The sequence below is a fragment of the Oceanobacillus sp. FSL W7-1304 genome (assembly GCF_037969805.1).
Taxonomy (GTDB): domain Bacteria; phylum Bacillota; class Bacilli; order Bacillales; family Amphibacillaceae; genus Oceanobacillus; species Oceanobacillus profundus.
The window spans coordinates 3,861,541-3,976,883 of record NZ_CP150211.1; the positions used below are offsets into that span (position 1 = coordinate 3,861,541).

Here is a 115,343-nt window from a genome sequence, read left to right on the forward strand (position 1 = left end):
CTGGTGGCGGAATGGATGAAGGAAATAGAGAACGAGTAGAAAAGGTTTGGGGCTTTGATATTCCAGCGTGGCAAGGGGATATCGTTGGGGTATCGTTAGAAAATGCGCTCTTACCTGAGGAACATGAACGCAAATTAGATCTTTACTATTTATCTGGTGGTAATTTCTTAGAAACAATGCCAGATCCTGATTTTGTCAAGCAATGCTTGGAAAATATAGATATTCGTGTGCACCAGGATATTATTTTTAATACGTCAACATTTTCTGATGCGAGAGAAGCGGTGATTGTTTTGCCTGCGATGACAAGGTATGAGCAGCCTGGTGGTGGTACTTCTACCTCTACAGAACGAATGGTATATTTTTCACCGGAAATTAAGGGACCACGTATTGAGGAAGCGCGGATGGAATGGGAAATATATGTTGACCTTGCTAGACGGGTAAAACCAGATCAGCAGCATTTAATTGATTTTAATACAGCGGATGAAATACGTGCAGAAATTGCCAAGGCAGCACCAAACTATGACGGGATTCAGCATTTAGAAAATCGTGGTGATGTATTTCAATGGGGCGGGGCATGGCTTTGTGAAGATGGGTTATGTCCGACGCCAGATGGAAATGGAAATTTGATAACAGTAGAATTACCAGAGCTTCGCAAGCCTGAAGGCCATTTTTATGTCACGACTCGTCGTGGGAAACAGTTTAATTCGATGATCTATGGAGAAAAAGATCCGTTTAATGATGCAGATCGATATGATGTCTTAATGAATGAAGCAGATGGAGCGGAACTCGGCATAAAAGAAGGCGATGCAATTGTTGTATACAATCAGCATGGAACATTCCATGGCCGTGCAAAATTTGTAGCGGTCAAACGAGGAAATATTGAAGCACATTGGCCAGAAGGAAACATGCTTATTCCAAAGGGTGTTTATGAAGAATTTGCGGGAATTCCAGAATATAATGCAGCCGCAATCGTTGAAAAGGCGGAAACATATTTTGCTCAAAAAGATACAAAATATGTGGAAAAAAGAGTAGAAGAGCTTGAAGTAGATATTAGCTAGGGGGGCTAAGATGACTGATGTGAAAGAGGATGGCTGGGAAATAATCCGATTTAATGGGTATTCCCAGTCCATTTTACATGAAGAGGTTGCAATCGAAGCACCGCTCACGATTAGGATTAATGGAAGTGAATTTGCAACGATTGTATGTTCACCGTCCAATCAAAGTGATCTAGTCATCGGCTTTCTTGCCTCAGAAGGGGTAATTCGGTTTAAGGATGAAATAAGGCGAATCTCAATAGACGAGAAACTCGGCTTTGCTTATGTGGATCTGTATAAACAGATCGATCCTTCTCAAATTGACCACTCGAAACGCTTTATCGGTTCTTGCTGCGGGAAAAGCCGACAGTTTTATTTTAAAAGTGATGTAAAAACGGCCAAAACGATAACGAGCAAGCTATCAATAACAGTCGATCAATGCTTTCAGTTAATGAAAGAACTGCAAACGAATTCGGAGCAATTTATTCGTACAGGCGGTGTCCATAATGCAGCACTTGCTACTTGCGAAGGAATACTTACGATAAGGACCGATATCGGACGCCATAATGCATTGGATAAAATATATGGGCATATTATTCATAAAAAAATAAGAGTGGCAGATAAACTTATCGTTTTTAGTGGTCGGATTTCATCGGAAGTATTGCTGAAAATATCTAAAATAGGTGTTGGCATTCTCCTTTCTAAATCTGCACCGACAGATTTGGGATTGCAGCTAGCAGCTGATCTAGGCATTACGACGATTGGCTTTGCCAGAGGAAATAAAATGAATGTATATACACATCCAGAACGGATAATCAATACAGCAATGAAGGCACCATGAAAAGAGATTGTGAATCAGCACTCCATATAACCTATTTTGCATGTATAATAATAAAATACTGCTATTATTACAATTAGCCCCATGTGTTCAAAGAACACATGGGGCTAATTGTAATTGATATTATAGTTGATCTAAGATTTTAAATAACATATAAATTGGGAAATGATCTATTATTATTACTATTTTTAGAGCGGTTTAAATTAAGTCTATAAGTATGTATAATGGATGTCGTGACTAAATTTGGTTATATTTTTCAGAAAATTATTCATTTAAATTTAATAGGAGGATTACTTTATGGCAAAAGGAAAGAAGGGATTTTTTCAGCGTTTCTTGGATTTTGTTGAAGCATCTGGAAATAAACTTCCGCATCCAGTAACATTATTTGCTATTTTAGCTCTGATTGTATTACTGTTATCAGCTGCCTTCCAACCGTTGGGAATAAGTGTAGAACATCCTGGAGAAGAAGGATCAACTGTTGAAATCAAGAATTTACTAAGTGCGGAAGGCATCCAGTATATATTTTCAAGTTTGACAGATAACTTTATTGGTTTCGCTCCACTAGGTGTTGTTCTCGTAACGATGCTTGGTATCGGTGTTGCCGAACGGACAGGCTTGATAAGTGCATTATTACGTGGATTTGTATTATCCGTACCAAAGCGGTTTATTACACTGGGGTTAGTTTTTGCCGGTATCATGTCAAGTGTAGCCTCTGATGCTGGCTATGTTGTACTGCCACCACTTGGTGCAATGATTTTTGCGGCACTTGGCAGACATCCGCTAGCTGGACTTGCAGCAGCATTTGCTGGTGTTTCAGGTGGATTTAGTGCGAATCTATTATTATCAGGTACGGACGTACTGCTTGGAGAGTTGACGATTGCTGGAGCAGCAATAATTGACCCGGCGTATGCAGAAACCATGAATATTGCAATGAATTGGTTTTTCATCGCAGCATCTGTATTTGTGTTGACGTTTATCGGAGCTTGGGTAACCGAGCGAATTGTTGAACCTCGACTTGGAGCATATAATGGGGATCAGAAGGAAAAACTGGACGGGCTTCAATCGATTGAGAAGAAAGGACTTATCTGGTCTGGTGTTGCGGTGTTTGTCGCTTTAGTACTGGCATTACTGCTTGTGTTGCCGCCAAATGCGCCATTGCGTGGCACAGAAGGAGATTTGATGGCACAAATTATCCAATCACCATTTATGAGTTCATTAGTTCCAATTATCGCGATTCTATTTTTTGTTCCTGGACTTGTTTATGGTATTGTTACGAAATCAATTCGAAACGATAAAGATGTTGCAGCGCAAATGTCCGATACGATGGCTTCCATGGGAATGTTTATTGTACTGGCCTTTACTGCAGGTCAATTTGTTGCATTCTTTAACGAGTCGAATATGGGACTAGTTCTCGGAGTATACGGCGCAGAATTTTTGGATAGTGTTAACCTAACTGGAATACCATTAATTGTTACATTTATTCTCATCACAGCGGTCATAAACATATTTATTGGAAGTGCCACTGCAAAATGGGCAATGATGGCTCCAATCTTTGTGCCAATTATGATGCAGATGGGCTATTCCCCGGAACTGACACAAATGGCATACCGGATTGCAGATTCGTCAACAAACATTATTTCACCGTTAATGACGTACTTTGCAATAATTATTGCATTTGCCCAGAAGTATGATAAGAAAATGGGGATTGGGACATTAGTATCGGTTATGGTACCATACTCTATGTTCTTCTTAATTGGCTGGACAATCATGCTAATTATATGGTTCCTGTTCGGAATTCCGCTTGGACCTGGTGGACCGCTTCACTATTAATGAATATTGAAAAGCATCGCCCTTTGTAGCGATGCTTTTGTTTTATGCAGAAAATAATACTATTTCATCTTCCGCTTATTTTTAGTTGTTATTGTAAACATCCAATGCTGCCTGCAACGCTTTGCCAGCTTGAATAGGAGCATTGTGACGGATCAATACTGCTTCTAATCCTGCTAATGCAAACAGAACATTTTCTTTCCGGCAGCTATAACCCATTGTGCCAATTCGCCAGATTTTTCCTTGTAGAGGACCAAATGAACTTGCAATTTCAATTGTAAATTCATCAAGCAGCATTTTCCGTACGGATTCACCATCAATTCCTTCTGGTATTGTGACACAGGTAACTACGGGGAGTTTGGAGTCAATATTCCCATATATATCTAATCCCATTGCTTCAATACCAGCTATTAGAGCCTGTTCGTGATGCTTGTGACGAGCAAAACGTTCTTCTAATCCTTCTTCAAGTACAATCCGAAGTCCTTCATGAAGAGCATAAATCATAGAAGTTGCTTCTGTATGGTGATTTAAGCGTCTCGGACCCCAGTAATCTTGAAGCATACTGACGTCAAAGTAATTGCTTTTTATAAAAGGATTGCTTCCAAGATTTTGTCTGTCATCTTCTGTTTCAATCCCTTTTTCAACTTTCTTTCTGGCTTGAATTACTTTTTCAATTCTATCATTATACGTAATTGGTGCCATCCCAGACGGAACAGATAAGCATTTTTGTGTACCGCCAACGATACCATCAATAAACCATTCATCTACTTTTACAGGAGTACCCCCGATGGATGCAACAGCATCAACAACAAACAGTATATCTTGTTCTCTGCAAGCTTTCCCAATTTCTTCTAAAGGTTGCATTTGACCTGTTGATGTTTCACCATGCACGATTGCTGTAATTTTCGGGTTTACTTTTTTCATTTCTTTGATTACTGCTTCTGGGTCAAAAACTTCTCCCCATTCACATTCCATCGTGTGAACCTCTGCACCGTATCGTTCGCAAATCTCATTTAATAAATAACCAAATCTTCCATATATCGGTATGAAAACTTTATCTCCTGGTTCAATAATACTGCAAAGCAGCGCTTCAGCACCTGATCTTGACGTTCCATCAATCGGGAAAGCCCATTTATTTTTTGTCTGAAAAAGTTCTCGAAGCATGTTCATTACACGATCCATGATTTCAGTAAAAGCTGGATCAAACTGACCTAGTATAGGAGTAGCCATTGCCCGAAGCACACGTGGCTCAGCTTCTACCGGTCCTGGAGTCATAATCGTTCTAGCTGGTGTGTTTAGTTCTGTGTACATAGTTGAATTTCTCCTTTTTATCGATTAATTTATAAAAGATTCAGTTTTTATAAATTTACTGGATATATTAACTAGACTAACTAATGTGGAATGGAGGATGTAAAATATGAAATGTTAAGCTATTGTTTAAATTAATTAACGATTCTAATATTGTACTAAAAATTTGATGATATATCATTAAGCATTCTGCACTATTTATTATGTTTAATTTTGTGCAAAACGAACAACTTCTATTATTTGATTAAGGGAAAGATATATTTTGATGCCTGTAAAAGAGAAGAATAAAAAAACCATCCATGTGGTGCTTCCTTGGATGGTTTATGTAAAAGTTAGCGGAAGATAGGTTCAAAGGATGTAAGAGAAGATGAATGCAACAGATTGATTAGAGCTGGCTAGTCCAATTAGTGGTTAATTCACCTATTAAATACAATGGAAAAAAAACCTCCACGCTGTTTCTCTTTCTTCTTCTTATCTTGCATATCACGCATCGTTTCTAACAAGCGAAAGTCTCGGGTTCGAATATTTTCCTCTACATTGTTTTGTCGATCTAGCAGCTCCATTAGTTCGTGATAGTATGTGGTCTGCTGCTGTCGTAACTCCTGCAGTTCTTTCATGATTGCTTTGTTAAGCTGTCGCTGTTCATCCAGTGCAACAGCTAATTGTTTTAACCCTTCGTAAACTTGTGGCTGAAAAGATGGAATGTTTGCAGTTGTATTGTCCGAAGTGGTTGCACTGTTTTCTATTAATGCTTGTTCGATAATGCTAATTGGTTCGTTTGCTTCTTTCAGATGGGCGATTAATTGAAAAAGTGCTAATGCGCTAGCTTCATATCTTGTAGTTCTTCCTTGAGTACCCTGAACAGTCGGAAGGTATGGTTTAAATTGATTTCGCCATTCTTGTACGGTTGTCCGTGGACGGCCGAGTTGTTTTGCAATCTCAGTTAAACTGTAGCTGTGTTGGAAGTTTTCAGTAGCCATATTGCACTCTCCCTTTTGTATTTTGGTCAATAATTGAAGTCGTTAAATAACAGCTTATCTAGTTTGGTTATACTTACGAATTGAGAAAACGAAACTACTGTCAATTAATTGCTGCTAAACAATAACTTCATTTAGAATAGATGTAATCCAGTTTAAATATAGAATCCCCAAGGATACATTGTTTTACAAGAATCTAATATCGCTGAAACTGTTTTATTAGTATATGTTGCAGGGAAATATGAATGGGAGACAATTTTTTTTTAAAAAATATTATCACGTTGTGTAAAATAATTGAATTGTAGATTGCTATATCCTATTCTAGCGCATTGCTGTTTAGATAGCTGTCGGATTATAAGTGCAAACATGTACAAGTTTTAGCGAATGCACGCTGATTTTGATAGATTTCGTATGGCCTGGAATTATAAATTGTAGGAAATTCGAGTTGAGTTAGAAATTTAGGTTGCTAATTGAATGGATAATCAAATGGCAAAACGAAAACGCTATAAACAAATTTAAAACTTACGAAGGGAAGGGTGCTATCATGCGAAAAGAGAATGGAAATGATGCTGGCTGGAATTTAGAGAATAGCTATTCTCGTTTACCAAATTTATTTTATACAAATCTAAATCCAACTCCTGTCCAGCTACCAGGATTAGTAATTTTTAATAAGAAGTTAGGCACTTCACTTGGACTAAACATCGAGGAGTTAATCAGTGAAACTGGTGTTGAACTGTTGGCTGGTAATCGAATTCCAAAAGGAGCTAATCCGCTTGCGCAAAGCTATGCGGGACATCAGTTTGGGCATTTTACCATGCTTGGAGATGGGAGAGCAATATTATTAGGAGAGCAGGTAACTCCTGATAAAGAACGTTTTGATATTCAGCTGAAGGGGGCGGGAAGGACTCCGTATTCTAGAGGCGGTGATGGCCGTGCTGCACTTGGACCGATGTTAAGAGAATATATCATTAGTGAGGCGATGCATGCACTTGGCATCCCTACATCTCGTAGCTTGGCAGTTGTAACCACTGGGGAATTTATAATGCGTGAAACTGAACTGCCTGGTGCGATTTTAACCCGTGTTGCCGACAGTCACCTTCGTGTCGGGACTTTTGAGTATGCTGCAAATTGGGGATCAACGGAGGAACTGCGCGCTTTAGCTGATTATGCATTAGAGCGACATTTCTCAGGTGGTGATTTTGGAGAGAATCGTTATCTATACCTGCTTCAGGAAGTAATAAGGCGTCAAGCTATTCTTGTAGCCAAATGGCAACTGGCAGGTTTTATTCATGGTGTAATGAACACCGACAATATGACGATCAGCGGTGAAACGATTGATTACGGTCCTTGTGCATTTATGGATACGTACCATCAGAAAACGGTTTTTAGCTCTATTGATATTAACGGGCGTTACGCTTATGGCAATCAGCCGCAAATAGCTGGCTGGAATCTCGCGCGATTTGCGGAAAGTTTGCTGCCATTACTGCATGAAGATGACGAACAAGCATTGGAGCTTGCACAGGAAGCTGTATCTGGTTTCTCGAATTTGTTTCGTTTTCACTGGATGAAGGGAATGCGAGCAAAATTGGGTATATTTAATGAAGAGCAAGAGGATGTAGCTCTTGTTGAAGACCTTCTTCGTATGATGCAGAAGCACCGAGCGGATTATACGAATACATTTTTGGCACTAACTTTTAATTGGCAGAAGAATTTTGAACTAGCTGATACTCCGGGATTTACGGAATGGTATCAGTCATGGCTGGAAAGATTAGATAGGCAGGAAGATTCAAAAGCTTCATCACATCAATTAATGCGGGATAGTAATCCTGCAGTAATCCCACGGAATCATCAAGTGGAAGCAGCGCTTTCTGCCGCAGTCGAAGAGGGAAATTATCATGTGTTGGAGAAGTTACTACATGTTCTAGCTGATCCTTACGCACATACGGACGAGCAATCTGAGTTTACAAGACCGCCTGTGAAAACTGAAACACCTTACCGAACCTACTGTGGTACCTGAATTTAAGTAAATGGGCCAAATATTTTTAATGAAGCATGCACACTTTCGAACTCCCTGCATATATTGATTTCGGTGTGATAAATTAATAGGAAAGGAAGAGGAACAATGGATAAAAGCTTAATCATGCAGTTGAAAAATGTGGACTCAGTTGATAGCGGATATAAAGTCATTGAAGTAAATTTATCTGACTCAACAGAAAGCCTATACGCAGTTTGTACGCCGATAAAAAAACAATAGGATAGGGTTTATTGTTAAAACCATCTCATTTGTACGTTACATACATGGGATGGTTTTTTATTGTTTTTACATTAAAAGAATATATGTGGCTGTATTTCACAGAATAGATGTCATGTGGTTTATGATACGAATAAACATTCAACAAAGTTTATCTTAAGGAAACTTTGTTGAATGGAGGAAATAAAAGAAGCCTCCTTGTGTTTATTGTAGTATAATGATTACTGAAATTTGTAAGCCTTGGTTTCGTAAAGAAAGAAGGTAATTTTTAGTTTCAGTGAAATCATGAGGAGGTAAGTGTTACATGTCTGCGGGTAATGAAAAGGATGAAAGAACAGACAGCTATGTTGAAATAATTGGGGATACTGTTTATGGGAAACATTTAATAAGTACTATTGCAATAAGTATTACGCTAAGCTTAGCAGGCTTTTTTATTGGGAAAAGTATCTTTCCGAAGATTGCTCCAGAAGAAATGGTGCAATCTTATTCATTGCTGCTTGGAATTGCAGGAAGTTTGGTAGCTTTAGTGACGAATACGTTATTATTTAAGCCAAAACGGACATTGAATGAGATGCCAAGCACGAATGACGAATTGGCGGAGGTTTATAAAAAACTACAATTTGATATAGAAGAAGAACGAGAATCTATATTGAATGATCTTGTTACGACAAAAGAAATGAAGGAACAGGGAATCTACGATATGTTTATACAAGATGGGGAGGATAAGCGAAAATGAGTGTATTGGTAATCGCTATTCTCTTAGCAATCTTGGCCGGGGTAGTATTTACATTGCTTGGTTTGATTTCGGGTTCAGATGAAACGGCAATTCTAGTTCCAACTACATTAATTGTTGTCTTGCTAGGTGCACCACCTGAAGCGGTTTTCGCATTTTTTATGTCAGCTATTTTGGCCAAGCATTTAACACACGCTATCCCAACTGCTTTAATGGGAGTTCCAGGAGACACACTTGCAGCTCCGATGCTGGAGCATGCTAACTTTATGCGGAGAATTGGACTGCCGCACATCGCGCTCAGAAAAATGATTTCAGGTGGAATTATTGGTGCTTTTATTGCACTTCCTGTTTCACTTTTATTTGCGATGTTTTTAAGTCAGTTTGGAACATTCTTCCAAGAAAATGCAGGGATTATTTTTACAGGTGCTGCTGTATTAATAGGTTATTTTTCCAAAGGACGATGGGTGAGTATTTTACTTATCTTGCCTTTAGCTTTAGTTATTCAAGGGTTAAATTTAGTTAGTACATCGATTTTGGGGAGTAGTCTATCCATTAGCTTCTTTCTCGGTATCGCAATTGGACCGATGTTGACGGATATTCTTATTGCAACATCAAATAGTGCTCGCCCGATGATTCAGCGGACGAAACCAAATGAATACAAGCTTGCCCCTGAACAGAAATCATGGTCTGGGTACTTTCCAAATCCATTTAAGGTGTTGACGAAAAAACAAACTGCTGCTGTTGGTGGCACTTCTTTTCTGTCATCGTTAACCTTTGCGCTCAGTCCTGTTGGAATGACAGCATTAATGGGGGAAATCGTCGGTTCTCGTGTCAAAGGACAATATAAGAAAACGACAACCAGCTTGTCTACGATGAATGGGGTAACAGAATCTACATACGTTGCAGAGACAATCATTCCATTAGTTGCATTTGGAATCCCGCTAAGTCCTGTCGCTATCGGTCCTGCACAAGCCTTATTTAATGCACCGCCAATTTTCACTGCGGATCCAGTAAATAATTTACATTCGATGATGGATCCAATAGACTTTTTTATTTATGGATTGATTGGCTTAGTGATTGCATCAGTGATTGCTTATCCGTTTTCAATGAATTTTGCCCGTAAAGCTACTGTTTTTGTTTTAAAGCGAATTAATCAGGAAGCAATCATTGGGATGTTTATTGGAATCGTGTGTTTACTGGCATTCTATGAAGGTGGATTGGTCGGAATTGTTGTTACGTTTGCGATGGCAATGGTTGGCGGAATGCTGAATCGTTTTCTTGGGGTCGGAGTTGGTGTTCAGTTCATGATTTTCTACGGATCAGCCTGGATTATTTCCACGGTGCTTGGATTATAGAATAGTATTTTTTCAAAAAGATGCTATATTGGATAGTAGATTTTGAAAAAGGAGAATCAATATGACGAGAAAAGTATATGACGCAAAAGGCACGGAGCCTTCAGGGCCTTATTCACATGCGGTTGATGCAGGGGAATTTATCTATTTCTCCGGTCAGACTGCAAAAAATTCACCTACAGCTAAGGATATGACTGGTGATATCGCTGCGCAAACGCAGCAGTGCTTTGAAAATTTATTTGAAGTAATGAAGGAAGCAAGTCTTACTTCAGATGATGTCGTGAAAGTAAATGTCTATTTGACAGATATGAATAACTTCGCGGAAATGAATGCTGTGTACGAAAAACAATTTGCAGCACCATATCCGGCTAGGACCTGTGTTGCGGTCTTGGCACTTCCACTCGGAGCTGAAGTGGAAATTGAAATGGTAGCAAAGCGATCTAAGTAATGAAAAAATCCAACAATGAATTTGGCAAATAAGAAGGTATAAAACCTTCCAACTTGCTTAAATGCAACAAAGACATTCGCCTATAAGCTTGGCGAATGTCTTTGTTTTCTAAGATTGTTCTCATTTATAAGCACGCATCAATATTTCTAATGCTAAAAGCTGAATTTCACAGTTAATTGACTGATGTTTACAAATAAAAAGCTGAAGTTCTCACAGCTATATGCCTCTAACATATGGTCATGCTAATTAACATCCAAGTTTTCTTTCAAAAATTGAATGACTTGGTGAAATGCATCTTTTACATTTGGATCATTCATTTCTTTGTCAAACTGATGCTTTCCATTAGGAATGGTAATGAGTTTATTTGTAATACCAGCATCTTCTAGAGCTCTGCTCATATTAACGGATTCCTCGTGGGGAACATCGTCGTCTTTATCACCATGTAATAACAATGTTGCCGGATAATCGGAATGAATATTATCAATTGGGCAATACTTTGTCAGCTCAGCTTTGGTTTGATTTCTGCCGATAACGTAATCATTCCATACACCTTGCTGTCTACAGTATAAGTATATGCCATAACGTTTTTCAATTGGAGCCTCTGACAATATGCTTGGCTGAATGAGCATTTTTGGTAATGCCTCTGGCACTTTTGCCATTTTTGTAAAATAGGGACTTGGTTTTGTGTACCAGTCACCCGTAATATTTCCGTAACCGTAGAAGGATACAATTGCTTTTGGTTTTACTTCAAATATACCTGTAAGTAAGGCAAGATATCCTCCACCAGAGCTGCCGATTACACCAATTTTATCTGGGTCAAAGTTAAACGTGTTTACCCCTTCGTCTTTTAACCACCTGAGCGCATCTTGAATATCGCTAATGATATCTGGTAACTTTGATTCCGGAGCTAGGCGGTAGTCAATGGAACAAATGTTGAAGCCAGCATTGTTATAAAGATTAATTTGTTCTTCGGAAAGTTCATCACGGCTTCCCCAAATTAGCCCACCACCATGGATATAAACAAGCAAAGGTGCGTTTGATGCTTCCGTTGAGTAAAAGTCTCCTTTGATTGCACAATTTCCGACATTTTTGTATACAAATGTTGAACCCATCTTATGAATCACTCACTTTTTTATAAGTTGCAGCTCCTGCGATTTAGCAAAAGCCTTCATTAGTTTAACGATAATTTTACTGTTCGTCTAGTGAGAAGCAATGTATCCTATTAGTGTTTTTGTACACAATAGGAGTATACTATTATGGATCTTTACTCTTGTTAACTATATACAAAAGCCGAACTATATTTTATCAAAAGTAACTAATTACATTTCAAGGGTACTCGGCTATAATAATTGTTGGTAAGTGGTATATCTGATAGGTACCATGAGGTATTTACTAATTGCGCTGTTAGGAAAAGATATTAATATTGCGTAATTGGTGATTTGGTGTGAACAAGAATAAGTTTTCAGTTTTTTAATAAAGGAACATGGGATTTAAAAGTTTGCCAATATAATAATCCACTTACGATTTAATGCAAGACATACAGAGAATCATTTCAACTGAAATGGGTTTATAAAATGTTTTAAAAGACAAAGGTGTTTATGTCTAAATATAAACCATTTGAATTTTTGATTAGAACCAATATGATGTTGGAAAGGTACCTGATATCACTTGAAGGTGTTAAGAATGCGCCGACTCGTGAAAGCGCGCACAAGCCCTTTACACGCTCTGTATGGAATTAATATAAAGAAGACTTTTCATTTGCCTAAGGATAGAGAAGTGAAACGGCTTCGAAGATGTAACAATAAATATTGGTCTGGGAGTGAGAAACATGCTTCATACTGTGATTAAGAAGAACTTATATCAGGACTCCGTTAGCCTGATGTTATTAACGAATCACTTATCCGCTATGGATGGTGTTGAGCGAATTTCAGTTATGATGGGTACACCATCAAACAAAGATATTATGAAGGGGTCAGGTTTATACACTGACGAGCTAGAAGCTGCAAGCCCGAACGATCTTTGTGTTGTTGCTGAAACAGAAAATGTTGATCGTGTTATTGAGGAGTTAGAGGATTTCTTAAATAACCAATCTGCAGCATCTGAAGCAACTGCATATTCTACAGTTCGTACATGGGAAATGGCTGGAAACAAACTGCCGAATGCTGATTTAGCTCTTATTTCAATTGCAGGTGAACACGCTGCAGCTGAAGCGAATAAAGCCCTTGACCGTGATCTGAACGTTTTCCTGTTTAGTGATAACGTTAGTATCGAAGATGAATTACAACTAAAACAAAGAGCTGCGGAAAAAGGATTAATGGTAATGGGTCCTGACTGTGGTACAGGTATCCTCAACGGTGTGCCGATTGCTTTTGCAAACGTAATTGAAAAAGGAAATATTGGTGTTGTAGGTGCTTCAGGTACTGGTATTCAAGAAGTTACAACAATCATTGGAAGAAACGGCGGCGGTGTGTCACATGCTATCGGTACTGGTGGACGTGACTTAGCATTAGAGATCGGCGCATTAACAACAATTCAAGGATTACGTGTGTTGGATGCAGATCCTGAAACAGATGTAATTGTTTATATTTCGAAGCCACCTGCACCAGAAGTGCGTGAAAAGGTTGTTGAAGTATTCAAGACTTTAAGCAAGCCTGTTGTTTCTATCTTTATGGGTGATAAGCCAAAAGAGCAACATGATAATGTACATTATGCATGGACTTTAGAAGATACAGCGCTAAAAGCTTTAGAATTAGCTCAAACAAGCAACACTTCTGCAGATAGTATCCTAGCAGATAACGAAGACTTGAAGAAAATCAAAGAAAACAAAGATCAACGCTTCATTAAAGGATACTATTGTGGTGGTACATTAGCACTTGAAGCAGCAATGATCCTTGAAGATGCATTCAATCTTGATCCAGATGCGGCACATCCTGAAGGAATGATGCTACAACATGGCGAGCATGAAGTGATTGACTTAGGTGATGACGCTTATACGCAAGGTCGCGCGCATCCAATGATCGACCCTACTTTCCGTGTGGAAAAGGTTAAAGAAGCTATTGCAAACCCTAAAACTGCAGTACTTTTATTAGATAACGTTATTGGATATGGAGCGCATGATGATATGGCTGGCGTATTCGCACCAGTTGTCGAAAAAGGTAAGAAAGAAGCTGCTGAACAAGGTAGAGCAGTTATCGCAATTGCATCTGTAACAGGTACTGCACAAGATCCTCAAGTATACCAGGATCAAGTAGATAAATTAGAAGCTGCTGGTGTTATCGTTACAGAAAGCAATGCACAAGCAACAAAACTTGCTGCTGCAATTATTGATTCTCTTGAAGGAGAAGAGGCAGCAGAAACAAAAGCAGAAAAAACAGCAGTTGCAGATCTTACAAAAGCTTCTGAGCTGATTTCAGATAAACCAAGAGTAATCAACGTTGGTCTGACTGGATTCGCTGATACCGTTCAAGAAAATGGCGGTCAAGTGGTTCAATACCAATGGGCACCTATCGCAGGTGGAGATAAGCGTTTAGCTGCAATTTTAGACAAACTAAGCAAGTTATAAGATTAGGAGGATTATCATGCAATATAAAACAATTGATGAAGCAAATCAGGCGGTTATTCAACATATTACAGCATCAGAACCATTCTTACTTGATGTCGTTCCGGCAAAAAGTGTTATCTCTGAATTAAACGGAAAGGCTCTTTTACACTCAGGACCTCCAACAGTTTGGGAAAAAATGCCTCATCCAATGCAAGGTTCTTGTATCGGTGCAGCATTATTTGAAGGATGGGCTGCAACAGAAGAAGAAGCTCAAAAAATACTTGAAAACGGAGAAGTTACATTTATTTCTGCTCACTCTGTAAGTGCTGTAGGACCAATGGGCGGAATCACTTCTGCAAATATGCCAGTTGTTGTTGTAGAAAACAAAGCAAGTGAAAAACGTGCTTACTGTAACCTAAACGAAGGTATTGGTGCGGTACTGCGTTTCGGTGCGTACAACGAAGAAGTAATCAATCGCTTAAACTGGATGAAAGATGTATTAGGACCTGCTCTTTCTAAATCATTAAAACAAATCGATGGCGGAATGAACGTTAACGTACTTGTTGCAAAAGCTATTACAATGGGTGACGAATTCCACCAAAGAAATATTGCGGCATCTGCATTATTCTTAAGACAAATCGTTCCATACTTAATCACTTCTGGTATCTCAGAAAAAGAATTACAGGAAGTTACAAAATTCCTAGCAGATAATGACCAGTTCTTCTTGAACATTATGATGGCAACTGCTAAATCTGTAATGGATACTGCTGCTACAGAAACAGAAGGAAGTATCGTTACTGCACTTGCTCGTAATGGTGACCAGTTCGGAATCAAAGTTAGTGGACTAGGTGATCAATGGTTTACTGCACCAGTTAATACTCCAGATGGTTTGTATTTCAGTGGCTACAGCTCTGAAGATGCAACTCCGGATATGGGAGATAGTGCAATCACTGAAGCTTACGGTGTTGGTGGTATGGCAATGGTTGCTGCACCAGGTGTTGTTCGCTTCGTAGGTACTGGCGGATTCAACGATGCTGTTAACACAAGTGATGAAATGCGTGAAATCTGTATCGCTAACAACAATAACTTGCAAATCCCTACTTGGGATTTCCAAGGTGCTTGTTTAGGTATCGATATCCGTAAAGTAGTTGAAACTGGAATTACTCCAGTAATCAACACTGGTATTGCTCATAAAGTAGCAGGAAACGGACAAATTGGTGCTGGTACAGTACGTGTACCACTTGGATGTTTCGAAAAAGCTTTAGAAGCACTTGCTGAAAAATACGGCGTAGAAGTTTAATTTCTTATAAATAATATAAAATGGCAACAGGATAGATGTGTGGATGGATGGTATGTACTGTATGCAGGCATACCATCCTATCCTGCCATTAATGAACGATGCCGTTATGATTTTTAGTTGGAGGGTTTATAGATGAGTAAAACAATAGTTGCTGCAATAGGTGGAAATGCAATTTTACAAGCTGGTCAAGAAGGTACGTTTGAGAACCAGATGAACAATGTTCGTACAAGTGCTAAATTTTTAGCGAAATTAATTAAAGATGGCTATAAGCTAGTTATTACACATGGTAATGGTCCACAAGTTGGAAATATCCTTCGTCAAAATGAAGTAGCTGCAGATGTCGTTCCTCAACTTCCATTAGACGCATTAAGTGGTCAATCCCAAGGTTTTATCGGTTATATGATGGTTCAATGTTTAGTAAATGAATTCCAAGCACTAGGTATTGATGCACCAGTAACTAACTTGTTAACACGTGTTGAAGTTTCACGTGATGATGCGGATTTCCAAAATCCTTCTAAACCAATTGGTGCCTTCTATTCAGAAGAAGAATCAAAACAGCTTGCAGCTGAAAAAGGCTGGAAAATGGTAGAAGATTCAGGCCGTGGCTATCGCCGTGTTGTACCTTCTCCAGAACCACTTAAAATCCATGAAGCACAAACAATTAAAACACTTGCAGAAGCGGGTAATGTAGTTGTAGCTTGTGGCGGCGGTGGAATTCCGGTTGTAACAGCAGAAAACGGAACGGTTGAGGGTGTTGAAGCAGTAATCGATAAAGATCGCAGTGGCTTTAAACTTGCTCAAGAAATGGAAGCAGATGTTTTCATGATTTTAACAGATGTTGAAAATGTTTACGTTAATTATGGAACACCGGAACAAAAAGCATTAGGTCAAATCAAAGTAGAAGAGATGGATGGCTATGTTGCTGAAGGTCAATTCAGTGCAGGAAGCATGGGACCTAAAGTTGAATCTGCATTACAATTTGCTAAAACTACTGGCACAGCTATCATCTGTTCATTAGAACAAGTTGATAAAGCAATCCGTGGTGAAAGTGGAACGATTATTTCTAAATAAGTAGGGAATAAGCATTTCATATGAATTCTAATGAAATGTCTATTCAAAAAAGAGGTTAAAAAGGAGGATAAAAAGGACCGAGGTCGGCTAAATTCGCAACGTCCTGTTGCAACGCCGACACTAGCACGTCCTGTGCGTCGAAGTTCGAGGAGGCGTGGCTTTGAGTAGCGGAACGTATGGGTTTAATACGTGAGCAGACGTTCTTGCACGCAGGAAAAGTGGTTCCCTTTTCTAAGGAACGGAAAAGCAAGCCAACGAGCTTCTACAGGATGTAGTGACTTCGACGTTCGACACAGGACGTGTCGGAAGTTAGTCGAAGATCATTTGTACCGATGTGTCATTTTTACCGGACTTTTTACCAACCTTGAAGAATCAATTCATTAAAGGAGCGATTTTAAATGGGATATCCAACAGATCTTTTATCAAGCAGAGCAGTTATTGAACCAGGGAAATACGCGGTAATTCCTCCAGAAGGAAGAGTAAACAACGTAGTACCTGGATTTGAAAATTGCACCATGACTATTTTAGGATCACCTAAATTAGGTGCAACTTTTGTTGATTATATTTTAACTTTCCATGAAGGTGGTAAAAATACAGCAGGTTTCGGTGGACAAGATAACATTGAAACATTTGTATGTGTTTTAGATGGTAAAGTAAAAGCTAAAGCCGATGATGAAGAATTTATTCTTGAATCAGGTGGCTACTTATACTGTCCTCCATCTGTAACCATGTACTTGGAGAACTTACAAGACGGAGATTCTAAACTATTTCTTTACAAACAAAAACATAAACCTTTAGAAGGTAAGAAACCTTGGGTTGTTTCTGGAAACACAAATGATTTAGAAGAGATCGATTATGATGGCATGCACAATATGCGTCTTAAAGACTTACTTCCAACGGATATTGCATTTGATATGAACTTCCATATTCTAACATTTGATCCGGCTGGTAGCCATCCATTTATTGAAACACATGTACAACAGCATGGTGCATATTTATTATCTGGTGAAGGTGTATACAACTTGGATAATAAATGGCAAACAGTTAAAAAAGAAGATTACATTTACATGGCTCCATACTGCTTGCAAGCAACATACGCAGTAGGCAGAGAACCGCTTGTTTACTTGTATTCTAAAGATTGTAATCGTGACGAAGAACTGTAAGAACGGAACACGATTTATAAGTTCAAAAGCATTACTGAAAAGGTAAAAGGCATTTTGCCTTTTACCTTTGCCTGTATATGTGCAACAATTTTTCGTGAAGGAAATTCCATAGGAAAGCTAAGGGGTGTATAAAGTGAGACTAACAAAACAGGAATTAACGGATTTAATTAAAAATAAAATTCACAAAGCAGGATTATCAGAAGAACATGCGGAACAAGTGGCAGATGTACTTGTATTTGCAGACGCAAAAGGTATCCATTCTCACGGTGCAATGCGTGTAGAATATTATGCAGAGCGAATTGCTAAAGGCGGAATTACTGCTAATCCAGACTTTAAAGTCGAAAAAACCGGACCGAGTTCAGCTGTTTTCCATGGCGATAATGGAGCTGGACATGTTGCAGCAAAGCTTGCAATGGATGAAGCAATCAGCATTGCGAAAGAGAGCGGTGTTGCTGTCGTAGGTGTTAAGAAAATGGGACATAGTGGAGCATTATCTTATTTCACAGAGTATGCTGCAAAACAAGACTTAATAGCTCTTTCTGTATGTCAATCAGATCCAATGGTTGTACCATTTGGTGGAGCTGAAGCTTATTATGGTACAAACCCAATTGCATTCGCAGTTCCAGGAAAAGATGGTAAGTTAATTAGCTTTGATATGGCAACGACTGTACAAGCATGGGGTAAAATTCTGCATGCTCGTTCTAAAAATGAAAGCATTCCTGATACATGGGCAGTTGATGAAAATGGTGAGCCAACAACAGACCCACACAAGGTACGAGCGTTATTGCCGGTTGCCGGACCAAAAGGCTATGGCCTCATGATGATGGTAGATGTACTTTCAGGCGTGTTGTTAGGTTTGCCATTCGGTAATAAAGTGTCTTCTATGTACCATGATTTAAGTGAAGGCAGAGATTTAGGGCAGTTACATATCGTGATTAATCCAGCGGTATTTACTGGCTTAGATTCATTTAAAGAAAATATTGCACAAACAATGACTGATTTGAACGGGATTAAACCTGCTCCAGGATTTGACCAAGTATTCTATCCAGGACAAAACCTTGAATTCATTCAAAAGGAATACGAAGAAAAAGGTATTGAAATTGTCGATGATATCTATGAATATTTAGCTTCTGATGTTATTCACAACAATGCATATGATAATCAAGACCCATTTGCAGAATAAATAGGCTGCTGTTTCGATTCATACTAGTTTATAGCTGTACTATTTCATACGATTGGGTGAGTTTTCAGTAGGGAAAACTTACCCTACTCGATTTTATGAGACAAATTACCTGTGGAATAGTTTTTATTTCCTTACATGTGTGGTTCATTTAAAAGTTGTTATATTTACAATAAATCATTAGGGGTGATATTTTGCGAGTAACGAGAGATGAATTGAAGAATCTAATAAAAAACAAGCTTAACAAGGCTGGTTTAACAGCAGAACATGCTGACGGTGTTGCTGACGTTTTAGTTCACGCGGATGCAAGAGGTGTTCATTCACATGGTGCGATGCGTGTTGAATATTACGCAGAGCGCATTGCCAAAGGTGGAATTAATACAAACCCTGATTTCAAGTTTGAAAAGACAGGGCCAACTACAGCTTTGTTTGATGGCGACAACGGGGCAGGGCATGTTGCAGCAAAATTGGCAATGGATGAAGCGATTGCAATGGCAAAAGAAAATGGGGTTGCTGTTGTAGGAGTAAGAAAAATAAGCCATAGTGGCGCATTATCTTACTTTGTACAGCAAGCAGCTAAGGAAAACCTTATCGGAATTTCTGTCTGCCAATCAGATCCAATGGTAGTGCCTTTTGGGGGAGCAGAACCTTACTATGGTACAAACCCAATTGCTTTTGCTGCACCAGGTGAAGACGACATCATCACATTTGATATGGCAACAACAGTACAAGCATGGGGCAAGATATTGCATGCTCGTTCTAAAAATGAAAGCATTCCAGATACATGGGCAGTAGATAAAAACGGAGAAGCAACAACAGATCCATTTAGTGTCAACGCATTGCTGCCTATTGCAGGACCAAAAGGGTATGGTTTGATGATGATGGTCGATGTACTTTCTGGAATATTATTAGGTCTTCCTTTTGGAAACAAAGTATCATCCATGTACCATGATTTAAGTGAGGGAAGAAATCTAGGGCAATTACACATCGTAATTAACCCAGAATACTTTACAAATCTAGAAACATTTAAGCAACATATTACGACAACAATGACTGATTTAAACAATATTAAACCAGCTCCAGGGTTTGAACAGGTGTCTTATCCTGGTCAACGAAGTGCACAGCGAGAAGCTGCATATATGGAAAAAGGCATTGAAATTGTTGATGATATTTATGAATATCTTGAGTCTGACGTTGTTCATAATGATTCCTATGGAAACAAGGATCCATTTGCAAAGTAAAAGATAGATTTAAAAGTCACTGCATCTATCGGAATGATAGGGAATGCGTGACTTTTTCTTTATTTATAAGGGTTTTATCTATACCGTTTTCAAAACTATGCTGACGTATTTATGTTAATTAATAACAACTCGTTGTTTACTTTGAACAATTCAGGAATCAAGTTATACAACAATAGTTAACTATTTTGTTTACTCAATATAAAGACCTGAATATTCATCTGTTATATACTTAATTCAAGCGAATCAGGTGGACGTCTTCCATCTTATTAATATATGTGAAGATACAAAACATGAGGTTACATAACATATACCTTCAGCTTTATTTGTGAAACATCCTACTAATTTGCACTATTTCTCCTTTTACTAGGGGCGTAATTATTTTCGAGTAAAATGATTACAATAAGACCTATGCTTGGACAAGTAGTGTGGATTCGTTGTTGATCGTGAAAGGAGATTTTTTTTTGGAAAGCTTGAAACGAGACCAGCTTAAAGCAGCTGGTTTCAGTGATGATGTTCTACCGTCACAAGATAAGGATAGAACATGGAATACAGGAAATTTCTTTACTGTTTGGATGGGTAGTGTGCATAATATTCCAAACTATATTGCAATAGGTGGTCTTTTTGCTATTGGATTATCTGTTGGGCAGGTTTTTTCGGCAATTATGGTGGCAGCACTTATTATAGCAGCTGTGCTCGTATTTAATGGCCATGCTGGTTCAAAATATGGTTTACCATTTGCTATGCTGATTCGTTCATCATATGGAAATAAAGGAGCCCTATTTCCCGGTGTAATCAGGGGGGTTATCGCAGCAATTATGTGGTTTGGTTTTCAAACATTTGCAGGAAGCCAGGCACTATCCATACTATTAGGCAAGCTGTGGCCAGGCTATTTAACACTAGGCGGAGACTGGAGTTTCTTCGGACTGACATTGCCAGCTCTTATTTCATTCCTTATTTTTTGGCTGTTTAATGTAGCATTAATTTATGGTGGAATGGATATCTTAGGGAAGTTTACAAATATTCTTTCCCCATTAATTTATATTGTATTTGGTGGAATGGCGATTTGGGCAATTAACTTGGCTGGTGGAATCGGACCAATTCTTTCCTATACAAATGCTGGATTTGAAGGAAATAGTATTATTGTCTTTTTAGCTGCTGTTACTGCAATAATTGCAGCCTGGGCTGCACCGATGGTTAGTGTATCTGACTTTACAAGATTAGCCAAAACGCCTAAACATCAAGCAGTCGGTCAAACTTTAGGATTAGTTGTAACTTACCTGCTTTTTGCAGTTGCAAGTATTTCGATTATTGTTGGTTCAGAAATTGCATTTGGAACACCAATTTGGAATGTACTTGATGTGGTTGCTCGTTTTGATGGAACATTTGCTATTGCTATTTCTGTATTAACACTATGTTTAACAACTTTGTCTGTTAACGTAACCGGAAATATTGTTCCTGCAGGCTACCAAATTGCATCACTTTTTCCGAAGCTCTTTACCTTTAAATCAGCTGCAACATTAGCTGCAATCCTCGGAATTCTTATTATGCCGTGGAAGCTAATGGAAAATTCTACAAGTATTTTTACATTTTTAAACATTGTTGCTGGTTTATTAGCACCAATTACTGGGGTAATGCTTGCACACTACTTCATTGTTTCAAAGAAGAAGATTGATATAAACGAGTTATACTCTAAAAATGGTAAGTATAATTATAAAAACGGGTATAATGTGAATGCGATTGTAGCTACGATTATCGGTGCTGTTCTGAGTTTGATTGGTCAGTTTGTACCGTTCTTTAAAGCCCTTTATGATATCTCGTGGTTTGTGGGAATTGTATCTGCTATTGTAATTTATATACTATTGGAGCTTTCTAAAAAAAAAGAGCAGTTTCAAGAGTTAAATAAAAAAGGCGCATAACTGTAATAAGTTGTTCAATTTGGTACGTCCATTTAATAAAGGAAGGCCTACCATATAAAAGCAGTAAAGATGTAGGCAACTATTTCTTTACTGCTAAAACAAATTGTATCTAACCAATAGAATTGGTATTAGATAAAGGTTTAACTTCATGAAGCAAGTGAAACAGGAAAGGGGAATTATCAGATGACAACATTTGATCTCATTATTAGAAATGGAAAGATTGTAACAGCAGATTCAATTGTTTCAGGAGATATAGCAGTTAAAGAAGGGAAAATAGTTGAGGTTTCCAATGATAAGGCTATCGAAGGAACTGCTGTGAAAGAAATCAATGCAGAAGGATTACATATCTTACCTGGCTTAATTGACTCACATGTACATTTTAACGAACCCGGAAGAACAGAGTGGGAAGGACTAGAAACAGGAAGTCGAAGCCTAGCTGCTGGAGGCGCAACATCATTCTTTGATATGCCATTAAACAGTACACCGCCTACTATTAACAAAGCAAACCTAGATTTGAAAAAAGAACGAGCTGAAGAGAAATCAATTGTCAATCCATACTACTGGGGTGGATTAGTTCCTGAAAACATCGCTGATTTAAAAGATCTTCATGAAAACGGTGTTATTGGATTCAAGGCGTTTATGTCACCAAGTGGAATTGCTGACTTTAATAATGTAGATGATGAATCCATTTTTAAAGGGATGAAAGAAATTGCATCACTAGGTTCTCTGCTAGCTGTTCACGCGGAAAGCACGGTAATATGTGACCAATTAGCAGCAGAAAAACAAGAGCAAGGAAAAACAACTGCCAGAGACTTTGTTGAATCAAGACCAATTATTTCAGAAATCGAAGCGGTTAGAAGAATTATTTCTTATGCAGAAGCAACTGGATGTAAGCTTCATATTGTGCATGCAAGCAGCCGTAAAGTTGTAGCAGTAATCAATGATGCGAAACAAAGAGGCGTTGATATTACAGTTGAAACATGTCCACATTATTTATCCTTAACTGTAAGAGACTTAGAAGAAAAAGGAGCAATAGCAAAATGTGCTCCACCACTTCGAGATGAGGATGAAGTAGAAGATCTATGGGCTTCAGTAGCAGCAGGAGAAATCAATGTCATTGCTTCTGACCATTCTCCAGCACCAGCATCCATGAAAACAATTACGGATAACTATTTTGAAGGATGGGGCGGAATCTCCGGAGCTCAATCTACGTTGAATATTATGCTAACAGAAGGTTATTTCAAACGTAACCTTCCATTAGAAAAAATTGTTGCATTAACATCAACAAACCCAGCAGAACTATTCGGATTAGAAACAAAAGGTACAATTGCTGCTGGTTTCGATGCGGATATAACACTTGTTGATCTTAATGAAGAGTTTGTACTGAAAGCAGAAGATTTAAAATATCGTCACAAGCATTCTCCATATGTTGGTAAAACATTTAAAGGAAATGTAAAAACAACAATCGTAAATGGAGAAGTTGTATTTACAAATGGAGAGATAGTAGAGAAATAAATCTTTATCCAGCATTAACTGGCTGTAATCCTTCACCTCTGAGTGTGAGGGAACAGCCCGTAAATTCCTGATTCTGTTCAACTAATTTAAGTGGGAGAGGTAAGGAAATCTCCACTTAATGAAGCTTCACTATATAAACATTCAATTAGAAAAGGGGTATTCAAATGGGATTTGATGCAGTAATTAAAAATGGAAATGTTGTACTTCGTGATGGTGTATATAATGTGGATATCGGAATTAAAAATGGAAAAATTGCTAGCATTGCAGAGGAAATTACAGAGCAAGCAAATGAAGTAATTGATGCAAAAGGTCAATATGTTATGCCGGGAATGATTGATACACATGTGCATATTAGTGAACCTGGCCGTACAGAGTGGGAAGGCTTTGAAACAGGTTCTAAAGCACTTGCAGCAGGTGGAACAACAAGCTATGTTGAAATGCCGCTTAATGCTATTCCAGCAACCATCAATAAAGAAACATTAGACTTGAAGCTAGAAGCTGCTAAAAGTCAGAACTATGTCGATTATGCATTCTATGGTGGACTTGTTCCAGAAAACATCGATCAGCTGGAAGAATTAGTAGATGCAGGCGTTCCAGCATTCAAATGCTTTATGTCTGCAATAACTGCAGAAGTTCCTGGCGACTTTGTTAATGTTGATGACTATGCATTGTATAAAGGCATGCAAAAATTAGCTGAATTGGATCAAATTCTATGTATTCATGCTGAAAACCCAACGATTACTGCGAAACTGGCAGATGAAATGGTGCGTGAAGGCAGAACAACAGCAATGGATTATGTTGATTCACGTCCAATTTTTACGGAAGTTGAAGCAGTTCAGCGTGCATTATTGTTTGCGAAAGAAACTGGATGCAAACTGCATTTTGTGCACATTAGTACTTCTGAAGCAATTCAGAAAATCCTTGAAGCACGCAGAGATGGTGTCGATGTAACAGTTGAATCATGTACACATTATTTTGCACTTACTGCAGAAGATGTAGAAGAAATTGGACCAAGAGCTAAATGCCAACCGCCATTGAGAAAAGCAAAAGACCAAGCAAGATTATGGGATGAGCTGATGGCAGGCAATATCGATTGGTTAACCTCCGATCATTCTCCATGTACAGAAGACCTTAAACAAGGAAATATTTTCGATGCATGGGGCGGAATCAGTGGTGCACAAAATAATGTAGATATTATGTTTGATCTAGCTGTTAAAAAACGCGGGTTACCCGTGCAAAAATTTGTGGATTTAATCGCAACAACTCCAGCGGAGCGTTTTAATTTACCAAATAAAGGTGAAATTGCAGTTTCCAAGGATGCAGATATCATTCTAGTTGATCCAAACAGCTCTTACACGCTAAACAGAGAAGATCTTTATTATAAAAATAAGCATAGTGCTTATGAAGGAAGAAACATTGACTGTCGTGTAACGAAAACGATTGTACGCGGAAATGTTGTTTATGATTTAGAACAAGGCATTGTAGGCGAACCAATTGGTAAGCTGATGACTGTGAATAACTAATATGATTTGCATTACAAAAGGTGTCCTTCCTAGGAAGGACACCTTTTGTATAAATTGCATATTTTGAAAGTTACTTCATCCTGACAGCACATTATGTTTAAAATAATGAGGAATAAATCACCCTAATAGATAGAGATTAAAAAAGGCAATTGTTATCTTTGCATAGAAAATAGCTGAGTTTAATAAGAGCTTGATCCCTTGTCTTATTGGACAAATCGCAAAGCACACTATTAAATTCTTCTCAGCTGCAGTACAAATTGAACAATTGGCTATTTAGAGTACATAAAAGATGAATATAAGTTGGTTAGTATGAACAATATACTTAATAAATTTAGTTGTAATCGACATTTACATGTAATTCAATTAATTTTACAATGAAATGCAGTACAGAGTTGGGAGCGGATACAACATAGCATATAGTTAGAGGATTTCTAAATTGTTCACATGGCAGTGTGAGCAATAAGGGGTATTTTACATAAATGCATGTCAGTAGTTTCACTTGTTTTCTGTACAAGTTAATAATAAAGGATGGGACAAGAATGGAGAAAACAGAGAAAAAGAAAAAATTTCAATTGCCTCATATTTATGTAATCTTATTCATTTTTAGTGCACTTGCTGCAATCGCTACCTATTTCGTACCGGCAGGTGAATTTGAGCGGGTGCCAGGACCGGACGGAAGGGAAACAGTGAATCCAGAGTCTTTTACACAAATTGAATCATCACCTGTAGGGATTGTTGACTTCTTGACAATCATCCCAAGAGGCTTAATTGAAGCTGGAGAAATTATATTTTTCACATTTATGATTGGTGGAATGTTCATGGTGCTGAAAAAAACAGGCATCATTGAAATAGTAGTTGATCGCTTAGCAAATCGTTTTGCTAATAAAAGTATTTTGATCATTCCTGTACTTACAACTGTTTTTGCAATCGTTGCTACATTAATTGGTACACCAGAATTAACACTTGTGTATATTCCTGTCATCATGCCACTGATGATTGCGTTGGGATATGACTCTATTGTTGCGGCAGCTATTGCTTTAATTGGGTCAGTAGTTGGTTTTACTGCGGGAGTACTTAATCCAGTGAATGTAGGATTATCACAGCAAATTGTCGGTGTTCCGCTGTTTTCAGGGATGAGCTTTCGCATCATTATTTTTGTTCTAACTGTAGCAGTTGCCTCACTTTACATCATGCGCTACGCTAAAAAAGTTAAAAACAATCCGTTAAATAGTTTTGTCTATGAAGATGATGTAGAGAAAAGAAAGCAATATCAACACCAGGATAAATTAGAAGTTAGGACAATGACAGCGAGACAAAAGTATGCATCTTTTGCAGCGCTCCTATTTATGGGAATCTTAGTCTATGGCGTACTTAATCATGGCTGGTTCATGGTCGAGATGGCTGGACTATTTGTCTTCATGGGTATTATTGTAGGTTTAATTTCAGGACTAAACTCAACAGAAATATCAGAAGGATTTACAGAAGGTTTCCGGGATGTATTAATGGGAGCTATTATCATGGGCTTAGCTCGTGGGGTTTCGGTCGCGCTAGAAGATGGTCATATTATGGATACAATTGTCTATAGCTTAGGATCGGTAGTTGGCGATTTTCCTGCTGTTTTCGGTGCAGTTGGAATGTACCTCGTTCAATTAACCATAAACTTTATCATTCCGTCTGGCAGTGGACAAGCACTAGTAACAATGCCGATCATGGGACCTTTAGCTGATCTTATCGGTGTGACGAGACAAACGGCAGTACTTGCCTTCCAGCTCGGAGATGGATTTGCACATATTCTTTATCCAACATCAGGATACTTTATGGCTGCTTTAGCAATTGCGGGTGTTGCTTGGCAAAAATGGGTAAAATTCTTCTTGCCGCTGTTTTTCATCTTTTCAGGAATCGCGATTATTGCATTAGTCATTGCCCAATCGATTCAATACACAGGCTGAACGAGCTAACATATAAAGGAAAGAGATTGGAACATAACCAGGGTGTTTAATTTGTGAACAATGCATAAACTTTGTGTAGGAAATATGCGTAAGGTATTTTTCAAATCGAAGTGTTTGCATCAATCACGTCTGAATTTCAGGTGATAAAAACACTTCGTTCCAGCTTCTTTCTTTTGAAGCTTTGTATTTGTATTTTGTTATTGTTTAATATGGATAAAAATGATTTATTTTTTTATCATAAATGGCATAGAAACAGTAGCTAGAGATAGGTATAATAAGTTATAGAGCTAATAGAAATTATATTTTAACGCTATCTTTTACAAAGATAGTGTGTGATAGAAAGGAAATGTAATATGACTGAGTTAAGTAAAGAGTTAACAGATATGCTAGAAACGCTAGGATCACATGGCAAGGATCCTGCAGGCGGAGTATCACGCTTTCTTTACACAGAGGAATGGGTTGCTGCACAAAAGTATTTAGAGAAAGAAATGGTGGATGAAGGCTTAGATGTACATTTTGACGAAATCGGAAACTTATTTGGTACATTGAAAGGGTCTAAATATCCTAATGAAACTATCCTATCAGGTTCTCACGTAGACACTGTTGGAAACGGCGGATATTATGATGGACAATTTGGTATCGTAGCAGCTTTCATAGCGATCAAACATCTAAAAGCAAAATATGGACAGCCTTTACGTAATATTGAGGTCGTCTCAATGGCTGAAGAAGAAGGAAGCCGTTTCCCTTACTCATTCTGGGGTTCAAAAAACATTGTCGGAATCGCCAAAAACGATGATGTAAGAAACATTACGGATTTTGATGGTGTTCCATTTGTAGAAGCGATGCATAAGGCTGGATTTGACTTCAGAGATGATACAAAAGGAATGCGTGAAGATTTTAAAGCATTTGTTGAGATTCATAATGAGCAAGGAAATGTATTAGAAACGGAAGAAAAATCAGTTGGTGTCGTTCACAGTATCGTTGGTCAACGTCGATTCAATATTGAAATCAGCGGCCAAGCAAACCATGCAGGTACAACACCAATGGGCTACCGTAAAGATACAGTTTTCGCTACGAGTCAAATGGTATCCGAAATAATTACTGCTGCAAGAAAGCATGGGGATCCATTAGTAGCAACTGTTGGTAAAATTGAAGTAACACCTAATGTTGTCAATGTTGTTCCAGGAAATACATTGTTTACACTAGATATCAGACATACGGAGAAAGACGCTTTAGTTCAGTTTACAGAAGAAGTATATGAAATACTAAATCGTTTAGCACAAGAGCACCAAGTAGGCTTAAATATTGACATGTGGATGGATGAAGATCCAGTGCCAATGGATAAGAATATCGTTGATCTAATGATTAAGCAATGCGAAGAAAATGGCTTAAATTATAAATTAATGCACAGCGGTGCGGGTCATGATTCCCAAATCTTTGCTCCTAAGATTCCGACTGCAATGATTTTCGTTCCAAGTCGTGATGGAATAAGTCACAACCCTGCTGAATATACAGAGCCAGCAGACTTAGCTGAGGGTGTAAAAGCATTAATGGGTGCACTGTACGAATTGGCTTATAAAGAGTAAGTTCGATTTTAAGGCTATTTTGGCAACTAAGTAACAACAAATTTTATAGTTTTTTGAAGTAAAACAAAAGCAAGAAGGAATACTTTTCTTCTTGCTTTTGTTTTAGGAAAATAAGAAAGTAAAAACCTAGCTATTTGCATAAATGCAACGAAGGCATTCACCGAAAGGTTGGTGAATGCCTAGTTTTCTAACCTATTCTTCGCTTTCCAAAATTGTTCCGATTAGTAAAGCAACTCGAATTCGAAGTGAATCTGTTGGATCTCGGAAGGAACAACCAAGCAACTCTTCCATCTTTTCAATCCGATACTTCACTGTATTTCGATGAACGTATAATCTTCTGGATGTTTCAGATATTTCACATTGGCAGTCCAAATACGTCTCCATGGTTTTTACTAAATCAATTTCCTCTTTCGTATTTGGGTAAGCGAGTGTTTTTAATGTGTTTTCGTATAAAGCCTTTAAATCCTTTCGAGGCAAGGTTGTTAACAATTCGTCAATCTCTCTTGTTCGGTAAAAATTAATAAAGCCAGACTTATTTAAATCATAGCCATTCATAATTGCATCCACTGCTTCGTAGTATGCGTTTGGAATATCAATGGGTGATTGAACTAAATTACTAATGCCAAATGAAATTGTGAGATTTCCATCTTGTAAATTCCTTTGCACATTTTCAACAAATTCAGTTACGCGATTGATTTCTGTTTCATTATAATTGGAAAATTGTAAGAGCATGACGAAATATTTTTCCTTTGTAAATAAAATGGCATCCATATCATTATTTACAATTTCGTCTTCCAGCTGGTCATAGATGCTATTATGAAGCTCAGCTATTTTTTTTTCATATAATTGCAATGCCTCATAGTTATCACCATCTGGATCAATTGTACAAATAATACTAATCGTATCCAGTTTATCATCGAGGCCATAGTAATGTGTGCGGCTTAAAATTTCCTCATTGGAGTGTATTCGTCTTTCAATTAGGTCTGCAAAAAAGTTGTTTTTCAATAATCGAGTATTTTCCTCAATTGCTTGTTCTTTTATAATCGTAAATGAGATAACATTACCAGCTTGTTCAATTGCCATTTGTGATGAAGGATATGGTAAAGTAGATGCATCGAGCATGACGAGCATACTGTTATGCTGCCTCTTTGTCTGTACTGGAAAGGTAGCAATCGATATCCCTTCACCAGTGGAGATTTTAAATGTGCCCCCCTGCCGTCCACGCGGTAAATCACTTTTTATTGCATGAACGATTTCTTCCTCCACAGTCTGCATGGATTCTTTTCGGAAATCATGACTATGGGCGATTTTTTCTCCTCTATGATTCAATAGCATGACAGGACGATCTAGAAAATGCCCCAGTTGCTCGACAAGAGAATTTAAACTATACTCCTTAAACATCATATCGGAAAACTGTTTTTGGACATGTAGTGCATAATAAAGCTGTTCTGCTTTATCATCATTTAAGTAATTCAATATGTGACGGGATAATTCACCTAAAGTTAGGTCTGTTGGAAGGTCGATGATAGGAAATGCTAATTCATTGGCTAGGAGTTTAACCTCTTCCGGTAGTTCCTTTAGAAAACGATTGATCTTGATGACGATGCCAGTACAATTTAAGTCATGCATTTGTCTAATTAGTTTACAGAGTTCTTGTGCATCGTCTTTAAAGGCATATCCTGAAGTAAGTAATAAATGGTTATTATCTAAAAACTGAATAACATCAGGTGTATCGGAAATATTGACAGATTGTACGTTTTTTGTTAATCCGCGATGACCAGCGATAACGGTACAGTCCTTCATTGCTTCTAAAATAAATAAATTATTTAACGTTTTCACTTTAATACCATCCCTTGTGCATTTGTTCTATTTCGTGCTGTTTCCATGAAGTGAAATACATTGTAATTATATACTTATTTAAGGTTAAAGTAAATAAAAAAGCAAAGGGCTTTTAGTCATTTTAAACAATGATATTTTTAATTGATTTGTGTAAAATAGATAGGTAGCGGTTAATTACGGATAATTTAATGAAGGATTTGAGGTACTAATTCATGAACGATTTTAATAAGAAGGCCATCCGAGGTGGAAATTCGTTAACTAGCTGGGAAGCAAACGCTACAAGTAAAATCGTTTTCCAGATTCTTAATGACCATTCAAATGGCACCGTTCACAGCGTTTTTAATAATAGCTTTAATTTGATTTTTGGTGAAAGAATGATTCATATTGGTTCCGTAGAGAATGGTGTAGCCCCATTTGGTATTGGGATGGAGCACATGAATGCACAACTGCTAACGAGACAAATCAAAGGAAATCTACCGGTTCAATGGGATGCTTTTAACAAGCAGTTAATTATTGGAAACAAACATCTCCTTTCATTAAATCAGGTGGTCCGAACAAATCATCTGCTGTCTGAACAATCGTTTAATACTACAAGTATTCAGCGCAATCTAGATTGGATAATTTCTAAACTACGTCATGAATCTTGGCAAACAGGATTAGCTCAGACAGTTGAAGAAAAGGAATATATTATCGATTATCTTTTATCGAGGAAAATTACAGATGCAAATCAATCGCTGTTTCGCAAGTTTGATGAGTTGGATTGTGTTGTGAAGAATTGTTACGGTCCGGATGTTCAAAATGTCTTTGATTATTGGATTGGTAGAGGATTAGGTCTTACACCAAGTGGTGACGATCTTCTTACTGGGATATGTGCAAGTCTTTCTGTTTTGCAGGGAACATCGAATCGCTTCCATTTACAGCTTAGAGGGTACGTGACACAATATGGTTTGCAACGTACAACACAAGTAGGTTATGAATACCTCTATTATGCAGCGCAGCATAAATATCATTCCCATTTAATTCAGTTTTGTTCGGCTTTGCTTACAGAACAGGAGTCAAGTTTATCAGCTGTTTTAGAGGAAATGAGGGCTATAGGACATACATCTGGAACAGACACAATAATTGGTGTGTTATTGGGGATGAAAATTGGACTCGTTGACTAACATGCTTTTTCGTTTTTGCCTTCTGTTTTGAAGTCGGGTAACTGGCTTGAAAGAACGAACATATGGAATATCCATATGGAAATATTACGTTAATATATTATTATAGGTTGGTGTTAATATGAAAGAGTTGCTAAAATCTAGTAACTGGGTATCGGGCTTACAATGGCTCTTTTTTATTTTTACAAATATTGTTGTCATACCGATAACAGTTGGAGCTGCATTTGAATTATCGCAAGAAACAATTGTTTCAATGCTTCAATTATCCTTCATTGTGACAGGGCTCGCATGTATCATTCAAGCATTGCTTGGTCACCATCGTGCAATTATGGAAGGGCAGTCAGGGCTATGGTGGGGAGTTATCCTTACACTTGTTAATACTGCTGTAGCACAAGGAATGCCATTAGATGTACTAGGTGGTAGTTTAACGGTTGGTATTATCATTTCCGGTGTTCTAACAATTTTGATTGGTATAACTGGAATTGGGCCAATACTTGCCAAGCTTTTTAACCCAGGTGTAATGGGTGTTTTTATGTTTTTATTTGCATGTCAATTGGTTGGAATCTTTCTGAAAGGAATGTTAGGTATTCCTTTTGGAAATGTTGAGGGCGAGGTTTATATTGATCCAGCTATTTCCATACTATCAATTGTAATTGCACTTATCGTTATTATTATTAGTATTAAGGGTTCATTAGAAATTCGAAAGTATGGTTTATTAATTGGAATAATTATTGGTTGGATTGCATATGCAATTATTTTCAAAACAGAATCTGTAGCAGGTGCCCAAGCAAAGGCATTCAGTTTTGAATTATTTCCGTTTGGAGCACCAGCATGGGATATTGGTATTATTTTAACGGTTGTTTTAACCGGCTTGTTAAATACGGCTAATACATTTGGTGCACTTAAAGGAACTGACAGTATGTATGGAAAAGAAGCAACGAACAAACAATACCGTAATTCGTTTACAATCACAGGATTTGTGACAGGTTTTGCTGGTATGTTTGGGCTTGTTCCATATTCACCGTACGTGTCATCGATTGGTTTTCTAAACCAAACTGGAATCATTAAAAGGATACCATTTCTTATTGGTGGATTTCTGTTCTTCATGATGGGTATTATTCCTGCAGTTGGAGCATTTTTCTCGACGCTTCCATTAAGTATTGGTAGTGCGGTTTTATTTGTATCTTATTTGCAGATTGTTATTTCATCTAGGAACTTCTTTAGGCTTGTTAAATGGAATACAAGAAATGTTTATCGTTCTGCGATTCCATTACTTGTAGGTATCATCATTATGACAATGCCGGCATATTATTTTAATTCATTACCGGAAATCATTCGTCCATTATTAAGTAATGGCTTAATCGTTGGTATTACACTTGCATTAATTTTAGAAAATCTAATATCATGGGATAAAGTCGACTAACATGGATGAAATTAATAGATATTGTACGGAATCAGAGGTTACTCATCTGATTCCGTTTTTTTATTTACTTAAAATTACAATGTTTCCGCGAAAATATGACCAAATTTATCGATCCTATAATATATTTTTGTTTAATACGCAAAATATAGATGATGAGCACCCAAATGAAGAGAAATAAAAGAGAAACGGTAACTCATAGGGGTTATGAGCACCCAAATGAAGAGAAACAAAAGGGAAACAGTAACTCATGGGAGCGATGAGCACCCGAATGAAGAGAAATAAAAGAGAAACGGTAACTCATGGGAGCGATGAGCACCCAAATGAAGAGAAATAAAAGAGAAACGGTAACTCATAGTGGCGATGAGCCCCCGAATGAAGAGAAATAAAAGAGAAACGGTAACTTATAGGGGCGATGAGCACCCAAATGAAGAGAAATAAAAGAGAAACGGTAACTCATAGTGGCGATGAGCACCCGAATGAAGAGAAACAAAAGAGAAACGGTAACTCATAGGGGCGATGAGCACCCAAATGAAGAGAAACAAAAGGGAAACGGTAACTCATAGGGGCGATGAGCACCCGAATGAAGGGAAATAAATACAGAATAACCCATCAATTTTTACGCAAGCATTAGTTAGCAGAGCGAATTTTCAGTGCTATTTACCCAACTGGTTCTTATGTAATAAGTCGTTATTTTGTGCAAATGTGATAAAAAGAAGAGACAAATTAGCAAAAATAGCATAATCACAATATTTTATGTCGGTTTTATATAATAAAAAACGATTTAGTTTGTACGTTATGAACAATGACATTATACCTGGAAGCGCTTATAATCAAAAGGGCTTAAGAGTTATCATAAACTACTTGATGACTTAACAATTATAAAATAGATAGATTGATGAAAAGGGGTTGAAAGCCAGTATGTCTACAAAAAATGATACACTGACTGTTGATGATAAAAAGAATTTACAGAGTCACGAAAACGATTCATTAAAGCCGAATACTGAAAAAGATAGGACGTTAGGTCCATTTGGCTATATGTCGATGTGGGTCGGTGACGGGGTTAACATGGGTAATATGACACTAGGTGCTAGTATCATCGTACTTGGTGTGGCAACATTAAATGCTGTTCAAACTTTTGCTGCAGCTTTGGTAGCGATTGGAATTATTTCAATAATATTTGCATTAAATGACAGACTTGGTTATCGAACAGGAATACCTTACGTTGTACAACTTAGAATGTCTTTCGGTGAAAAAGGTACAATAATATCCTCACTACTACGAGGAGTACCGGCAGTTATCTGGTATGGTATTCAAAGCTGGATCGGGGCAACGGCTTTAAATGAAATTGTTAAGATTGCCTCAGGCGGTTCGATCGATAACGTTGCAATTTGTTTTATCATATTACAATCTTTACAAATTGTGCTTTCTATGTTTGGATTCCATGCAATTAAATGGGTTGAAACGGTGGCATCTGTGGTGCTTATGCTAATTATAGCGTTTGTAGCTGTAGTACTTCTGAAAGATCATAGTGCTGTTATCGCAGATAGCTGGGTACGTGCAGAAGGATCATGGGGACTTCCATTCTTTGGATTTATTATGGTATTTATGGGTAACTATGCTGCGATTTTCTTAAGCGCTGCTGATTATTCAAGAGAACTTAAATCAGGGATTAGTGATAAAAAACGTGGGCTATTTTACTTCTTGCCAATTGCTATTTCATATGGTTCGGTAATTGTAGTTGGTGCAATGCTTGCGACTGCAACTGGATTCACAAACCCGGCAAGAGCATTACCAGCATTAATTGATAATACGTTTATTACGATCTTTATATCTGCTTTTATCGTATTTGGATCGGTTGCTGTTAATATGGTTGCGAATATTGTATCACCAACCTATGTAATTCAATTGTTTACAAAATTAGATTATAAAATTGCTGTAATTATAACTGGACTTTTAGGAATGGTTTCATTCCCTTGGTTGTTAGTACAAGACTCTTCCGCAAAAGGTCTCGACATGTTTGTACTTATTTATTCAGCATTTTTAGGACCTTTAGTTGCTATTCTATTAGTTGAATACTACCTATTAAGAAAACAAAAAGTGGATATAAAGAAATTATATGAAAAAGATGGACAATTTGCAGGCTCGAACCCAGCAGCATTTACTGCGATGTTAATCGGTGCAGCTGCAGCCTTCTCATTTGTTGATCTAGCATGGATAATCGGCTTTATTGTTGCAGGTATTTCTTATATTATTATTTCGAAATATGCATTTAAGGGTTCAAGGTTTAAAAAGGATACAATTTACGAAAATAAATAAATGATTAAAGGAACGCCTGTGGAGACAATAAATAATCCACAGGCGTTTTCTGTTGCGTGTATATTAAAAACTAAATGTTTATATTTTTACCTTTTTCATAATACCCTTGCATCACTTCTTGCGGTACCATGTTCCCGCCAGTTGCCCATATTAGATGGTGAGCCTGTTTCATCTTATCTGTCAGATTATGTTTTTTGATATAGTTTCGACCACTTTGCTGTGACATAAGCTGAACAGGACCATAAAACCCAGCTAGTGCAGATGGTTCTAAGAAGATGTCTTCTGTATCAGCCAAATCACGAAGCAAAGCATACAGTCTCGCATCTTGGATCGTATAGCAGCCACTTAGCAAATGTCTAATCGTTTCACCTACAAAACTGGAAGTCCTTCCTACAGCAAGCCCATCTGCATCAGTCTGGTTACTCAAGCCGAAGTCCTGAACAGAGATCTTGTCTTGAAGCCCTGTCAACTGACCCAGTAAAAAGCATGGGGAATTTGTAGGCTCTGCGAAAAAACAATGGACATGTTCTCCAAACTCAGCATGAAGACCAAAAGTAACCCCGCCTGGTCCGCCTCCAACGCCACACGGAAGATATACAAATAATGGTTGATCTGCATTAACTTCAATGTTCATCACATGTAATTGTTCTTTTAATCGTGAGGCGGCAACTGCATAGCCTAAAAAGAGATTTCTTGAGTTTTCATCATCAATAAAATGACACCTAGGATTATTTTCGGCTTGCTTTCTCCCTTCAATCACTGCTTTACTATAATCAGATTCGTATTCTATAACCTGAACACCTTTGCTGCGCAGAAGGTCTTTTTTCCATTGCTTTGCATCTGCAGACATATGTACGGTTACTTTAAATCCAAGTTGGGCGCTCATAATGCCAATGCTCAAGCCGAGATTACCCGTAGAACCAACTGAGATTTCATAGTTTGAAAACAACGTTCTAAATGTATCGCTGTCAAATTGGGTATAGTCTTGATCAACAGAAATATAATGATGCTTTGAGGCAACCTCTTCAGCATGCTTTAATACTTCATAAATCCCACCCCTAGCCTTGATGGATCCAGATATTGGTAAATGACTATCGCATTTTAATAGGAGGTCTTTTTGAAATGCAACATCATATTTTTGCTCCATTACTCTCTGCATGCTACGTATTGGTTTTATAGGTGACTCAATAATACCTTCTGTCTCCATAGTTTCAGGGAAAACTTTAGCTATATAGGGTGCAAAACGTTTTAGTCGTTCTGCTGCATCATCTATATCCGCATTTGTTAGTGTGTTTTTGGAGTTCTCCATTCGATATGCAGGGTTTGGCCAGAAAACTTCATCTGCATAGACTATTTCTTCAAGAATTGGATGTTGCTTCACCCATTGTTCCATTGTTTTATCTGCAATTAGTTTACTTACCATAACATCAATCCTTTCCATATAATTTACTGATAAATTCTGGCTTAATCTTCGAAATTTATTACTCCTAGATAGTCTATCATTTTGTTCCTCAATAAATCGAATGGAATTTTGAATTTTTTCTTCATTGACTATAGAAAGTACGAGAGGATGTTAAAAGTTTATAAAGCTTCGGTACGGGAAACTTAATTTGTAAAATCTCTAATAAGGTGGTTCTAACAATGAAAAGTTTCATTATAATTTTGGGTATTAGTAGTGTTATGTTTCTAATCTCTTGCAGCAGCTCTGAGACGACCACTGAGGAAAGTAATGCACAAGATGCGAATAAAGAAGCTCAAGAAACAGCTGCAGATAAAGAGCAATTACGAGCACACGCAGATTTGATTGTAGACGCATTAGATAATAAAGATTTTGAACAATTATCCACTTTTGTTCATCCGGAAAAAGGGATTCGATTTACTCCATATGCATTTATAGAGGAAGAAGAGCAGCCTATTTTTGAGGCTGAACAAGTGCGTGGATTCCCTAATGATAGTGAAGTATATGAATGGGGAACAGAGGATGGGACAGGAGATGCAATCCGGTTAACTCCTAATGCGTATTATCATGACTATCTCTATATTCGTGATTTTACGGAATCAACCGAAATACTAGTAAATGACATTGATCCGCGTGGCAATATGAGGATGAATGTGGGAGAAGTTTATCCAGAAGCAAGGTTTGTAAGCTATTATGTACCTGGAACCGATGAGGAAATGGATTGGGCAAATCTTATTCTTGCCTTTGAGGAAGTGAACGATGATTGGTACTTGGTTGGTATAATTGTGGATCGTTGGACAACCTAGTAGATCTAGATCTATTATCGAAACCTCAAGCATCTTTGTCGAAAAATGTTAATGATTCCTTAATTCAATATAAACTGTTAGAATATAATAATAATCGAATTAATCTTACTATTAAATACAAAACGGAAATTAATAGGGTACAAAGAGGTGGGCAATGTTGGGAAATGTAATTCACATGCAGGATGTAACGTGGAGAAGAGAGGGAGAGCACATTCTCTCTAATATCAATTGGCAGGTTTCAAAAGGTGAGCATTGGGCAATTTTAGGATTAAATGGTTCAGGAAAAACGACACTATTAAACATGATTAATGGCTATATTTGGCCAACCACTGGACAAGTCAGTGTATTAAATCAAGTCTTTGGAAAGACGGATATTAGAGAATTACGGAAATCAATTGGCTGGGTCAGTTCATCTCTACAGGAAAAAATAAAAGGAAGCAATTATACAGAAGATATCGTTGTAAGCGGGAGTTTTGCCTCAATTGGACTGTACGATAACCCTACCACGGGAGACTATAAAAAAGCGAATCGAATCATGGAACAATTAGGCTGCGATTATTTACAAGGTCGTACCTATCAAACCTGTTCACAGGGAGAAAAGCAAAAAATATTAATTGCAAGGGGATTAATGGCATCACCGGAATTGCTTATTTTAGATGAGCCAACAAATGGACTAGATTTTATTTCAAGAGAAGGATTATTAGCTGCAGTCAATCAATTGTCATTAGAAGAAGAGGCTCCAACCATTATTTTTGTAACACATCATATTGAAGAGATATTGCCGATTTTCTCAAACACACTGTTGCTTCGTCAAGGCACAATATTTGATAAAGGTAAAAGTGTAAATGTATTAACAGATCGAAACCTGTCTCGTTTCTTTAATACCTCTGTTAATGTTGAATGGCAGAAAAATCGAGCCTGGATGACAACAGCACATTAATTTCGATAAATATTTCCCAGGAAATATATACTGTTTTTCTTCGAATTAGGAATAGTACCAGCGAAATAATGAACGAGTAAAAATATATCTTTTAGTGTGGCCTCGATTTTGACTTTTTTGACGTCTATTACAGTGATTAATGCGAAACACGGTCAGATACAGCTTCCTTATAAAATTAGTTGAAATTTAGTTCCTTGAAGTAGAGTCCATTTTGATTAATCGTATTTTAAAAATGGACTCCGTTTGGCTGCTCACTCTTTCCGGTAATGGTATTTATCCTTGGAACTCATGACGATCTAAGCTCATGAAAAAAACAGGTCCAGGCTCTTCTGGGATATCTGGGACCATTTTGATAATCTGAAATCCAACTTTTTCATAAGCTTGGATAGCTATACGATTGTTAACCTCTGGATTAATAATACACCTGTCTACACTTTCATCTGAAAAAACAAACTGACTTAGGAAAAGTGACAGAACTTTAGTGCCAAGTCCTTTATTTCTATACTCCTCTTCTCCTATAAATAGGTCTAAGCTGGCTGAGTTAGTTAGATCAACGTACTTTTCAAATATTGGATAATCACTCCAATTAAATGTTTGTATATAACCAATAGGTGTATCATCATAAAGAATTAGATACGGATCAGTAGGCTCAACCCGTTTGATATAATCAGAAAATTCCTTAGCTACCTTCTCATAAGGTTCCTTTTTGTTGTAAGCCCAAAAACGGTTAACAAAGTGGTCATTTCTAATCCAGTTATACAAAAGTGGTAAATCCTCTAATATAAGTCTTCGAAATTTAATCATGTTTGAATCCAATTTCATATTCCCCCTTCTGAATTGGTTAGTGTGGCTTACCTAGCATTCAAGAGTTATACGAGACGGAACCTACCCAAAAAGATGAAGCCATTATTTCAACGTTAGATTACTCCTATTTCTTATTAAAATATTCCATTTTGATTATTGAAAAATCATTACTGAAAACTTTCCTGGTAATCAATATAATCCTTTGCTTCCCAACTGATATCTTCTAAAAATGCCCCGAGTTCGGGCTCATCAGTTTCAATTGCTAAAGCTGTTTGAGGTGAAAAGCAATAATAATTGCTAATACTAATGATGCCAATAACTGTCTCATTTCTTATCCTTAAAAGAAAATTATCTATTCTTTCTAGAATAGTATAATTTCAAAATAGAAAAAAGGCTATAGAAAGTGTGTGATAGCAGTAAATAGACGTTTTCCAATATGGATATTGTTGAATAATCCATTAACAGCTAAAACCGAACATTTATTAAAAATATATAATAAAAGGTTTGGTATTGACGATATAATTCAATCGTGATAGTATTATTCAGTACTGTTTTTATATTAATTATCATACTTTAAGCAAAAGGAGATCTGGCTGTGCATTTCAAAAAACATTATGAAGAGATCAAAAAAATTGCTGAACAAATATATTATCATCCAGAGTTAGGATATAAAGAGCATCAGACGAAGCAAACAATAATTGATTATTTAAAAAAAGTTAATCAAACCATCCAAATTGATGAATTTAGTACAACAGGATTCCGAGTTACACTAGGAAATGAAAAGAAAGACTTGCACCTTGCTTTTATTGCTGAATTGGATGCTGTATATGCGCCTACACATATGCATGCAAATGAAGAGACAGGTGCAGCGCATAACTGTGGGCACTATACACAGGTAGCAATAGCACTTAGCTTATATCATTATTTGTTCAAGACAGAAGCATACAGAGACTTAGACTATCAAATTACATTTGTTTTTGTTCCTGCAGAAGAGTACTTGGATTTAGCTTATCGCGAAGGGCTAATGAAAGAAAAAACGATTGAACATTATGGTGGTAAACCTGAGGCAATGAGATTAGGGGTATTTGATGATATTGATCTCGCCATTTGCGTTCATGCAATGGGTGGAGAATTTGATAAGCGGTCTACAGAAATAAATGCTGATCTAGCTGGTTTTCTGTATAAAAAATATACATTCAAAGGAAAAGCAACACATGCTGGATTTGATCCGTTTTCGTCAAAAAACGCATACAATATGTCGACATTATTTAATGTTGCTGTTGGCTTAAGTCGTCAGCAATTAAAAGATTCAGAACAAGTCAGAATAAATCCGATTGTAATGGAATCTGACATGTCTACAAATGTCGTGCCAAACCGCATTATGGTAGGTACAGATTTGCGTACAAAATCGGTGGACTATATGAAAGAAGCGGCAATGAAATTAGATGCTGCTGCTAAAGGCAGTGCTTGTGCCTTACAGGGAGAAGTTGAAGGGACTACCCAAATGGGATATCTTCCTTTTGTTCAAGATCGTTACCTGTCAGAATTTGTGCTGGAGGCATTCGAGGAAAACGAGGAAATTGAAGCGATAAAGAATAATAACTTTATTAGTGCTGCTGGAGACATTGGTGATTTATCCTATATGATGCCATGTATCCAAATTGGTTACAGTGGCTTTACTGGCACGATTCATGGTGATGACTTTATCGATATCGATCCTGAGTACATTTATGAAATTTTTCCAAGGTTTTTAGCTGATGTTTTGAAAAAAATGAACGGACGAATTGATAAAGCTAAGTTATACAAAAGAAGTTATGAATCGTATATAGAATTAATTGAAGGAATTGTTAAGTAACTATCTGGGGAAGAGGACAATCACATGAAGAACAAAAACTTTATATTTCTTATTATCTTTGTGCTTATTATTATTACAGTAGCTGAAATGATTGGTTTTCAGAGTATACCAATAGGAAGTATCTCGATTGGATTATTACCTTTAGTATTTGCTATTGTGATTACGATGATTTTAGGGTTGCAACTGTTTCGAAAAGGTTTCTGGAGGCATGTTTATAGTAAAGCAAACATTGATTTTGCCGGGAAGTATTTAATTTTTATTATGTTGCCATTAATGGCTCGATACGGAGCAGATGTAGCCCCGCAAATAAGAGAAATACTTCAGGTTGGATGGGTATTTTTATTCCAAGAAATTGGAAACCTTGGTACAGTTGTATTTGGACTGCCAATAGCAATTCTGCTTGGATTAAGACGTGAAGCGATTGGTGCAACGTTAGGAATTGGGCGTGAAGGGGAGCTTGCGTATATATCAGAAAAATATACCCTTAATTCCAGTGAGGGAAGAGGAGTACTTTCCTTGTATATTATTGGTACATTATTCGGAACGATTTTCTTCAGTATTTTAGCACCTGTATTGCTCGGTTTCGGTTTTCCGGTTGAAGCACTGGCGATGGCATCAGGAGTGGGATCTGGAAGTATGATGAGTGCATCTTCTGCAAGTTTAGTTGCACAGGTTCCTGACATGGAAAGCACGATTTTAGCCTATGCTTCTGCAAGTCAATTACTAACAAGCTTTCTTGGAACATTTACAATGGTATTCTTAGCTGCGCCATTACAGAAATTTATGTACAAACTATTGGTTAGAGGTGAAGAATAATGGCTAACATGTTAACGAATAAATATATAAAGTACGGCCTGATATTGCTTCTTAGTGTTAGCCTGATTGTCTTTACACAAGAAATTAAACATTTAAAAAATCCAGATTCAATGCCAGTCACATCAATGACTTTTCTTGGTCTTAGTACGTTATGGCTCTTTTCTATGATTGGAATTGGTATTTCAGATCTAATGCAGAAGACACCAGTCAAATTTATGAGGGAATTCCCTGTATTAGGTTGGGTTTCGATTACTTCTTTAGTGCTTTGCCTTTTATTTGACTTTTTTATTACAGCGATTCAAGCTGTTGATTTTCTTTCAATAACCACGCCTATTTTAACATTTGCGGGAATTTCTGTAGCAAATCGGCTTGTTGATCTGAGAAAAACATCTTGGAAAATTGCGATAGTAGGTATGTTTGTTTTTACTGGAACATATTTAGGAAGTACGTTGATTGCTAGTCTAGGTCTTTACTTAGCGGGAAATTAAATATACTCCATCCATCATGGCGTGAACTTTACTGTAATCTCGTAGTATGTTAAAATAGTACATCACAAATTTTTACTTTCAACATAGACATTAATAGTGTATAATTGTATAAACAATTCTAAAGGGTGTGTATTTATGAAAAAATACGTCGTCCTTTTCATTTATCTCACGACGATATTTGGGTATTCCTATTTTGCCATAGATGGACAGCTGCATAATCATTTTGTTATGGAGCAAGGTGAGAACTTAAGTAACAATACTTCAACAGGGTTTCACCCTACAGATGATGGAAAGCAAAAGATTTCAATTGTTAAGTTTGAATTTTTATTATTTCTGTTTGTATGTTTACCATACCTGTCTTACTTTTGTATAAAGCTCATGAGAAGACTCATAGTGCTAACTCCAGTATTTTACCAATCTAATTATGTGATCAGACCTCTTTTAATTAAATGAATGATTTTAATTAAAAGGAGGCTATGTTCATGATGTGGATACGATTTGTCATATTAGGGTTCTTTTCTCTAACTGCTTTGTCTGTGTTTTTCTACCAGGGTATAGAAACGGTTCAAGCGGTAAAAGAGTATTTTAGCTTAAATAAATATTTGTAAAAAGAAAAGACTGTTCCTGATTAAATTCAGGAGCAGTCTTTTTAATATGTGATCTTGCTGAACTTTTTGAACAATCTCTTTTAGGATAAAAATTGCATTTAGCGAGAGAAACTGCAAGTATCGAACATTCCATGCTAAAATAGGTTGGACTATAGAATTTTGAGGGAGTGTTACATATGAACATTGCTACAATCGGAACTGGAAGGATCGTGGAATTATTTCTATCCGCTGTTCGTGAAGTTGATGGAGCTAGATGTGTTGCTGTGTATTCAAGGAAAGAAGAATCAGCACAAGCTCTGGCAGATAAATTTGATGTTTCTGCTATTTATACTGATTTAAATGAAATGATGCATGATTCTGCTATTGATTTTGTTTATATTGCATCACCAAATAGCCTGCATTTTGAACAGGCATATCTTGCATTACAACACGGTAAGCACGTAATCTGTGAAAAACCTTTTACATCGACCATACGTGAAACCGAACAATTAATTGAACTGGCAAAACAAAAACAACGGATGCTTTTTGAAGCAATTTCCACGATCCATATGCCAAATTATAAATTAGTGAAAGAGCATATCGCTAGTCTTGGTGCAATTAAGTTCATTCAATGTAACTACAGTCAGTTCTCAAGCAGATATGAAGTATTATTAAGTGGAGAAACACCAAACATTTTTAGTCCGAAATTTTCCGGAGGTGCTTTGGTAGATATCAATGTATATAATCTGCACTTTGTAATGAATCTGTTTGGAAAACCGGAAAAAGTTAGCTACACAGCAAATAAACATGGAAATGGAATTGATACATCTGGTGTTGCGGTACTGTCCTATCCGAACTTTATCGCAGAGTGCGTCGGTGCGAAAGATACACAGAGTATGAATTTTGCAATGATTCAAGGCGAAAAAGGATATTTGAACGTAGTAAACGGTGCGAATGGTTGTCAAGAGGTTATGATTAAGAAGGAAAATCGCGAAATAAAGCTCAATACACAAACAAATGAAAATCGCCTTTATTATGAGGTAGCTGAGATGCAGCAAATTTTTGCTGCAAAGGATTTTGAAAAATGCTATGCGTTGCTCGATTATACAAAGTCAGTTGTTGAAGTGCTAGAGGCAGCGAGAAAAGACGCAGAAATTGTATTTGATGCAGATTTACGTTAAAAAGCGTAGGATGTCTTTGTTGAATTGCAAAATATAGATAATACTTGACTGTTTCCAATCAATTGCCTAAAGTAAAATGATATTCGAAAAATGAGGGGAATAGGAATGAACAGTTATTCGGAAGGTAAAATACAAGCGTTTCAAAAACAAAATGACAATCGTGCTCGGTTTTTAATTAAATGTCCAGATCAACCTGGTATTGTGGCGGCAGTTTCAAAGTTCCTTTATGAGCACAATGCCAATATTGTCGCATCTGATCAGTTTACGATGAACCCTGAAGGTGGGGAATTTTTTATTCGGATCGAGTTCGAATGTCCTGATTTAAAAGGGCAAATGGGTAAACTGGAGACAACGTTTCTTCCAATTGCAGAGAAATTCAATATGGAATGGAAAATCATGTATGTTCGTGATATTAAAAACATGGCGATATTTGTCTCGAATGAACCGCACTGCTTATTAGAGCTCCTTTGGGAATGGCAAAGTGGCGATCTAATGGCAAACATTGCACTTGTGATAAGTAATCATGAGACTGCTCGTGAGATGGTCGAATCGCTGGGCATTCCATTTTATTATATACCAGCGAATAAGGAAATACGTCATCAGGTGGAAGAAAAACAGAAGCAATTGCTTGAACAATATGAAGTCGATTTAATTGTGCTTGCACGTTATATGCAGATTCTGACACCAGATTTTGTAGGGCATTATGAAAACCGTATTATTAATATCCATCATTCATTTTTACCAGCTTTTATTGGGGCGAAACCATATGAGCGTGCTTATCAGCGTGGAGTGAAAATGATTGGTGCGACATCACATTATGTAACGAATGATTTGGATGAGGGGCCAATTATCGAACAGAATATTGGCAGAGTCGATCACCGTGATAATGGAGATGATATGAAAAAAATTGGCCAATCGATTGAGCGAAGTGTACTAGCTCGAGCAGTAAAATGGCATCTCGAAGACCGCATCCTTGTCTATAAAAATAAAACAATTGTATTTTAATCAAAGGGCCAGTTCTGATCATGAGCTGGTTCTTTTTTATAGCTTAATTTCGACTTGCAGATATTTTAGTCATTATAAAAATAACCTGGTTCTAAGCTCCATGGTATGAGCTAACTCCCCCACGAAATACTGCGGGCGGAAGCATTTTGAGAATACGGTCTCAGCCTCCTCTGGAAAGCTTCCCAGCAGACATGTGTGTCGGTTAATTTGGTTGAAAGAGCAAAAAGAATCTATCGATAAGAAAGCAGTCACGGTCGTTTTGGATGAAATGATGAGAAGAAACAGCCGAGGCGCGGATACTTAGAAACAAAAACAATCGAGTTAAGAAATTTTACGAAAAGGAAAGAGCCGGCATGACATGTTAATCTGCAAAAATCCAGTCAGTGAGCGCTCCAATGAGAATCGCAAGGTAAATCACATGTTTTCAATAATAACTCTCCCACATTTCTATTAATTACTTAAAGGAAAACACTTTATTAATAGGAACATTTGTTCTATAATGAAGGTGATTAGAAAAAGAAGAAATAACGGACTAGCATTCGTTAATCGTTTTATCTTTGTACCATCAAAGTGAACAGGGTTGTAAATCGAACGAAAAAGTCTAAAAGCCAATGTGTATTTTAGACGAGGAGGGATTGAATGACCAATAACAACGTAACATTTGAAGAGATTGTTGAACAAAATGAGCGAAGAATTCACTATCATATCCATCGATTAAATATTAGAGACACCGAACAGGAGTTTTTTCAAGAGGGTTTAGTGGCGATGTGGAATGCATACGAGAAGCATCAACCAGATAAAGGCCCATTCGCAACATACTTCAACTATATAATTCGCAACCGTTTGATAGATTTAATACGTAAGACAAATAGAGAGAAGGAAAAGCAGATACTTTTGAATATTGAACAGAAAAGACTTCTCCATAATAGAAATTGTTATCGTAGTCATGTTATTTGCTATCCAATGATGATAGCTGAAAAGCCGATAACTGATGAGATTTTTTGGGAACATGTGAAAAAACAACTTACCGGAAATCAATGGAAATGGGTAACCTATTTTATTATCGAGAACATGTCTGTTAAAGAAATTGCTGAACAAGAAGGTGTTTCGATGGAGGCTGTAAAAAGCTGGGGAAAAGAGGCTAGGAGAAAGTTAAAATGTGGAGTGGCTAGATATTAGTAAAAGGATATATAGTCTAATGGGTAACGTATTCAATTACTAAATTTTAAAAATAATAAGTGCTTTACAATAAATCAAGCCTGTGGTATCTTGAAGACAGAAAACTTCATCATTATTTTTACGCTAGGGGAGCTGTGAAAGCGGCTGAGAAGAACTGGATTGTTCTGACCCTTTGCACCCGAACTAGATAATACTAGCGTGGGGAAGTGTAGTCAATCTGTATATCTTTCTATTGATATCGATATATACATGTAGACTGCATTCCCCAGGGATGTAGTTTTTTTGTTTGGAAATATATATAACAAGGAGGAATTTACAATGGTACATCAAACTTGTACGGAAAGTGATATTGCAGGAGCTAGTTTTTCAATTCATCCGATGAGTGATCAGTTTATCGAGATTATTAAAGATGCTTTAGAGGAGGCAGATACATCGAAGGTTCATATGGATACAGATGATGTAACAACAACTGTAAGAGGAAAGCTGACACATGTTTTTGATGTGACAAAGGCGATATTTGCTCATGCAGCAAAAAGTGGGAAACATGTTGCATTTGAAGCTACGTATTCATTAGGATGTCCTGGGGATTCAATGGGGGAGGCTTATATGGCAGAAGATGAGATTCCGCTGAATGCAGAGCATGTCAAACATATAAAGCAGCGGGTTGCAGCAAAATTTTCCTTGTATCCATTGGGCGGCGGTAATTATATGGATGTAATTTACAGTCAAATTGAGGCAATGAAGCAATACGTAGATGTTAGTCACGCCCATTATGCTACACGATTAGATGGTGAAGCGATTGCAATATTTGATGGATTGGAAAAAGTGTTTAAAGCAACCGTTGAAGGCGGCTCAAGTCATACGGTAATGACCGTTTCGATGTCAGCGAACAGTCCATCCCATACAGGAACGAATCAAAATGAATAATTGGCGCTTTAAAGAAATAGTTGTATTAGCAGCCTTGTCCGTTGTGTTCGCAGTCGTCTATTTAGCTTTTTTGCCAGTTGGAGCAGTCTTAGTTGGTTTCTTTGGACCAATTGGCTATGACTTTATTTTTGGTATTTGGTTTATTGTTTCGATTATTGCAGCCTACATTATACGGAAGCCTGGGGCCGCATTTTTATCTGAAACGATAGCAGCTATGGTCGAAGTGTTAATCGGAAATGCTGTTGGGCCAATGCTCATTGTTACTGGAATGATTCAAGGTATTGGTGCGGAAGCTGTATTTGCAGCAACTAAATGGAAGAATTATTCGACTTGGGTATTAATGGCAGCGGGAATGGGATCAGCTGTCACCAGTTTTATTTATGGTTATTTCATGAGTGGCTATGCTGCTTTAGCTACAGGCTATGTTCTAGCAATGTTCATTATTCGACTAATTAGCGGAGCATTGATTGCTGGATTATTAGGAAAGGCATTGAGTGATGGACTAGCTAAAACAGGTGTGTTATCAAGCTTTGCTTTAGGAAAAGAATATCGGAGGAAAAATGCGGCATGAGTTTAATGGTAGAAGTAAAGCAATTCTCTTTAAAATTTGAATCGAATCCACAGGGGGACACCCTGTCCAATTTGAATTTTCGTCTAAATCATGGTGAAAGCTTATTGCTATTAGGTCCTAGTGGCTGCGGAAAAAGCACATTAACGTATTGTCTGAACGGACTATATCCTCGCGAATTAGATGGAGAAGTACATGGAGAAATTGTCATTAATGGAAAAACAGTGACAGCATATCGTCCGGGCGAAATTAGTCAGCAAGTCGGAGTTGTTTTCCAGGATCCAGAGACACAATTTTGTATGCTGACTGTTGAAGATGAAGTTGCCTTTGGATTAGAGAATATCGGCATTCCGCATGAATTTATGGAAGAAAAAATTAACCATGTTCTAGAATTAGTACAGTTGCTTGCGTTTAAAAAGTCTGCAATAAGCTCACTTTCAGGAGGGCAAAAGCAAAGATTAGCACTTGCATGTATTCTTGCATTAGAGCCTTCTTTATTAATTTTAGATGAACCAACAGCTAATCTAGACCCGATTGCAACAAAGGATGTGATTCAGACCATCCAATCGATACAAGAAAAAACAAATTGCTCTCTTATTATTATTGAACACCAGCTGGATGGCTGGACAGAGCTAACAAATCGCTGTCTTTTATTGAATCGAAACGGTGAGATATTTTATGATGGTGATTTAAGAAATGCCATTGCGTGCAGGCTAGAAGAGTTGGAAGAACAAGGTATTTGGCTACCGAAAGTAACGCAATATTTCTTGAAAAACAGACCGCAAACAGAGCGGGAATTACCACTTACCGTAGGAGAGATAAACCCTTTTTCATTATTCGAGAGTAAAAGAGTGAATACAGCAAGTATACCCTCTGAAGCAGGTTTACCCTATGTAAAAGCTTCTCATATATCATGGAAGGTAGAACAGCAACCAATTATTCACGATATATCGCTAACGCTTTACCATGGTGAATTTATTGCAATTGTTGGGGCAAATGGCAGTGGGAAAACTTCTTTTTCTAGAATTCTAGCAGGTATTCAGCGGCCTACAAAAGGAAGCGTTTCTATAAAAGATAGAAAGATTGGAAGTTGGAAGGAGTCACAGTTACGGGAAGAAATCGGCTATGTTTTCCAGAATCCTGAGCATCAATTTATTGCAAACACGGTTTATGAGGAAATTGCATTTAGTCTTCGCTTAAAAATGGAAACGGAAGCAACAGTTAAAGAGAAAGTACAGGCAGTATTAGAAACATGTGGATTATTGCACTTACAACATGAGCATCCCTATACATTGAGCCAAGGACAAAAGAGACGTTTGAGTGTAGCAACAATGATTGTTGATGATCAGCCATTTCTATTGCTGGATGAACCAACTTTCGGACAAGATGCATCTTCCAATGCTCAGTTGATGGGACTATTACAAGGAAGATATAAATCGGGAGCAACAATTGCGATGGTTACACATGATATGGAATTGATTCATGATTATGCAACGAGGGTTCTAGTTCTCCACAAAGGCAGACTTGTTGCAGATCTCGCACCAGCGGAACTATGGGCGCAGCCAATAGAAAAATTGCATGATTGGCAGCTTGCATTACCAATTCAAGTTCAGATTCAGAACTGCTTAAAAAAGGAAGGTGATTATGCTGCTCAATCATCTTAATCCAAGCATAAAAGCACTAACAGTTTGTATATTAGTTGTACATTTGGCATTTGTATTTGAGCCGATGACCGTGTTTTTATTTTTGATTTGGACAATTGCGGCAACCTTTATTTTCGGTAAGGTAAATTGGAAAAAATATGTTCTCTATTTTCTTCCCTTTTTTATTTTTGCAATCGGAATGCTCTGGACAACAATTGCGTTTGCAGATACTTCGGAGCATACAAATAAGGTTATCAACATGCTCGGACTAACGTTGCCACTTGATTCATTTCTCGTTGCTTTGGCTCTTTCGCTGCGAATATTAAATGTTGCGGCACTATCCTTAATGTTTATTTTTACAACCAATATGGTTGATTTTATTTTAAGCTTGATCCAGCAGTTAAAACTTCCACCTAAAATTGCTTATGGAGTTTTAGCGGGATATCGATTTTTACCAATGATGAAGGATGAAATTAAAATAATCCATGCTGCCCATCAAGTCCGTGGTGTTAGCCAAGGCAAATCATTAAAAGATAAATTTTCAAAATATAAACGCTTTGCAATTCCGTTGCTGGCGAGTGCGATTCGAAAAGCGGAAAGAACAGCTGTTGCCATGGAATCAAAAGGATTTACAGGTGATCGAAATCGAACCTTTTACCGTCAGTTTTTTGTAACAAAGCGTGATCTTATTCTTCCTGGAATTCTACTCTTCGGATTTTGGGGAGCTTGGTTTTTATAAACTTTAACCCGTAATCAGTCTAATTGATTACGGGTTCTTTTTAAAATTCATTAGATTAATTATATAATTCCAACCAAAATACTTGTGATTGAAATGGAAATCAGTTATATTTTAAATTAGCATTTCTTTGAAATAGTGTAAAAATTGTCGACATGTAACTGGGGGGGGAGTTAGAAATGAGAAATTATAAAAAAGGATTTTTACTTTTCATCGTAATTTGTATGATGGGCGTGCTAGTTGCTTGTGCGGATGAACCAGGTGACGCAAATGGAACATCAGGAGATGAGCAGGAAGGTGCTGGAGGAGATCTTGTTATTGCCACTATATCTGATGCAGTGACACTGGATCCAGCAGGTTCGAATGATGTTCCATCACGTGATATACAATTTAATATCTTTGAGCGACTGATTAATCAGAATGAACAAATGGAATTGGAGCCAGGGCTTGCAGTCAGCTGGGAAGCGATTGATGAGACAACATGGGAGTTTCAATTACGTGAAAATGTAACATTCCATGATGGTTCAGCTTTTAATGCAGAAGTGGTAAAAGCAAATATTGATCGTTTGCTAGATCCGGAAGTTGGTTCATCTTCCTATAGTAGATTTGAAATGATATCCGAAGTAGAGGTGGTCGATGATTACACTGTACGAATTATAACGGAGTATCCGTTCTCACCATTGCCATCGAATTTAGCTCATGGCAGTGCTGGAATCGTTTCGTTAGAGCAAATTAAAGAAGACTACGAAGCAATGGAAGCAGGAGAAGATCCAGGAAGTGTTGTGAATCAGCATCCAATTGGAACAGGTTATTTTAAATTTGATGAATGGGCACCAGGTCAGCATGTTGTCCTTGTTAATAATGAAGATTATTGGGGAGAAGAAGCGGCTAAACTTGATTCCGTCACATTTAAAGTTGTGCCTGAAGATTTAACGAGACTTGCAGAGTTAGAGACAGGGGATTCGCATGTTACAAATCCGTTGAGTCCTTCTGATATTGCCCAGGTAGAGGGGAATGAAGAATTAACTGTCGTACGGCAGGACAGCTTAGGAATTGAGTTTCTCGGATTCAATGTTGAGAAAGCGCCGTTCGATGATGAACGTGTTCGACGTGCGATTGCAATGGGGATTGATAAGGAACAAATCTTAGAAGGAATTTATGACAATATTGGGACGCCGGCAAAAAGTCCGTTATCACCAAATGTTTTTGGCTATGATGATTCCATTTCAACGACTGATTACGATCCTGAAGGTGCCAAAGAATTGTTGGCAGATGCCGGATTCGAAGATGGTTTATCAGCCACAGTTTGGACAAATGATAGCCGTGAACGCATTGATATTGTAACCAACATTCAATCACAGCTCGCTGAAATTGGAGTTGATTTGGAAATAGAGGTATTTGAATGGGGTGCTTATTTAGCTGAAACAAGCGATGGCGGGCATGAAATGTATGTGATGTCATGGAATAACGGAACAGCAGATGCGGATAATGGTCTATTCCCATTATTTCATTCCAGTAATGCGGGTACAGGTGGAAACAAGATGTTTACTCGATATGATGAATTGGACGAAACTCTAGAAAAAGCAAGACAAACGGTAGTAGAAGAAGAGCGCCTTTCTCTGTATACAGAAGCACAGGAGTTTTTAACTGAAAAGACACCAATGGTTTACTTAGTGCACCCAGAATATTTATTAGGTGTACGTAAAGAAGTTAAAGGTTTATCGATGACACCAGGTAAAACCTTGCTGCTCAAAGATGTTTATATTGAAGAATAAGTTAGGAGGGAGCATTCAGCATGGAAACATATGAAGCATTGTCATCCTTTGAAAATTTAAAAACGTCTTATCCAGATTTATATAATCAGATTAATTCTATTATAAAAGAAGTTATTGCATTAAGAAGAGACTTGCGAAAGCATCCAGAGCTTGCCTTTGAAGAAACCCGTACAGCTCAGATTGTGGCAACAAAACTGCGTGATTGGGGCTATCAGGTAACGGAAGGTGTTGGAAAGACTGGTGTGGTTGGCATCCTTAAAGGTGAAAAAGAAGGACCTGTTGTGGGACTCCGTGCGGATATGGATGCACTTCCAATGATGGATGAAATTACAGCTGATTACCGAAGTTTAACAGATCATGTTGCACATACATGTGGGCATGATGCTCATACATCGATTCTATTAGGCGTTGCAAAGATTTTTGCGGAACGAGGCTTGAAAAAAGGGACGTTAAAATTAGTTTTTCAACCAGCTGAGGAAATTGGTGAAGGTGCAGCTGCAATGATTGCAGATGGTGTACTGGAAAATCCAAAAGTGGATATGATGGCTGGTCTGCATGTACATCCAACCATAGAAACAGGACAATTTGGAATCACAGAAACGGAATTCAGCTGTGCAGCAATGGATCTATTTGAACTGGAAATAAAAGGAAATGGCGGACATGCAGCACATCCGCACCGCACAATCGATCCTGTTGCAATTGCGGCGCAAGTTATTACAGCACTTCAGCAAATCGTCAGCCGAAATACGGATCCACTTGATTCTGTAGTTGTTAGTATTGGCCAAATCCATGGTGGGACGAAATCAACCATCATACCAGATTCAGTAACACTTAGTGGAACTGTCCGGACATTGAACCCTATAACAAGAGAAGCGGTTGCTAAAAAAGTCCGTTCAATTGCAACGACTATTACGGAGGGGCTTGGCGGCGAATGTGATGTGAATTACCGTTTTGTAACGCCATCGATTAAAATTGATAAGGTTTTACGTGGATTATTTGAAGAAACAATTACGGAGCTATTTACAAGCGATGCTATCGTATACAAAAATCCATCCATGGGTGGAGAAGACTTCGCTTATTATTCACATGAGATTCCAGCTGTCTTCTTTAACTTAGGGACAAACGGGGGTAATCCTGAAACAGCATATTCCAATCATAATTCACGCTTCGATGTGGATGAACAGGCTTTTGTTTATGGAATTGCAGCACTATTTCAATTGGCAAGTAATTATTTGGAGCGAACCGACGAATGATTAAAAAGGTATAAAAAGAAAAATCCGAGCGAATTCAAAATCTAATAGAAAAATTTTTGAATTATGTTCGGATTTTTCTAGACGCTTTTCTCCCAGCCTCTTCTTCATTTTATTGAGAAATACACATCAGATTAACTGGATAATCGATCCATGGATTGCGACTGCCTTGAATTTCATAGATAGCAAGGTTGTGATGACTTTTATAAATGTCGGGTGGAAAATAAAATTTTCATGCCATTTTAGAAGCAGGGATACATCTATTTCTTTTTTATGCGAAGCTTCAATTTCATCCGTATATTTTAGTGAAAAATAGAGCATGGCTCGAGCAACTGCATCTTTTCCGTATTTCGGTTCAAACTTTTTATCCAATGATTTTCCACGGGATTTCTTTACACCCTGGACGGAAATCAGTTCTGGATTGTAGTCGCAGAAATCATGGTATCGTCATCGCTTCCTTCTTACCGTAAAGGAGTAGCTTTTGTATGTGCAGATCGCGGTAGCCGTAGTTTCATATAGCCGACAAAAGACAAAACTAGCATACCTATTAAAAACGCAATAAAATATGGAGAAATCACTTCACGAATAAGCCCGGTTACAAATGAACTGAAAATCATTCCCAATGAATAGACCGCCGACATCACCCCAAAAGCACGGCCATGTCCTTCCCTTGCGACAGCATCTGTTACTGCTGTGGCCATTGCCGGCATTATCACCCCAAAAAAGAATCCCATTAAAAATAACAAAAGCGTTAAGGCTGTAGTCCACTCATTTAAAAGTGCAAACAGAGTCATACACATTCCAAATAAACCGAAAATCAGCCTTTTCACAGGAGCAAATCGATTAATAAAAAACAGAGATAAGGAAAAAAATGTTCCAATACCCATAAAACTGAACATTTTACCTGTTGTGACGGTAGATAGTCCTTTTTCCACCGATAAATAAGGAATTTCATAGATGATCACACCATGAATGTACATCACAGCAAAGCCTGTCAGAAAAACAACATGCAAACCCGGATTTGCCAAAACCTGAATAAGACTCAATGACTGATTTCTTTTATTCACTGTGACTGCTTGTCTATCTTTTAGAAAAAACATGGTATAAACAGCCGTTATAATCAGTGCTGCCCCAATAACAAAATAAGAATTGGCGTATCCGAACATAACTCCAAGCTTTCCACCAATCAGTGGAGCAATAATACTTGCGATTGTACCGAGAATCCCATTCACAGCCATGTTTTTCCCTTGCTGTCGGCTATTTCCTGCATATCCTGAAAGTAGTGCCATTGCTGCTGGAATCAAAAAGGCTAATGAAAATCCATTTAATGCCCGCAGTAGTAATAATTCTGCAGTGTTAGCCACTAAGCCATGAAAAATAAACAAACTACCCGATACAAGCAATGGAAGCGTAATAAATATTCGCTTCCCAAACCTGTCAACAAGTGGACCTGCAATTAAATTTCCTACTAGATTAGCGAACTGAGCGGCACTAAGCATAATTCCAATCAATACACTGGACGCTCCAATCATTGCAGCATAAGGAGTGAAAATCGGTGCTTGAATACTCATGATCAGGCTGATTAAAAACATAATGACAAAAATGTGTAATTTGTCTGCGGTTACTTCTCTCAATTTTTCCACCTCGAAAACATTGTATGCTCCAAATGAAAAAATAGACGGAAAAAAGGGTCAGCCCTTTAGCTCATATATAGTATTTAAACCTTTTGCCTCGCTGAATAAAATTATGCTATATTATAATCAGATTTTTCACCTCAAGAATATCTACTCAAAACTCTCTAAGACGCGATAGCATGGCAACCATTCCGCTACTAATTAAAGAAGATTCCTCAAAATCTACCAACACTGGACATGACCAATTAAACAAAGACTCTTTAATACATTCTTCAAAGAGCATTTTTGAGATAAGGTACCAGACCCGCTATATAGTAAAGCGTACCAATAGACAGTATATTTGGTAAGTTTTTAAACTTGGAAAATGGTTATCAAATTATTATTGAGTACATCCTTTATCTATATCTTTCCGAATAATCTAATCTCTGCTATGATTTATGTAAAACAAAAAGGAGCCTTTAACATGCTTGATTATAATAATTCGATAGCGTTGCATATTCAATTGAAGAATATTATTGAAAAGAAAATTGAAGAAGGAATATTTACCGGGCAAATACCAAGTGAAAGGCAATTTATGGAGGAATATCATGTTAGTAGAAGTACGGTTAGGGAAGCTATTAACCTTTTAGTTCGTGAAGGAGTATTAGAGAAAAAGCATGGAAAAGGTACATTTGTTTCCTTAAAACCAATTCAAGATTGGCTCGGTAATCTAAGCAGTACAACAGATACGATTATGCAAATGGGGAAGAAGCCAGGAGCACAGTTAGTTACGCATTATTTGACGGAAACCACACCATATATTCAAGAAAAAACTGGTCTCAAAGATGCTTACTTTATAAAACGAATTCGCTTTGCTGACGATATGCCAATTGGTGTGGAGCGACATTATTATCCAATCGAAATAGGAGTAAAATTAATTAAATACGACCTCAATGATGCAACATTATATGATTTGCTGGAAAATCATTTAGGAATTAGACTAGCAGAAGCCGAGCAGACAATTAGCGGTGGAATTTTTTTAGATGAAGATAGGGAATTTATGAAAATGCCGAATGGAACGAACGCGTTAATTGCCGAACGAATTATTAGAGATCGAAATCGTGAAATCATTGAATTCGAAAAAGCCTTTTATCGGAATGACCTATATACATTTAAAATAAACTTGTCTCGTAAGTTTGGCTAACAGGGTTCATCAAAAGTTGTATCACGTATTTGGAATAAGATTATTAGCAGGCATAATAAGACTTATTATCATTTTAAATAACTGAATTTATATAATATATTGAATTTAAAATCGGACTGTTTTATACTGATAGCAGACCATCACATCACAACTGGTTCGGACGTCAGTATCATCATGATAGGTCAGACTTATCGTTTTGCAAATTCATGTAAGGAGGATTGAATGACGATTGTTTAGATTTCAAATGAGTTAAAACGAATGAGCTTAGTATTGTGATATCTTCTCGATCCTAGGAAGTTTTTTAAAAATATTATCTAATAAATGTAAGCGGTTTCTGATGTAGGAAACGAAATTAATGGATAACCATCCAGGGTGCTAATGTGCATGAAATACCATCTAAATCAATCTTTCAAAATCAAGTTTCGATTGATTATGTATTGCTTCATAAAGAATCTAACTAAATGAATGGAGGTAGGTTGAATGAAGACGGAAAGCGAAATGAATCAGGTGGTTGGGAAAGAAGCATCGTTATTATGGAATGCCATGCATCGTTACAATCCAGAAGCGGAACAAGTAGTCGCTGTTAAGGGGGAAGGATCCTGGTTTACCGATGAATCTGGTAAACGTTATTTGGACGGGGTTTCTGGATTATGGTGCTTAAATCTAGGTCATGGCCGTGAAGAAATAGTCGAAGCCGCTGCTGAGCAAATGAAAAACCTTTCCTATTTTCCATTAACAATGAACCATCAGCCTGCAATTAAACTAGCTGCAAAGATTAGTGAATTGCTCGGTGGGAAATACCAGACATTTTTTTCTAATAGTGGTTCTGAAGCTAATGAAACTGCATTTAAAATTGCGAGACAATACCATAATCAAACTGGTAATCCGCAGAAGTATAAAGTGATTTCTCGTTATCGTGGATATCATGGTTCAACATTAGGTGCATTAAGTGCAACAGCACAAGCAAATAGGCGAGTAAAATATGATCCGGGTGTCCCAGGATTTCTACATGTTTATCCGCCATACAGCTACCGTTCTATTTTTGATGGAAGTCCAGAAGAGTCAGATCTGAAGGCAGCACAGCTGTTGGAAGAAATGATTAACTGGGAAGGAGAAGAAACAGTTGCAGCATTTATCATGGAGCCATTTATTTCTGGGGGCGGTGTTATTGTTCCATCAATGAAATATATTCAACGAGTTGCGGAAATTTGTAAGAAATACAATGTGCTTCTGATTATGGATGAAGTAGTATCCGGTTATGGACGTACCGGAAAAATGTTTGGATTTAAGCATGCGGCGGGGGTACAGCCTGATATTGTGACAATGGCAAAAGGGCTGACAAGTGGGTACTTACCATTAGGAGCTACTGCTGTTAAATCTGAAATATATGATGTATTTCGAGAGGCTGGCAAGGATTCACATTTTCGTCATGTATCTACTTATGGAGGACATCCAGCCGCATGTGCAGTTGCATTAAAAAATATTGATATCATTGAGCGTGAGAACATTGTTGAACGAGTTCGCACACTTGCCGGGACTAAATTATCGGAGCTGCATCATTTAATAGATCACAAAAACGTGGGAGAGGTTCGGCAAATTGGTTTTCTTTTAGGGATTGAGATGGTAGAAGATAAACAGTCTAAGCTGCCGATGTCTGATGAAAAACTGGCAAAAATAATAGGTTTGTGTAAAGAAAAAGGATTAATCATTGGTAAAAATGGAGATACCGTTCCAGAACAAAACAATGTCATTATTGTTGCGCCGCCATTAACAAGTACTGTAGAAGATTTAGATTTTTTAATTGATACTTTAACGTCAGCAATTCGAAGTCTTTAAATAAGTCTGTTCCTATAAGAGAGAAAGGGAATCCGAGGGGATGGAGTTTACGTGAATTATGAAAGACTGAAAACATTTGTAGCTGTTGCCGAAAAGAAGAGCTTTTCCGAGGCGGCTAAAGTATTATTTGTTTCCCAGCCAACCATTACCTCGCAGATCAAAGCATTGGAAGAGGAGCTTCATACCAAACTATTTGAGCGAACAACAAAAAGGGTTGAAATGACAGAGGCTGCGTTGATTTTAATAAAATACGCTAGGGAGATTATCCAGCTGAGTGATGCCGCACAGGAGAAAATACAGGAAATTGGCAGTAACATACATGGGGATTTAGAGATAGGGTGTAGTTTTACAATTGGTGAATACATTCTTCCAATATTTTTGAAGCGTTTCAAAGACAATTTTCCAATGGTGCAGATTCGTGCAGATATTTCTAATTCGGATACTATTATTTCCAGTATAAAAAATCACGCTATAGATGTCGGGTTAATTGAAACCCCAATTGATGATCCACAAATTATATTGGAGCCATTTTTAACAGATGAACTGTTGCTGATAGCAGCTCCTGATTTTTTAAAAGAAAATGATGGTAAAATTTCCGCTGAAAGCTTGAAGACGATCCCGCTCATTATGAGAGAGAAAGGATCTGGCACAAGGGCAGTAGTGAATCACTATCTACAGATGGTTGGTATATTAGAAAGTGAATTAAACATCGTGATGGAATTAGGGAGTACAGAGTCTGTTAAAGCAGCAGTTGAAGCCGGATTAGGTGTGTCTATTATTTCTAGAGCAACGATTTCAAAAGAGAAAAAGCTAGGGTTGCTGACATCATATCCGATTAAAAACATAGCATTCTATCGTTACTTCTATATTGCAATGCGTAAAGATCAGGTTTTAAAATCAACTGCAGATTTGTTTTTGAATGAATTGAAAAAAAATGCAACTGACCAAACCATACAAGTCATTTAATCCACTTACTCGATTAAAGGTTATAAAAAAAGGAGGAATTTCTAATGGTGAAACAGCAAGCAGAAATGAAAAAGGGTGTCGTTAAAAAAGTAAAAATGACACCAAGTGAAGCAATTGTTGAAACGCTCGTCGCAGAAGGGGTAAAAGAAGTATATGGAATTGTTGGTTCCGCATTTATGGATATGCTTGATTTATTCCCAACTGCCGGTATTCGCTTCTTACCGGTAAGACATGAACAAAGTGCAGCACATATGGCTGATGCTTATACACGAGTATCCGGTGTTGCGGGAGTTGTTATTGGTCAAAATGGTCCTGGGATTACAAATATGGTGACGTCTGTAGCAGCTGCAAACCAAGCACATACGCCAATGGTAGTTATATCGCCTTCTGCAGGCACGCCGACAATCGGGTGGGACGGATTCCAAGAAGCTGATCAGGTTTCGATTTTCAGTGCAATTACAAAAGAAACAGTGCGCGTCACGCATAAGAGTCGTGTAGCTGATTGTTTAAGAACAGCTTTCCGGATCGCTTATGCTGAGCGTGGCCCGGTCCTTTACGATATTCCGAGAGATTTATTTTATGGGGAGCTTGAGGATCAGATCCTTCAGCCACATCAATATCGTGCAGATTCTAGAGGAAGTGGAGATCCTGCCTTAACAAAACAAGCAGTAGAGCTTTTAAAGCACGCAAAAAATCCAGTAATTATTTCAGGACGCGGTGCAGTTGATGCAGATGGGGTGGACACCGTTGTTAAAATTGCAGAACACCTGACAATTCCAGTAGCAGTGTCTTATATGCATAATGACGCATTTCCAGCTGACCACCCACTAGCAGTCGGCCCAATTGGTTATATGGGAGCTAAATCTGCAATGAATACGTTAAAGAATGCTGACGTAGTACTAGCGATTGGAACGAGGCTGTCAGTCTTTGGCACATTGCCTTGTTACGATATCGATTATTTCCCGAAAGCTGCAAAAATTATTCAAGTGGATATTAACCCAAGAAATATAGCTAGAACACACCCGGTTGAAGTAGGAATTATTGGGGATGCCAAAGCAACAAGTGACGAAATTTATAGATTACTGAAAGAGGCAGTTCCTACTCCAGACAAAAAACAATATCGATTAGAGGCAGTAAGCAAAGAAAAAACAGCATGGGAAAAAGAGTTAGTAGACCTTGCGATGGAGGATGGATCTCCAATTAATCCGAGACGAGCACTCTTAGAACTAACAAAAGTGTTGCCGGACAATACAATCATTTCAACTGATATTGGGAATGTCTCATCTACTGCAAATGCTTATTTAAGATTTAATCAAACGAGACGTCATATAGCTGCATTAACTTTTGGAAATACTGGTTTTGCATACCCAGCAGCACTCGGAGCTCAGCTTGCAGAGCCAGATTCACCAGTCGTTGCAATTATTGGGGATGGAGCTTGGGGAATGAGTTTACATGAGGTAAGTACAGCTGTAGAGCAAGATATTCCGGTTATCGCCTGCGTATTCAATAATAAATCATGGGCCGCTGAAAAGAAAAACCAAGTAGATTATTATGATAACCGATTTATCGGTTCGAACATCCAAGCGCCAGAGTTTGCCGAGGTTGCTAAATCAATGGGTGCTTTAGGTTATACGATTGAAAAGCCAGAAGACATAGGACCTGTTGTGAAAGAAGTATTAGAGAAGCGTAAGCCAGCAGTTTTAAACATTTATGTGGATGGGACACAACTTGCTCCTCCATTTAGAAGAGATGCATTGCAGTTGCCGACAAGATTGCTAGATAAATATAAACACTTGGATTATGAGACATGGGGTTCTGATAAAAACTAAATCCATTATGAAGAAACCTCTATACTACGCAATATGTTGTATAGAGATTCTTTATTTATATACTTGTCTGTGCCTCGTTATTTAGTTAAAAGCTCCCAAACTTTTGGATTGATCATGGTAGGTGGTTTCTCTCCATTAAGACCAGCTTCAAGATTTCTAGCTGCTAATTCCGACATTTTCAACTCGGTTTCATATGTGGAAGACCCAACATGTGGCAGGGTAACAACGTTTTTCATTTCTAATAATGGATTGTTTGGACTGACGGGTTCTTGTTCAAATACATCCAGTCCTGCAGCTGCAATTTCCCCAGTTTGTAATGCTGCGATTAAATCCTTTTCTACAACTGTTTTTCCACGTGAAGCATTAATAAAAATTGCTGAAGGCTTCATAAGCTGAAATTCTCTTTTACTAATAAGACCTCTTGTTTCTGGGGTAAGCGGGGTAATTAAAACAGGAAAATCAGATTTGGATAATAAATCATCTAAACTGCAATATGTAGCATTAAACTTTGTTTCTGCGTCTTGTTTCCTTGTCCGGCTATGATACAAAATATTCATATCAAATCCAAACTTAGCACGCTGTGCAATTGCTTGCCCAATTCTTCCCATTCCAATAATACCTATCGTTTTATGATGAATATCGACTCCATAATAGTCTGGCCCTAATGCTTCTACCCATTGTTTAGACTTAACCAAATTGTCTAGCTCTGGAATGCGTCTGGCAGCTGCGAGTAAAATACCAAACACGGTATCAGCAACGGTATCTGTTAATACGTCCGGTGTATTTGTTGCCATAATGTGCCGCTTTGTTAATTCTTCGATATCCAAATTATTATAACCAACAGAGATATTACTCACGATTTTTAAATTAGGGGCATTGTCTAATAATGTTTTATTCACTTCTAAAGCCAGTCCAATAATACCTTCTGCCTCTTTCAGATGGTTCATAAATTCTTCATTAGTTTGGGTATCAATATTTTTAAAAAATTTCACATCGTACTTTTCTTGTAGACTTTTAAGTACGGGTTTTTCAAGCCGCTCATAAACAATAATTTTTTTCTTCATCTTCATAAGCTCCTTCAAGTAATCTTTCAGTTTGTTGATGGTTGTTTTTCTATCATTTTAAACGTAACTTTCAATATGAGGAATGTCAATATTGGGAGAAGGTATTAGACTTTAAGTTTTATAAAGAACATCTATAAATTATATCGTAAAATCCGATAATTTCATTTCTTTAGAATACATTGACTCCGTTTATACCTAATGATAAAGTATAAATAATCTATTTTAAATAGTTACATATACTACCGAGTTATTATCTGATATTTATGTAATGTCACCCTTGATGCCTCTATATATGTGTGAATATTAAGTTTATTTTCAGTAAATAGCAATCAATTGAATTACTAAGGGGAGATCGTATGAATTGGTGGTTAGTTTGGATTGTAGTTTTTTTAATTGTAATTTTTGGTATAAGTATTATTTCCTCACGAAAAATTAAAACCTCAGATGACTTTTTAATGGCCAACTTTAGTCTTGGGTTCTTTCCTATCACAGGAACAGTTATAGCAACAGTTACTGGATCTGCAGCACTTATCGGTGGAGCTGGAAAAGGTTTTGAAATCGGTATTTCCTATTTTATTACTTCTATTAGTTTCGTTTCTTTTACTATTCTATTTGTCGCTATTCTAACTCCAACCATACGTAAACTTAAATTATATACAATACCAGATTTATTTATAAAACGTTTTGGAAAAGCGTCTGCATTACTTCCAGCATTAATTATTGGATTACTTTATATGACCCCTACATTTGCGATGCAGTTAGTAGGAATGGGTTCTATATTAGCCTCTACTACAGCACTTACCGTAACATGGGGAATTGTTATCGGTTTTATAATCAGTCTCATTTTTACACTTATGGGAGGAATGTTTAGTGTTGCTTGGACAGATACGGTGCAAACCATCGTAATTCTAGCTGGGGTTATTTTATTGTTTTTCCTCGGGCTTAACCATATAGGTGGGGTCGAGGTATTGGCAAATGAAACCCCGAAGCATCTGTTTAACTTTTTCAGTATTGGCGGTAAAGAATTATTAAACTGGTTCCTTGTGTTCGGACCATTCTATATGGTTTGGCAAACAACATGGCAACGCTTATCAGCAGCTAAATCTACTAAAATTGCAAAATGGTCTGTTACAACTGGTTTTATCATTTCTGGTTTTATTGGTTTACTAGCAATATTAATTGGAATTATGGCCGTACAAATACTAAATACAAGTACACCTCCTGATCAGGTGTACACCCAATTTTTAGTAGACATATTTCCAGCACCATTAGGTGGGTTATTTATGGTATCACTATTAGCAGCACTGTTAACCGGTGCAACATCTTTCTTGCTCAGTGGAGCAATTAATATTGCCAAAGATATTTACCAAGAGTGGATTTCACCTGGTGCAGAAGATGCTCAGTTGTTAAAAACATCCCGGATTTCTGTATTAGGTATGGCTGTATTGGGACTTGTTATTGCATTATATATTACAGATATTATAACCATCTATCAATTTGCCCTTTCCTATACAGCTGTAACGCTTGTTGCACCTGTAATGGCCGCAATGTTCTGGAAACGTGCTACAAAAACAGGAGTAATTGTAAGTATGGTTGGCAGTATTATTGTTTGTTCTTTATGGAAGCTGGCTGGAACACCTTATGGAGTGCATGAAATTCTGCCAGGCTTAATCATGTCTTTTCTATTATTAATCATAGTTAGTCTTAAAACAAAACATTCAGCTGACGAAGACGTGACTGCCTATTTCTTCTCATTAAAAGCAGTGAAGGATCCTACAGAACAAGAACCAGTTGATAAAATCATAAGTTCATAAGGTAAATCTGACTGTGTTGCAAAAATTTCTAAAAAGGAGAAAAAACAATGGATAAGATAGATACCTTAATTACAAATGCCAATATACTAACACTTGACGAGCAAAATAGTATTGCTCATTCATTAGCTATTACTGATGGTCGAATTATTGAAATATGGCAAGAATCAGAACCACCAGCTTCAGTCCGAATAACGTCAAATACTGAAGTTCTTAACTTAAAAGGAAAAACATTAATTCCTGGTTTCATCGACACACATAACCACATTCTAATGTACTCACTGAATAAAAATAAGGTTAATTGCAGTACACCACCGAATGAAAGTATTGATGATATATTACAACGAATTAAAGTGAAAGCAAATTCTACTCCGAAAGGACAATGGTTGGAAGGATACGGTTATGATGATACACTTTTAAAAGAACAGAGACATCCAACAAGGGAAGAGCTAGACCAGATTGCACCTGATCACCCAGTATTTATTACGCATATTTCGAGTCATTTCGCAGCTGTCAATTCAAAGGCTTTGGAACTAGCTGGTGTTGATGAACAAATAAAGAACCCCCAGGGAGGCTTTTTTGGGCGTGATAAAAACGGACGTTTAGATGGAGTGCTTCATGAAATACCTGCGTTGGAATATGTTCAAAAAGTAATTCCAGTTCCCACGGTAGATGAGATGGTAGCGGCACTGGGAGAAGGCTCAAAGGATTATTTAGCCCAAGGGATTACAACAAATGCGGATGCCGGAGTAGGTTTGTTCCTTGGTGAATCAGAATTAGAAGCTCATCTGATAGCAGCACAAAAAGGTATCAATCCAATGCATTCACAATTAATGATTATACACACACTTCTACGAGAGGGAGAGAAGTTTGGTAATTACACAGCAGAACAATTAAATGAAGAAATAATGAATGCATCTAACGGTAAAGCATGCCTGGACAGTGCGAAAATGTTTCAGGATGGATCCATCCAAGGCTTAACTGGTGCTCTAAGAGAACCTTATTATAATAATGCAGATGTTGTTGGAGAATTACTTCATTTTCAGGAAGCGTTTAACGAAGAAATATTAGACTTACACAAGCGAGGATTCCGTGTGACCATTCATGGCAATGGAGATCGAGCAATAGGATCCATTTTAGAAGGATATGCTTTCGCTCAAGAAAAGTCACCAAGAGATGACCATCGTCACCGGATAGAGCATGTGCAAACGGCAACAATTGATGATCTTGACAATATGCAGAAACTCCGTGTAGCTGGTTCGGTCTTTATTAATCATGTCTATTACTGGGGAGACCGTCATAAGCGGCTTTTCCTTGGTCCAGAACGTTCTAGAAGAATAAGTCCGTTAGCGGATATTGTAAAACGAGATATTTTATTTACGTTACATTCCGATTGTCCAGTCACTCCGATTTCACCGCTATTTTCTGTTTGGGCAGCTGTAAACCGCCTAACGAAAGAAGGGGAAGTGCTGGGGCCAGAACAAAAAATCGATGTCGTAACGGCATTAAAATCAATGACCATTTATGGGGCATATATGAATTTTAGTGAAGATACTGTGGGAAGTATTGAAATAGGAAAACGTGCAGATTTTGCTGTATTAGATAAAGATCCAACAAACGTGGATCCACTTGAAATCAAAGATATCACAGTGGAAGCAACACTAATTGACGGAAAAAAAGTATACGAAAAACAGGGCGCTTTGTTGGGATAAAACGCATTATCGAGCTTTTTATTATTACAATAAAATTGTAAACCACCGTAACAGATTTCTCTGATACGGTGGTTTTTATAGGTTAGGATATTCTAGGTCTAAGTATTGAAGCTATTAGATTTAAGGATGGCTTGGTTTGAAAGAACTATGATGATACATTTTCCAAATCGTCTTCCATATCAGCTGCTTCTTGTTTATCCTTAAAGTCTCCTAAAATCAAATGATCTAGCTCTGCCTTAGGGATTGCTCGAATATGTTTAAATTTAACTAGGAAAAAGAGGGCTCCTAGAATTAGCCAAACAAATAAAGCAATCCATGAAGGGGTGCTCAAAAATCCAGGTGAACCTGGTACGATTAACAATAGTAGGAATCCGGCACTGCTTAGGATACCTAATAGACATAGAAACTTTCTTCCAGGGGAGACAGTAGCACGTTTATTGTTCCTTTTATTATTACTGTCTGACCACTTGAATAATCGATATGCTATAAAGCAAGTATAGAAGTATGCGATGGTGACTCCAAGGGCGGACATATCAACAACCCATAATAATGCTTCTCGCCCAAAGAAAGGGGCAAAAAGCGTGAATGCTAATGTGAACAAAATACCAGCATGAGGTGTTTTATGGGAGCGGTGCAATTTTCCAAAAGCTGCAGGAATAACTTTCGCTCTCCCCATGGCAAACAATAAACGGCTAGCAGACATGTAAAACCCATTCAGTCCTGTCAGAATACCCATAATTAATGCAAACGATAATAAGATAACACCAATTGTTCCGTAAGCATTTTCAACAATCATAGCTGTTCCCCACACTGACCCGGCTTGAACAGCTTCCATCCATGGTTGACCAATTCCAGTTGCAATAACAGTCATTGAGTAAGTAAGAGCTGCAAAAACTAAGGCAATAACGATAATACGAAAAGCTTTTTTGGGGGAAAAGTTAAACTCTTCTGCAGCCTGTGGTATGTTGTCAAAACCAATATAAGCCCATGGTGCAATTGCAATTATTGCTGCTATCGATGCAATAGAACCGACTCCGGGCTGAAAGAGAGGTTGTAAATTGGAAAAGGAACTTGTAGGATGAATAATCATAGCGATGGTTAATAGCAAAACTCCGCCAAATAAGCAGACGCAAAACACAAACTGACTAAATGCAGAAGAACTTGCACCCCGGATATTGACAAGGGCGAAAATAGCTAATGCAGCACAGGCTACAATAACTTCTCCGGTGTAAACCTCCCAACCGGCAATTGTATACATGTAACCTTGTTCTACAACCATTGGGAAAACGAATTTTCCTAGAAGTGCTAGAGCAGAAGCATTAAGCGCAACAATTGCAACATACCCTAACGTTAGAAACCATCCACAAATAAAAGCATGATATCTGCCTAAACCATAATAAGCGTATGCGAACCCTCCTCCAGTTACTGGCAGCTTTTCGATAAGAGAACTAAAGCTCACTCCGATAATAATCATAAGAATCGCACCAATTGAAAATCCAATAATTACCCCAAGTGGTCCAGCCATGGATAGCCAGTCTACTGGAAGCACAAAAGCTCCCCAACCAATAGCTGACCCAAATGCAATTGCCCAAACCCAATGTGGTTTCAATGTTTTGTTTAATTGCTGACGTTCTTCCATATTTCATTCTCCTTCCAAATTGTAAGCGTTATCAATTAAGCTATATAAATTAAAGCATGTCGTGTTTTAATAATCAATAAGTTTCAGAACTTTTAATCATTTGAATGTGTAATAGAAGTTATTGAGGAATTAAATAGTAATCAACCTCGTGAATGTTGAAGCTAGAGAAAAGTGATTTCCTTTGTATGAATACATACTATAAAACGGCTTTGCTTGTAATATGCAGTTTGTAACGAGACAATTGTATAGCTGAATCTTTACTGCACTTTTATTCATTGAAAGATGGTAAGCTATATAGTAAACGTCAGTAATTATAAAATTCATGTTATCAAATTGAAGAACAAAGGGTGGTTACAGGTGAGAAGCGTTCATAGTGATATTATTCAATTTCGCGGGAGACATTACGATTATGGCTATATGCAAGGTGAGCATCTGAAGAATTCTTTAATTATTAAAAACAGACATCGCGATTGGAGATTGAGAAGACCACGGTTTACGATTGACGAAGCTGAAGCCAAACAAGCATTTATGCGGTTTGCACCAGGAATATGGGAAGAACTGCTTGGTCTACGAGATGCTCTTCAACAGCCGATGTCGATGATTCTTCGCGATTTCGGCAATTATCGTGTTCAACCAGTCTATAGTGGCTGTTCGATTTTGACAGGGAAGGACTATATGATCCGAAATTATGATTATCATCCGAAAACCTATGAAGGGCGCTACAACCTATTCCAGCCGACCGATGGTGGATATGCTGTCATCGGACCTTCTCAACGTGTTACTGGTCGGATGGATGGCATGAATGAAAAAGGACTCGTAATGGGGTACAACTTCATGCATCGTAAAGATCCAGGCGATGGATTTATTTGTCATATGATTGGTAGAATTATTTTAGAGATGTGTGCGACTACAGAAGAAGCAATTGAGCTTGTGAAGGAGATACCACACCGGACTTCGTTTAGTTACATTGTGTTAGATGAAAAGGAAGAAACCTATGTAATTGAAGCAACGCCAAGGTCTGTTCAAGTACATCAATCGAATGTCTGTACGAATCACTTTGAGGTTCTCCAGCATGAAAATCGTCGTTTTATCGCAGAGTCACAAGAACGACTCAATGCAATCAACAACCAGAAAGCGCAAGCAACAGATGCGTATAAAGCATTTCGACTGTTGAATGATACGGATAAAGGGGTGTTTGTAAGCAACTACAAAAGCTGGTCAGGTACATTACATACATCGGCATATTTTCCAAAAGAAAAACAGGCATGGATTGCACTTGGAGGAGATCAGGAGCCAGTAAAAATTGATTTTGAATCCTGGTTGAGTGGCAAAAATCTAGAACGGAGTAAAATCTTTGGGGAGATAGATACTAGCTCTGGATTTGCTCATATGGATGAAAATCCACGTTAAGAATAAATAAATCTCTTCAATTTTAATCGCAAATATTACGGATAGTTGGGATAGTGTGAAGCATACCTACTATGTATAAACGGATAGGAAAAAGGGATTTCCCACTAAAAAGAGTTCGTGGAAAATCCCTTTATACTTAATCTTCTGGATTGATGACCATCTCTACGCGGCGATTTTTACTTCTGCCATCTTCATCTTCATTTGATTCAATTGGAGCTGTCTCGCCATATCCTTCTGTATGAATCGTTAAATGGCTAATATCACCATGCTCCTCCAAATAATGAAAGACAGATTCAGCTCGTTCTAAAGATAAATTCAGATTATACGATGTCTCACCTTGATTGTCCGTATGGCCATTGATATGAACAGTTGTCTCAGGCTCTAATTCTTCTAATTCAGCAAGAATCCCATCTAATGTCTCTTGCGAACTATCTTTTAATGTGCTTTCATCAAAATCAAACAACAGATCATCAGGAACTTGCATCTTAATTTCTTCATCTGCCACAGTTAAATCCACTTTTTCTGGTGGTTCCATGTCTGGTATATCTAATTCAATAGTCTTTTCAAGATAACGTTTTCCATCATCAGTGGTTTGCAAAAGGTCTCCTTCTAACTTCCCAAAGTCTTCACCATAGGCTGCTAGAACATCATCCCAAGAATTTTGATCGGCATGGACTTGAATTGGGATATACATGCCTGGGCGCAATGATAGATAAGGTATTTTAAGTGCGAAGGAACCATCTGGATTTACATTCGTATAATCATAAGAAAATGGAACAATAACATCGGTCGCGTTCATTAAATCGCCACCTAACCATGTTCCTTCAAGTAGATTACTTTTTCCGTGTATATAGATGAATTTATGATCAGTAGTTACATCAACATTCATCCATATATTCGATTCTCCATAATCCGCAGGGAGTTCACTCCATTTGGGCGTTTCGATTGGGAGTGTGTACGGGATGTCCTTGTTTGCATCTAATAAAATGCTAGCCCTAACCTCATATTGCTCGCTTTGTGATGTTTTATAACGTTGGGGTCCTGTAACTTGGTTGAAGTATACACCATAATGTTTTGTCGTATCCTCACCCAGAGAAGATAATCGGAAATCGATTATCGCATTTCCTTCATAGCCGGGATATTCAAAACGGAAAGAGCCATCCTTTTGTACCTCAGCATTCTTCATAAAAGCTGCAATCGGTAATGTACTATTTCCGGAAGAGTTAATAATCGAGCCTGGCAATAGGTTGCTTTGACCTTCTACAATGATTTGATCATCCTCTACTATCATTTCGCCCCCGATCCAAACCTTTAGGTTGCCAATATCTTCTTTATAATCTATTGGACTTTCTTTAGGTTCTTTCTGACCTTCCGTTTCTTTGGATTTGCTTTGTTCCTCACCAGAACCATTCTCTTTTGCTTTGGATGAATTCGGTTCCTCATTTGTAGTATCTTTGCAGCCTGCAAGAAAGATCAGTAAGACAAAAAATGCTATGTAAATGTAAGACCTTTTCAAATTCAGCTCACCTTCTCCATATTCATTTAGCTTATTGTAGGAAAATTATAAAATTGCCTCACTATAGATTACCATATTCAGATATGGAATAAAAGAGGCATTTGTAGTAAGGGGAGGGGGTATAATTACTTTACAATAATTGATGACATACTAAATAAGAAGACCAGAAATGATGGCCTTCTTATTTTATACTTACTTTTTCTTCAACGTATGGAATTGTTAGTGGACCAAGTGGAAGAACAGCAATTGTCATCGTGTCACCATGCTTTTTCTTCAAATCTTCTATAGTTTGTTCAATGTTATTAGTAGGCTTTAGCATTGCATTTTTTACTTGTTGATCGGATAGTTTAGAATAAACGTAAACATCAGCCCAAACTTGGATAACGGCTTGCTTCTGAACCTGCCACTGATCAAACATTTTAAATTCAGGATCATTAATCATATCCAGCAATTTTTGTGGACTTTCAGCCATGTCAAATATTTTTGCATAGTTGCCGTGATCAGGCAAACCATCCGAACATTCGGATGCGACAATAATAGAGCCGCCTTCCTTCACAATTTTATGTGCAGCACTCATTCCCTTTACAGCTTGATATAAATTCTGATCAAGTGGGTAGCCAGAATTGGATGTTATGACAACATCAAAGCGTTCATCACAGCGGAACATTGCATGCTCTTTTGCAAATGCACACCCGAGATCATGTGATTCGTACAATTCCCCTGCAAACACATTTGTAATCTCTTTTTCTCGGTTCAATGTAACGTTTAACATGAAATCTGGTTTACATAGACTATTAATTTCACGAGTCATATCTTGGACTGGATTATTCTCCATGTTGCCCCACGTAGAAAGAGGGTCACCAATCATTCGGGCATTATGAAATGTCAAAATTGTTTCAATACCCGCGATCCCTGGCATGATACCTTTTGGACCTCCAGAAAACCCAGCAAAGAAATGTGGTTCAATAAAACCTGTTACAATTCGAAAATCTGATTCAACATATTCTTTATTAAGGTAGACATCACAACCAAATTTGCTTCTTCCAAGGTTAACAAGTGTATCCTTATCATGACATTGATTATTTATGATTCGAATATTGTCTACTACCCAATCTCCCAGCATCTGAACAAACTCTTCTCTTGTTTGGTCACGATGGGTTCCGGTTCCATTAATAATGACAAAGTTTTCTAATGGGACATGATTTAATTCCTCAATCAGCAGGGGGACGAGTATATGATTTGGTGTTGGTCTTGTAATATCACTTATTACAATGGATACCGTATCCGTTGATTTAACGGACTCTTTTAAAGATCCAGAACCAATTGGATTTCGCAATGCTTTTCGGATTGCTTCTTTTTCATTCTCAAGTTTTGGCAAATTTGTTGGCTCAATAAGGAAAGCGTTGTCCGGCAATTCTAATGAAATACCATGCTTTCCATATAACAGTTCTGTCTTCATGATGCATACCTCATTTCATTAATAATTTTTTTCTTATTTGTGCTGACGGGCAACAGGATCTACTCGTATTAAATCATATACGACTAAATATCACTATAGGATAGCGCTTTCTTTGATGTTAATCGTTGACTGCATGCCTCTCTTGGGTGCCCGAAGTGCTTTCAGCATTATTCAGACCAAGATCTTCCCGTGTACCATCAATTCCTCTTTTTCGTTGATATTTATCCATTAAAATAACACCTATTGGACAGAGTAAGGAAGTAGTGATTGTGGATATCGAAATCTGAGCGGTAGCAATAGGGACAATGTTTTGGATTGCTTCTAGCTCTGCTTGTGTCATTGCTCCTGCGCCAACAGCTACAGCTGCTGCGGCTGCAATGGCGGCCGGTGTTGCAGCCGCATTTCCTGCTGTAGAAGCTTCTGAAATGGGTGCAATAAAGCTTTTTTCTTTAAATAATTTAAACATAAGAATTCCCATCCCAGCTGAGCAAACGAAAGTAAGTATCGCAAGTATCAAACCACCTGCAAGAACTGTTGGATTAAAGAAGTTTGCCAAATCCATACCTGCTCCTAGTGCAAATGCAAAAAATGGGATTGTAATCGATTCCCCAGGTTTTAAAAACTCTCGTATTTTCGGATCCAAGTTTCCTAAAAGCATACCAATTCCGATAGGTAATAAAACAGCTATGAATGATATCATTGGGAAAGCAGTACCTAATACACCAAGTGCAACTAACGTGAAGAACGGTCCATCATTGATTGCAAGGATAGAAAGCCCGCCGACATCAGACCTGTTTCCAAATTTACCTGTTAATGCTGCATACATTCCACTATTACTATTTGTCATCCCAGCAATTAATGCAAGCGTCGAAAGTCCGAACAATCCACTCATCGGATCGAAAAAGTATCCGAAAGCCATGCCGACTGCCACGCCAGCAAAATATTTCGATCCAGTTAGGAGGACACCTTTTTTTAATGCCTTTCCACCAACTTTTAAATTCATTTGGCTTCCAACACAAAATAGAAATAAAGCAATTAATACAAGTGCGCTATCCTTAAACAGCTCCTGAGAGAAACCACCGATTTGTAAAAACTCGTAATAGCCTTCCTCCGTTTGGGGTGCACCGAGGAATTTTAAAACGTTCATTACTGCAGGTATATGCATTTGGTCAATTGTATTTAAAAAAGCTCCTAATAAAAGCGGAACGACCATAAGTCCTCCGGGTACTTTTTCTATCGTATCTTTTATGTTCATCAAATCGTTCCTCCTTTTGATATTTTTAAAAATAGGATTATAATATTAGCTTCAATGAATCAATTAACAGACTGGACCATTATAGTTATGTTACAGGAAGTCCATTCGCAGTAGTGTCGCTATTTGCTTTATTGTTATGGTTGTTAGAATAAAAGTAAGCTCGAACAACCTGTTCGGTACTTTGTTCTAATAATCCAGCTGCATTTGTAATTGATTCCTTTAGGGTCATTGGCTGATTGATTATGCTATGAATGCTCACAATACCAAATTCATGCAGTGCTTCAATGCCATTTCCGATTGAACCAGCTATAATAATTGTCGGAACATCCTGGCTTTTTGCGGCTTGCGCAACGCCGAGCGGAGTTTTGCCTGATGCGGTTTGTCCATCTACTTTACCTTCTCCGGTAATAACTAAATCTGTATTTGGCAAGAATTCGCTGAATTTACTGTACTCTAACACAACATCGATTCCTCGTTTAACCTTACATGGGAAGAAAGCTTGAAAGGCTCCTCCAATTCCTCCTGCTGCCCCTGCACCAGGCAGGTTGTGTAAGTGGATTCCTGTAAGCTTGGCAACATGATCGGCCCAATGGGTAAGATGTTGGTCAAGCGTTTCAACCATTTCTGGAGTTGCCCCTTTTTGTGGACCAAAAACAAAGGAGGCACCGTTTGGACCGATAAGCGGATTTTCTACATCAGAAGCAATTAAAAAGTTGCAAGCTTTAATACGCGAATCGAAAGAATCATCCTCTATTAAAGCGATCTTATTTAATTCACCACCACCATATCCGATTTCATTACCATCTTTAGTGCATAACTTTAATCCAAGTGCTTGGAGCATTCCAGCCCCGCCATCATTGGTTGCTGATCCACCGATGGCAATGATAAACGAAGTAAATCCATCATCCAACGCTTGTTTTATCAACTGGCCAGTTCCATATGTTGTTGCTTTTAAAGGAGAAAGCTGTTCATCCGTAAGAAGTGTAAGTCCTGATGCTGTTGCCATTTCAATGACACAGGTTTTCTTATCTCCTAAAACACCATAGGATGACTTCACTTCATCCCCTAAAGGTCCGATCACTGTGACGTTTCGTATCTCGCCTTTTGTCGCAGTGACAAGTGTTTCTAATGTCCCCTCGCCACCATCTGCAACAGGTAGCATCACTGTTTCCGCTTTTGGAAAAGCCTTTTTGATTCCTCTATCGATTGAATTAGCAGCATCAACCGCACGTAAACTCCCTTTAAATGAGTCTGGTGCTATAATAATTTTCACACAATCACATCCTGGTAAACGTTTTCATTATCTGTAGATTAAATTATACGAATCTTGACTAAAAATGTATATGGTTATACCATATGAAAAATAGGAAGTGAATCCGACATTTTTTGTACGTATCGACTAAAGGGGATGATGAATCATGGAAATGATAACAAAAGAAATTGCAAAGACAATCGTTAGAGAAACTTCTTTACGTTTAGGTCGTAACGTTAATATTATGGATATGGATGGAACTATTATTGCCACAAAGGATGAAAAAAGATTACATACGGTTCATGAAGGAGCAGTTGAGGTATTAAAAAATGGGAAATCCCTTACAATCTATTCACATCAGGATGAAGCATGGGAAGGAGCGCAACCGGGTATTAATTTACCAATTGTTTTCAAAGAGAGAATTATCGGAGTGATTGGGATAACAGGCAATCCAGATGAAATGGGAGATATTGCAGAATTAGTAAAGATGGCGACAGAGCTTATGATTAACCAAGAGTTTATTGCTTCACAGCTTGAATGGAAACAACGTACAAAAGAAATGATAATTGAACAACTGCTAAAACGTTCTCCTTCCTATGATGTAATGAATCGAGGACTAAGTATGCTGAAATTAGAACTTATTCCACCTTTCACAGCTATTGTCATTCGAATAGATGAACTTAAGATTCCCAAGCAGGATTTTATTCAGAGTTTGGAGAAGGTATTTGGCGAAACGTATGTAATAACAGGATTTATCAGTCTTAATCAAATCTTTATTGCAACAACGGGACTTGAAGAGAGGGACCTGCTGACTAACATCCAATCACTTGGGCGGCTTTTAAAGAAGCTAAAAATAAAATTTAGAATGTCTTATAGCTTAATGTTTCACGAATTGCAACAATTAAACAAAGCCTACTCTGATTGTAAGCTTGCCTTAAGGATAGGCGATCCTAAAACAGAGATTATTTCATTTGCTCAATTAGAAGTGAGGGCATTATTGTATCAAATTGATAAGTCTGTTGGAAAAAGGTTCTCTAACAGAATATTGCAATGTGTGGACAAAACAAAAGCAGGAACGTTAGAGGCGTTTTTTGCAAATGATTTGAATATCCAAAAAACGGCTGATGCGTTATTTTTGCATCGTAATACGCTAATTTATCGGATAAATAAGATTGCTAATGAGACAGGTTATGATCCGAGGAAGTTTAATGATGCATTAATATTACAGGTTGCTTTGTGGATTTATGAACAGGAGTAAAAAGAGCTTAACTTCTGGAAAGTATAGCACAAAATAAAAAGTGGATATTTCTTTGCATTAGCCGGTTTCGTATAAAATACTTAAAACCGGCAGCAGAAAGAATTTATCCAGAGCTTTTAACATAAATTTTAAACAATACCTTTCGAATCAGTGCCCCAACACCTAACCCAATTGGAAGAAATAATATAGGCAGCCACATCGGTCCAATGTATACACCAAATATTGTAAGTGTGGGAGAAAAAATTAAGCCTACTGTAACAAAATAGGCTGAAAATACAAGGGGGAGGTAAGCGAAAGGTTTTTCACCACCTCCGGCATCTTTATAAGCATCCCAGATAGCAAAGAAATATAAACAGGGGTAAAACATCAGCCATAAATAATTTGTCTGTGCAATGGCCTCTTCGATTTTCATATTAAAGCTAAGTACAATAATGGTGTTAAAATTCCCCATTACATTAACTAAAAACTCTAATCCAATTAGTACGAAACCTTTCATATATTTACGATTTAAAAGTTGACCGAATCCTGGTAAAGCAATACTCCACAGAAGTACTTCAAGTTTTTTACTTTTTAAATCTGCCCTTTTTTCCATTTTTAACCTACTTAGCTAACCCTTTTCGATCAGCTGCCATTGGTGGTTGCTCCATCCAGCCATTTTCAATCATAATAGAAGCACCGTCATTTGCATAATTAGCTATTTCTACCATTAAACGGCTGTATTGAACCGCTATATCGTGTCTGGGACTTAAGGACATAGACATTCCATATTGGCCAATACCAGATGCAATTAACGACGATGTTAAAACCATCATGAACTTATCTGAAAAAGGAGGGTCAGTAGATTCAGTTACTTCTGGAGTCAGCAAGATTGTACCGTCTGATAAATAGCTATTGCTTAAAATAGAGTTAAAAACTTCTATATGTTTTTTGGATATTTCACGGCCTCTTTCAAAATACTTTCGTACATCCTTTGACTGGGCAACTTGACTAAAACCGGTCATAACAGCTTGCCCCAGTGAATTTCTTCGTGCATTGAACACTAGATTTGTTATTTCGGACCCTAATAATGGGCGTCTGTCTGTCAGCCATCCTGCAGTGAAGCTTTCCTTTTTAACAAAGTCAATTTGACTGGGAGTCGGTATGTGTGGCGCACGGATATGGATACCTATCTCTTTTGAAAATTCTTTTGTTTTCATGTGTAGTTCTTCAGAGTCTGATAAACAATCAGCGTAGAATTGCAGTAAATCACTTCTGACAGCAGTCGTCAAAGAGGCGACATGACTAGCTAAATTGACAACGGTCATATTGAATACAAAAGCAAGATAAAGCTTATCAGAGAATAGACGGGGTGCATTTAAATTTACGTCTTTCTCTGTAAACCCCTGTGGAACTGGATAATCCTCTTTCCTGAAAAAGTCGGTTGTTTTTTCAAGCTGCTGTTCTGATAATGTGAGTGCATTTTCAATTATGCTGCGGATATCTTCATTGTCGACATGCATTAAAAAATACTTTAAACCACATATGGCCATTGAATTACTTTGATAGCCAGCCCATAAAGTTGAAATCTCTGGAGCCGTTAATTTAATGTTATCATGATTTCCCATACGTATTTATTCCTCTCATAAAGTGTTCGCTCATTTTCTTCCGTTAGTTTCTGACTAATAATATTATTTATGCACGGATATAAGCTATTTCTTGTTTCGGCTTTAAGAGAGTTATAAAGATTTCACATCCAACGTTTGAATAAATCGAATAAAAGCTCGTACAATGTTCATTTGTAATGCATCTTCATGATAATACATCCATGTTTTTCTTATCATTGGCTCTCCAGATGGTAGCATAATTGGTTTTATAAAAAGTTCTGTATAAGGACGAACAACTAAATTTGCGATAATCGCATAGCCTAGTCCGTTTACAATCATTTCTTTACAGGTTTCTACTTGATTAACTTGAATGGTAATATTAGCCCTTTGTGAATAGTTATGGAACCACCATTCATCCACCATGCTTTTCATATGCTCGTCAGTGCGGTAATCAATCCGTGGCATGCGCGGCAGTTCCTCCCACTTGAAATCCCATGGAGATGCAATACATACTTCTTCTTCGTATAAAAGCTCTTTGTTTTCTTTCCATGGATAGTCCCCTTTAATAAAGCTAATATGCACCTCATTGTTTAAAATTAGTCGATGCATTTCACTACTCCACCCGGTTACCATTTGACACTCAACATTTGGATATTCTTTTTTAAAAAGACGTAATAATTTCGGCATCTTATTTAATGCAAAAAAATTCGAAACACCAACTCGTAACGTACCTGTTACTTGATTTTTCATGTTATTAATTTTCTCTTCAATCTTCCGTTGTTCCCGAAGCATATTTTGTGCATGCTGTGCTAAATGCTCTCCTTCAGGTGTGAATGTAACACCTCTGCGCTTTCGGAGAATGAGCTGTACACCGTAGTGCTCTTCTAATTTTTGAATCCTTGATGTTAATGTGGGCTGTGATAAAAAAAGATGCTCTGCTGCTTTTGTAATATTTTCAGTAGAATATAGTGCAGCCAGCATTTCCCAATCTTGATAGTTCATCCTTAATCGCCTCACTTTTATGAGCTATAGAAAAAATCAATGGCTAATTATTAATATTATATATTTTTATAATTTTCAATTCAATATTATAATGAAATTGGAAATGGTTTGAAAGCGCTGTCTGTTTGGTGATGTAGTGAGCCGAATTGTTCGTCATAGTATTTTCTGAGATTTTAAAAAAGCTAGGGGGATATTCATGGAAACAAAAGCAAAATATGTGCCAGGTCTGGAAGGGGTAATTGCAGCAGAGACGTCCATTTCGTTTCTTGATGTGGAGAAGGAACAAATCATTATTCAAGGCTATGATCTGATTGAGCTATCGAAACGTAAAGATTATGCTGAAATCGTGCATCTCTTATTAGAAGGGGAACTGCCAACAGCAGCTGAGAAAGCGAAGTTAGAAGAGATATTGAAGGATTATTATGATGTGCCTTCAAATGTGATGGATGTACTTCGATTATTGCCGGAGCAAACACATCCAATGGATGGGATGCGTACTGGTTTGTCTGTTTTAGCAGGATTCGATGAGGCGATTGAAGATCGAACATTGCCAGCTAATAAAAAACGAGCTTATCAATTGCTGGGTCAGCTTCCGACGATAACGGTGAATAGTCACCGGATAATAAATGGACAAGAACCGGTTTATCCACTTCAGGATTTATCCTACAGCGCAAATTTTTTGTACATGATTACTGGTGAAAAGCCTTCTGAGTTAGAAGTAGAAATTTTTGACCGTTTGCTTCTATTGTATAGTGAGCACGAAATGCCGAATTCTACATTTGCTGCACGTGTGATTGCGTCCACGAACTCGGATATCTATGGAGCGTTAACCGGGGCAATTGCTTCTTTAAAAGGAAATTTACATGGCGGGGCAAACGAAGCTGTGATGTATATGTTAAATGAAGTAAAAACCGTATCAGAATTTGAAGAACTGCTACTGAAGAAATTACAAAAGAAAGAAAAGATTATGGGGTTCGGTCATCGTGTATATATGAAAAAAATGGATCCAAGAGCATTGATTACGAAAGAAGCATTAAGGCAGCTATGTGAAAAAGACGGGGATTATCTGTTGCTTGAAATGTGTGAGGCAGGCGAAAAGGTTATGGAGAAAGAAAAAGGACTTTATCCAAATCTTGACTACTATGCAGCACCAGTTTATTGGAAACTGGGAATCCCAATCCCACTATATACGCCAATCTTTTTTAGTGCGAGAACAGCAGGACTGGCAGCACATGTCATTGAACAGCATGAAAATAATCGATTGTTCCGGCCGCGAGTTAATTACACTGGCGCACGGCATGTTTGATAAACAAAAAAAAGAATGTAAGGGAAAGGATGCTTATCATGTTACAAACGGATACTTATAAAAAGACAGATGCATTAATAGAGGAAATTGTAGATTACGTTTTGAATAAAGATATAACGAGTGAAGAAGCATATTCAACAGCCCACCATGTACTAATCGATACATTAGGATGCGGAATTCTTGCACTTGATTATCCAGAGTGTACGAAGCTGCTCGGACCAGTTGTTCCTGGTACAGTTGTTCCAAATGGTGTGCGCGTGCCTGGGACATCTCATGTACTTGATCCAATTCAGGGAGCATTTAATATTGGAACAATGATTCGCTGGCTTGACTATAACGATACGTGGCTTGCTGCAGAGTGGGGACACCCCTCAGACAACTTAGGTGGAATTTTAGCAGTTGCTGATTATCTCAGTCAAGTTAGAATTCAGAAGGGGAAAGAGCCGCTAAAGGTGGAAGATGTACTGGAAATGATGATTAAGGCACATGAAATTCAAGGTGTGCTTGCGTTAGAAAATAGCTTGAATCGTGTAGGACTTGATCATGTTCTATATGTAAAAATAGCAACAACAGCTGTTGTAACAAAAATGCTTGGTGGTGGACGTGAAGAAATCACGAATGCATTGACAAATGCCTGGATTGATAATTCAAGCTTACGTACGTATCGTCACGCTCCGAATACTGGTTCACGGAAGTCTTGGGCTGCTGGAGACGCGACAAGCAGGGCAGTACGCTTAGCTCTGATGGCAATGAAAGGAGAAATGGGCTATCCGACAGCATTAAGCGCACCTGGCTGGGGATTCCAAGACGTACTATTTAACAAGCAGGAATTAGTTCTTAGTCAGCCGCTCGACAGTTACGTAATGGAAAATGTGTTGTTTAAAGTTTCCTTCCCAGCTGAATTCCATGCACAAACAGCAGCCGAAGCAGCGGTAAAGCTTCATCCTGAAGTAGTCAATCGTATAGGTGAGATTGATAAAATTACAATTACAACGCATGAATCAGCGATTCGGATTATTGATAAAAAGGGTCCGCTCAATAACCCGGCCGATCGTGATCACTGCTTGCAGTATATTACAGCAATTGGACTTTTAGAAGGAGATATTCGCGCTGAGCACTATGAGGATGATTTTGCTGCAAATCCAATTATTGACGGGTTGCGGGATAAAATGGTCGTTGTAGAAAATAAATCCTATACAGAGGATTATCTTGATCCGAGCAAGCGCTCGATTGCAAATGCGGTGCAGGTACATTTTACGGATGGCACAGTGACGGAAAATGTAGAGCGAGAATATCCATTAGGACATCGGTTCCGCAGAGATGAAGCAATACCTAAAATCATTGAGAAGTATGCAGCAAACCTTGCTACACATTACACGGAAAAACAGCGTAAGAAAATTGAAGAAGTTAGCTATGACTACAACAAGCTAGCAAAAATGAATGTCAATGAATTTGTAGAGTTATTTATTGCGCAATAAAGGGCTGTAATCCCCTAAAACAGTATGCGTAAGGAAAAGAATAAGGCAAGATGGGATAAACATCCTGTGAATTTCTGTTTATATTTAACGAGAGGGAGGAACGTTTATGGCATGGATTGTAGACCAACAATCGACTCAGAAGGAATTAGCTGATCGGTTTAAAGAACAGATGCTTACCGATAACATTTTACAAATACCTGGTGCGCATGATGCAATGGCAGCATTAATCGCAAAGGATGCAGGATTTTCCGTTTTATATTTATCAGGTGGAGCTTACACAGCAAGCAGAGGATTACCTGATCTCGGAATTGTTACATCAACAGAAGTGGCAGAACGTGCAAGAGACCTTGTCAGGGCAACAAATTTACCCGTCTTAGTTGATATCGATACAGGCTTTGGCGGTGTGTTAAATGTTGCTCGAACTGCTCGCGAAATGGTAGAAGCGAATGTTGCCGCAGTGCAAATTGAAGATCAACAGTTACCGAAGAAATGCGGTCATTTAAATGGAAAGCAGCTTGTAACGACGGAAGAAATGGTACAAAAAATCAAAGCTATTAAAGAAGTAGCACCTTCGTTAATCATTGTAGCAAGAACAGATGCAAGAGCAGTAGAGGGAATAGATGCTGCTGTAGAGCGTTCCCAGAGTTATATACAAGCTGGTGCAGATGCAATATTCCCAGAGGCATTACAAACCGATGAAGAATTTCGTCTTTTTGCGAAAAAATTAGACGTTCCATTACTTGCAAACATGACAGAGTTTGGTAAAACTCCATTTATTACAGCAGAGGAGTTTCAAAACATGGGCTTTCGGATGGTAATCTACCCAGTTACATCTTTAAGAGTAGCAGCGAAAGCATATGAACGAATCTTTAACTTAATTAAAGAGCAAGGCTCCCAAGCAGATGGTGTGTTTAATATGCAAACGAGAAAAGAGCTCTATAAAACCATTTCCTACGATGATTTCGAAGAATTGGATAATACAATTTCGAAGACGGTATTAGAGGATTAGATTTTGTTGGCACAAAAGGTGTGGAATCAATTTGGATTCCATGCCTTTTTGATTTGCTAGCTATCATTGAATTCATTATGAAACGTTCAACTATTTTGTTTTTTAGATACATTGGACGGTTTGGCTAATAAATATGGAATATTATTACTAAATGCATAATCAATAAATGTCGAATAATAATTTATTAATATTTTTAGCAAGGTATAGTATATTTTCTGTGATTTAGATGAAAGGGATTGGACAGATTGTAACATAACCAACTAATAATTTTTACAATGTGATTAATGCAATCGCTTACAACAAAAACTATAATTATAAATATTCTATTAATTAGAACAAAATGAAAGGAGGAAAGACCAGAAAGTGTATCGCAAGTATAAAGACCTTTGATCTGGGCTGGTTCTAAGAAGGTATAGAAAACCTTGATCCAAAAGAACGAAGGAGTGTAAATAATGACAACGAATAATTATAATGAACTTCCTACCAACCTTCCGGTACCACTTGATGATGGTGCATGTAATGATTTAAAAGGTAAAAAGATACCATCAGTTGAATTAACCTCTACAACTGGTCACATTGTAGACCTATCAGAAATTAGGGGGAAACTTGTTTTATATTTTTATCCAATGACAGGTAATCCACGGGAAAGTCTCCCAAATGGATGGGATCAAATCCCAGGGGCAAGAGGGTGTACACCACAAGCTTGTTCCTTTCGAGATCACTATAAGGAATTACAAGAACTTAATACACAAGTATTTGGTGTAAGTACGCAGAGTTCAGAATATCAAAAGGAAGCAGTTGAACGGCTTCATTTACCTTTCGAACTATTAAGTGATTCAAAATTGACCTTATCAAATTCTCTAAACCTGCCACTATTTAAGGTGGATTCTATGTCACTTAATAAAAGAGTTACAATTATCATTCAAGATGGAACAATTGAAAAAGTATTTTATCCTGTTTTTCCTCCAGATAAAAATATAGACGAAGTAATAGAATATCTATCTAATTGAAGAAAAGTAATTATACGGTAACGTTGTAGGATGATAGAACAATGAACAATATGCTGTTTTGTACTTCTGGCACCCTTCACCTAGTTAGATCTTAATTAAATTTCAATCCAAGGAGGTACTACTATGAAAGCTACATTTAAACTTCCAAAAACAAAAAAAGGTTGGTTTGGTGTAAGTCTAATAGCTATTATTATTCTGTTAGGAGGCTGGCCAATTATAAATATATTTAATCAAGAAATTATTGTATTTGGGCTACCTTTAATTATGGTCTGGTCTATTTTGATTATCTTCTTAACAACTTTCTCCATGGCGTTCATTAATAAGATTGGAGGGGTAGATTGATGATTGAATACATACCCTTCATAATAACCGTTGCTTATATATTCATAGCTGTTATTTTGGGTTTTTTTGCTGGAAAAGGGAAAAACATGGATAACGTGGAAGAGTGGGGGGTTGGCAGCAGGAGTATGGGCCCAATCATGATGTACCTATTAATCGGGGCAGGTGGAGTAAGTGCTTATACGTTTATGGGTTCTCCTGGGTGGGCATATTCAAAGGGAGTCCCTGCGCTATATGTTGTCGTTTATTTAACGTATATGGCAATACTTGCTTGGTATTTTGGGCCGAAAGTTTGGGAATTAGGTAAAAAATACAATCATGTCACCCAATCCACTGCCATATCCGATCGTTATGAAAGTAAAGTATTAGGTGGTATAGCATCTATTGTTACTTCAATTGGTGTCTTAGCATATGCAGTAATTCAAACAACTGGTGCAGCTTATATTTTAAATGTCATGAGTTATGGATTAATTCCTACTTGGGTTGGTGTCTTTTTATCACTAGGTGCAATTTCAATCTATCTATATAAAAGTGGGCTTAAAGCAATCGGTGTAACAAACGCATTTCAAGGGGCGTTAATGTTGTTCGTGTCCTTCTTTGTTGGATTATGGGCAACCAAGCAATTCACTGGTGGTTATTCATTTGCACCAATTTTTGAGCGTGTAAAAGAGGATATTCCACAGTTTCTAACACTTCCTGGGGCGTTGGGTGATATGAATGCTACTTTTTGGACAACATCGATTTTAATATCTTTCTTTTCCATTTGGCAAACACATTGGATCCAGTGGATGGGAGCTGATTCAAAAAAATCTATCAGAAGATCTGCAACTTTACTACCGACATTTTATGTTGTACTAGTTCCAATGATCGTTGTAGGCTTTATTGGGGTCTTCATGTATCCTAATATCGGCACACCAGATCAAGTTGCTATTCAACTTGCAGTTGATACAATGCCTGCAGTTGTAGCCGGTCTATTAGGTGCTGGAACGCTTGCTGCTGCAATGTCCTCTAGTGAACCTTGTGTTCATGCAACTGCACTTAGTTATAGTAAAGATGTATTGCAACCCCTTTTTAAATGGAATGAGGAAACAACAGGGAAATGGACAAGACGATTAATTTTCCCAATTATGGCATTTATTATTGCGCCAATTTCTATTCTGGAACCTGCAAGTCTAGTATATATTCTACTAATTGGATATGGATTTATTGCACAGGCATTCCCAGCAATTATTGGTATTTTTCTATGGCCAAGAGCGACCAAACACGGTGCTTTCTGGGGGATATTAGCAGGTTTCATTATAACTGTTATCTTTTCATTTGTAATTCCTCATCCATTAGATATACATGCTGGTATTTGGGGATTAGCTGCAAACACTGTAATCTTTGTTGTTGCTTCATTTATGACTCAACCCGTATCTAAAGAGACAATTGAACGTTTCTTTCCTGACATGGTTGATGAACTCTACGAGGATGAAGCATCACCATCATTACGTGTTGAAATAAAATAAATACTACAGGAGGGTCTTTACATGGAAAAGCAATATCTTTTTATTAACGGGGAAATTATTACAGTAAACGAGAGAGATCAAATAGCTGAAGCGATTGCTATAAAGGAGAATAAAATTATTGCAGCTGGCTCGAATGACACAATATTACAATTAAAAGATGATGACAGTGAGATTATCGATTTAAAGGGAAAAACACTTATTCCTGGACTTATAGATTCTCATTTGCATATATCTATGTACGGAACAAACAGCTTATCGATTTCGTGTAAAAGCGATAGTATTCAAACAATTGATGACCTGCTGAGGGAAATCAAAGCAAAGGTTAGTAAAACACCACAGGGTCAATGGATTAGAGCGTGGGGATATAATGAGCAAACAATTGCGGACAAACGTTTTCCAACGAAGGAAGAACTAGATGCTATTACGACTGAGCATCCTATCATGATTACAAGGACATGTGGTCATATTTCAGTTGTTAATAGCCAAGCACTTCAGATTGCGGAGTTTGATAAAAACACACCAGACCCTGATGGGGGAAAGTTTGATCGCAAAGCCGATGGTGAACTTACTGGACTATTACTTGAAAATGCACATATGAAGATGTTTTCGATTGCATCCTTTTCAGAGGAAGAACTATCGATTGCACATAAAGTCGCTTCTGAACATTTTGCAGAAAAAGGAATTACATCCATTCACGATGCTACTGGATATGGTCTGGATAATCTCAGATCTCTGCAAGCTGATAGTAAAAACGGACTGATAAAACAAAGAGTTTATGCTATGGTTGGTGCTCTAAATGATGCCCAAGAGGTTGTTAAGCATATGGTTGATGCTGGAATTTATACTGGGTTAGGAGATGACAAGTTCCGAATTGGGCCTGTGAAGCTTTTCCTTGACGGTAGCAGCAGTGGGCCAACCGTTTGGACTCGAGAAGGCTACACAAGTGATTCAAAAAATTATGGAATACAATATTTCTCGCAAGAAGAAGTAGACGATTTATTTATACCTGCTCACGAAAAAGGATGGCAAATTACTGCCCATGCGCAAGGGGATGCTGCAATCGATTTGCTCTTAAAAACGATTGAAAAAGCAAATGCATTACATCCACGAGAAAATACGAGACATCGGATTGAACATGCAGGAATTGCAACACCTGACTTAATTGAACGAATGAGAAAACAAAATGTTGTACCAATTCCTAATCCAGCTTTTCTATTTGAATATGGTGATGGTTATGTAAAAAATTATGGTGAAAGAGCCAATTCGATGTACCCAATGGGTGATTATCAAAAGGCAGAAATTCCTGCAGCAATCGCTTCTGATTGTCCAGTAACGGACTTTAATCCAATGCGTGGTATCCATGCTGCTATGACCCGGAAATCAAACTCAGGTCAAGTGATCGGGGAAGATAAAACAGTGTCTCTACTCCAAGCAATTCGTATGTATACATTAAACGGTGCCTACGCATCATTTGAGGAAGACACTAAAGGAAGTATTGAAACTGGTAAACTTGCTGATTTAGTATTACTCGATCGTTCGATTTTAAATGCAGATATTGATGACATACCAGATGTCCAAGTAGAATGGACGATGATTGACGGAGATATCGTATATAGAAATTCTAAGGTTGGCGCCCAAGCATGAGTAGATTGCTGCCAAATGTAGATACCGTTCTTACTCTATCAGGAACATCATATGAAATAGGATTTAAACATGGCAGCCTTGCAAAAGAGCAGGTGCACAGCAGCTTACAAACGTATGAAAAGCTCTTTAAAGAAACATCTGGAATCTCCTGGAAGGAAGCATGCAATAAAGCACTATTACATGTTTCCGCAATTGAAAAATATAATGCAAATTACATGAAGGAGATGGAAGGATTAGCTAAAGGAGCAGCAGTACAATTTGAAGATATACTTGCACTGAACGCTAGAAGTGAGATTGCATTAAGCAACGCACCAGATGGTTGTACTTCCTTTGCATTAACGAAACCGAAAACATCTAAAACATGGTTAGCACAAAACTGGGATTGGAAAGGTGCACAAATAGACTCTTTAGTTCACCTTGAAATTCAGCAGGACACTTTGCCAACAGTACAGATGATTACAGAGGCTGGTATTATTGGAAAAATCGGCTGCAACAGTGCAGATGTTGGTGTATGTCTCAATGCATTAGTAACCAATACATGGCAGCCTAAAGTTCCTATTCATTTAGGGCTAAGAGCTATTTTAGAATCGGAATCATTTGAAGAAGCTATCTCTAAAGTTGATCGTAATCAAATGGCATCTCCTGCACACTTTTTAATCGCATCGAAGCCGGGAGATGCAGCAAGCTTGGAAGTATCACCAATTCATACTGCAAGAATTGAGGCAACTAATGGGACGCTTGTCCATACCAATCACCTCTGTTCAACGGAAATGAGAGACTTCATCAGGGAAGAGGTAGTACCAAACTCTTACAGTCGATTTGATACAATTCGTAACCAAGTAAAAGATTTAAAAGAAAAAGCTTTAGAAGCCGAAGATCTATTTCACTTCCTATCCAATCATGATAATTATCCGAATTCTATTTGTAGTCATGTTACGAACGATACAGACGAAGAATCTACCCTAACCGGGATGGAAACCGTGTTTAGTATCGTTATGAATTTAACAGATAATAAGTTATCCTGGATAAAAGGGAAACCATGTAATCGTATTAAATAATATGAAGGAGGATGCATAATCGATCTTCTGGTTATGCATCTTTATTGTTACTTTTTATTTATTAAAAGGTTAAGCTGCAAATAATACAGTGATCTGTACAATTTGTATGAAAATATGGAAATTATTAGACACATTGTAAAATGCAAATCAAATGAATCTCTTGTAGGATAGGAATAACAATAGATTTGTACTGATTTTTTAATGAAAGCACTTTATATAATGAAGATTAATTCTAACCATGTACAACCATCAAATCAGAGCGGGTTTAAAGGGGAGAAATTTTATGGGAAAAGTGATGAACTGGGATGAATGGGCTGATCTTGATGCCATCGGTCTTGCTGAATTAGTAAAGAATGGACAAATTTCTTCGCAAGAGGTGGCCAAGCAGGTTACCGTTGCTATCAAAGCCTTAAATCCCGAAATTAACGCTGTTATTGAAGTTTTTGATGATGCGATTAATGAACCTATGAAAGATGGAACAAATCCGGATGGGGTATTCGCGGGAGTACCTTTTTTAATGAAAGATTTAGGCCCCACTGTCAAAGGGCGTCTGCAAGAGATGGGCTCTCTTTTTATGCAAGGAAATCGTTCTCAAGCTGACAGCTTCCTGACCGAGCAGATCCGTAAAGCAGGTCTTAATATTATAGGTAGAACGACAACACCTGAGTTTGGGCTCTGCAGTTCAGCAGAGAATCCAGAAGTCTACGTAACACGAAATCCTTGGAATCTTGAATATACGACCTGTGGTTCTTCTGCTGGCACGGCAGCTTCGGTTGCTGCTGGTATCGTTCCACTCTCACATGCGACTGATGGTGGTGGCTCGATTCGAATACCTGCTGGTGTAAACGGAAATATTGGTTTAAAGCCATCTCGTGGGGTCTTTTCGGTAGGACCTGCTGGTTCGGATTTAATGGGAGTTGTCTCTGCTCAAGGATGCATTTCACGTACGATTCGTGATACTGCTGCGTTTGTAGATAATTGCAGGGGTGGGGCACCTGGCGAGTTTATGCCTTATTGGATGCCGAAAGAACCGTACTCTGAGCTTATTCATCGGGATCCAGAGAAGTTGCGTATCGCGGTTTCGCATGAGTGGGGAGATTATCGGGCTACACCGGAAATTGTTGCTGAATTGGAGCGGACAGCACGTTTTCTTGAGAAACTCGGTCATCACGTCGAGTGGGTTATTCCTGATATTGATTTCCATACTGCTTACGAAGCGCAGACTTCATGCTATATCATGAATTTTTCACAAGTGATTGCAGAGTTGTTGGAGCAAAAAAACTTAGAACGGCCACCTGTCAAACTGATTGAATCAATGTGTATTAAAGTATGGGAAGAAGGGCGTATTGCTTCCTATACGGACCGCGCGAAAATGCAAGCTGCCTTTAATCAAACCTCCCGTAGTCTAGGCAGCTTTTTTGAAGCTTGGGATATCATTCTAACTCCAACAATGGCATTACCTACACCGAAAATTGGAACGAAGGAATATTTGACTACTAGTGATAACCCATCTGTGTACGATTGGTTTGAGAATCTATGGAGCATATTTGCTTATACTTCGATTGCTAACCTTTGTGGGCTTCCGGGTATTTCGTTACCGATGGCTAAGCTTAAAAACGGGCTTCCATTAGGAATTCACGCCCTTGCACGTCAAGGAAATGATGGATTGCTTCTGCAACTAGGAGCACAGATTGAACGAGCGTTGGATGGGAAATGGAATCAGGGTCAGCGTCCTGCAGTCCACGTAACGTCTATATAACGAGTAAATAGGAGAGCAATTATTTTAAAAATAAGCGTGATACCTTCTGCAAATTAAGATGATGTGTGATAGGTACCACACTTATTTTTTTGAGTTTTCCTTTATTTTCTTTCGGTTTTAGAATTCCGTATTATTTAGCATTTTATAGGCGCTGACTGCCAATTCAATCGCCTGTCTTTTAGTTGGTTCCATAAAGTCATCACCAAGTAACTCTTCTATTTTTTCCAAACGGTGATAAAGCGTTTGCCGTACAATATAAAGCCGGTCAGAAGTCTCTTTTTTGGATCCCATGGTATCGAGAAATATAGAAAGGGTTAAAAGCAGGTTACCCTTTATTTTTTCCTCATATTCTAATAAAGGACCTAAATACTCTGATACATAAGCTTTTAATTCATTTTGGTTAAGCTTTGATAAAAGACGATAAACCCCTATCTCTTGATAGAATAGCGTATCCAAGAGTTTCTTTTTCTGAATAAAAAGTACTTCGTTTGCTTCATGACAGCATGCAGCTATTTTTTTATAATCTTTTTGAAGACTGCTTATCCCAATGCCATAATGATCTCCGTGAAAAATATGATTCTCATGAATGTTGCGAATTTCCTTTGCTAGAATAGTAAAACTGTCGATATCTCTTATTGTATTACTCTTCTTATAGAAAGAGGCGATTACTGCAATTTTATTTTTGGTAACAGACATAGCTGGGAAGAAGCCATTTTTCTTTAATAATGATCTTAGAATGATAGACTGTTGTAGCTTTATCTCTTCCCAATCTTCTTCTTTCAAGTTTTCTTCAATGGAATTATTTTCAATAAGAATCAGTCTGTAATAACAATTATTAGCAGGAGCAGGCAGGAATTTATGTGCTATTGATGATTCAAATTCCTCGCCGTGCAGTAATTTTTGAACAATTTCCTCTTCTTGGTTTTGCTTTCTTTCTTCAATCGTTCGATTTCGAAGCAGGATTTGCGCAATGGCTAATGAAGCACGATCCATCACGGAAAATGAAAACTCATCCAAATCATTTGATTTCTTTTGTAAACAGAGATTTCCCCATGAATGACCAAGTCCTTTAATTGGAAAAGTAGTGTAATATTCATTATCCAATAGATGATCTCTATATGGTTCCAATTTTATAGAATTATTCATTATCAAGTTCATAAATTCAGTACGCTCTTTAAGTTTAAGCGGGTAGTAAAATGCTTTTTTATCATCGGTTATGAGTAAAGCAGTAGCATGAAATAGATCGTACAGTTTTTTTAGGATTTTTAAAATACCGTTTGGTTCTAAAGATAATTCATTAAATTGATTCGAGAGAACATGTAGGTGGTTGAGCATTTGATGATGTCTATTGATAATAATCGTATGTAAATCCTGGGTGATATCTACAAATTTAACAATTTGTGAAAAAGCTATGATGGGAAAATGGTGTTTGTTAGCGAATGCTATAATTTCTGGTGCTATTGCTTTCACATGTGTTCCAAGTTCAATGCAAATTCCAGCGACATCTTTTTCAATTAGTTTATTTAGCTTAGGTATTCCTGCTGGTGAGTCAAATTCGATGTTAGATCCTGTAGTAAGAATTAATTCTCCTCCATTTATAAATGAATCAAACGCTTCCATCTCTAAAATATGTGACCATTTTATTTCCCGATCTTTTCCCTTTTCCCCAGCAATTAATTTCGCATTTTTAAATATGTCTCTGCCTAATATATCATTTATAGTTACTTTCCAATTTTCCATGGACTGCCCTCCAAATTGTAAAATAAAAAAATGATTTATTTTACTTTATGTAAAATGCTTTTTTAAAATAAACGATATAAAATAATTATGTAATAGAAAGAAAGTTGTGTCAAACTTAATAATTAAGAATTCTGTAAAAGGAAACTAAATACAACATGATGAGCAAAATGGACATTTCGTTAAAAGGAAAATCTAAACATGGAAGGAGAAGGTAAAATGGAAACGCTTCAAAAACAAACATTAGTTGAAAAAGATCGTCAAAATGTGTGGCATCATATTTCACCCTATAGTAAAGAAAATGCGCCAATGATTGTAGAGGAAGGGAAAGGTTCTTGGATTACAGATCATGAAGGAAACAGGTACCTTGATGGAATGTCTGGATTATGGTGTGTCAATGTTGGCTATGGACGCGAGGAATTAGCTAAAGCTGCTTATGAACAGGTTAAAAAAATGGCATACACTCCAATGACACAAAGCCATCTTCCAGCGATTCAGTTAGCAGAGAAAATAAATGAATTGCTTGACGATGATTATATGATCTTTTATTCCAACAGCGGTTCAGATGCGAATGAGGTAGCATTTAAGATCGCTCGTCAATATCATCAACAGAATGGCGATACAAACCGCTACAAAATTCTTTCTCGTTATCGTGCTTATCATGGAAGCTCGATGGGAGCTTTATCTGCAACAGGCCAGGCATTAAGGAAATATAAATATGAACCGCTGACTTCTGGGTTTTTACATGTTGCACCACCGGATAACTACCGGAAACCAGAAGGAGTATCAATTGAGGAATATAATTTACAAAAAGCGAAAGAAATAGAAGAAACAATTATTTGGGAACAAAAGGAAACGATTGCCGCGGTTATTATGGAACCATTAATTACTGGCGGCGGTGTATTAATACCACATTCTGTATACGTGGAAGAGGTTGAGAGAATTTGTAAGCGCCATGGTGTTCTTCTTATCATTGATGAAGTAATTTGCGGGTTTGGAAGAACGGGTAAATCTTTCGGACATAAACATTTTAATATTAAGCCAGATATGATAACGATGGCAAAAGGCTTAACGAGTGCCTATTTACCACTATCGGTAACAGCAGTTCGAAAGGATATTTACGAAGCATTTAAAAGCAATGAAGAGAATAGCCATTTTCGTCATGTGAATACATTTGGTGGAAATCCAGCTGCTTGTGCAGTAGCATTAAAAAATATTGAAATTATGGAGAGAGAAAATTTAGTTGACCGATCTGTAGAATTAGGAGAACGTTTGCTAAATGGATTAGATGAATTGAAAGCTTATGATTATGTTGGGGATATACGTGGGTTAGGTTTAGTCGCTGGAATCGAAATTGTTGAAGATAAGCTGACGAAGGAACCAGGCTCAAAGGAACGTGTAGGAAAGCTGATTGCGGATTGTAAAGACAGGGGATTGATAATTGGTAAGAATGGAGATACAGTTGCGGGTTATAACAATATTTTGACGCTAAGCCCTCCATTATCATCTACAGATGAAGATATTGATTTTATTATTTCTGTTTTACGAAAAGTTTTTAGTGAGAATGCTGATAACTAACAAAATGCATAACCAGGGAAATTAACAGTTAAGTGTTCGGAAAAATCAGTAGGTGCAGATTAGTCAACCTATTGGGATAAAAATGCTAGACTAGAAGAAATCTATATTTCTAAAAGATGAAGCTAGGAGGATTTCAATTGACACAAACAGCAGTAAAAGAAGTTAAAAACTATATCGGTGGAAAATGGGTAGAAGCGAATACAGATAAAACGGAAGCCGTGTACAATCCAGCAACAGGTGAGGTGATTGCAAACGTACCTGTCTCAACAAAAGAGGATGTTGATCATGCAGTACAGGTAGCCGCTGAGGCGTTCCAATCATGGAAAGAAGTAGCGGTCCCAAAACGTGCCCGTATTTTATTTAAATATCAGCAGTTGCTCGTAGACAATTGGGAAGAATTAGCGAAAATCATTACGATTGAAAATGGAAAAAGTTACGCGGAAGCATATGGTGAAGTGCAACGTGGAATTGAGAATGTAGAGTTTGCTGCAGGTGCCCCGTCCTTAATGATGGGAGAACAGCTTCCATCGATTGCAACAGAATTAGAGTCTGGTGTATACCGCTATCCAATCGGTGTTATTGGTGGGATTACGCCATTTAACTTTCCAATGATGGTGCCTTGCTGGATGTTCCCGATGGCAATCGCAACTGGAAATACGTTTGTTTTAAAGCCATCTGAACGTACCCCGCTTTTAGCAAATCGTTTAGCAGAGTTACTAGAGGAAGCAGGTTTACCAGAAGGTGTGTTTAATATTGTGCATGGAGCACATGATGTCGTTAATGGTTTACTGGATCATAAAAAAGTAGCAGCAATCTCTTTTGTTGGATCGCAGCCTGTGGCAGAATATGTATACAAACGCGGAACGGATAACCTGAAGCGCGTGCAAGCTTTAGCTGGGGCTAAAAACCATTCGATCGTTCTGGCAGATGCTAACTTAGATAATGCAACAACACAAATCATGAATGCAGCATTTGGTTCCGCTGGTGAACGTTGTATGGCAGCATCAGTCGTTGCGGTTGAAGATTCCGTTGCGGATGAATTTATTTCTCTGTTAACGCAAAAAGCCAATGAAATCGAAATTGGCAATGGGCTAGATGATGGTGTATTCCTAGGACCAGTGATTCGAGAGCAACATAAAGAGCGAACACTGAACTATATTGAAACAGGAGAACAAGAAGGAGCAAAACTTGTGCGTGATGGTCGAAATGATGAAGCAGTTCAGCAAAAAGGCTACTTTGTTGGACCAACAATTTTCGATAACGTAACCTCAGAAATGAAAATCTGGCAGGATGAAATCTTCGCACCAGTATTATCAATCGCGCGTGTGAAGGATTTGGATGATGCAATTGATTTATCCAATCAATCCCGTTTTGCGAACGGTGCTTGTATTTTCACCAAGGATGGTGGAAGTGTTCGTCGGTTCCGAGAGACAATTGATGCAGGTATGCTTGGTGTCAATATCGGAGTACCTGCACCAATGGCATTCTTCCCATTCTCTGGATGGAAAGATTCGTTTTATGGCGACCTTCATGCGAACGGAAAAGATGGATTGCATTTTTATACGAGGAAGAAAGTTATTACGACGAAGTGGGTTTAACACCTAGGTAACATATAACGGAGCTTATCAGAATTGTTAATGGTAAGCTCTGTTAAGTTTTGAAGTAAAGTTCAAGGAATAGCGAAGGAAGGATAAAATAAATTTAATCTGTTTGGGGGATCGGTTACAGAAAATATTCGATCTGGCCCCCGTATAATTAGCTTGACATAAGTAAAATATAAATTTTTCTAATGTCAAAAAAAAGGAAGAAAATTCTTCGAAATTGTAGGGCAGTTGTTAAGATTAAATTATTAAAATTAATTAATGGAATATTCGCTATTTTAGAAATGGATGAAAGATACCCTCTAGTAAATTCACGTCATACTAATTAAATTTTTGGCATCACACTTTTCTCGATCTTCTCTTACACCACTAGTGAATTTATATAATTATTTCCAGCAATATAAGCAAATAAGCTTTAATGAAGAAGATTGCTATAGTTAAAATGGTGATTTGCTAATAGGTTACCGCATAAGTATATAGAGATTGTTCAAAAAGTCCGGTAAAAATGACACATCGAGAACAGAGGATCTTCGACTAACTACCGAGACATCCTGTGTCGAACGTCGAAGTCACCACAACACGCGAGAAGCTCGTTGGCCTGCTTTTCCGTTCCTCACGTACCAAAAGATTTAATGAACTTCTGTTAAAACCGTCCACGTCCTGTGGAAGCCCGGTACGGGGAGCAACGCCGCCTCGAACTTCGATGCACAGGATGTGCTAGTGTCGGCGTCGCAAAAGGACGTTGCAATCTTAGACGACCTCGGTCCTTTTTATCCTCCTTTTTGAACATGAATATATAGTAATCTTCTATTTCATTTTTAAAAAGAGTTATAAAGGGAGGTTTATCATTGAGTGATTTATTAAAAAATCTTATATCAGGTGAGGTGCTTGCAGCAAACTTTGAGGAATCTAAAACAAGTTTTAACTCCGAGGAAGCACTGGATGAAGCGAATCGGTGTTTATATTGTTATGACGCACCTTGTATCACAGCATGCCCAACAGGGATTGATATACCGGGGTTCATTAAAAAGATTGCTTCTGGGAACTTGAAGGGGTCTGCAACAACGATTATGAATTCAAATCCTGTCGGGGCTAGTTGTGCACGAGTTTGTCCTACAGAAGAACTTTGTGAAGGTGCCTGTGTACTAAATCAATCTACCAAACCTATTCCAATTGGGGATTTGCAACGATTTGCTACAGATTGGGCAATTAAGAATGAAGAAGTATTATTTAAGGCAGGTGAAAAGAATGGAAAAACGGTTGCTATTGTCGGCAGTGGACCTGCTGGCTTATCAACGGCACGTGAATTGGCTCGATTAGGTTATGCAGTAACTATATTTGAAGCCAAAAGTGAAGCTGGTGGGTTAGATACATTTGGGATTGTTCCTTTCCGTCTACCGAAAGATATTTCACTTTGGGAAGTGGAACAAGTGGAAAATTTAGGAGTGGAAATTCGAACGAATACCGAAATCGGCAAGGATATTCTTGCGGATGATCTTGTAGAACAATATGATGCGATAGTACTAGCTATTGGAATGTCCAAAGTTCCAATGCTCGGAATTGAAGGCGAGGAACTAGAAGGAATATACGACGCTATTGACTTGGTAGAAAGAACGAAAAATGGTGACTATGCAGAGGAGTTTATTGGAAAATGTGTTGCTGTTATCGGTGCAGGGAATACCGCTGTTGATGGTGCGACAACGTCTGTGAGACTTGGTGCTGACAATGTGAAAATTCTTTACCGTAGAACGGAAGCTGAAATGACTGCTTATGATTTTGAATATGAGTTTGCCAAACAGGATGGTGTGGAATTTAGATGGTTGACCAATCCAAAACGTCTTATCAGTGATGAAAATGGGCATGTAAAACAAATGGAATGCGTGAAGATGGAGTTACATGAAGCTGAAGGAGATGGACGCCCTCGACCAGTGGAAAAAGAAGGATCCGAATTCTTGATGGATGTAGATATCGTTGTCAAAGCCATTGGTCAAACAAGACATATGAAAATGATTGAGGCTTTTGGTTTGAATCATAATGGCGGAGTTGTAAAAGTTGACCCAGAAACTTTTATCACATCTAATCCAAAAGTGTATGCTGCAGGAGATATGATTTTTGGCAAAGGGCTTGGAGAAGCAATGGTCGTAACTGCTGCTCAACAAGGAAAAGATACGGCATTAGCAATTCACGAACGCTTTAAAGAATCTGTAACAGATATGCATAATAGAGTTAATTAAATATAAGGAGGATGTAAATGGCTGATATAAGTATTAATTTTGCTGGAATCAAATCACCTAATCCGTACTGGCTGGCATCTGCACCCCCGACGAATACCGGATATCAAGTACAGCGTGCTTTTGAAGCAGGATGGGGAGGGGCTGTATGGAAAACATTAGGAGAACCAGTATTAAATGTCACCTCTCGATTTGGTGCCTCTCATTTTAACGGACAGCGAGTTGCTGGTTTTAACAATATAGAATTAATCTCAGATCGACCACTAGATGTTAATTTGAAAGAAATCTATGAAACGAAGAAACTTTTTCCTGAACGTGTCATTATCGCTTCCTTGATGGTAGAGCCTAAGCGTGAAAAATGGCATGAGATTGTAAAAAGAGTTCAGGACGTCGGAGTTGATGGGTTTGAGCTAAATCTTGGCTGTCCACATGGCATGTCTGAAAGAGGAATGGGTTCAGCTATTGGTCAGCATCCAGATTTAGTAGAAATGACGACAATGTATGCCAAGGAAGCTGCTGAGGTTCCAGTTATCACGAAACTGACTCCAAACATTACAGATATAACAGCAACAGCAAAAGCTGCTGCTCGAGGTGGGGCAGACGCCATCAGTTTAATTAACACGATTAATAGTTTAATAGGTGTAGATTTGGATACATGGAACACGCTTCCAAATGTGAATGGAAAAGGGGCACACGGTGGTTATTGCGGACCAGCAGTGAAACCAATTGCATTAAATATGGTTGGAGAGTGCGCAAGAAATCCGGAAGTGAATATCCCGATATCGGGAATTGGTGGAATTTCTACGTGGCAAGATACCGTGGAATTTATGCTGATGGGTGCTGGTGGTGTACAAGTATGTACAGCAGCGATGCATCACGGATTCCGGATTATTGATGATTTAACAGAGGGCTTGGAAAATTATCTGGATGAAAAGGGAATTGATTCCCTAAGTGACATAATAGGAAAATCTGTTGAAAAGTATACGGACTGGAGTAACCTGGATTTAAATCATAAGGTGGTTGCCCGTATAAATAATGATGTCTGCATTAATTGTAATAAATGTCATATAGCCTGTGAAGATACATCCCATCAATGTATTGATATGCTTACAGATGAAAATGGAAATGATATTCTGAGGGTAAGAGAAGATGATTGTGTTGGCTGTAATCTATGCTCCATCGTTTGTCCGGTGGACGGTGCGATTGACATGATTGATTTAATTCCAACTGAAGCCCCGATGTCCTGGAATGACCGTCAAGCAGCAATTGAGATACTGGAAAGACGCTAATTACTGTCGATAGAATTTTATATGAGGGAGGAATCATAGATGAAAAAAATTATTAAAAATGGAACGATTGTCACAGCAACAGACACGTATCAAGCGGACGTATTAATTGAAGATGAAAAAGTAAAAGCGATTGGTCAGGATTTAAGTGATGTCTATGCAGAAGTTATTGATGCAACAGGACTTTATGTTTTCCCTGGAGGCATTGATCCGCATACTCATATGGAGATGCCGTTTGGTGGAACTGTAACAAAAGATGATTTTGAAAGCGGAACCATTGCAGCTGCATACGGTGGAACAACGACGGTTATAGACTTCTGTTTAACAGAAAAAGGAAAACCGCTGAAAAGTGCTTTGGAAAAATGGCATGCTAAATCAGAAGGCAGAGCAGTGATTGACTATGGATTTCATTTACAAATCGTAGAAGCAAATGAAAATGTCTTACAGGAGATACCTTCTATAATTGAAGAAGGAGTGACTTCCTTTAAAGTATTTATGGCTTACAAAAATGTTTTACAAGCAGATGATGAAACACTTTTCCAAACCCTAATTACTGCAAAAGACCATGGTGGATTAGTTATGGTACATGCAGAAAATGGGGATGTTATCGAACACTTGACACAAGAAGCGTTAAAAGCAGGCAATACAGATCCAATCTATCACGCCTTAACTCGCCCACCAGAACTGGAAGGTGAAGCAACAGGCCGTGCTGCGAAGTTAACGGCATTAGCTAATTCTCAATTATATGTAGTGCACGTCACTTGTAAAGAAGCAGTGGAACAAATTGCTGAAGCTAGAAGCAAAGGATTCTCTGTTTACGGAGAAACTTGCCCCCAATATTTAGTACTTGATCAAACCTATCTGGAAAAAGCTAATTTTGAAGGTGCAAAATATGTATGGTCTCCGCCATTACGCGATAAATCTAACCAGGAAGTATTGTGGAATGCCTTGAAAAGTGGAGAACTGCAAACAATTGGTTCCGACCATTGTTCCTTCGACTTTGATGGACAAAAGGATTTAGGAAAAGGTGACTTTACTAAGATTCCAAATGGTGGGCCATTTGTCGAAGATCGTTTTAGCGTTCTATTCTCTGAAGGCGTGAAAAAAGGACGCATTTCTATTAATCAATTTGTTGACATGGTCTCAACGCAGGCTGCCAAATTGTTTGGGTTATTCCCGCAAAAAGGAACGATTGCGCCTGGGACAGATGCTGACATCGTCCTATTCGATCCAAATGTGGAACGTACGATTTCCGTTGATACACATCATTCGGCCGTTGATTATAGCGCCTTGGAAGGGATGAGGGTAATTGGTCAGCCCGTAACAGTTCTATCTCGCGGAGAATATGTCATCAAGGACAAGGAATTAATAGCCAAACCAGGGACAGGGAAGTTCTTAAAACGAGCCAAATTTAATTCTGTGCAAATGAATGAAGAAGAAAAAGTTAAAAGCATTTAAATGAACTTCATGAAATCTCCTGTAGCTGCTTGATGAATAAATAATGAAGCAGCTTTTCAGTTTTAATTTACAAAAAAATGAAGAGGAGGGTGGATTGTATTCAGGAAAGGGATATCGCTCTTACTTAAAGTCCCTGGATAGGATTTAGAAAATGCTATCTTAGCAGCAAAAAATAGAATGATTAGATTAGGGGGATCACATTGTCAAGCTATCAAGCGTTTTTACAAGAAAAACAGCTAATTGATGAGTTTGTTAATAACGGTTATAAAATCACTGCGATTACAGGGAGTTTGGACGGTGATAAGGTGGAGTTCCGAAAAGAGGGCTTAATCAAAATGAAGTCCATTCTGCTTTTGAATGCTGATAGTAGAAAGTATGTAACGACACTACTAATTAAAAGACAACTTCAAAAACAATAAAACCAGGAGGAGTTACGGTGGAGAAACAAAAAGTATTAATTAATGGAGAAAGATTAAAACAAACGGTGGAAGAATTTGCAGACTATGGAAGAACAGATAATAACGGTGTCACTCGTTTAGCATTATCCGAAATTGATATAAAAGTAAGGGATCATTTTAAATCTGTCTGTGAAGCGTTAGGGATGACGGTAAAATGGGATGATATGGGTAATATGTATGCGACGCTAGAAGGAGTGGAAAATGACAAGCCCCCAATTGTTATCGGATCGCATTTGGACTCCGTAGAAAAAGGGGGAAGATTTGACGGTGTACTAGGTGTTTTAACTGGCCTTGAGGTAGTAAGAGTATTGGTCGAAAATAATATCAAGCCACAGATTCCAATCGTGGTAGCTAATATCACCAATGAAGAAGGTGCTAGATTCGAACCTTCGCTGATGGCTTCAGGGGTCTTATCAGGAAGGTTCGATAAAGATGAGATGTTGAGGTCGACCGATAAAAATGGCATCACATTTGCCGAATCTTTACATGCAAGTGGTTATAAAGGAAATAAAGAAAACCGCCTGACAGATGCAAAGGCTTTTTTGGAACTGCATATTGAACAAGGTCCTGTTTTAGAAAGTGAATTCATCAATATCGGAGTAGTAGAATGTGTGGTAGGCATGTGCTGCTATGAAATTGAAGTAGTTGGAGATTCTGACCATGCGGGTACTACTCCAATGCAAATGAGAAAAGATGCCTTATTTGCAACCAATTCCTTAATCAATGAAATACGAGAGCAAATGAGTAAATTGGACAGTGATCTTGTTTATACCATAGGCCGGATGAATGTTAGTCCGAATATCCATACAGTGATTCCAAATAAAGTCGTTTTCACACTTGAAGCTCGTCATAAAGAAGCGGCTACAATCAGTCAAGTTGAGGACATTATTCAAGGATTAACGGAATCGGACACAAAAGAAAAATGTGAAGTAAAGGTAACGAAACTCTGGGACCGTGATACAGTGTGGTTTAATGAAAAACTTGTAGACGCTTTAGAGGAATCATGCAGGTCCCTAGACTACTCGTATAAACGCATACCAAGCGGTGCGGGACATGACGCGCAATTCATTGCGACATTTCTACCTGCTGCTATGGTCTTTGTGCCAAGCGTTAATGGAAAAAGCCACGCCGAAGATGAACTAACATCCTGGGAAGATTGTGAACGAGGGGTAAATGTCGTTTTACAGACAGTTTTGGATTTATCCAGCATTTAAAGCAATATTAAAAGCATACCTGCTTGATATCAAATCTAAAAGAGACAGGGTTCCGGTCACTTGGCCGATAGTAATTTGGAAAATTTCCTTAATAACGAATAACAAAAAGTTAGCGCTTCGTGAACCTGGCTGTTTCGGGGCCTGAATTATCCACAGTACTAAAATTTTATAGTTTTCTAAGCCATGAAAAAGATGAGTAGAATGACTGTTTCTTACTCATCTTTTTCATGGACATAACATTAATTTAAATCCCAACGATTCGAACCCACCCCTATCGAAAAATAATCATCAATTTTTATCCCATAACATATAATCAATTGAATATAACCGAAGTTCTAATCTATCCTCTCGCCAGCCAACTTTCATAGTATATCCATCGCATCAATCCGCTAGTTCTCCCAATGACATTACACCTTAATAAAATAAATAATGGGTTTACTGATTTTCAATAGAAATAGAATTTTTTTCAAAAGGGGGCAATAAGATGAAGAGAAAACAGCTTTGGTTTATCTGTATCCTGTTTATTGCAATCGGGCTTTTAGTTGGTTGTACTGGTGAAAAAAATGGGGAAGCTGGTAAAACGGAAGAAGGTAACGAAGATAATCGTACACTAACAATTGCACTCGGTACAGACATGGTATCGTTTGATGTGCATAATCACAATAATACCTCAACAGAAGCTATTCATATTAATATGTTTAATTATTTGGTAAAACGAAATAACGAAACAGGAGAAATGGAGCCGGATTTAGCGGAAAGCTATGAAAATATCGATGACTTAACATGGGAATTTAAATTGAAGGATGGGGTGACGTTTCATAATGGTGACGCCTTAACTTCAGCTGATGTCAAGTATTCGCTGGAACGTGTAGCAACTGATACGACACTGCTTGACCATGCGAACTATAAAACAATTAAAGAGGTTGAAGTTATCGATGACACTACATTTCGTATTCATACACATGAACCAGATCCTGCCCTGTTAAATCGAATTTCAAGAATTGGCTCAAGTATTTTACCTGCAAATTATATTGAAGAAAATGGCTTCGATCATTTTCTTGCAAATCCAATAGGGACTGGGCCGTTTGAGTTTGTCGAATGGGTTCGGGATGACCGGATTGTGCTGAAAACATATGGGGATTATTTTGATGAGAAAAATGAAGAATGGGATGAAATTGTTTATCGGATTATTCCAGAAAATTCAACACGGGTTTCCGAATTACTGACAGGTGGGGTCGATATGGCTGTCAATATTCCACCTAGTGATTGGGTGCGAGTAAATGAAAATGAAGGGACCTATTTAACACAAGGAATTTCCAATCGAACATTAATGATTTTCTTAAGGTCGACGGAAGGTTATCCAACAGAAGACAGGAGAGTGCGTGAAGCGCTAGATTTAGCAATCGACAATCAAGCAATTGTAGACAATATACTAGGAGGTGCTGGTACACCAACGATAACTCGTGTTGGTCCGGGCGATGTTGGTCATGCAGAACATTTATATAATACGTATAATTATGATCCGGAAAGAGCAAAGGAATTATTAGCTGAAGCCGGGTTTAAAGATGGATTTGAAATGACACTTCATTCACCTAGAGGACGTTACTTGCAGGATGCGGAAATTGCAGAGATGGTAGCTGGAATGTTAGCAGAAATAGGAGTAACAATAAATATCGAATTTATGGAGTGGAGTAATTATCTTGAACTGCGAAACGCTGGAGAAAACAAAGACGCTTATTTATTAGGGCTTGGTAATTCGATGTTTGATGCCGCAAATGCACTTGATTATTACCGGTATGATCGTTTTATCGGACAGCTTGATTATCGAAATGATGAAGTAGAGGAATTGCTAGCAGCAGCTGAACAAAATATGGATGCAGAGGAGAGAAATGAGCAATATATAAAAATTCAAGAACTGCTTGCTGAAGATGTCGCACACCTTGTCTTGCACCAAGAGTCAATAAATATAGGGGTGGTTGATCACATTGATTATAAGCCAACGATGGATGAGATGATTTATATCGATTCGATTACTAGAAAGTAGCACTTGCTAAGGGTGGGGAATGTCTCCACTCTTCCTTTCCATACCTAACAGGAAGGTGGCGACAGATGATGCATTACATCGTAAGGAGAATGCTGCAAATTATTCCGGTCTTACTAATCATTTCATTTATTGTTTTTACACTCGTTTTTATTGCTGGTGACCCTGTTGCGCTCATGCTTCCAGAGGATGCTGCATTGGAAGAAATTGAACAGTTGCGAGAATCGCTTGGACTAAATGAACCCTTTTATATACAGTATGGAAACTATGTTTTTCGTATGATTCAAGGGGATTTTGGAGAATCTTTTCGCTATGGACAAGATGCGTTATCTGTCGTTTTAGAACGGCTTCCGGCTACGTTTGAGTTAGCGATTGCAGCGATTGTGATTGCAATTATGATAGCTATACCATTTGGAATCTGGTCCGCGACAAAACAAAATTCAAGTATTGATTTAATTGCTACTGGTGCTGCAGTTGTTGGAAAAGCGATGCCGAATTTTTGGCTTGGTATTATGCTGATTTTATTGTTCTCGGTAACATTAGGTGTATTACCGGTATCGGGAAGAGGGAGTATTGCTCACCTGATTCTTCCTGCTATCACATTAGGAACAGGGATTGCTGCTGAAATGACAAGGCTGATACGTTCAAGCATGCTCGAAATATTAAATCAGGATTATATACGGACTGCCAAAAGCAAAGGAATTAAATCGGTGCACGTGATTTATAAACATGCTTTTCGTAACGCGCTTATTCCTTTTGTAACGATAACCGCACTACAAACATCAACACTGATTGGCGGAGCCCTAATCACCGAAACGGTATTCGCATGGCCGGGAATAGGACAATTACTAATACAGGCAGTCAATACGCGTGACATGGCGATTGTTCAGGCATGTGTCATGATTATTGCAGCGATTGTCATACTGATGAATCTGTTAGCTGATATCATTTACCGCATCCTTGACCCTCGTATTAAATTGAATTAGGAGGTCGAAGTGATTGGGAGAGCAATCGAAAGCAATAATTGATGCAGATTCTCAAGTTTATATGAGAAAACGAAATGGAACAATCAAAAGATGGAGTAAGCTGCTTCTCAGAAGTAAGACAGGAACAGTAGGACTTCTCATTGTGTTCTTTATAACCCTCGTAGCTGTTTTTGCACCAATACTTGCACCGCATGATCCAAATGCTATTAATCCGGGGGGATTGCATGTACCGCCTTCATGGATGGAAGGGGGAAGCGCAGAACATTTACTTGGAACAGATAATCTAGGGAGAGATATTTTAAGCCGAATAATTTACGGTTCTCAAGTATCATTGCTTGTCGGGATTGCGGCAGTTCTATTATCTGGAATAATTGGTGTCTGTATCGGATTAATTGCCGGGTTTTACGGTGGGCTTTTAGATAATATTTTAATGCGCTTTGTAGATTCATTTCTCGCCATACCAACCATTCTTTTTTCACTCGTCTTTTTAGCCGTTTTTGGACCGAGTATTATCACGCTGATTATTGTGCTTGGTTTAACAAATTGGACATCGTATGCAAGACTGGTGCGCGGTGAAGTTCTATCGATAAAGGAAAGAGATTTTGTAAGGGCGGCCAGGTCCATTGGTGTGAAAAATAATAAGATTATAATAAGACATCTGCTGCCTAATGTTATCTCAACATTTATTGTTATTTCAACATTGAGTGTAGCGTCAACGATTATCTTAGAATCGTCTTTAAGTTTTCTAGGGTTGGGTATACAGCCCCCGACCGTATCATGGGGTACGGTTTTAAGTGATGGAAGGGATTACTTAGCTACAAGCTGGTGGTTGGCGACCTTTCCAGGCATTGCGATAACCATAACGGTTCTCGGTATTATCTTTTTAGGTGATTGGCTCCGTGATGTGCTGGACCCCCGAACAAAATAGACGCCGATAAGGAGGAATAACAATGAAGGAACCGTTCATTCACATTAAAAATCTGAGGACCTATTTTCATACAGAAGATGGAACTGTGCCCGCGGTTGATGATGTATCCTTATCGATTAACAAAGGGGAAATACTTGCAATTGTAGGTGAATCAGGATCCGGAAAAAGTGTAACCTCACTATCACTGATGCGTTTGATTGATCCGCCAGGTCGAATTGAATCTGGAGAAATCCTCTTTGAAGGCCATAATCTAGTAGACTATTCTATGAAAAAAATGCGAGCAATTCGTGGCAATAAAATAGCTATGATCTTCCAAGAACCGCTAACCTCATTAAATCCAGTATTTACAGTGGGAAATCAAATTTCAGAATCTATTATCGAGCATCAACATAAAAGTAAAAAAGAAGCAAAGCAGCTGACGATTGAGATGCTGACAAAGGTTGGCATCCCACGGCCTGATAGAGTGTTTCATTCCTATCCGCATGCTTTAAGCGGTGGAATGCGACAACGAGTAATGATTGCAATGGCATTATCCTGTAACCCCGAATTATTAATTGCAGATGAACCAACAACGGCACTTGATGTTACCATACAAGCTCAGATACTTCATTTAATGAAAGAATTAATTATTGAATTCGAAACATCAATTCTGCTGATTACACATGATTTAGGTGTTGTAGCTGAGATGGCGGATCGAGTTATCGTTATGTATGGTGGTCAAATTGTTGAAGAAACAGATGTCTTTACGTTATTTAAGCATCCGAAACATCCGTATACGAAGGGACTTCTCTCCAGTACACCAAAAGTGCATGAATTAAAAGAAGAACTAGTACCTATTCCTGGCTCTGTGCCAAATCCAATTGATTATCCAATCGGCTGCCGATTCGCAGACCGTTGTGCTTTGGTTATGGAAACCTGCAGAACGGTTCATCCAGAATTAATCGAGGTCAAACCCGGGCATTTGGTTAGATGCTGGCTACATGAAAGAAAGGGGGAAGGAACTTGACAGGGAAAGGGCATTTACTTGAAGTGAGAGGATTAAAGAAATCTTTTGAAGTTAAAAGTGGCTTTTTAAAAAGAAATAAAAACGATTTAAAAGCAGTAAATGATGTTAGCTTTTTTATCGATGCGGGGGAAACACTCGGTATTGTTGGAGAATCAGGGTGTGGTAAATCGACAACGGGTAATATGATTGTTCAGTTATTAGAACCAACCGCAGGAGAGATTTATTTTGAAGGCGAGGATATAACGAAACTAAAAGGGGAAGCATTGCGAAAGAAACGATCAGACATTCAGATTATTTTCCAGGATCCTTATTCCTCCCTTAATCCACGAATGCGTGTATTTGATTTAATAGCAGAACCAATTCGAACACATCAAACAATATCGAAAAAAGTACTTGAAAAACGCGTGCTAGAATTAATGAAGGTTGTCGGACTGAATCCTTCCTATGCAAATCGTTATCCACATGAATTTAGCGGAGGTCAGAGACAACGTATTGGTATTGCACGAGCTATTGCCTTGAATCCGAAGTTAATTGTGTGCGATGAACCTGTATCTGCGCTTGATGTATCCATTCAATCCCAAATTTTAAATCTACTTGTAAAACTTCAGAAGGAACTTCAAATTACGTATCTTTTTATTGCACATGGTCTTCCTGTTGTGAAACATATTAGTGATCGTATCGCTGTCATGTATTTAGGGAAAATTGTTGAGTTAACAACAAAAGAGAATCTATTTAAAAAGCCGATGCATCCATATACTAAGGGGCTCTTAGCAGCTATTCCTGTGCCAGACCCCACACAGCGGGATTTGAAAGAACATAGAGTATTAATAAAAGGAGATATCCCAAACGCCGTTCATCCACCTTCAGGTTGTGTTTTTCATCCACGCTGTCCGTATGCTACAGAACTTTGTGCACAAGAGGAGCCATTATTTGAAGAAAAAGAATCCGGACATTTCGCAGCGTGTCACTATCCCTTAAGGGAGGATAAGGGGATTGTCTATCTAAGGGAAGGAAATCATCATGGAGAAGTACATTTTGAATCAAAAAAAGGAGATGCTCGATTTAATTGAACAATTAGTTAACATTGATAGTGGATCGTATTATAAAAAAGGTATTGATAGAGTAGCAGAAATATTGATAAAGCAATTTAGAGAGATGAGTTTTCAGGTTACGATAAAGAAGAATAAGCGATACGGAAATAATGTTGTCATAGAATACGAGAAAAATAAAGAAACTGATATTTTACTTGTTGCACATATGGATACTGTTTTTCCAGAAGGGACTGTAAGTGAGCGCCCTTTTACCATTAAGGGAACCCGTGCATATGGACCAGGTGTTATTGATATGAAGTCAAGTCTAGTAACACTATTATATGCAATAAAAGCACTCCATCATCAGCATAACAATGCGTATAAAAATGTAACGATTATTTTAAATAGTGATGAAGAAATTGGTTCACCAACGTCTAGAAAACTAATTGAGGAAGTTTCTGCTACGAAAAAATATGCACTTATTATGGAACCCGCACGAAAAGATGGTTCCATTGTCTCGGAAAGACGCGGAGGTGGAAAATATATTTTATCTGTGAAAGGAAAAGCAGCACATTCCGGAGTTTCTCCAGAAGAAGGGAAAAGTGCGATAGAAGAACTTGCTCATAAAATTATCAAACTTCAACAGCTGAATAATGCGCAAAAGGGAATATCGATTAATGTTGGTATGATTGAAGGTGGAAATGCAGTAAATGTTGTACCATCTGAAGCAAAAGGCATGGTAGATGTGCGAATTACAAGTAGTGATCAAGCTAAGTATGTAAGGAAGAGAATTGAAGAGATCTGCGCTAAACCTGATATAAAAGGTACTAATATTACGTTGAAAGGTGGAATTAATCGGCTTCCTCTTGAATTAAATAAAGCAAACAAGAAACTTTTACAGGTGATTCAAGATGCTGCAGACTCAATCGGAATTGAATTGAAAGCTGTTCATACTGGAGGTGGCTCTGATGCATCATTCCCCGCTAATTTAGGAGTAGCAACAATGGATGGGCTAGGACCTGTTGGTGGGGGGCTCCATAATGAGGATGAATATTTAGAGATAGATTCTTTAACGGAAAGATGCTTCTTATTGGCAGAGACGATTTCACGGCTCTCCGAATAAATAAGCAGCAGAATTTTAAGGAACATCTAAGCAATTTACTCATACGATAATATCAATATGGTGATTAGGAGGGAATTATGAGTTCATACTTAATGGAAGTGCAGAAATGGTATCAGGAAAATAAGGGTCAACTTGAACGCGATTTGTCTCATTTTGAAGGACAAACAAAGGAAGTGCTTGCTAGCATATTAAATCACTTTGAACACGTGTTTACAGATGCAGAGCGAGAAACTATAGATGAACAGTATATCTCTAAATTAGTTGAACAAGTTTATGCATTGTATGAGCAAAAAGAAGTGTTTGTGCAAGCAGAGAAAAGGCAGTCATTTGTTCCGATAGGTGGACATCATTTGCCGCCGCTTCCATACCCTTATGACGCATTAGAGCCGTATATCGCAAAGGAAATTATGTATTTACACCATGATAAACATCATCAAAGTTATGTGGATGGATTAAATAAAGCAGAAATTAAAATGGAAGAAGCAAGACAAACAGGTGATTTTGACCTCATTAAACATTGGGAGCGAGAGGCTGCTTTTAATGGTGCTGGGCATTATTTGCATACGATATTTTGGGAGATTATGGCACCTGATGCGGGAGGGCAACCAGAAGGAGAATTACTCCAAGCAATCGAGCGTGACTTTGGCAGTTTTGAACAGTTTAAGGAGCACTTTACTCAAGCAGCAGACCAAGTAGAAGGTGGAGGCTGGGCGATGCTTGTTTGGGCACCACGTTCAGGAAGAATGGAAATTTTACAAGCAGAGAAGCACCAAAATCTTTCCCAGCAAGATATGATTCCTTTATTAGTACTAGATGTATGGGAGCATGCTTACTATTTACAATATTTAAATGAGAAAAAGGATTATGTTGACGCGTGGTGGAACGTCGTCAATTGGCCAGCAGTTGCAGATCGATATCATAAAGCAAAAACGTTGCGCTGGAAATTGGCTTAGTAGAAGAAAAGCATAAAAATATCAACAGGATTACAATCAATCTCTGTTGATATTTTATTTTGCTTGTATCATTTTACGCTTCCTTGTTCAAATAGAAAATACGCGTAGCTCGCTGGACGGTTCCATCCTTATCTGCAGCCTCAAATGTCACAACATGAAAATGCTCGGTCAAAGGTTCTGTCAGTTTGAAGGATAGTGTAGCAGAATTATTATCGTACTCCGGTTCATAGGCAACTCCATCGACAATTACTCGGAAATCCAGCGTTTCAATTGTATTTGCTGGACCATCAATAGTTGCTTCTAAAGTTGGCGTTGTTTCTTCGATCATTTCACCCATTCTATATTCCGGATTTATTTCGAAATCTAACCCTTTTGCATATGGATTGCTAGTTGCAGCTTTTTCAACTTCTAACAATAAACGAAGCGTATTTTTTCCAAGGATTTTTTCAATCTCCTCATCAGAATACCCTCTGTTTTGTAATTCATCCGTAATTTTATAAAGCTCGGTTGCATCTTGTAAGTCTGAAGGCATATCCGAACCGTCAAAGTCAGAACCTATTGCAACGTGATCAATCCCAATTAAATTAACAGCATAATCAATGTGATCAACGATATCGGTAACATAGGCGGATGGTTTATCCGTTAAAAATACTGGATAAAAGACGATACCAACAACACCACCATTTTCAGCAAGGGCGATTAGCTGCTCATCTGTTAGGTTGCGCTGGTGATTTCTTAGCGCTTTGACACCAGAGTGTGTTGCCATAATAGGAGCATTGGTGACTTCTAATACGTCCCAAAACGTGTTTTCTGACATATGAGATACATCAATAACCATGCCTAGCTTATTCATTTCTGTTGCAACCTGAGCACCAAGCTTCGTTAAGCCACCATTTGAAGGAGTTCTTGCTGGGTCTCCATATATTTTATTCGCACCTTCACCGAGTGCATTGGAATAGTTCCAATTAAAACCAATCGCTTTAATACCAAGGTCGTAATATTGATGGAGTAATTCAATTGCATTATGCTCTTCTAAAGAATAGGCACCTTCAATTGTAGGGACGGCTGCAATTTTACCTGCTTTTATTGTTTTCCAAATATCAAATGTTGTCTTGGCAATTTGAAAATGGTCCTGATTATTTTCCTCCATCCAATAAAGTGCATGAATTAATGCGAGTGTACGACTAATACTACGAGGATTATTATCATAATATCCCTCTGTGAATGCTGCGAAAAATCCTACATTTATACCACCTTCCTCAAGCTTCGGTATATCAGCATGAAGGGAAGTATTTTCACCAATATCGACTTCTGGGAGCCATGTGCTCTCGTTAAGTACATTCATCATCGTATCGATATGACTATCAGCGATTGTTGCTGTTTTATGTATACTATCCGTATTTTCTAGAGATTCGTGCTTTAATTGGATAGGAAAATTATCAAGTGTACCTAATGTAGTAGGGAAAGTTAATAGCATTGTAATGAGTAGCCAAAATAGAGAAATAGGCATGATCGAATCTCCTTTCATAGATTTGAACAAGGCAACATAATTTATCAAAATTCAAGTTACAGCATAGAAAAAGTCTATTAAAGTGCGTGTTCAAAAAGGAGGATAAAAAGGACCGAGGTCGGCTAAGGTCGAAACGTCCCTTTGTGACGCCGACACTAACACGTCCTGGGCGTCGAAGTTCCTTATCATGTTTACCGGACTTTTTCAACAACCTCTTAAATAGAATTAATTTCATTGTACAGAAAATGTGGATGACTGTCACTTATCGGTAATTGCCAATTATTTAGCAGTTCGTTGTATCTAATGCGTTTTGAAAAATATATTGTTTTTTGAAATAAATCTACAGGATGGTGATCTTATAATAAAACTTTCATCATTAAAATATTTAAAATTCGAAGTGCTAAATACCTAAATTTTTGGAAAGTTTTAGCTTTTACTGTTGAATTTTTGTTACTTTTTTCCTATAATGGGGATTAGATGGAAATATATAAAATTTAAAATTTTGCTGTTATATACTAACAGGGGGAAAAGAGGCGAAGGAATGGAGAATGTAAAGAAATTTTATTTAGAGGAGATTTTTGAAGAGAATCGTAGTAGGTTTCATTTTCATCTGTATAGACTTAGAAACTATGATACCTACGTTAATAAAGGAATAGAGAATACATTAGCATTACAGCCAGAGCAAGGTGTCCTGTCTACATACTTCAATATTATAATTCGTAAGCATATTTTCGAATTACTTCAGCTTAAATCAATCAACCAACATAAAATAAAACTTCTTCCAGTCGCAACCATAGAATCAAACTCACCAGTTACATATCCTGACAATAGTGCTTCCTTATGGGAGTATTATGAGAACAATTTAACTGTAAATCAGTGGAAATGGGTTTACCTATCGTTATATTTAAATTTGCCGATAAAGGAAATTGCAGAACAAGAGGGAGTTACCATTGAAGCGGTAATGAATTGGGGCAGAGACTTTAATATAAGCTTGCAGCGTATCATAGATGGTGAGGCATGATTTCGAATCTATTCCTGGTGGGGAACTTATTAAAATTACTTTAAAAACCTAATAAAAAGGTTAGCTCTATCCTTTAAATTAATGATAAAGCTAACCTTTATTCCAACAAATACTACCACTATTTTTTAAATTTGCTTCTCCTGCTTTTTGCTCTAAGTTTTGCCATTAAATCAGACGATTGTTGTGCAGCTTCCTCTGTGTTAGAAATGTTAATTCTCTTTATTTTATATGTAGTACGATTTTTTTCAAGATCAAAGACGGTATTGATTTTACTCCCAGCGGGAAGCTCACTTTCGTTTACAATATATTCTTCTTTCGTATCTTGAAGTAAAATTACTGCTTTGTCTCCCTCAAATCGATCTAGTATTCCTCTCATATGTTTCCCTCCCTGTTAATCCATACAAGCCAGATCTTGTTCCTTTATGTCTGCCATTCTAGCTGGTCCTATTCCTTGGATACGACTTAAGTCATCTAATGCATTAAATGGTCTTAAATCTATTAATTCTGCAGCTCGCTCTGGGCCAATATGGATGATTGCTTGAACTTCAGAAATAGTAGCGGTGTTCAAATTGATACAAGAATTATCAGCTGCCGTTTCTGCATTTGCACCTGGATCTTGCTCAGAACTATTTGAAGTATTGGAATCTGTTGTTGTTTCTTCCTTGTTTGTTTCAATATGAAAATTTTCTCCATCAGATGTGACTACAATTGTTCCATCTTTATCCGTTCCGTACAGTTCAACTCCAGCATCTTTAATATGTGAAACTACATCTTGACTAGGGTGTCCATAGAGATTATTTACACCCGCACTATAGATTGCAACTACTGGATCAACTGCATGAATAAAAGCATGGTCACTTGATGTGTTGGATCCGTGGTGACCGAGATGCAGAATATCCGCTCCTATATCGATTCCACTGCTCAGGATGTTTCGTTCGTCACTTTTTCCAGCATCACCTGTAAATAAAAACTTCGTGCTACCATATGTAAACAGTAATGAAATGGATTCTTCGTTTGATTTTCCGGTAATTGTTTCAGGGTAAAGTACTGTGATTTCTAGTGGACCGATTTCATATTCCTCATTAGCCCTTGGCTCGTGATAATCTGCCTCACTATTAATAACGGCTTCGACACCACGCATGAAGGTTTGAGAGGAGCTCTCATTTCCTGACATCCAAACCTCACCAACATCAAAATCTTGAACGACATCATCCAATTGACCGATATGATCAGCATCTGGGTGACTGACAACGACAAGGTCAATTGTAGAAACATCCTGTGCCTTTAGGTAATTTACAACCTCATCGCCTTTCCAATCTCCTGTATCAAAAAGGATTGTATACGACTTATCTTGATCGGAATATTGGAAGAGCGTGGCATCTGCTTGGCCAACATCAATGTAATGAACTTTTAAATCGGAAAGGGAGGAGGTTTCATTTGATCCTGTATCCACATTTTTCTCCATAAGCGAAGCAGACCGTTCATCATTTGTGTTGTTTGCAATGGATAAAGGTTCTGTTAGATCACTAGTCTGCCCACAAGCAGTTAAAAAGATGATGAAAATCAAAGTTAGTATAAATCTTCTATTCAATTGTTAACCTCCAAAAAGTATTTTCACAGATAAGGGTATCAAAAAGGAGCAGTAAAATCTATGAAACTATAGGGGGAAAACAGATAGCGTATGTTAATCGGATAAAAAATTTAATGGGGTAATCAACCGTGTTGAAAATAATCAAGCTGTAATATTGCTCAAGGAATTAAAAAAAGAGATGATTATCTCCAAAAATCTTCTGCCATCTGAAATCGAAGCCAGTATGTGGCTCTGATTTACATTTAGTACGATTAAAACTAATGAAGTCCATGAATGGGTAATGATTAAGAAATTAAGGCACCTATTGCACCTGCATATGCTCCTTTATCAAGAAAAATTGCTTCATAGGATAGCTTATCTTGAAAACTGCTTAATACCTTTTTAAAAAGAGTATTACCATTTAATGTACTGCCAATAAAAATGATGGTGCTTATGTCTTTTTGGATTGCAACTTGACTAGCAAGTGATATCGTAATTTCTCCAATTAATTGAATAAGTGCAGCCATATGATCTGCTTTTGAGGCTGTTTTATTGAGATTAGCTTTACCAAAATTAGCAGCAGTAAGATCTCCAAAAATAGGAGGCTCATTTGGTGTATAAATATCCCTCACTAATAAATCACTGTTTTCATGATTTCCCTTCTCAGCTAATGCAATAAGTTTTAGAAAACTGCTTTTTCCTGTAATTAATGAACCAAGACCCATTAATGTTCCTCCAGCAACACCGCTTCCAGCAAGGCGCTCAAACTTATGCTTTGTTACATGGAATATTGATGTACCAGTACCGATATTTACAACGAGATAATCCTCTTCCTTTTGTTGCTTTTCTAGGCTTAGTAAATAGCGCGTTCCCTCAATGAGGGATTGGAATTCATCTAAAACACGGATGTTTTGGCTTAGCTGGTGAGAAATCAACTTACGTTTTCCTCCAGTTACATGTAATGTAGCATGAGGAGAAATGAATTGTAACCATTGAAGCAGCTCATTTTTTTCTTGGATGGGATATGTCTTCACGTGAAGCTTTCCATGTTCTTCATAGGCTATTTTTATTAGCGTTCCTCCAGCATCAATTCCGATTCTGTCCATTATATAATCCCTCGCTTTGTTCTTGTCTTTCTAATAGCATCTCGTAAATGATTAGTTTTGTAAGTAAGATGATTGTTCAATGAAATAAAGAACAACAGGAGTGGTTTAACCAATCCATTCTTTATTATACTTAATCATCTCATCTATCTGCATTTGCGTCAGTGGTTCTTTACTTGAAAGCAATTCTAGGTGGTATTTATGTGCTTTCAGCGTTTTTTCAACATTACATGTATGTTTGGCTTGGAGCATTTTCGGTTTATACAATTCATAAATCGTTTTACCGATTTCAATAATATATTCATTTTCTGTCGTATCCAGTATTGCATAATGGAATGTTAAATCAATTTCTACTAAGTCTTCAATAGAAATATCAGATGCTAGCGTTTCTTTCTGGGATTCATAGACCTGTCTGATCTTTGCAATTTTTTCTTCTGACCAATTTGATTTAATGACATTCATCATTAAAACTTCAAAGTGTTGTCTGAACTCTATCAGTTTATCTAGGCTTTCATTGAGTAATAGCAAACTGAATATCAATGGGTTGAGAGAATCGCTCGTAGGCTGTTTTGTGATAAACATGCCTTCTCCCCGTTTAATTTGCACAATCCCGATTGCCTCCAGTGTCTTAATAGCTTCCCTGATGGGTGTTCTGCTTACACCAAATTGCTCAACCAGCTCCTCTTCAGTTGGTAGTTTATCACCAGGTTTTAACGTACCATTTAATAAATGGGCTTTTATCTGCGCGACAATCTCTGCTGATCGTTTATTTGCTGAACTTAGTTTTGAAAAAGGCTCCATCTTATTCACTCCGGTTTATTATTATTTAATATATTCAGATTTAGATGCGATTTTCTAAAGACTTGTTTAAATATGATATCTGCAAATCCCGATAGATAAAAATAACAAGCTGGGTTCACTCTTGGAAGTATAATGAATTTTTTGATTTTTGTATTTACAATGTTTTGGTTTTATTATACCATATACATAATACGTATGATGTACTGAAGAATGGAGCTGAAAGAAATGAAATACTTTAACATCGCCTCAATTCCAGGTGACGGTATTGGCCCTGATGTTATGCATGAAGGGTATAAGGTATTAAAAGCCCTGGAAAATTTACATGGTGGAATAGTGTTTGAGCGAAACGAATTCGATTGGAATTGTAAGCGTTATCTAGAGACGGGCAAGATGATGCCGGATGATGGTTTAGAGATCCTTAAAGACTATGATGCTATTCTATTTGGTGCGGTAGGAGCACCGGAAGTTCCAGACCATATTTCGGTGTGGGAGCTTATATTGCCAATTCGCAGAGCCTTTCAGCAATATGTAAATTTACGGCCGATTAAGCTATTGAAAGGGATTGAAAGCCCACTGCGTTATAAGTCGGTGGAAGATATCGATTTTACGGTGATTCGGGAAAATACAGAAGGTGAATATTCAAATAGCGGTGGGAAGCTTCATGAGAATACGCCTCA

At 37.8% G+C, this 115,343-nt stretch carries 93 protein-coding genes and 1 riboswitch (2 of these 94 only partly in view); of the genes, 70 read left to right on the plus strand and 23 right to left on the minus strand.

Features of this window, described 5'->3' with window-relative positions:
* From NYE61_RS19150 to NYE61_RS19160, 3 genes are all read left to right on the plus strand, one after another.
* Positions 1-1,058: the final stretch of an FdhF/YdeP family oxidoreductase gene (locus NYE61_RS19150; protein WP_303447503.1), read on the plus strand. 1,294 nt of this gene lie to the left of the window's left edge; 1,058 of the gene's 2,352 nt are visible here — the last part of the coding sequence; the start codon falls outside the window, past its left edge; the stop codon is at positions 1,056-1,058.
* Between the two features lie 10 nt (positions 1,059-1,068).
* Positions 1,069-1,875 (plus strand): formate dehydrogenase accessory sulfurtransferase FdhD, encoded by an 807-nt coding sequence (gene fdhD, locus NYE61_RS19155; RefSeq protein ID WP_303447504.1) that lies wholly within the window; start codon positions 1,069-1,071, stop codon positions 1,873-1,875.
* A gap of 294 nt (positions 1,876-2,169) precedes the next feature.
* Complete coding sequence (locus NYE61_RS19160; RefSeq protein ID WP_303447505.1) at positions 2,170-3,702, plus strand: AbgT family transporter; 1,533 nt, start codon at positions 2,170-2,172, stop codon at positions 3,700-3,702.
* 81 nt (positions 3,703-3,783) lie between these two features.
* Here the strand turns inward: NYE61_RS19160 and NYE61_RS19165 are convergent, their stop codons facing one another.
* Positions 3,784-5,010, minus strand: coding sequence for an alanine--glyoxylate aminotransferase family protein (locus tag NYE61_RS19165; RefSeq protein ID WP_303447506.1), 1,227 nt, complete (start codon positions 5,008-5,010; stop codon positions 3,784-3,786).
* 413 nt (positions 5,011-5,423) lie between these two features.
* Positions 5,424-5,987, minus strand: a complete 564-nt coding sequence (locus tag NYE61_RS19170) for a MerR family transcriptional regulator (protein ID WP_118889841.1) — start codon at positions 5,985-5,987, stop codon at positions 5,424-5,426.
* Positions 5,988-6,528: 541 nt separating this feature from the next.
* On the opposite strand from NYE61_RS19170, the gene NYE61_RS19175 reads away from it, so the two are divergent.
* From NYE61_RS19175 to NYE61_RS19195, 5 genes are all read left to right on the plus strand, one after another.
* The gene (locus tag NYE61_RS19175; RefSeq protein WP_303447507.1) at positions 6,529-8,001 is read left to right on the plus strand and encodes a YdiU family protein; all 1,473 of its coding nucleotides are present in this window, start codon (positions 6,529-6,531) and stop codon (positions 7,999-8,001) included.
* 105 nt (positions 8,002-8,106) lie between these two features.
* Positions 8,107-8,238 carry a hypothetical protein gene (locus tag NYE61_RS19180; RefSeq protein WP_262366397.1) on the plus strand — a complete coding sequence of 44 codons (132 nt, stop codon included), beginning with the start codon at positions 8,107-8,109 and terminating at the stop codon, positions 8,236-8,238.
* A gap of 301 nt (positions 8,239-8,539) precedes the next feature.
* Complete coding sequence (locus tag NYE61_RS19185; protein WP_118889839.1) at positions 8,540-8,971, plus strand: hypothetical protein; 432 nt, start codon at positions 8,540-8,542, stop codon at positions 8,969-8,971.
* Complete coding sequence (locus NYE61_RS19190) at positions 8,968-10,323, plus strand: tripartite tricarboxylate transporter permease (protein ID WP_095313212.1); 1,356 nt, start codon at positions 8,968-8,970, stop codon at positions 10,321-10,323. The genes NYE61_RS19185 and NYE61_RS19190 overlap by 4 nt, the downstream gene beginning before the upstream one ends.
* A gap of 61 nt (positions 10,324-10,384) precedes the next feature.
* On the plus strand, positions 10,385-10,768 hold the full coding sequence (locus NYE61_RS19195) for a Rid family detoxifying hydrolase (protein ID WP_095313210.1): 384 nt from the start codon (positions 10,385-10,387) through the stop codon (positions 10,766-10,768).
* Positions 10,769-11,010: 242 nt separating this feature from the next.
* On the opposite strand, the gene NYE61_RS19200 is transcribed toward NYE61_RS19195, so the two are convergent.
* Positions 11,011-11,880, minus strand: coding sequence for an alpha/beta hydrolase (locus tag NYE61_RS19200; protein WP_095313208.1), 870 nt, complete (start codon positions 11,878-11,880; stop codon positions 11,011-11,013).
* A 716-nt stretch (positions 11,881-12,596) separates the two neighbouring features.
* Here NYE61_RS19200 and fdrA point away from each other — a divergent pair.
* From fdrA to allC, 11 genes are all read left to right on the plus strand, one after another.
* Complete coding sequence (gene fdrA, locus NYE61_RS19205; protein ID WP_303447509.1) at positions 12,597-14,330, plus strand: acyl-CoA synthetase FdrA; 1,734 nt, start codon at positions 12,597-12,599, stop codon at positions 14,328-14,330.
* Positions 14,331-14,346: 16 nt separating this feature from the next.
* Positions 14,347-15,609: a DUF1116 domain-containing protein gene (locus NYE61_RS19210; protein WP_303447510.1), complete on the plus strand. Its 1,263-nt coding sequence runs from the start codon at positions 14,347-14,349 to the stop codon at positions 15,607-15,609.
* Positions 15,610-15,741: 132 nt separating this feature from the next.
* The gene (gene arcC / locus NYE61_RS19215; protein ID WP_303447511.1) at positions 15,742-16,680 is read left to right on the plus strand and encodes a carbamate kinase; all 939 of its coding nucleotides are present in this window, start codon (positions 15,742-15,744) and stop codon (positions 16,678-16,680) included.
* Positions 16,681-17,078: 398 nt separating this feature from the next.
* Positions 17,079-17,843 carry a (S)-ureidoglycine aminohydrolase gene (gene allE / locus NYE61_RS19220; protein WP_118889833.1) on the plus strand — a complete coding sequence of 255 codons (765 nt, stop codon included), beginning with the start codon at positions 17,079-17,081 and terminating at the stop codon, positions 17,841-17,843.
* A 133-nt stretch (positions 17,844-17,976) separates the two neighbouring features.
* Entirely contained in the window at positions 17,977-19,026 is a 1,050-nt protein-coding gene (gene allD / locus NYE61_RS19225; RefSeq protein ID WP_303447512.1) for an ureidoglycolate dehydrogenase, read from the plus strand.
* 191 nt (positions 19,027-19,217) lie between these two features.
* Positions 19,218-20,264 carry an ureidoglycolate dehydrogenase gene (allD, locus tag NYE61_RS19230; protein ID WP_095313197.1) on the plus strand — a complete coding sequence of 349 codons (1,047 nt, stop codon included), beginning with the start codon at positions 19,218-19,220 and terminating at the stop codon, positions 20,262-20,264.
* Positions 20,265-20,725: 461 nt separating this feature from the next.
* The gene (gene ncs1 / locus NYE61_RS19235; RefSeq protein WP_303447513.1) at positions 20,726-22,180 is read left to right on the plus strand and encodes an NCS1 family nucleobase:cation symporter; all 1,455 of its coding nucleotides are present in this window, start codon (positions 20,726-20,728) and stop codon (positions 22,178-22,180) included.
* 183 nt (positions 22,181-22,363) lie between these two features.
* Positions 22,364-23,695, plus strand: coding sequence for an allantoinase (locus tag NYE61_RS19240; RefSeq protein WP_095313193.1), 1,332 nt, complete (start codon positions 22,364-22,366; stop codon positions 23,693-23,695).
* Between the two features lie 164 nt (positions 23,696-23,859).
* A complete protein-coding gene (gene allB / locus NYE61_RS19245; RefSeq protein WP_251659357.1) occupies positions 23,860-25,218 on the plus strand; it encodes an allantoinase AllB in 1,359 nt (452 codons plus the stop codon).
* Between the two features lie 539 nt (positions 25,219-25,757).
* The gene (locus tag NYE61_RS19250; RefSeq protein WP_095313189.1) at positions 25,758-27,167 is read left to right on the plus strand and encodes a TIGR00366 family protein; all 1,410 of its coding nucleotides are present in this window, start codon (positions 25,758-25,760) and stop codon (positions 27,165-27,167) included.
* A gap of 353 nt (positions 27,168-27,520) precedes the next feature.
* Complete coding sequence (allC, locus tag NYE61_RS19255) at positions 27,521-28,753, plus strand: allantoate deiminase (protein WP_118889826.1); 1,233 nt, start codon at positions 27,521-27,523, stop codon at positions 28,751-28,753.
* A gap of 192 nt (positions 28,754-28,945) precedes the next feature.
* Here allC and NYE61_RS19260 read toward each other — a convergent pair whose 3' ends face one another.
* A complete protein-coding gene (locus NYE61_RS19260; protein WP_095313185.1) occupies positions 28,946-30,592 on the minus strand; it encodes a PucR family transcriptional regulator in 1,647 nt (548 codons plus the stop codon).
* A 212-nt stretch (positions 30,593-30,804) separates the two neighbouring features.
* Here NYE61_RS19260 and NYE61_RS19265 point away from each other — a divergent pair, with 212 nt between their 5' ends.
* From NYE61_RS19265 to NYE61_RS19275, 3 genes are all read left to right on the plus strand, one after another.
* Positions 30,805-31,755 carry a DUF2877 domain-containing protein gene (locus NYE61_RS19265; protein WP_118889825.1) on the plus strand — a complete coding sequence of 317 codons (951 nt, stop codon included), beginning with the start codon at positions 30,805-30,807 and terminating at the stop codon, positions 31,753-31,755.
* A gap of 118 nt (positions 31,756-31,873) precedes the next feature.
* Positions 31,874-33,175 carry a uracil/xanthine transporter gene (locus NYE61_RS19270; protein WP_251659350.1) on the plus strand — a complete coding sequence of 434 codons (1,302 nt, stop codon included), beginning with the start codon at positions 31,874-31,876 and terminating at the stop codon, positions 33,173-33,175.
* A gap of 918 nt (positions 33,176-34,093) precedes the next feature.
* On the plus strand, positions 34,094-35,491 hold the full coding sequence (locus NYE61_RS19275) for an NCS1 family transporter (protein WP_251659348.1): 1,398 nt from the start codon (positions 34,094-34,096) through the stop codon (positions 35,489-35,491).
* A 70-nt stretch (positions 35,492-35,561) separates the two neighbouring features.
* Here the strand turns inward: NYE61_RS19275 and NYE61_RS19280 are convergent, their stop codons facing one another.
* Positions 35,562-36,914, minus strand: a complete 1,353-nt coding sequence (locus tag NYE61_RS19280) for a D-serine ammonia-lyase (RefSeq protein WP_339316362.1) — start codon at positions 36,912-36,914, stop codon at positions 35,562-35,564.
* 218 nt (positions 36,915-37,132) lie between these two features.
* Here NYE61_RS19280 and NYE61_RS19285 point away from each other — a divergent pair, with 218 nt between their 5' ends.
* Together NYE61_RS19285 and NYE61_RS19290 are read left to right on the plus strand one after the other, a co-directional pair.
* Complete coding sequence (locus tag NYE61_RS19285; RefSeq protein WP_118889823.1) at positions 37,133-37,756, plus strand: hypothetical protein; 624 nt, start codon at positions 37,133-37,135, stop codon at positions 37,754-37,756.
* A gap of 157 nt (positions 37,757-37,913) precedes the next feature.
* Entirely contained in the window at positions 37,914-38,696 is a 783-nt protein-coding gene (locus tag NYE61_RS19290; protein ID WP_118889853.1) for an ABC transporter ATP-binding protein, read from the plus strand.
* A 273-nt stretch (positions 38,697-38,969) separates the two neighbouring features.
* Here NYE61_RS19290 and NYE61_RS19295 read toward each other — a convergent pair whose 3' ends face one another.
* Positions 38,970-39,512, minus strand: coding sequence for a GNAT family N-acetyltransferase (locus tag NYE61_RS19295; protein WP_339316364.1), 543 nt, complete (start codon positions 39,510-39,512; stop codon positions 38,970-38,972).
* Between the two features lie 583 nt (positions 39,513-40,095).
* Here NYE61_RS19295 and NYE61_RS19300 point away from each other — a divergent pair.
* From NYE61_RS19300 to NYE61_RS19360, 13 genes are all read left to right on the plus strand, one after another.
* Positions 40,096-41,355: a M20/M25/M40 family metallo-hydrolase gene (locus NYE61_RS19300; protein WP_303447516.1), complete on the plus strand. Its 1,260-nt coding sequence runs from the start codon at positions 40,096-40,098 to the stop codon at positions 41,353-41,355.
* A 24-nt stretch (positions 41,356-41,379) separates the two neighbouring features.
* On the plus strand, positions 41,380-42,171 hold the full coding sequence (locus NYE61_RS19305) for a DUF3100 domain-containing protein (RefSeq protein WP_095313166.1): 792 nt from the start codon (positions 41,380-41,382) through the stop codon (positions 42,169-42,171).
* Complete coding sequence (locus NYE61_RS19310; RefSeq protein ID WP_095313164.1) at positions 42,171-42,659, plus strand: hypothetical protein; 489 nt, start codon at positions 42,171-42,173, stop codon at positions 42,657-42,659. The genes NYE61_RS19305 and NYE61_RS19310 overlap by 1 nt, the downstream gene beginning before the upstream one ends.
* Positions 42,660-43,141: 482 nt before the next feature.
* Positions 43,142-43,267 (plus strand): hypothetical protein, encoded by a 126-nt coding sequence (locus tag NYE61_RS19315; protein WP_262366399.1) that lies wholly within the window; start codon positions 43,142-43,144, stop codon positions 43,265-43,267.
* Between the two features lie 176 nt (positions 43,268-43,443).
* A complete protein-coding gene (locus NYE61_RS19320; RefSeq protein ID WP_303447517.1) occupies positions 43,444-44,427 on the plus strand; it encodes a Gfo/Idh/MocA family oxidoreductase in 984 nt (327 codons plus the stop codon).
* 105 nt (positions 44,428-44,532) lie between these two features.
* Positions 44,533-45,432, plus strand: a complete 900-nt coding sequence (gene purU, locus NYE61_RS19325; RefSeq protein ID WP_095313158.1) for a formyltetrahydrofolate deformylase — start codon at positions 44,533-44,535, stop codon at positions 45,430-45,432.
* Positions 45,433-46,071: 639 nt separating this feature from the next.
* A complete protein-coding gene (locus NYE61_RS19330; protein ID WP_303447518.1) occupies positions 46,072-46,611 on the plus strand; it encodes a sigma-70 family RNA polymerase sigma factor in 540 nt (179 codons plus the stop codon).
* A 115-nt stretch (positions 46,612-46,726) separates the two neighbouring features.
* A riboswitch (TPP riboswitch) is annotated at positions 46,727-46,833 on the plus strand.
* A gap of 96 nt (positions 46,834-46,929) precedes the next feature.
* A complete protein-coding gene (locus tag NYE61_RS19335) occupies positions 46,930-47,538 on the plus strand; it encodes a YkoF family thiamine/hydroxymethylpyrimidine-binding protein (RefSeq protein WP_303447519.1) in 609 nt (202 codons plus the stop codon).
* Positions 47,531-48,109 (plus strand): ECF transporter S component, encoded by a 579-nt coding sequence (locus tag NYE61_RS19340; RefSeq protein WP_303447520.1) that lies wholly within the window; start codon positions 47,531-47,533, stop codon positions 48,107-48,109. Before NYE61_RS19335 ends, NYE61_RS19340 begins: the two co-directional genes overlap by 8 nt.
* On the plus strand, positions 48,106-49,770 hold the full coding sequence (locus NYE61_RS19345) for an ABC transporter ATP-binding protein (protein WP_303447521.1): 1,665 nt from the start codon (positions 48,106-48,108) through the stop codon (positions 49,768-49,770). The genes NYE61_RS19340 and NYE61_RS19345 overlap by 4 nt, the downstream gene beginning before the upstream one ends.
* Positions 49,751-50,488: an energy-coupling factor transporter transmembrane component T gene (locus NYE61_RS19350; protein ID WP_095311041.1), complete on the plus strand. Its 738-nt coding sequence runs from the start codon at positions 49,751-49,753 to the stop codon at positions 50,486-50,488. The genes NYE61_RS19345 and NYE61_RS19350 overlap by 20 nt, the downstream gene beginning before the upstream one ends.
* A 176-nt stretch (positions 50,489-50,664) precedes the next feature.
* Complete coding sequence (locus NYE61_RS19355; protein ID WP_303447522.1) at positions 50,665-52,260, plus strand: glutathione ABC transporter substrate-binding protein; 1,596 nt, start codon at positions 50,665-50,667, stop codon at positions 52,258-52,260.
* A gap of 20 nt (positions 52,261-52,280) precedes the next feature.
* Complete coding sequence (locus NYE61_RS19360; protein WP_303447523.1) at positions 52,281-53,513, plus strand: M20 family metallopeptidase; 1,233 nt, start codon at positions 52,281-52,283, stop codon at positions 53,511-53,513.
* A 126-nt stretch (positions 53,514-53,639) separates the two neighbouring features.
* Here NYE61_RS19360 and NYE61_RS19365 read toward each other — a convergent pair whose 3' ends face one another.
* Together NYE61_RS19365 and NYE61_RS19370 are read right to left on the minus strand one after the other, a co-directional pair.
* Positions 53,640-53,882 (minus strand): hypothetical protein, encoded by a 243-nt coding sequence (locus tag NYE61_RS19365; protein ID WP_303447524.1) that lies wholly within the window; start codon positions 53,880-53,882, stop codon positions 53,640-53,642.
* An 89-nt stretch (positions 53,883-53,971) separates the two neighbouring features.
* Positions 53,972-55,144, minus strand: coding sequence for an MFS transporter (locus NYE61_RS19370; RefSeq protein WP_240033808.1), 1,173 nt, complete (start codon positions 55,142-55,144; stop codon positions 53,972-53,974).
* Positions 55,145-55,607: 463 nt separating this feature from the next.
* Here NYE61_RS19370 and NYE61_RS19375 point away from each other — a divergent pair, with 463 nt between their 5' ends.
* The 4 genes from NYE61_RS19375 to xsc all read left to right on the plus strand — a co-directional run bounded on the left by NYE61_RS19375 (position 55,608) and on the right by xsc (position 60,958).
* Entirely contained in the window at positions 55,608-56,327 is a 720-nt protein-coding gene (locus NYE61_RS19375; RefSeq protein WP_095311033.1) for a GntR family transcriptional regulator, read from the plus strand.
* A gap of 480 nt (positions 56,328-56,807) precedes the next feature.
* Entirely contained in the window at positions 56,808-58,163 is a 1,356-nt protein-coding gene (locus tag NYE61_RS19380) for an aminotransferase (protein ID WP_095311031.1), read from the plus strand.
* A 51-nt stretch (positions 58,164-58,214) separates the two neighbouring features.
* Entirely contained in the window at positions 58,215-59,129 is a 915-nt protein-coding gene (locus NYE61_RS19385) for a selenium metabolism-associated LysR family transcriptional regulator (RefSeq protein WP_095311029.1), read from the plus strand.
* Positions 59,130-59,173: 44 nt separating this feature from the next.
* The gene (xsc, locus tag NYE61_RS19390) at positions 59,174-60,958 is read left to right on the plus strand and encodes a sulfoacetaldehyde acetyltransferase (RefSeq protein WP_095311027.1); all 1,785 of its coding nucleotides are present in this window, start codon (positions 59,174-59,176) and stop codon (positions 60,956-60,958) included.
* Positions 60,959-61,035: 77 nt separating this feature from the next.
* Here xsc and NYE61_RS19395 read toward each other — a convergent pair whose 3' ends face one another.
* The gene (locus NYE61_RS19395) at positions 61,036-62,022 is read right to left on the minus strand and encodes a D-glycerate dehydrogenase (RefSeq protein ID WP_303447525.1); all 987 of its coding nucleotides are present in this window, start codon (positions 62,020-62,022) and stop codon (positions 61,036-61,038) included.
* A 356-nt stretch (positions 62,023-62,378) separates the two neighbouring features.
* Here NYE61_RS19395 and NYE61_RS19400 point away from each other — a divergent pair, with 356 nt between their 5' ends.
* Entirely contained in the window at positions 62,379-63,836 is a 1,458-nt protein-coding gene (locus tag NYE61_RS19400) for a sodium:solute symporter family protein (RefSeq protein ID WP_095311024.1), read from the plus strand.
* Between the two features lie 47 nt (positions 63,837-63,883).
* Positions 63,884-65,545 (plus strand): amidohydrolase, encoded by a 1,662-nt coding sequence (locus NYE61_RS19405; RefSeq protein WP_095311023.1) that lies wholly within the window; start codon positions 63,884-63,886, stop codon positions 65,543-65,545.
* 145 nt (positions 65,546-65,690) lie between these two features.
* Here the strand turns inward: NYE61_RS19405 and NYE61_RS19410 are convergent, their stop codons facing one another.
* Complete coding sequence (locus NYE61_RS19410) at positions 65,691-67,184, minus strand: APC family permease (RefSeq protein WP_095311021.1); 1,494 nt, start codon at positions 67,182-67,184, stop codon at positions 65,691-65,693.
* 357 nt (positions 67,185-67,541) lie between these two features.
* On the opposite strand from NYE61_RS19410, the gene NYE61_RS19415 reads away from it, so the two are divergent.
* Positions 67,542-68,594 carry a C45 family peptidase gene (locus NYE61_RS19415; protein ID WP_095311020.1) on the plus strand — a complete coding sequence of 351 codons (1,053 nt, stop codon included), beginning with the start codon at positions 67,542-67,544 and terminating at the stop codon, positions 68,592-68,594.
* Positions 68,595-68,730: 136 nt separating this feature from the next.
* On the opposite strand, the gene NYE61_RS19420 is transcribed toward NYE61_RS19415, so the two are convergent.
* From NYE61_RS19420 to NYE61_RS19435, 4 genes are all read right to left on the minus strand, one after another.
* A complete protein-coding gene (locus NYE61_RS19420; protein WP_095311018.1) occupies positions 68,731-70,110 on the minus strand; it encodes an OmpA family protein in 1,380 nt (459 codons plus the stop codon).
* Between the two features lie 181 nt (positions 70,111-70,291).
* A complete protein-coding gene (larA, locus tag NYE61_RS19425) occupies positions 70,292-71,569 on the minus strand; it encodes a nickel-dependent lactate racemase (protein ID WP_095311017.1) in 1,278 nt (425 codons plus the stop codon).
* A gap of 118 nt (positions 71,570-71,687) precedes the next feature.
* The gene (locus NYE61_RS19430) at positions 71,688-72,824 is read right to left on the minus strand and encodes a 2-keto-3-deoxygluconate permease (protein ID WP_095311015.1); all 1,137 of its coding nucleotides are present in this window, start codon (positions 72,822-72,824) and stop codon (positions 71,688-71,690) included.
* A gap of 85 nt (positions 72,825-72,909) precedes the next feature.
* Positions 72,910-74,097 (minus strand): glycerate kinase, encoded by a 1,188-nt coding sequence (locus NYE61_RS19435; protein WP_095311014.1) that lies wholly within the window; start codon positions 74,095-74,097, stop codon positions 72,910-72,912.
* Positions 74,098-74,242: 145 nt separating this feature from the next.
* Between NYE61_RS19435 and NYE61_RS19440 the strand changes: the two genes are divergently transcribed.
* Entirely contained in the window at positions 74,243-75,334 is a 1,092-nt protein-coding gene (locus NYE61_RS19440; RefSeq protein ID WP_095311012.1) for a sugar diacid recognition domain-containing protein, read from the plus strand.
* Positions 75,335-75,437: 103 nt separating this feature from the next.
* On the opposite strand, the gene NYE61_RS19445 is transcribed toward NYE61_RS19440, so the two are convergent.
* From NYE61_RS19445 to NYE61_RS19455, 3 genes are all read right to left on the minus strand, one after another.
* The gene (locus NYE61_RS19445; RefSeq protein ID WP_095311010.1) at positions 75,438-75,926 is read right to left on the minus strand and encodes a hypothetical protein; all 489 of its coding nucleotides are present in this window, start codon (positions 75,924-75,926) and stop codon (positions 75,438-75,440) included.
* A gap of 7 nt (positions 75,927-75,933) precedes the next feature.
* Complete coding sequence (locus NYE61_RS19450; RefSeq protein ID WP_303447526.1) at positions 75,934-76,938, minus strand: DUF3231 family protein; 1,005 nt, start codon at positions 76,936-76,938, stop codon at positions 75,934-75,936.
* 111 nt (positions 76,939-77,049) lie between these two features.
* Entirely contained in the window at positions 77,050-77,919 is an 870-nt protein-coding gene (locus NYE61_RS19455; protein ID WP_095311006.1) for a LysR family transcriptional regulator, read from the minus strand.
* A 196-nt stretch (positions 77,920-78,115) separates the two neighbouring features.
* Between NYE61_RS19455 and mmgD the strand changes: the two genes are divergently transcribed.
* The 9 genes from mmgD to NYE61_RS19500 all read left to right on the plus strand — a co-directional run bounded on the left by mmgD (position 78,116) and on the right by NYE61_RS19500 (position 89,030).
* The gene (gene mmgD, locus NYE61_RS19460; protein WP_303447527.1) at positions 78,116-79,225 is read left to right on the plus strand and encodes a citrate synthase; all 1,110 of its coding nucleotides are present in this window, start codon (positions 78,116-78,118) and stop codon (positions 79,223-79,225) included.
* A 38-nt stretch (positions 79,226-79,263) separates the two neighbouring features.
* Complete coding sequence (locus NYE61_RS19465) at positions 79,264-80,703, plus strand: bifunctional 2-methylcitrate dehydratase/aconitate hydratase (protein WP_303447528.1); 1,440 nt, start codon at positions 79,264-79,266, stop codon at positions 80,701-80,703.
* Between the two features lie 106 nt (positions 80,704-80,809).
* Positions 80,810-81,712 (plus strand): methylisocitrate lyase, encoded by a 903-nt coding sequence (gene prpB / locus NYE61_RS19470; RefSeq protein WP_118889799.1) that lies wholly within the window; start codon positions 80,810-80,812, stop codon positions 81,710-81,712.
* Positions 81,713-82,164: 452 nt separating this feature from the next.
* Positions 82,165-82,722 carry a peroxiredoxin gene (locus tag NYE61_RS19475; protein ID WP_303447529.1) on the plus strand — a complete coding sequence of 186 codons (558 nt, stop codon included), beginning with the start codon at positions 82,165-82,167 and terminating at the stop codon, positions 82,720-82,722.
* Between the two features lie 123 nt (positions 82,723-82,845).
* The gene (locus NYE61_RS19480; protein ID WP_095310970.1) at positions 82,846-83,064 is read left to right on the plus strand and encodes a hypothetical protein; all 219 of its coding nucleotides are present in this window, start codon (positions 82,846-82,848) and stop codon (positions 83,062-83,064) included.
* Entirely contained in the window at positions 83,064-84,569 is a 1,506-nt protein-coding gene (locus tag NYE61_RS19485) for a sodium:solute symporter family protein (protein ID WP_303447530.1), read from the plus strand. Before NYE61_RS19480 ends, NYE61_RS19485 begins: the two co-directional genes overlap by 1 nt.
* A 21-nt stretch (positions 84,570-84,590) precedes the next feature.
* Complete coding sequence (locus NYE61_RS19490) at positions 84,591-86,213, plus strand: amidohydrolase (protein WP_303447531.1); 1,623 nt, start codon at positions 84,591-84,593, stop codon at positions 86,211-86,213.
* Positions 86,210-87,271 (plus strand): C45 family peptidase, encoded by a 1,062-nt coding sequence (locus NYE61_RS19495; protein WP_303447532.1) that lies wholly within the window; start codon positions 86,210-86,212, stop codon positions 87,269-87,271. The genes NYE61_RS19490 and NYE61_RS19495 overlap by 4 nt, the downstream gene beginning before the upstream one ends.
* A gap of 283 nt (positions 87,272-87,554) precedes the next feature.
* Positions 87,555-89,030, plus strand: a complete 1,476-nt coding sequence (locus NYE61_RS19500) for an amidase (protein WP_095310964.1) — start codon at positions 87,555-87,557, stop codon at positions 89,028-89,030.
* A gap of 117 nt (positions 89,031-89,147) precedes the next feature.
* Here NYE61_RS19500 and NYE61_RS19505 read toward each other — a convergent pair whose 3' ends face one another.
* Complete coding sequence (locus NYE61_RS19505; protein ID WP_303447533.1) at positions 89,148-90,770, minus strand: PucR family transcriptional regulator; 1,623 nt, start codon at positions 90,768-90,770, stop codon at positions 89,148-89,150.
* Positions 90,771-90,986: 216 nt separating this feature from the next.
* On the opposite strand from NYE61_RS19505, the gene NYE61_RS19510 reads away from it, so the two are divergent.
* From NYE61_RS19510 to NYE61_RS19575, 14 genes are all read left to right on the plus strand, one after another.
* On the plus strand, positions 90,987-92,345 hold the full coding sequence (locus NYE61_RS19510; protein ID WP_303447534.1) for an aspartate aminotransferase family protein: 1,359 nt from the start codon (positions 90,987-90,989) through the stop codon (positions 92,343-92,345).
* A 137-nt stretch (positions 92,346-92,482) separates the two neighbouring features.
* Positions 92,483-93,943: a CoA-acylating methylmalonate-semialdehyde dehydrogenase gene (locus NYE61_RS19515; protein ID WP_095310960.1), complete on the plus strand. Its 1,461-nt coding sequence runs from the start codon at positions 92,483-92,485 to the stop codon at positions 93,941-93,943.
* An 875-nt stretch (positions 93,944-94,818) separates the two neighbouring features.
* Positions 94,819-96,180: an NAD(P)-dependent oxidoreductase gene (locus NYE61_RS19520; protein WP_251659416.1), complete on the plus strand. Its 1,362-nt coding sequence runs from the start codon at positions 94,819-94,821 to the stop codon at positions 96,178-96,180.
* A gap of 17 nt (positions 96,181-96,197) precedes the next feature.
* Positions 96,198-97,466 (plus strand): NAD-dependent dihydropyrimidine dehydrogenase subunit PreA, encoded by a 1,269-nt coding sequence (preA, locus tag NYE61_RS19525; RefSeq protein ID WP_095310956.1) that lies wholly within the window; start codon positions 96,198-96,200, stop codon positions 97,464-97,466.
* 39 nt (positions 97,467-97,505) lie between these two features.
* On the plus strand, positions 97,506-98,921 hold the full coding sequence (hydA, locus tag NYE61_RS19530; protein ID WP_095310954.1) for a dihydropyrimidinase: 1,416 nt from the start codon (positions 97,506-97,508) through the stop codon (positions 98,919-98,921).
* 200 nt (positions 98,922-99,121) lie between these two features.
* Complete coding sequence (locus NYE61_RS19535) at positions 99,122-99,340, plus strand: hypothetical protein (protein WP_095310952.1); 219 nt, start codon at positions 99,122-99,124, stop codon at positions 99,338-99,340.
* Positions 99,341-99,357: 17 nt separating this feature from the next.
* Positions 99,358-100,593: a Zn-dependent hydrolase gene (locus NYE61_RS19540; protein WP_303447535.1), complete on the plus strand. Its 1,236-nt coding sequence runs from the start codon at positions 99,358-99,360 to the stop codon at positions 100,591-100,593.
* A gap of 484 nt (positions 100,594-101,077) precedes the next feature.
* On the plus strand, positions 101,078-102,637 hold the full coding sequence (locus NYE61_RS19545) for an ABC transporter substrate-binding protein (protein WP_118889790.1): 1,560 nt from the start codon (positions 101,078-101,080) through the stop codon (positions 102,635-102,637).
* 65 nt (positions 102,638-102,702) lie between these two features.
* Entirely contained in the window at positions 102,703-103,620 is a 918-nt protein-coding gene (locus NYE61_RS19550; protein WP_118889789.1) for an ABC transporter permease, read from the plus strand.
* A gap of 61 nt (positions 103,621-103,681) precedes the next feature.
* Positions 103,682-104,548: an ABC transporter permease gene (locus NYE61_RS19555; RefSeq protein ID WP_118889850.1), complete on the plus strand. Its 867-nt coding sequence runs from the start codon at positions 103,682-103,684 to the stop codon at positions 104,546-104,548.
* 22 nt (positions 104,549-104,570) lie between these two features.
* Positions 104,571-105,554: an ABC transporter ATP-binding protein gene (locus NYE61_RS19560; protein WP_095310944.1), complete on the plus strand. Its 984-nt coding sequence runs from the start codon at positions 104,571-104,573 to the stop codon at positions 105,552-105,554.
* The gene (locus tag NYE61_RS19565) at positions 105,551-106,624 is read left to right on the plus strand and encodes an oligopeptide/dipeptide ABC transporter ATP-binding protein (RefSeq protein WP_303447538.1); all 1,074 of its coding nucleotides are present in this window, start codon (positions 105,551-105,553) and stop codon (positions 106,622-106,624) included. Before NYE61_RS19560 ends, NYE61_RS19565 begins: the two co-directional genes overlap by 4 nt.
* Positions 106,590-107,708, plus strand: a complete 1,119-nt coding sequence (locus NYE61_RS19570) for a M20 family metallopeptidase (protein WP_339316381.1) — start codon at positions 106,590-106,592, stop codon at positions 107,706-107,708. Before NYE61_RS19565 ends, NYE61_RS19570 begins: the two co-directional genes overlap by 35 nt.
* Before the next feature lie 77 nt (positions 107,709-107,785).
* The gene (locus tag NYE61_RS19575; protein ID WP_303447540.1) at positions 107,786-108,661 is read left to right on the plus strand and encodes a superoxide dismutase; all 876 of its coding nucleotides are present in this window, start codon (positions 107,786-107,788) and stop codon (positions 108,659-108,661) included.
* Between the two features lie 73 nt (positions 108,662-108,734).
* On the opposite strand, the gene NYE61_RS19580 is transcribed toward NYE61_RS19575, so the two are convergent.
* The gene (locus tag NYE61_RS19580) at positions 108,735-110,171 is read right to left on the minus strand and encodes a dipeptidase (RefSeq protein ID WP_303447541.1); all 1,437 of its coding nucleotides are present in this window, start codon (positions 110,169-110,171) and stop codon (positions 108,735-108,737) included.
* 541 nt (positions 110,172-110,712) lie between these two features.
* Here NYE61_RS19580 and NYE61_RS19585 point away from each other — a divergent pair.
* Entirely contained in the window at positions 110,713-111,192 is a 480-nt protein-coding gene (locus NYE61_RS19585) for a sigma-70 family RNA polymerase sigma factor (RefSeq protein ID WP_095310934.1), read from the plus strand.
* Between the two features lie 118 nt (positions 111,193-111,310).
* On the opposite strand, the gene NYE61_RS19590 is transcribed toward NYE61_RS19585, so the two are convergent.
* The 4 genes from NYE61_RS19590 to NYE61_RS19605 form a co-directional block, all read right to left on the minus strand.
* Positions 111,311-111,568, minus strand: coding sequence for a DUF3006 domain-containing protein (locus NYE61_RS19590; protein ID WP_095310932.1), 258 nt, complete (start codon positions 111,566-111,568; stop codon positions 111,311-111,313).
* Between the two features lie 15 nt (positions 111,569-111,583).
* A complete protein-coding gene (locus NYE61_RS19595; protein ID WP_251659305.1) occupies positions 111,584-112,783 on the minus strand; it encodes an MBL fold metallo-hydrolase in 1,200 nt (399 codons plus the stop codon).
* Positions 112,784-113,067: 284 nt separating this feature from the next.
* On the minus strand, positions 113,068-113,868 hold the full coding sequence (gene coaW, locus NYE61_RS19600; RefSeq protein WP_095310930.1) for a type II pantothenate kinase: 801 nt from the start codon (positions 113,866-113,868) through the stop codon (positions 113,068-113,070).
* A 105-nt stretch (positions 113,869-113,973) separates the two neighbouring features.
* Positions 113,974-114,666, minus strand: a complete 693-nt coding sequence (locus tag NYE61_RS19605; RefSeq protein WP_095310928.1) for a GntR family transcriptional regulator — start codon at positions 114,664-114,666, stop codon at positions 113,974-113,976.
* Positions 114,667-114,891: 225 nt separating this feature from the next.
* Here NYE61_RS19605 and NYE61_RS19610 point away from each other — a divergent pair, with 225 nt between their 5' ends.
* Positions 114,892-115,343: the 5' portion of a tartrate dehydrogenase gene (locus NYE61_RS19610; RefSeq protein ID WP_095310926.1), read on the plus strand. It continues 619 nt past the right edge of the window; 452 of the gene's 1,071 nt are visible here — the first part of the coding sequence; the start codon lies at positions 114,892-114,894; its stop codon lies beyond the right edge, outside the window.

Excerpts from the sequence above, each read along its gene's own strand:
- fdhD (WP_303447504.1), top strand. The coding sequence starts at position 1,069 with ATGACTGATGTGAAAGAGGATGGCTGGGAAATAATCCGATTTAATGGG.
- NYE61_RS19160 (WP_303447505.1), top strand. The coding sequence starts at position 2,170 with ATGGCAAAAGGAAAGAAGGGATTTTTTCAGCGTTTCTTGGATTTTGTT.
- NYE61_RS19165 (WP_303447506.1), bottom strand. The coding sequence starts at position 5,010 with ATGTACACAGAACTAAACACACCAGCTAGAACGATTATGACTCCAGGA.
- NYE61_RS19170 (WP_118889841.1), bottom strand. The coding sequence starts at position 5,987 with ATGGCTACTGAAAACTTCCAACACAGCTACAGTTTAACTGAGATTGCA.
- NYE61_RS19175 (WP_303447507.1), top strand. The coding sequence starts at position 6,529 with ATGCGAAAAGAGAATGGAAATGATGCTGGCTGGAATTTAGAGAATAGC.
- NYE61_RS19180 (WP_262366397.1), top strand. The coding sequence starts at position 8,107 with ATGGATAAAAGCTTAATCATGCAGTTGAAAAATGTGGACTCAGTTGAT.
- NYE61_RS19185 (WP_118889839.1), top strand. The coding sequence starts at position 8,540 with ATGTCTGCGGGTAATGAAAAGGATGAAAGAACAGACAGCTATGTTGAA.
- NYE61_RS19190 (WP_095313212.1), top strand. The coding sequence starts at position 8,968 with ATGAGTGTATTGGTAATCGCTATTCTCTTAGCAATCTTGGCCGGGGTA.
- NYE61_RS19195 (WP_095313210.1), top strand. The coding sequence starts at position 10,385 with ATGACGAGAAAAGTATATGACGCAAAAGGCACGGAGCCTTCAGGGCCT.
- NYE61_RS19200 (WP_095313208.1), bottom strand. The coding sequence starts at position 11,880 with ATGGGTTCAACATTTGTATACAAAAATGTCGGAAATTGTGCAATCAAA.
- fdrA (WP_303447509.1), top strand. The coding sequence starts at position 12,597 with ATGCTTCATACTGTGATTAAGAAGAACTTATATCAGGACTCCGTTAGC.
- NYE61_RS19210 (WP_303447510.1), top strand. The coding sequence starts at position 14,347 with ATGCAATATAAAACAATTGATGAAGCAAATCAGGCGGTTATTCAACAT.
- arcC (WP_303447511.1), top strand. The coding sequence starts at position 15,742 with ATGAGTAAAACAATAGTTGCTGCAATAGGTGGAAATGCAATTTTACAA.
- allE (WP_118889833.1), top strand. The coding sequence starts at position 17,079 with ATGGGATATCCAACAGATCTTTTATCAAGCAGAGCAGTTATTGAACCA.
- NYE61_RS19240 (WP_095313193.1), top strand. The coding sequence starts at position 22,364 with ATGACAACATTTGATCTCATTATTAGAAATGGAAAGATTGTAACAGCA.
- allB (WP_251659357.1), top strand. The coding sequence starts at position 23,860 with ATGGGATTTGATGCAGTAATTAAAAATGGAAATGTTGTACTTCGTGAT.
- NYE61_RS19250 (WP_095313189.1), top strand. The coding sequence starts at position 25,758 with ATGGAGAAAACAGAGAAAAAGAAAAAATTTCAATTGCCTCATATTTAT.
- allC (WP_118889826.1), top strand. The coding sequence starts at position 27,521 with ATGACTGAGTTAAGTAAAGAGTTAACAGATATGCTAGAAACGCTAGGA.
- NYE61_RS19265 (WP_118889825.1), top strand. The coding sequence starts at position 30,805 with ATGAACGATTTTAATAAGAAGGCCATCCGAGGTGGAAATTCGTTAACT.
- NYE61_RS19270 (WP_251659350.1), top strand. The coding sequence starts at position 31,874 with ATGAAAGAGTTGCTAAAATCTAGTAACTGGGTATCGGGCTTACAATGG.
- NYE61_RS19275 (WP_251659348.1), top strand. The coding sequence starts at position 34,094 with ATGTCTACAAAAAATGATACACTGACTGTTGATGATAAAAAGAATTTA.
- NYE61_RS19280 (WP_339316362.1), bottom strand. The coding sequence starts at position 36,914 with ATGGTAAGTAAACTAATTGCAGATAAAACAATGGAACAATGGGTGAAG.
- NYE61_RS19285 (WP_118889823.1), top strand. The coding sequence starts at position 37,133 with ATGAAAAGTTTCATTATAATTTTGGGTATTAGTAGTGTTATGTTTCTA.
- NYE61_RS19305 (WP_095313166.1), top strand. The coding sequence starts at position 41,380 with ATGAAGAACAAAAACTTTATATTTCTTATTATCTTTGTGCTTATTATT.
- NYE61_RS19310 (WP_095313164.1), top strand. The coding sequence starts at position 42,171 with ATGGCTAACATGTTAACGAATAAATATATAAAGTACGGCCTGATATTG.
- NYE61_RS19315 (WP_262366399.1), top strand. The coding sequence starts at position 43,142 with ATGATGTGGATACGATTTGTCATATTAGGGTTCTTTTCTCTAACTGCT.
- NYE61_RS19320 (WP_303447517.1), top strand. The coding sequence starts at position 43,444 with ATGAACATTGCTACAATCGGAACTGGAAGGATCGTGGAATTATTTCTA.
- purU (WP_095313158.1), top strand. The coding sequence starts at position 44,533 with ATGAACAGTTATTCGGAAGGTAAAATACAAGCGTTTCAAAAACAAAAT.
- NYE61_RS19330 (WP_303447518.1), top strand. The coding sequence starts at position 46,072 with ATGACCAATAACAACGTAACATTTGAAGAGATTGTTGAACAAAATGAG.
- NYE61_RS19335 (WP_303447519.1), top strand. The coding sequence starts at position 46,930 with ATGGTACATCAAACTTGTACGGAAAGTGATATTGCAGGAGCTAGTTTT.
- NYE61_RS19340 (WP_303447520.1), top strand. The coding sequence starts at position 47,531 with ATGAATAATTGGCGCTTTAAAGAAATAGTTGTATTAGCAGCCTTGTCC.
- NYE61_RS19345 (WP_303447521.1), top strand. The coding sequence starts at position 48,106 with ATGAGTTTAATGGTAGAAGTAAAGCAATTCTCTTTAAAATTTGAATCG.
- NYE61_RS19350 (WP_095311041.1), top strand. The coding sequence starts at position 49,751 with ATGCTGCTCAATCATCTTAATCCAAGCATAAAAGCACTAACAGTTTGT.
- NYE61_RS19355 (WP_303447522.1), top strand. The coding sequence starts at position 50,665 with ATGAGAAATTATAAAAAAGGATTTTTACTTTTCATCGTAATTTGTATG.
- NYE61_RS19360 (WP_303447523.1), top strand. The coding sequence starts at position 52,281 with ATGGAAACATATGAAGCATTGTCATCCTTTGAAAATTTAAAAACGTCT.
- NYE61_RS19375 (WP_095311033.1), top strand. The coding sequence starts at position 55,608 with ATGCTTGATTATAATAATTCGATAGCGTTGCATATTCAATTGAAGAAT.
- NYE61_RS19380 (WP_095311031.1), top strand. The coding sequence starts at position 56,808 with ATGAAGACGGAAAGCGAAATGAATCAGGTGGTTGGGAAAGAAGCATCG.
- xsc (WP_095311027.1), top strand. The coding sequence starts at position 59,174 with ATGGTGAAACAGCAAGCAGAAATGAAAAAGGGTGTCGTTAAAAAAGTA.
- NYE61_RS19395 (WP_303447525.1), bottom strand. The coding sequence starts at position 62,022 with ATGAAGAAAAAAATTATTGTTTATGAGCGGCTTGAAAAACCCGTACTT.
- NYE61_RS19400 (WP_095311024.1), top strand. The coding sequence starts at position 62,379 with ATGAATTGGTGGTTAGTTTGGATTGTAGTTTTTTTAATTGTAATTTTT.
- NYE61_RS19405 (WP_095311023.1), top strand. The coding sequence starts at position 63,884 with ATGGATAAGATAGATACCTTAATTACAAATGCCAATATACTAACACTT.
- NYE61_RS19410 (WP_095311021.1), bottom strand. The coding sequence starts at position 67,184 with ATGGAAGAACGTCAGCAATTAAACAAAACATTGAAACCACATTGGGTT.
- larA (WP_095311017.1), bottom strand. The coding sequence starts at position 71,569 with ATGAAGACAGAACTGTTATATGGAAAGCATGGTATTTCATTAGAATTG.
- NYE61_RS19430 (WP_095311015.1), bottom strand. The coding sequence starts at position 72,824 with ATGAACATAAAAGATACGATAGAAAAAGTACCCGGAGGACTTATGGTC.
- NYE61_RS19440 (WP_095311012.1), top strand. The coding sequence starts at position 74,243 with ATGGAAATGATAACAAAAGAAATTGCAAAGACAATCGTTAGAGAAACT.
- NYE61_RS19445 (WP_095311010.1), bottom strand. The coding sequence starts at position 75,926 with ATGGAAAAAAGGGCAGATTTAAAAAGTAAAAAACTTGAAGTACTTCTG.
- NYE61_RS19450 (WP_303447526.1), bottom strand. The coding sequence starts at position 76,938 with ATGGGAAATCATGATAACATTAAATTAACGGCTCCAGAGATTTCAACT.
- NYE61_RS19455 (WP_095311006.1), bottom strand. The coding sequence starts at position 77,919 with ATGAACTATCAAGATTGGGAAATGCTGGCTGCACTATATTCTACTGAA.
- mmgD (WP_303447527.1), top strand. The coding sequence starts at position 78,116 with ATGGAAACAAAAGCAAAATATGTGCCAGGTCTGGAAGGGGTAATTGCA.
- NYE61_RS19465 (WP_303447528.1), top strand. The coding sequence starts at position 79,264 with ATGTTACAAACGGATACTTATAAAAAGACAGATGCATTAATAGAGGAA.
- prpB (WP_118889799.1), top strand. The coding sequence starts at position 80,810 with ATGGCATGGATTGTAGACCAACAATCGACTCAGAAGGAATTAGCTGAT.
- NYE61_RS19475 (WP_303447529.1), top strand. The coding sequence starts at position 82,165 with ATGACAACGAATAATTATAATGAACTTCCTACCAACCTTCCGGTACCA.
- NYE61_RS19480 (WP_095310970.1), top strand. The coding sequence starts at position 82,846 with ATGAAAGCTACATTTAAACTTCCAAAAACAAAAAAAGGTTGGTTTGGT.
- NYE61_RS19485 (WP_303447530.1), top strand. The coding sequence starts at position 83,064 with ATGATTGAATACATACCCTTCATAATAACCGTTGCTTATATATTCATA.
- NYE61_RS19490 (WP_303447531.1), top strand. The coding sequence starts at position 84,591 with ATGGAAAAGCAATATCTTTTTATTAACGGGGAAATTATTACAGTAAAC.
- NYE61_RS19495 (WP_303447532.1), top strand. The coding sequence starts at position 86,210 with ATGAGTAGATTGCTGCCAAATGTAGATACCGTTCTTACTCTATCAGGA.
- NYE61_RS19500 (WP_095310964.1), top strand. The coding sequence starts at position 87,555 with ATGGGAAAAGTGATGAACTGGGATGAATGGGCTGATCTTGATGCCATC.
- NYE61_RS19505 (WP_303447533.1), bottom strand. The coding sequence starts at position 90,770 with ATGGAAAATTGGAAAGTAACTATAAATGATATATTAGGCAGAGACATA.
- NYE61_RS19510 (WP_303447534.1), top strand. The coding sequence starts at position 90,987 with ATGGAAACGCTTCAAAAACAAACATTAGTTGAAAAAGATCGTCAAAAT.
- preA (WP_095310956.1), top strand. The coding sequence starts at position 96,198 with ATGGCTGATATAAGTATTAATTTTGCTGGAATCAAATCACCTAATCCG.
- hydA (WP_095310954.1), top strand. The coding sequence starts at position 97,506 with ATGAAAAAAATTATTAAAAATGGAACGATTGTCACAGCAACAGACACG.
- NYE61_RS19545 (WP_118889790.1), top strand. The coding sequence starts at position 101,078 with ATGAAGAGAAAACAGCTTTGGTTTATCTGTATCCTGTTTATTGCAATC.
- NYE61_RS19550 (WP_118889789.1), top strand. The coding sequence starts at position 102,703 with ATGATGCATTACATCGTAAGGAGAATGCTGCAAATTATTCCGGTCTTA.
- NYE61_RS19555 (WP_118889850.1), top strand. The coding sequence starts at position 103,682 with ATGAGAAAACGAAATGGAACAATCAAAAGATGGAGTAAGCTGCTTCTC.
- NYE61_RS19560 (WP_095310944.1), top strand. The coding sequence starts at position 104,571 with ATGAAGGAACCGTTCATTCACATTAAAAATCTGAGGACCTATTTTCAT.
- NYE61_RS19575 (WP_303447540.1), top strand. The coding sequence starts at position 107,786 with ATGAGTTCATACTTAATGGAAGTGCAGAAATGGTATCAGGAAAATAAG.
- NYE61_RS19580 (WP_303447541.1), bottom strand. The coding sequence starts at position 110,171 with ATGCCTATTTCTCTATTTTGGCTACTCATTACAATGCTATTAACTTTC.
- NYE61_RS19585 (WP_095310934.1), top strand. The coding sequence starts at position 110,713 with ATGGAGAATGTAAAGAAATTTTATTTAGAGGAGATTTTTGAAGAGAAT.
- NYE61_RS19590 (WP_095310932.1), bottom strand. The coding sequence starts at position 111,568 with ATGAGAGGAATACTAGATCGATTTGAGGGAGACAAAGCAGTAATTTTA.
- coaW (WP_095310930.1), bottom strand. The coding sequence starts at position 113,868 with ATGGACAGAATCGGAATTGATGCTGGAGGAACGCTAATAAAAATAGCC.
- NYE61_RS19605 (WP_095310928.1), bottom strand. The coding sequence starts at position 114,666 with ATGGAGCCTTTTTCAAAACTAAGTTCAGCAAATAAACGATCAGCAGAG.